Consider the following 115,343-nt stretch of genomic DNA (forward strand, 5'->3'; position numbering starts at 1 on the left):
CCCACCCCAGCCGCTTCCATCCGCTCCCGCCGCCTCACAACCATCCACACCGTCCAGGCAAAAGGCCCCATAAACAGCCAAAACGGAATCCACGAAGCCGCCGAACTCAAATTCAAAAGAAGCTGAAACACCGCCGTTCTTCCATAGCCCGTCTGCGGAAACATCCATCGCATCAGCCCATACTGAATCCCCACCACCATCAGCAGCGAAACCACGCTCGTGCTCGCTTGCACCCCCCGCGGCAGCGCAAATTCCCGCCCCAAAGGCGTCAGACAAACCAGCAGAATCCCCGCATGCAGCGCAAACGCGACATCGGCGCGCACAAATCCCTGCGCCACAGCCAACAGCAAGAACCCAACCATCGCAGTGCCGACACGCAAAGGCACAGCCAGCAGCAGCACCGCCAGCGCCAAAATCGCCGCCGTAGGCAACGTCTCAGGCCGTTGATACCAAAGCAGCCACGCCAGGTAGAACTGCACCAGAACCACAAACCCCGCCGCCCCAAACCACTGTCCCGTCCGCCCGGCCTCGCGATACACAGCCGAACGCCGCAGCACCAGAAACAGCGCAAACAAAGCGATAAAACCCGCGATCACATCCAGAACCGTCAGCATGTACCGAAGCGACAGATGTGTATGTTCAGCCAGAAAGTACGCCGTATCGATCACCCCAACTCGATACTGGTTGGGCGCATCTGCGGTCCCCCCCACCACGTCCATCCAGATCCCCGGCTCCGTATGGAACGCCTGACTGTAGCTCCAGTAATCCAGAAAGCCCGCCGACAGAACGATAAGACTCAGCAAAACGCTGACGACCTTCTTTGGGCCCTCCATCATCCGTTCTCTTCTCGCTTCCCCACTGCGTTTGAGTGGAAGAATAGCACTCCGTCACAGTCCTCAACCCCCACACGGGCCCAGCCGTTACCCCAGATATCAACCCTTGCGCAACTCTTTGCATCCCTCCGTACTAATTCTGTAATACCCTGAACTCTTACATCAGACTTGCGTTTAACCTCCTGTACACAATGAAGCGGCCAGGCTCCATCCCGTTCCCCATTCTTCGCGTCCTTGAGGCGGCCCTCCTCCTCGTCTCGGCCATCTTTCTCATCCTGCACGCCTTCCACCTCAGCGCCGACTTTCCCAACCACTCCCCCTGGATGGACTGGGCCAAGTACACCGACGAGGGCTGGTACGGCGACGCAGCCATCCGCCACTTCCTGCGCGGCCACTGGTACGTCCCCGGCGACTTCAACCCCGCCGCCGCCCTCCCCATCTGGCCCCTCCTCGAAGCCGCCCTCTTCCGCTTCACCGGCGTCAGCCTCACCGCCGCCCGCGGCCTCACCGTCGCCATCTTCGGCCTCATTCTTGCCGCCTCTTATCTTCTGCTCCGCCGCTGGCAAAATCTCACAGCCCCTGCCGGTCACAAACCCACCACCACCCTCGCTCCTGCCATCGCCGTCCTCCTCCTCGCGGTCAGTCCCTTCTGCTATGTCTTCACCCGCATGGCGATCCTCGAGCCCCTGCTCATCCTCCTCACACTCCTCGCCCTCCTCGCCGCCTCCTACGCCGGCCTGCAGCCAGAGAGCCTCCCCACCAATCTCCGCACCCGCCTCCATCAAGCTATCCCTATCGTCTCTCTCGGCTTACTTCTCCCGCTCATGGTCCTCACCAAGACCACCGCCATCTTCCTCCTCCCCTCCGTCGCCTGGATCTTATGGGCCCGTGCCGGGTACCGCATTCGCCCCTTCCTCCGCCTGATACTCCCCGCCGCAGCCCTGGCCGCCATCACCTGGATCGCCTACTACGCCTTCATCGTCCGCCCCCACTTCCTCGACGACTATCACTATCTCTTCAGCGCCAACGCCTACACCGGCATCACCCCCGCCACCGCCCTCTCCGTCCTCGGCGACACCATCACCGACGGCCTCTGGATCGGCAACATTCTCTACCCCCTGGCCCTCCTCGCCATCTTTTCAGCCTTCCTCCTCCGTCCTCGCCTCCTCCGCAACCCACTCATTCCAGCCCTTCTGCTCTGGGCAGCGGGCTACGCAGCCTTCCTCGCTTATCACAACAACCTCCAGCCCCGTTACTACCTCGTCCTCGCAATCCCCCTCACCCTGTTGATTCCCGTCGTCTTCTCCACCCTCTGGACCCTCCCGCAACCCAACTCCGAACCCCTCTCTGCCCTTCGCCGCCTAGGCACCGTCAGCATCGTAGCCGTTCTGGCCGTCCTTACCGTCACCGACGCCCGCCAGACCCTCCACTACGTCCGCACCCCCGACTACACCTTTACCTCCGCCGCCGCCCAGATCCGCAAAATCGTCTCTGCCGACCACACCCACAACCCGCTCATCCTCTCCATCAGCGGTTCCAATCTCTCCCTCATGACCGGCCTGCCCTCCATCTGCGACGACTTCGGCACCATGGACCTCGCCGTCCGCGTCAAGGCCTACCACCCCGGCTGGTACGTCGCCTGGAACCAGGTTGACGACGACAAGATGGACGCCCTCACCCCCACCTATCACCTGCAACGCGTCGCCGCCTTCCCCGCCATGGACGATCCAGAGCGCAACCTCCTCATTCTCTACCGCCTCGACCCCGCCACCCCCGGCACGCCCCCGCGCCGCCATCGCAAACCCGTCATCCCGCGACTCCTTCAGACCAGCTTCGGCCAGCAGCCCAGCTCCCTCCAGCTCGAACACTAAGGCCCCGCGCCATTGCTCATCAGTCCCCAAGCTATACTTGGCGTGACCATGCCAGACGAGACAAATCAGCGCCCGGAGCGCGAATCCAGGCGCTTCTACGAGCTTGATTCTCTCCGTGGCGTGGCCGCTCTCACCGTCGTTCTCCACCACTTTTCGCGCATCTGTCCAGACAACGTCACCCACCTCCTCATCCGGACTCCCCTCAGAATCCTCATCGCCGGACATCAGGCCGTCATCCTCTTCTTCTTCCTCAGCGGCTTCGTCCTCACTCTCCCCTATCAAAAAAAGAACCGCCTCAACTACGGCCCGTTCCTTCTAAAAAGGATCTGTCGCATCTACCTCCCTTATCTGGGAGCATTGGCCCTCGCCGTTGTGTTTGACCGTTATCTCCCGGCTAAGCCTTCCGACAACTACTGGATCAACTCCACCTGGTCCGAGCCTGTAACTTCACATCTCGTGATGCAGCACGTTCTCTTTCTCGGCAACTACAACTGGTCTCAGTTCAACACCGCCTTCTGGTCGCTTGTCTACGAGATGCGGATCTCTCTCATCTTCCCCCTGATTGCAGTCGCTGTCCTTCGCCTTCGCTCTATCTGGCTGATCCTCACTGCCGCCGCGCTCTCGGCCGCCTGTTTCCCCCTCGCCAACCTGTCTTCCAACATAGTGCACCTCTGCACTCACGAGACAGCCATCAACACGATGCTTACCCTCCACTACGCGGCCTTCTTCATCATCGGGTCGCTGTTGGCAAAGCATCTTCCTGCAGTCAACCGCTGGTACGCCCGGCTCACACTCAGTCAGGTCACGATCGCTGCCCTCGTCTCTTTGAGCCTCTACTGCTTCGGCAACGCCAGCAGCCTGGTCCAACGCTTTCCCACCATTCCTCAGGACATGTTCGACTGGCTGGTCGCCGTCGGAGCCGTCATGCTCATCGTCTTCGCAATCAACAACCGTCTCTTCCATCGCTTTCTCACCAGCCGCTCCGTCCACTACCTTGGAGAGCGTTCGTACAGCCTCTATCTCATCCACGGAACCATCCTCTTCGCCCTCATCCACACCCTCATGGGACGAGTTCGCCTCGACCTCCTCTTGCTCCTCTATCTCGCGATGACCCTGATGGTCACGGAGATCTTCTACCGCCTGATCGAACGGCCCACCATGCAGCTCGGTCGCCGCCTCACAGCTCCCGCAAGGCCCCAGATATCGACGACGCTTCTGCCCGTCGCGTCCGATTCTCATAAGTAAACTGGAGAACGTTTCATGACCCCAGCTTCGCTTCTGCACTTCCTTGAGGCCCTCGTCTGGTGCGCTCTCCTCTTCCTCTCCATCGTGGGCTACGGGGCCCTTTTCCTTCGCCTCTTCGCTATCCGCAGACCCTCCGTCACCCTCGCAGCCACCAGCGGATTCGGCGTCGTTATCTTCCTAGGCGGCTGCCTCAATCTCCTCCATGCCATCACAGCCCCCGTCCTGATCTCCTTCACGATCCTCGGCCTTCTAGCTGCCATTCTCCTGCGCATCACCATCAACGAAACCGACACGTCCAGCCCAGCCCCGTTACTCCAGAAGCCCTCAGCGGCATCAAAAGCCGTCCCCATCCTCCTGCTGGTTACAGCCCTGGTCTTCATCGTCCGCATCGCCGCGACCGTGCATACGCAGTCCTACCAGGCCTCCGACGACTACAACTTCTACCTCGCCGCACCGGCAAAGATGCTCCGGCTCCACCACTACGCCGCCGATCCCTTCAGCGAACGCCGCATCATGTCCAGCATCGGCGGCAACGACTTCCTCCAGACCCTCGTCCTCGCCGTCCTCCCCCTCGCCGACGTCCAGATGGCCGACCGCGCCCTCGGCCTCCTCCTGCTCGCCCTCCTGTCCTTCTCTCTCGCCGCCGAGTTCCGACTCACCCCGCCCCAGCGAGCCGTATTCGCGCTCCTGGTCTTCACGACACCCCAACTCACCTTCAATCTCACCTTCGTCCTTCTACCTAGCGCCTTCTTCTTCGCTCTCGTCTACCTCGCGGCCCATCGCAAACTCCTCGCCGCAAACCCAACCCTCCAAGCCCTTCTCCTGGGCGCAATCACCGGTGTCCTGGCCACCACCAAATCCACTTATCTCCCTCACGGAGTCATCTTCGTCGGCTGCTTCGCTCTCTTCCAAACGCGTCGCCGCGGCCTCTCCTCAGGCATCAAGACGCTCCTACTCGCCGCCCTCTCCTGCCTCATCGTCATGGCTCCATGGATGATCGCCAGTCACGCCACCTCCGGCACCTTGTTCTATCCCTCCCTCGGCAAGGGCTACCAGTACAGCGCCTACGGACTCTATCCCGCACCCTCAGGAGCGGGCCTCTCCATCCTCCTGCACAAGGTCGTCCCCTTCTGCGCCCCCCTCCTCTTTCTCTTAGGACTCGAGTGGTATCTAGGCGACCGCGACGAGCAAGGCGAAGCCATCCTCGCGCTCTCCGCTGCCGCCCTCTGCGCCACCCTGCTCGTCGGCATCGGCACTGGCGGAGACTCCGTTCGCCGCTACAACTACCCCTGCATCATCCCCGCGATGCTCCTCCTCTACATCGTCTTCAGCCGCCGCCGCAACACCTTCCCCGGCTCCCGCCGCTGGCCAATCCTGCAAACCGTCAGCATCCTCTTCATCGCCTACACCGCCATCACCACCTGGCGCAACAAGTTCACCAACGAGTACGACCAGATCCCCCTCGGCCTCAAAGCCGCACTGCAAGACACCCCCATAGTCCCCCCCAGCGTTACAGCCGAGTACGCCGCCGTCCAGCGAGCCATCCCCACCGACGCCGGCGTCCTCGCCACCGTCACCAACAGCTTCCTCTTCGACTACCGCGCCAACGCCATCAGCATCGCCGACTACCCCGGAGCCGCCAGCCTCCCCTCCGGCTGGCCCTCCCGTGGCGACGGCAACGCCCTCGCCAGCTACCTCCTTGCCCACAACCTCCGCTACCTCGTCTGCTCCTACGCCGACTTCGTCCCCCTCGACCACGAAGCCGTCAAAGTCCTGCACGACCCCAGCCGCACCCAGTGGATCCACAGCGAGCAGGCCATCATTCTCCGCTCCCACCAGCAATACGACGAGCTCGCCCGCACCCGCCGTCACCTCTACGACGATGGCCAGATCTACGTCCTCGATCTCGCTGAACCCGGACGTGATGAGCCACACTAGACGCCCTGCGCGGGCGTACCGGCTCTGCCCGGGTCGCGACCAACGGAAGCGCCACCCGAAGGGGTATACCCGTCACGAAGTGACCGCACCGCGCGCAGCGGGCCCGGCCGGCAGGCCACTTCTCACAAACCCCGGAAAACACGCCAAACAATCCTTGACGCAATCCCCGAACCGCCAGTAAGATTAAATCTCGCGCAGTCTCGCGTCTGTACGTCTGTGTCAGTACCACTCTCAGGCGGGTCAGGTCACCGAGACATCCGTGGTGGATCCACTGGGGAGCAGCCTTCAACATAGCCGCCCCTGAAGCACCCATCCCATAGGTTTGTGCGTAGTCCAGGTAAAGCGGTTTGTTCCGCGCGTCTTGGGGAGAAATCTCTCCTGTCCGCACATCGCCTTGCTCTGGAACAAACGTTCTTTCGGGCTCTTTCATTTTTTCTTTTAGCGAACCATCAACCTCGCACCACCTTCTTCATGCACCACGCCGAACACTGAAGACGGCAGAAACAAGGAGTAACCCAAACGATGTCCACCACGATTCCAAGTGGCAAAGATATTAAGCGCAAGTGGTACGTGCTTGATGCCAGCGGCAAGACCCTCGGACGCCTCGCCACACAGGCCGCCTCCGTCCTCGCCGGCAAGACCAGCCCCCTCTACACCCCTTACATCGATATGGGCGATCACGTCGTTATCATCAACGCCGAAAAGATCGTGCTGACCGGCCTCAAGTCTGACCAGAAGCTCTATCGCCGCTACACCGGATTCCCCGGTGGTCTCCGCGAAGAGTCCTTCATCAAGCTGCTCGCCCGTCGCCCCGAAGCCATCGTCGAACAGGCCGTCAAGGGCATGCTTCCCAAGTCCAAGCTCGGCCGCCAGATGGCCACCAAGCTCAAGGTCTACAAGGGAGCTCAGCACCCCCACCTCGCACAGCAGCCCGTTGCCATGGACTTCCATGCCAGCAACGCGCCCAAGGTTCTCACCTCCAAGGTCATGGTGCCGGCGCATCCTGCCCACTCGCTCGAAGGCTAAGCATCCCCTCCCGTTCTAAGGGAGCAAACGAAGTTTGGGGCATCAGCCCCGGGTTTTCAAAAGTTCAAGGAGCACCATGGCAGATCTGATTCAGTACTACGGAACCGGCCGTCGCAAGTCCTCGATCGCACGCGTCTTCCTGCGTCCAGGCAGCGGCAAATTCACCGTCAACAAAAAAGAGTGTGACGTCTACTTCGTCACCGCTCAACAGCGCGCAGCCGCCAAGCGGTCGCTCGGCATCGCTGACATCGGCGAGACCTTCGACGTCATCACCACCGTAAAGGGTGGCGGCGTCATGGGCCAGGCCGACGCCGTCAAACTCGGCATCGCACGCGCCCTCATGGTATTCAACCCCGAGCTCCGCAAGGCGCTCAAGGCAGAAGGCCTCGTTACCCGCGACTCGCGTGGTAAAGAGCGCAAGAAGTACGGTCAGAAGGGCGCTCGCGCTCGCTTCCAGTTCTCCAAACGGTAATTGGAATGCAGCCTTTAGCTGTTGGCTCTTAGCTTTTCGCTAAGAGCCAACAGCTAATAGCTAAAAGCTGGCTTTCGCATCACCCGCAGGCTTCAACCCTTGCGGCAAGGAGTCAAATCTCCCTTACGAGGGATCAATCCAGGCACCGGCACCACGGTACCGGCTGTCTTAACCAAGGAGCTACATTGGCAAACATCACTATGAAAGAACTGCTCGAAGCTGGCGTTCACTTCGGGCATCAGACCAAGCGCTGGAACCCCAAGATGAAGGAGTACATCTTCGGCGAGCGCAACGGCATTTACATCATCGACCTTCAAAAGACCCTCAAGATGTTCAAAGAGGCCTCGAAGTTCGTCACCGATCTCACCTCCACCGGCAAGCTCATCCTCTTCGTCGGTACCAAGCGCCAGGCACAGGATGCCATCGCCGAAGAAGCCACCCGCGCCGGAATGCCCTACATCAACAGCCGCTGGCTCGGTGGTCTACTCACCAACTGGGTCACCGTGCAGAAGTCGGTAAAGCGCCTCACCGAACTCGACGACATGTCGACCGACGGCCGCTACGAGCTCCTCACCAAGAAGGAAGTCATCAAGCTCGAGCGCGAGCGCAAGCACCTCACCACCAACCTCGCCGGTATCAAGACCATGAAGCGCCTTCCTGACGCCATCTTCGTCGTTGACTCCAACAACGAAGCCATCGCCGTCGCCGAAGCCCGAAAGCTTGGCATCCCGGTCGTCGCCGTCGTCGACACCAACTGCGACCCCACCGTCGTCGACTACGTCATCCCCGGCAACGACGACGCCCTCCGCGCCATCCGCCTCTTCACCACGAAGATCGCCGATTCCGCCTACGAAGGCGTCCAAATGGTCTCCGAGAAGGCGTTCGCCACTGAGTCCGCTGACGTTCAGCCCCTCGCAGTCTCCCCCGAGTACGTCGGTGAAGATGGCGAGATCGAAGGCGTAGAAGTCCACGCCGCTGCCGAGCCCACCGAAGCTGCTCCCGAAGAAGACGAGACCGTCGACCTCGCTGCAGTCCTCGGCGGAAACATCCGCAAGGCTCCTTCGGCCGCCTCCGAGCCCGAAGCCGAGTCCGAGCCCATCTCAGCCCAGGCCGCCGTCTAGCACCATCTATCGTGCCGAAAGGCCGTCGCAAGGGAAGGGCAGGGCATTAGCCGTGCCGTAACCGTCTCTTGTTATTTTGGTGGGGCGCGGGCATCCAGCCCGCGCCCCTTTCGCAGAAACCGCAACTCAAGGAAACTCACAATGACTGAAACCGCCGTAAAGATCGACGCAAAACTCGTCAAAGAACTCCGTGAAAAGTCCGGCGCCCCTATGGGCGACTGCCTCAAGGCCCTGCAAGAAGCCAAAGGTGAGATGGAAGCCGCCTTCGTCGTCCTCCGCAAGCGCGGCATGGCCTCGGCCGCCAAGAAAGCGACCCGCACCACCAACGAAGGCGCAGTCGGAACCTACATCCACGCCGGCGGCAAGATCGGTGTTCTCCTCGAACTCAACTGCGAGTCCGACTTCGTAGCCCGCACCGAAGACTTCCAGGAGCTTCTCCGCGACGTCGCCATGCACATCGCCGCCGTCGACCCGCGCTTCGTCAGCCGCGAAGACGTCACCGAAGCCGACCTCGAGCGCGAGAAGGACGTCTACCGCGCCCAGGCCGCAGCCTCCGGCAAGCCCGCCGAGATCATCGAGAAGATGCTCACCGGCAAGCTCGCCAAGTTCTACGAAGAGTTCTGCCTCCTCGACCAGCCCTTCATCAAGGAAGCCTCGCAGACCATCGGCCAGCTCATCGCCAGCAAAGTCGCCAAGCTCGGCGAGAACATCAGCGTCCGCCGCTTCGCCCGCTTCAAGGTAGGCGCCACCGACTGGACCGTAGCCCAGGCCAAGGCAGCCGTCACCGAAGAAGCCGCCTCCTAATCTGTAACCATCATCGATACAAAAAGCCCGGGCCACCAGCCCGGGCTTTATGTTTTTAGCCTGTCATCAAGTTTTAACTGCGAGAATCGTCATCTCGACCGAAGTCGCGCAGTCTTATCGCGCGACGTAGTGGACAGACCCCTGCATTTTGCCTGAGCCGGCGCCTCTTCCTTGAACAGGTCTCGCTTGACTCGCTACCTCACCTCCACTAATCTCCAACCATGCACTTCGCCTCTGCAGCCCGGTATTGTTGTCCGCCCAGCCTCTAGGCTGACGACACCTCAGGGCACCGCAGACCCCTCCAGATCAATCGTCAGTCGAACATCCAAGCGCTCTTTTCCCGCTTTGACCTCCGGTCAGGCATCCCTTCCCGCGCCGACATCTCAGCCAACGACGATCAATCACGGAGACTACACCGATGCGCAGACTCATAAGCCTTCCTCTCGCTGTCCTCACTCTCATCGCACCCATCACGATTAAGGCTCAAGCCACAGCACCCACTCCTGCAAAGCCCTATCTCGTCGAGTGGGTCTACCGAGTCCAATACGGCCACCAGGATGAGTGGTGGTCTCTCTTCCGCAAGTATCAAATCGCCGCCCTCGACCGTGAGCAGCAGCTCGGTTACATAACCAGCTACACCGTCTATGGCCCCGGTCTGCACACCTCGGAGGACAGCCGCTGGGACTACCGCATCGTCATCACCTACAAGGACCAACCCTCCTCCACTCACGAAGGCGAAGTCCTCCACCAACTCTTCTCCGACCAGAGCACCCTCCACAAAGAAGAGAACCGCCGATGGGAACTTACCTCGAACCACTACGATCTCCCTATCCAGATCGTCGATCCCCACGCAGAATAATCCGCACCATCATCCCACCATAAATTCGCCACAACCCACGATCGAACCACCACACTCAGGAGACACCACCATGAGTAAGATCCTTACCGAAGTCCTCTCCGCCAACGAATCCTATGCCAGCAACTTCGGCGAAAAATCCAAACTAGCCCTCCCACCAGCCCGCGGCTTTGCCATCCTTACCTGTATGGACGCCCGCCTCGACCCCGCCAAATACGCAGGCCTCGCCGAAGGAGACGCCCACGTTATCCGCAACGCCGGCGGCCGCGCCTCAGACGACGCCATCCGCTCCCTCGTCATCAGCTACAAGCTTCTCGGCACCAAAGAGTTCTTCGTCATCCACCACACCGACTGCGGCATGCAGTTCTTCACCAACGATGTCATCCGCGGCCTCCTCGCCAACAGTCTCGAAACCGCAGCCCTCACCCCCGAAGGCTTCAAAGATGTGGGCAAAGGCCCAGGCTCCACAGCAGCCGAGTTCGTCGAGTTCCTCACCATCAAAGACCAGGCCCAGTCCGTCCTCGCCGACGTAACTCGCATCCGCACCAGCCCGCTCGTGCCGAAGTCCATCCCCATCTACGGCTACATCTACGACGTAAAATCCGGCAAACTCATAGAGGTCTCCGCCGCGACTGCAGCCGGCCAAGCCCTTCTATAAAACTGGCGAAGAAGGTCGTCATCCTGACCCTGAGCGTCGAAACCCAGAAGCAAACCACTTACCCTGAGCGCTCACCATGCAGGAAAGCCCGGATACTGTCCGGGATTCCGCTCAATCCGTACTAGTTAAGCAGGCTGACGACCTTCTACTGCCAATGCCCAGCCTTCTCAGCGTTATCCACAATCGTATGAGCGTAGTCGATTTCAGCGATTGCATGGTTTCGAAGCTGTTTCGCCTGCGGCAGCTCCTCCGCGTTCTCCAGATCCTTGTGCGCGCTCAGAAGCAGCTCGTTGGCCTTGTGGAAACGGTCCCGCGGACTCAGGCCCGGATCGACTTTATAGGAATCATGCAGGCTCTTATCCTCATCGATCGACGCCTGCTTGATCTCGCTCACCGCCGCATCAATGTGTTTTGTCGCCGCATCGGCGTCGCGCTTCACCGGCTCTGGCGCCGACATTCCTTCATTCAGATACCGCCGCGCTGCACGCAGGTCGCTGAGCGCATGCTGATAAGCCGGGTGAGCACCAGGTGCCCCTTGTGCCTGAACCACCGGGACCGCTGTCACCATCAGAGTAGCGGCTAAGATTGCAAACCGCATATTCAATGCCATATTTATCTCCTTCTTATGCCTTTGGAGTGTTGCGTAAAATCTCAAACCATCTTGGAGGACGTGGTCTTCGCCCAAACTCGCAACTGCCCGTCCGCACAGCACGAGCGAAGACCCAGACAATACTCCAGTGATAGATGCAAGTGTTGGCCCTTGGGAAGTACGACCCGTAAGTCACAGCAACGGAACGTGTCATCGTCGCGAAAACCAGTGAGCGAAATAATCCCGCAGCCGTCTAACCACGATCAAGGAGTGTCACGCCATGAGCAAGATCCTCCCGAAGTCCGCGCCTCAACGCGAAGACACGGAGTACTGCACCAGCACCCCATTCACAAAATCCGCCTGAACCCTCTCATCCTTGCTCTTATACGTGCATGAGGTGATCCCCATCCCATTCTCTGTTCGGTCATGCGCCTCCACCGCCGGGCCATACAGAGCCTCCACCTGATCTCTGCTCATCCCTTTCTTCAAACTCTGCGCCGGATCAGCACCATTGTCCGAGGGATGCACCGCCAGTCCCGTACCTTCGCCCGGAGCCCCTCCAGCGGGATGCGCCCCGTCAGCCCCCGTCGCGTCTCCCGAAAACGAGACATACTGCGCCAGCGCACTCTCAATCACCTGCGGCGTCAATAAATCCCCCATCGCTCGTGCGTTCAATTTGATATTGAATCGCGACCCACCCTGTTGCCGCTTCATCGCCACCTGCCCCGTCCTTCTTTCAGCATCATCCTGGGCTCGCGCGCTATCGATCCGATTACGCCTCTCGCGCTCAGACCTCACATAATCAAGTTCACGCTGCAACGAGCGCCGCTTATCCGGATCGTTTTCGTTGCTGATCTGGTTCTCCAGATCCTTCTCCCGGTCGCTCTTCTCCGCTGGCGTGAAGTGGACCGCAGTATCCGTGTTATCCCCCGCTGTCCCATATCCCCCACCGCCAAGCTGAAACTCGACGTTATCCTTGTTCACCTTTACCTTCGTGACCATCACCGTATCGCCCCGCTGCAGCGACACCCCGAACTGCTTCAACCGGTCTCCATAGCTCTTCGCGTCCAGCGGCTGAGGCCGGTTCGGATAGATGTCCACACCCTTCTGCGTCCCCGGCATATCCATCTTCACAACCACCTGCTTGCCTTCAAAGAAAGAGGAAAGAGCCTCCGGGTTCTGCGCCGCCACGCGAGACGCACCCACCAAAACAAGTACAACCCAAGCCAGCGAACAGAAACCCACCGACAACCAGCGGCATCGACGCATCGCACCTCCTCCACTATCTACCCGCGAATAGAAAAAAAGGCCCTGGGATTATGCAGTTCAGAACGAAATTATCACAGCCTCTTCTCCATCTTTCAATTCTCTCTTCCGCTGAATCACCCGAATGAAAAAAGAGCTCCAAGCGTGCTCAGACTAAAGCACAAATACGAGAGGGGAGCGCACTAACGCTCCCCTCTCGTATTTCAAGCGACAGCGCCTACTCCCAGTGAGCCGTGCGCTCCGCATTGTCCACAATCGTATGCGCGTAATCGATCTCCGCGATCGCATGGTTCCGAAGTTGACGCGCCTGCGGTCCGTCTTCGGCGCGCTCCAGATCCCTGTGCGCCGCAAGCAGAAGCTCATTAGCTTTGCGGAACCGGTCATGCGCGCTCAGACCAGTATCGATGTGGAACGGATCGTTCAAGCCTTTACCATCATCGATCGAAGCCTGCTTGATCATGTTGATCGCCGCATCGATGTGGTGAATCGCCTCATTATCCTCTCGCTTTACCGGCGCCCATGCCCATCCATCATTCAGATAATGCCGTGCCGCGCGAAGATCGCTAAGCGCATGCAGATAGGCAGGGTGGGGTCCCGGAACCTCTTGCGCCTGCACCGTCATCGGCGCCGCTGCTGCAACAATACCGGCTGTCAAAACCATCAAACGTACTTTGCTGAACATTTACTTTCTCCTTGGGCTGCGTCGTATCGTGCCCGCACCCAGCAATACCCACCTTAACCCGCAAAGATGTGCACAACCTTTACAAGCTCCACCAAAGTTGTAAACAAAATCTGGTGTCGAGCCGTCTATAGGCTCGAATTTAACCACCCAATAATCTTCCCCTCCACCATGCGATACTTAGTTCTGACATGTACAAAAGAGTCCTCCTCAAGATCTCAGGCGAAGCCCTGGCTGCAGGCAAAGGTTTTGGCATTGACGCCGTTTTCATTCACAAAATAGCCGCTGAGATCGCCGCCGTCCACGCCCTCGGCTGCGAGATCGCCATCGTAGTCGGTGGTGGGAACTTCTTTCGCGGCGTCGCCCAGCAGGCAATCGACATGGACCGCGTCGCCGCCGATCACATGGGCATGCTCTCCACTGTTATCAACGCCATCGCCCTTCAAGACGCCATCGAGAAGCTGGGCCTCTTCTGCCGTGTCATGTCCGCCATCGAGATGCACGAGGTCGCCGAGCCCTACATCCGCCGCCGCGCCATGCGCCACCTCGAAAAGAACCGCATCGTCATCTTCGCCGCCGGAACCGGCAACCCCTTCTTCTCCACCGACACCGCCGCCAGCCTCCGCGCCATGGAGATCAAGGCCGACATCCTCCTCAAGGCCACCTCCGTCGACGGCATCTACACTGCCGACCCCAAGGTCGATGACAAAGCCACAAAATTCGAACAGATCACCTACAGCGAGATGCTCCGCCTCAACCTCCGCGTCATGGACACTACCGCCGTCTCCCTCTGTCGCGACAACAACATGCCCATGATGGTCTTCAGCATGCGCGAGCCCGGCAACATCGTTCGCGTCGTCAGCGGCGAAAAAATCGGCTCCCTCGTCACAGCCTGATCGGCTGAGATCGGTCGTTCTTGCCGTTGCCGTCCTTTTGTTGTCATCCCCGCTAGGGATCTGCGTTTGTTCTTGCCCTTACGTATCCTTTCGCAGCGAAGCGGAGAAACCTGCCGTCGTCCCATGCCCTCCGGCTCGAAATCACGGAAGTTGATGCGAATTATGTCGTCTTCCGTGTACCCTCGCGCGTCCAATCCTAAGAAACCGCGTTAGACAGAGTTGAACGGTACTATCCCATTCAAGCAGGACGTATAGTGAATCCCAGCCTTCTGGAACCAGAGATCGAGCAGCCGCAGACCCCTGTTCAACCACCCGTGGCCATCACTACCCGCAAGCCGCCCCTGCCGGCTCTCACCGGTATCCGCACTCTGCTCGCCATCTTCATCATTCTCTTTCACTTCACGCCGCCACACCTCGGCCTCCTCTATCCCATCATCGACAACGGCTACGTCTTCGTCGGTGTCTTCTTTCTCATCTCCGGCTACGTCCTCACCTACAACTACGCCGACCGCGCAAACACCCTGGTCAAACGCGAGTTCTGGCTCGCCCGCTTCTCCCGGCTCTACCCCATCTACCTGCTCGTCCTCCTCATCTCCTTCCGCATGGTGCAGGACGAGTGGCACGCCCGCTCCCGCTTCGAGTTCTGGCAGGGAATCATCCTCACCCCCCTCGTCCTCCAGGGTTGGAGTCCCTCCGTCGCCACCTTCTGGAACACCGTCGCCTGGACTCTCTCGAGCGAAGTCGTCCTCTATGCCGCCTTCCCCTGGCTCATTCGCCTTCCGTGGCCCAAAAAGCCGATCCAGCTCGTCTTTCTTCTCGCAGCTCTCTGGATCATCGGCCTGTTCCCCCACTCCCTCTATCTCTGGCTCAACCCCGACCACATCGTCGGTCCGGTCGACCGCTACAGCTCCACCCAACTCATTCGATTCCTCAAGTACACCCCACTCCCGTACGTCTGCACCTTCCTCATTGGCGTCACCCTGGGCAAACTCCAACACGCCCTCACCATCACCTCACGTCAGCGACTCCTTCTCTCTTTTGCCAGCCTGGCCCTTGTGGGAGTCTTCTTCTACACCCTGGTTCTCCGCACACCCTATCTCCTCATGCACGGCGGCCTGATGACCCCCGTCTTCGCCGCCCTGGTCCTCGGCCTCAGTGGGCCACACGCAATCTCGGCCATCTTCTCCTGGCGTCCTCTCCTACTGATCGGTGAAAGCAGCTACTGCCTCTACCTGCTCCATTTCAATGTCTTCCAACTCCTCCACATCTACCGTGTGCCGGAGCGACTGCACCTATCAGCCCTCGAGCCTTGGCTCTCCTACGTAATCCTTATCTTGCTGGCTTTGGCCGCCTTCCACTTCGTAGAAACCCCTGCCCGTAAAGCCATCCTCACCCGCTTCTCCCGCAAACCCCGCATGCTGTCACCCGTCTCAAACTAGCGACCTCCGCAGCCGCAACGCTCCCGATGCACCGTCGCGCCCCAGTTTCAAGTCATTATTCGTTCCACGATTGTTTCCTGGCGCCGTTCGTTCTTTTCGTTCGTTCTTTTGCTGTGTTCTGTTTGCTTGTCCTTTTGGCTTGTCCTTTTTGGTTTGTTCTTTTGGTTGTCATCCCGTAGGGATCTGCTGTTGCTGTTCTTCCTTTCTCCACCGGATTCCCCTGCCACCGCCTGGTCTCGCTGGCCGTACCTGAGTCGTGCCTGCCATTCCGAGCGAAGAAAACCTCGCATTTCGCCCTCTTTTCTGCACGCCGACGCGTTTTGAAAGGCAGTGAAAGTCTGATTCATCGCAAGCCGCCGCGCGCCAGTTCAAAGCCAGTCGCCCAAGAATCCTGTCAAGCCCCAAAGTCGCCAATCACCGCGCCAGACAAGGAGAAACGCGTGGCGTATTAGTTTCGGTCGATCCGCTATACTTAATTCAGAGCTCAAAAGAGATGCCCTCGGACAAATCCGAGGGCTTTATGTTTAAGGGGGATTAACCTAACTCGTTTGCTTGGACGAATTTAGCCGTAACCCGTTTCGAATGAAGATTTTGCGCGAAGCCATATTTTATAAGTCATTGAAAATAAATGAGTTACATCGTAATACCAGGGGGGGGGGGGTACCTCACAGAAAGGTATAAGGGAAAGCAGTGTAGGTACTGACCAACGGCCTCAGTCAGTCGAAAGAACGCAGTCGCACCCGAGTCACGGGAATTTCAGGAAACAGAAGGAAGCCAATAGCCAGGAGCGCAAAAAAGCCCCGCAATAGCGGGGCTCTCTGCACAACCGGGAACGCCGTTACTCGACTATGATCTGCGTCGGATGCGAACCATTCGCCACTGCCACTGCACAGGTCGGCAGTGCGCCCGAGGGGAACGGCGTATTCTGCACCTGCTTCAGCGTGCCGTTTTGAGGGGCCAGTTGAAACGCCGAGACATCGCCTTCGAGGTTGTTCGACGTATAGAGGTAAACGCCGAGTGCCGGTTCGATCGCAACGCAGGTTGGACCCGTGCCCGTGGCCGTCGAAGCAGAACCGACGGACCCCGTCGGATTCCCCGAGTTTTGATCGATCGTATAAGCGCCAACCGTTCCGGAGGAGAAGTTCGCAACATACAGGAACTTGCCACGCGGATCGACCGTCACACCCACCGGGAAGAGACCCGTTGGGAACTGGTTATTGACCATCGGGGTCAGCGACCCATCTGCATTGGCTGTTTTGCCGTAGAGCACATTGGCCGCCTGGTCCGTGACATACACGAACCGGGAGGAAGGATCTTCCGCGATCGCGCTCGGTGTGATCCCCACGCCATAACCGGTTGCCACCGTCTTGCCCGTAGCATCGGTCGTGATCGTGGTCCCGGGAGTAGGAGTCAATAACCCCGTCGACATGTTCTGTGAGAAGCCAAGCAACGCAGCCTTAGGCGTCGTCGGTGTCTCCTGATCGATGATGTAAACAAACGAGGTCTGAAGTCCAGATCCCGTGCCGTCGGTCAAAGTGCAGGTCGGATTTCCGGCATTGTAGGCGGCCGACGGTTCGCAGCGCGGACGGCTGACCACAACCCCGACTGGGGTGTTGCCGACGTTGACGGTCTTAGGAGTTCCCAGCGAGCCGTCCTTGGAACTGATTGGAAAGATCGTGATACCGCCAGGCCCAGGCGAAGCGGTCGAGTACAGCTGCTGTCCAGTTGGACCCAGCTGATATTGGAAGGTGACATAAAGAAAAGCACCTGCCGCATCCATCGCAACCGCGGTAGCATTGCTTCCCGTTATGTTGTACGTGTTCTGCAGGTAGATCTTCCCGTCGGTTCCGATTGAGTACTCACCGATGGTTGAATCGTCGTGATTGACGACATACAGATTTAGCCCATTCGGCGAGGCAACCAGGGTCACCGGATTTCTGCCTGCCGGTATCGGTGAATCTGCCAGCGGCGTCAGTGATCCGATCTGGAAGTCCACCGCGTAGGCATTGATCCCACCGTTAGGAGAGGTGCTCGTCAACGGTTTTGCAGTCGTCACGTATACATACGCCAGCGTGTAGTCGCGGCTGCACGCCGTTACGCTCACCAACGCAAAAGACAATATCGAGGCCACTGTTCCGCGACCCATCTTATTCCACTTCATGCTTGCCTAACTCCGGGGCAAATCGTTTCCGCCCGTTCCTGCTGTCCCGATACTCAGAATTCCTACCGACATTCTGTCCTGGTTCTCCAGCTGCCGCTCTGCCAGCTAGTTTACGTTTCCGCTTACTGCGAGGCACGTCGTCTGTCCGGTCGCCGTGAACTTCGACCCTCTGCGCAGATCCGACAGGGTGCCTGTTGTCGAGATCTGCTTCCCGGTCACCGTCCCATCTCCATTTGACGTGTAGATGTATTGATTCGACGGGTCCTCGACCATACAAACCGGCCCTGCGCCGACCGGGTACGGGTTGTTCCCCGGATCGTTCAGCAACTGCAGTGCTCCGTTGGACAGGATATTGAACGCCGAAATCGAGCTGTTCGCATTCGTGGTATCGGTAGTCGACTGGTTCGCGACATAGACAAAGTTCTTCGCAGAGCCTGTCCCGCCGACCAAGGAATAGACCGGATTTGCCGCCGGTGAGGGATTGGTACCCACTCCGTTGTTGATCGTGTTCAACGAGCACGAAGTGGCCCCAACGGTAAACGGAAGAAGCTGCCCCGGACTGTTCGTATTGGGAGCACCTGCATCGGTAATGTAAATATTGCCTCCACCTGCAATAATCGACGTAGGCCGTAGAGCATTCGTACTGTACTTTTGCGTAGTCGTAAGCGTCAGCTGTCCGGCGGTTCCAGCCGCGTAGGGAGAGACGGTCTGGTCAGCTGTATTGAGCGTTAACACGCATCCGCCCAAGACCGCCAACATTGTCGGCGTTTGCCCAACAGGGAAGTACGTCAGCTGCAAGCCCGTCGCGGGATCCTTGATCTGCTGGTTCAATACCAGTGTCAATCGGCCGGTGTTCGGGTCGATCGAGAACACCGTGATGTCCCCGTTCGGAGGTAGTGGAGCCCCATCGAGCGAGGGTGCCTGCTGGTCCAGAACATACAGGAAGTTACCCGTAGTATCGACCGCTGCCCAGACAGGTGTAGTCCCCTGGCTTGTGAAGCACTGCTGGAAGGTCAACACACCCTGTCCGCCAACGCTGAACTCGCTGATGCTGCCCGCGGTTCCGCAAGGCAGGTTGGTTGTTGTTCCATTCCCGCCCCCCTTATTGACCACAAAGACGAAGCGGCCACCCGGCTTCACCACGATCGACACAGGGTTCGCTCCGCCAGAGGTGAACGGCGAATGAGGAATCGTTGTCAGATTTCCCGTAAAGTCATCGATCTTGAAGCCGGCGATCTGGTTGTATTGCGTTCCAAGAACCCACATGAATCCGATCGTGCCGCCACCGCACGCCGTCATGCCCAGACCCATCGCTACGGACACTACCAAGGCCATTGAAACCCGGCCAATCCTGCTCAACTTCATGCGCTTCCTTAATCCTCGCCAGTGAACGTCTTCCGTCCACCTTTTGCCGCGAGCAACTCTGTAGGGTACGATTCCTTCGCTTATTGTAGAAGCTGTCGCGACTTTGTGCCACTTATGCCGCTCATTCTGGTTGGTCTATCCTTCGCGCGCAAGGTCACCACGCCATGGTTACTCCAGCTCCCCCGATCTTAAAGCGAACACGAAAAGCCCAGGCCCGCAGCCCGGGCCTCTGCCTCACTTCTATCCTCTACCAGACGCGACAGGAGTTCACCGGCATCATTGGTTGTCCTGCTTTACAGCCAAAGGCCTTGCCGAACTCATCGAAGTTTTGCACCGTGCCCTTCGCCCGCCACTCGCCTGTGCTGTGCGGATCGGTCTTGGCCAGCACACGCGCGTTCTGTTCCGTCTGATTCTGGCACCACAGCTGTCCGAAGGTGATAAAGAAGCGCTGCTGCGCGGTATAACCATCACGCTTCCCATCGACATACCCCGGCTCAGCAGCGGCTCCCTGTTGCGTTAGAGCTGCTTCGAGCGCCTGGAATGCAATGCGAATCCCGCCATTGTCTGCCGTATTTTCGCCAAGCGTTAGCTTTCCGTTGAGGTTTTGTCCCTCGGCAACCTTGAACCCGTCATACTCTTTCGCTTCGCAATCGGTACGCTCGGTAAACTTCGCGCGGTCCTCCGCTGTGAACCACGGCCGCACATTTCCTTTCGGATCGTACTTCGATCCCTGGTCATCGAAACCATGCGTCATCTCATGCCCGATCACAGTACCGATGCCGCCAAAGTTTACCGCTGGATCTTTGCTGTTGTCGAAGAAGGGAGGCTGCAGAATCCCGGCAGGGAAGTTGATATCATTATTCGGAGGGCTGTAGTACGCATTGACCGTAGGCGGCGTCATACCCCACTCCTTCTCGTCGACCGGCTTGCCTAGCTTGGCATAGTTGCGGGCCCGCTCAAAGTTCTGACCCCGCTGCACGTTTCCAAGGTAGTCGTCGCGCTTAACAGTCAATGTGCTGTAGTCGCGCCAGCTTTCCGGATAACCGATCTTGTTCCGAATCGCATCGAGCTTTGCCTTCGCTTCTACCTTCGTCGCGTCGCTCATCCATGGCAGCTGTTGTATGTCCTGTCCCAGCGCCTGTTCAAGCGCCACCACCAGTTTGTCCATGTTGGCCTTCGCATCGGGAGGAAAGTATTGTTTCACCCAATCCTGGCCCACGGCTTCACCCAGCGCCGCATCCGTTGCGCGTGTACAACGTTTCCAACGTGGCGTCTGTTCCTTCTGGCCTTGCAGCGTCGCTGAAAAAAAGTTGAAGTTTTCATCCACAAATGGCTTCGACAAAGCAGGCGCAGCGGTTCTCAACGCCTGCCAGCGCAGATAGCTCTTGATCGAATCCAAACTCGCCGTATCGATCGCTACATTCATCGCCTTGAAGTAGTCCGGCGTCGCGACATTCAGCGTACTGAACTCTCCGATCTTGACTTCTTGCAAATAGGTCTGCCAATCATAATCGGGAGACAGCACCTCGAGGTCCTGCCTGGACATAATGTGGTACCGCTTCGCCGGATCTCGCAGCTCGACGCGATCGATTGAGCCCTTGGCGAGCGCCGTCTCGATGGTCATTACACTTTTAGCCTCGTCCGCAGCTCTCTCAGGAGCATCGCCTAATAGCACGAACATCTTCGCGACGTGCTCGACATACTGATCCCGTAGCTTTTGGCTCCTCTCATCCTCAGTCAGATAGTACGACCGGTCCGGCAGCGAAAGGCCCCCCTGGATCGCGCTCGCAATCTGCTGGCTCGAGTCTTTCTGATCCTGCTGCACATTCAACCCATAAAACACGCCCACAGAATAGGTTCTCTGTAACTCTGCGACAGTCGTCGCCAGTTGCTTTTTGTCCTTCAACGATTCAATCGCCGCCAATACTGGCTTCAACGGCTTCACCCCCAGTTGGTCCGCCAGATCCACGTTCATGCACGCAGCGAAGTAGTCCCCGTACTTCCGCTGCAGGGGAGTCTTCGGAGCGTCGGCGGCAGCCCTCAACTCGGTATACAACAAATAATTATTTCGCTCCGCCAACTCGTTAAACCTTCCCCACCGTACCTGATCTGCAGGTATAGGATTTTTCTTCAGCCAATTGCCGCAAGCATATTGGTAAAAATCGGTACAAGGGTCCGCGGTCTTATCAATTGCGGAAAGGTCGAAGATGATTGGCTGCTTCGGCTCCGAACTTGGCCCACCGGCTGCATCTGCCCTAGTAAACGCTTGCCCAAGACAAACTCCCGTAGACAGTATCAGCACACTTGCAAAAGACTTAGAAATCATCTCTCTCCTCACAACAACTCTCCATAAAGAGCAACTATTCAAAGAGCGAGACGATTCTTCGTCTACTCAAAAACGCAACTCTCAGCGGTTCTACAAAGACGAGACACTGTATCGCAAAGTTTCGGGGTCCGTAAAACGCAGAAAAAAACGGGCTCAGGCCAGAGCCCAAACCCGTCATCTTTGTTGCTGCACCTTCTCTAAAAGATCTTCAGATGGATCGTCAGGTATTTCTTCGGATCGCTTCGAATCGTCTTCACCAGATCCGTGCTGGCCTCCAGCAGTTTGTTCAGGTTGGTGTAGGCGGCATCGTCGGTCACTAGTTTGCCCAGCGTACCTCGACCATCGTTCACTCCAGTCACCAGCGTGTTTACCTGCGTCAGCGTATTGCTCAGATCCTGGCGAAACTTGGGATCTTTCAGCATGAGCCCAATCCCACCTTTGCCAGCGTCGGCATCGGCCAGCAGCGAATTCGCATGCGCAAGCGTCGAGTTCAGGTTTTTATAAAGGGTATCGTCCTTTATCAGTTTGCCCGCCGTGCCCTTGCCGCTGTCGATCCCTTCAGCAATACTCTGTAACTTCGCCACTGTGCCGTTTAGCCGGTTGTACAACGTGTCGTCGGTCATCAGTTTGCCGATCGACCCGCGACCCGCATTGATATTCTTCTCCAGCTTCAAAAGCTCATCGACGGTATTGTTCGCCTTGTTGTACAAATCAGGATTATTGATCAGCTGCCCGACCGAGCCCTTCCCCGACTGAATGTTGTCAACGATGATGTTCATCTTCGCCAGAATCACATTCAGGCTCTCGATCGTTCCCTGGCTCGCCTTCACGACATCGGTCAAACTAGGCGTCTCCAGAGTCTTCAGTACATCACCGTCCTGCAGTGGCGGCCCCACGGCAAACTGGCTATTGATATCCACCACCGTATCGCCCAGCACTCCCACCGTCGACAGCGAAGCCTTCGAATCTTTCTTCAGATTGGTGGCGAACTTTTCGTTCATCTTCATCACCACCTTCACCGGAGTCAGCTTGTGCTCTGGTGAGTTGTCGATCGTCACAGACTTCACCGTCCCGATCGTCACGCCTTCCAGGTTCACCGCCGCACCTGTCTTCAGGCCAGCCGAGTTCTCGAAGAACGTCACCACCGTCAGCTTATGCGAAAAAATTCCCAGACCCGACGAACTCGTCATCAGGAACAGCAGGGTCACCAGCACCACTGTCGAAATCAGTACAATCACGCCCACCTTCAACTGCGACCACCGGACCTCCTGCTGGCTGGGCATAGCTCTCCTTTAAGACCTTTTTGCAAAACTTCACTGCCACGGCGTCGCACCGCCGCCTCCCACCTGTAGTGCAATCAGGGTGTCAGTAACTAGGAGAATACATTACCCTCCCAACCAATCACCTCAGGAAAAGCACAGGGAATCACGTCGCGCTAAAGTGCTTGATCTCTTATGGATGCCCAAACCACTCTAATGGTTTCAACTTCCGCTACCCGCAGCGGTTTAGTCTTCAACGACCACCACCGCCATCGCTAGCTCCCTGCTATGGGTCAAGCTCAACTGTACCCTGTGCACGCCCATAGCCCCAGCCAACTCTGCCGCCCTCCCACTCAGGTGTAGCGTGGGTCTGCCACTAGCCTCGCGCCGCACTTCAAGCTCTTTCCACGTAATGCCTCGACTAATTCCGGTCCCGAGAGCCTTCGCACCGGCCTCCTTCGCAGCAAACCGGGCCGCAAAGCTCTCTGCGGCATTCTTTTTCTTACGCATGCAGTAGGCGATCTCTCCCGCAGTAAAAACCCTCTCCAGAAATCGCTCGCCGTAACGGTCGATACTCTCCTCGATCCGTTTCGTCTCTATCAAATCCGTTCCTACTCCCAGCACCATAAAGAACCTCGCTCCCGCTATCTACTACATCCATGAAACTAAAAGCAGACAAACCGCCGTCGGAGAGCAAAGTTTTCGAAGTGATATCGCAAGTCATCTCTTTTCAACATTATCAAACCGCAAGCGCCACATGACCACAGTACCCCACTAGAGACTCACGCTCCCACCCTCCCCTTCCGATGAACACCCTATCGGCAAGCACACCTTCGATCGGCAGAGGCTCAACATTCCCATGCAATCGCTTGATATTCAGGGCTTCAGCTACGAAGAGCGCCAAGGCCTCCTGCCCTCGCTCACCTCAGCCTTCGCAGACTGCGGAGGCTGGATCCTCAACCGCAGAACCCTCTCGCCCACCACCGTGGAGTTCCGCGTCGAGATCCAGCTTCGCGCCGTCATCGACCTTTACGCCTCCATCATCTCCTCGGGCCTCGAGCTCACCCGCGCCGGCCACCTCGGCTTTACCCACCTCTGCACGTGTCGCAAAAACCTCACCACTCCGGCCGACCTCGGTCAGATCATCACCATCCGTCTGGAGATAAGCTTTCTCGAAGACGCCACTCTCCAGTCGCTCTTTCTCTCCGCTGGCGAGTGCGCCTGATCATCCTTCACGGTCCTAGTGCACGTCCAGCTTCTTTGGTTTCGCCCCCCACAGCCCGAACCGAAACGGCACACCCACGGAGAACTGCAGATTCGGCGTATCCGGCGTCAGCCCCACGCCGAAGCTCAGGTCGATCGTTTTCCCCGGCGCGTACACGTACGTTGTTCCCAACCGCAACGCTCCTTCTACTAGATACGACGCCGGAATATCCACCCCGTTTAACGTGGTGCTACGCGTGAACCGCTGATCCCAGCCCAGCGTCATCGATACCTCTGGATTGAGTGCCAAGATCGATCCAAGCTGGAATCCCACCGCATCACCCGGCTTGAAGTGTCCCACCATCGTTGCCGAAGGGTTGGTTGGATCGTTCGCCGAAACGGTATGATTCCCCGGCAGATTAGCCGTATACGAAAGATTTCCAAAGAACACTACCGGGTCGCTCGACTTCGACAGCGTCAGATTTCCTTGAAGCGCATTGAACCCGGTCCCGAGCGCCGTCAAGCTGCTCTGCAGATTGAAGGCATCTTTCCCGGTCGTCGATTTGAAGCGCACACTCGCAAGTATGTCGGGAACCTTTCCATGTTCGACCGTGAACTGCCGGGAGACACCCGCAGAGATATCGCCCAACCCAAAGCTGCTCGAAGAGGTTTGAACATTGTTCGCATCCACCGTCCTGATCAGTTCATATCCATAGGGAATCGTGAAATCCCCTTGGAACTTATGCGGAAGCCCCAGTCTGGCCGTAAAGTTTGGCAATAGGTAATCCTCCCGAATACGCTCAGAAGCGATATCGCCCACGACTAACACTGGCAGCAGCGCGAACCCATTCACCGTCACATGGTCAGACGAGGCGCTGAAATAAGAAGTCGTATGGTCGACCTCAAGAGTTCCCGAAGGTAATAGCAATCCACCGCGCAAGATAAGCGCCTGGTCGAGAGCCTCCGTTGCCTGCCGCTCCGTGCTGTCGTAGGTCGACGTCGACACGACCGAGTTAATCACGCGACTGGTCGAGCTGGCCGGCAGAGTAGGACGCTCCTCAACCTTGGCCGGAGTGGTAAATCCTCCGTTGACCCGCCACTCCAGCTCATTTACTCGTTCCAGCAGGTTGCGGATGATGGCATCGCGCTCTCGCAGTGCGTCCTGCAGCTTCAAATCCACCGGGTCTTTCGTCAGAGCCGCTGCTTTGGCGACTTCTTGTGTCTGAGGGGCAACTTTAGCTGGTGTCGTCTGTGCCGGGAGCGATCCCGCAGCCGCCAGCAACACCACAAGGCCTGGTAGAACTCTTCGCCGCAACATCGAGCCGCCTTTCCCCTCAGTACAAATAGTTGCTCGGAGCCGTAACTCCGATCTTGCGCGAGATCAGCGACTCATCCGGTACCAACCGCGCTGCCACAGGAAGACGTTTTTGCCCGATCATCCGGTCGTCTGGTGGATGGACCACGAAGACGATTCCGTCCTTCCACAAAGTCTGAAACCGGTCGACTCGCATCGTCACATTACCGAAGCCCGGATCGCCCAGAATCACGTGCCCTGCAACAAAACCTTTCACCACCACAAAGTGATCGAAGCCCTTCTCTCGTATCGGTACGATCACCGAAGTCTTCTCCAGCGCCAGATCCTCAATCGACATGCCGCTGAAGGCCTCCGCATGATATCCCCGCGCCTCGGAAAAGTGCTTCAGGTCCAGCAGCGAAAATCCGCCACGCGAACGCACGCGCTTTGCGTCCACACGATGAAGAAGCCAAACCACGATCGAAGTCTCTGGCGTATCGTCCTTGAAGTCGTAAGTAAGGAGCGTGCTCAACGCCGCGGCGCCGCAACTCACGTCCCAACGCTGCTTCACCACGCCCTCATCGCGAATCTCTTTCATGCTTCGAATGTTCTTGCTTCCCTGCACCCCGGGTGCTTCTCCCGTCTTCTGGGCGCGCATGGGGGCAGGGAAGAGAACAAGACTGGCCAATCCAGCAGCAAGTATCGATCGCAAACAGTTCATCAGTGTTTTCCAGTCAGGTTGGACTGCACAATGGTCCCTACCGTCGAATTCAGATTGACGTTCAGGTTCAGCAGCACATTGATGTTGGAGTTCACCGCGTTGATGTTGACCAGCGAACTCAGATTCTGCTGCGCGCTGCCATTCAACGTGAGAGTGCCCATGTTGGTGGTTGAGGTCAGCGGACCGGTCAGCACCTGCAACGTGCCAGCACCTGTCACCAGACCGTTGGCAGTTGACGCCGATCCTTGGAACTGCACGACTCCATTCGACAAGCTTGCGGAAACACCCGCTGCCGTCACCCGATCCATAGCGGCATCGTTCAACGGTTGGGGAATATGCCGTGCTGTGCTCTGGGCCAGTCCTGCTTGGGTCAGCAACGCAAGACTCGCAACTACGAAAAGACGACGCATAAATCCTCCTTGATGCCACAGAGAAGCGTAGGGAGGGGCTCCCTGGTTGGAGAGCCCCTCCCTGCGGCCGTCTTTAGCGAGACTGCGAAATGCTGTTGACCTGGCTGAGAGTCGGCATAGTAGTGAGGTTTGTCGTGTGGGCAATGTTCAGTCCATTGGCAACCATACCGCCGGCCGCGTTTACGATGTTCAGTGCCTTCGCGTTCTGCTCTGCCGAACCGGCAAGTATCACGCTGTAGCTATTGGTGTCGTCGATCGTCGATCCATCGACGGCGATGTTCTTCGCGGCGGCGTAATCGAAGCTGACTGCGCCCTCTACATCCTTACTTACAGACTTGCTCTTCACTGCGGTGTAGGACTTCATGTCTGAAGCACTCGCCGCAAGTGTCGTCGCAAGACTGCTCGAATAGTCGTTCGACACACTTACATTGTGAGTCTTAGTCGAGGTTGCCGAAACAGTGTTGCTCTTGCTCGACGCCAGGTTCGCGGTGGCCGCCAACGACGCGGCGCTGTTCGAGGCGCTTGTATCTGTGTTCGCCGTGTTGGTGGTGCCGTTGGTCGCTGACCCATTGTTAGCTGATTTTGTGCTGTTCATCGCAGAGCCTCCGGTTGAGGAGGTGCTTCCGCCACTCGAAGCGCTGTTGGTGGAGGTGGAGCTGCCTGTTGTTGCGGCACTCCCTCCCGTACCTGACGTTGCGGTGTTAGCGGTAGTACCGGTAGCCGCTGTATCGTTGGCGCTGTTTGCACTGTTTTCAGAAGCATTCAACGTCAGAGCTGCAGACTTCGTTTTGGTATACGTGTCAGAGAAGCTCTTGCTCTTTGTCAGATCGTTCGCATAAGCAAAGCTATCGGTCTTGCTGGCGGTCAGCGAAGCGTTAAGGCTCGACGTAGAGCTCTTCGTATCGCTCACATTCGAGCTCTTGCTAACTTTCAACTGGCTGTTCTCTCCCCGCTTGTAGCCATAGAGAACGGCTGTCGATGAGCTATCCTGCGAGATACTGTTGGCCTGCGTCACGTCGGTTGGTTTGGTCGAAGCATTGGTCAAAGCGCTGCTGTCGTATACGTTCACGCCATTGGCAACAAGCGCGTCAGACGAGCTCACGATGTTGATGCCGCTTGCACCCATCAGTGCGGTTCCAGCGAGATTCACCGTGCCTGAGTTGTTTTCAGTCACGGTCGAGTTATTAGCCGCGATCGCAGAGTTCTCTTCGCCGGCGGCGGTAACTTTGTCCATCTGGTTGTCAAGCAGCGCCTGCTTTGCCTGTTTATGGTTCGTTGGTTTGGTCTTGTTCTGGCCGTAAGCGGAGCCGCCGACAAGAACCGATGCGGTAACGAGAGTGCAAATGAGTTTATTCACTTCTGCCTCCTGGGCATTGTTGACGAGCACGACCGTCTACGCAGCAAGGCCGGCTGCATAGGGGACAAGATTGACGCACCACAGTGCGGGCGCACGCAAGCGAGCGGGCGCAGTGGGGACATCGCGTAAATGTTCGGATTAAGGCTTCAACTCAGGCTGAATGAAACCAGCGTAAAACGTAAAAAGCGTAGCGATACATGCGATGAGACTGTCGTTCAAGCCGATCGCGTTCGTAATGTAGTTCGTGCATGAAGCCTGTCACTACTAATGAATGTCATCTCTGTCTTGCAATAGATAGTGCGCGACAGATGGAGCCCGTTTCAGAAGTATCTTTCAGACTTCCGACGACAGCGGTATATGCAATTCAAGTGCCAATTTCTGCCCCCGCATTCCACAGGGGATCTTGCGTATCTCATTTGACACCATGCAGCAACTTGCAAATTTCGAGAAAACAATTCTCTCGACACGTGTGCCACGGTGGTAACCCTCTCGTCCGCTCCTACCGTAACTTACTCAGTCTTATTCTCTTGCAACGTCTTAGTCTCGGAGCGCCGGAGCCCTCAATCAGCGCCCAAGTTCGACAACCGTCTTGCGGTGCAGCATGCTATCCGAGTCACCAATAACCAACGCGCCCGGCTGCTTCCACCCATGCGTCAAAACCAGCCTTAAGCCCGTTGCATCTCCGGCTACCTTGAACACCGGCTCGCTCATTACCGAGTCTCCTCCAGCCACCCTCGTACTCAACCCCACCCCATTGACTCCAGCCGACTCCTCCCACAGCCGCCCCTGCGCATCCGTCAAGTAAACCCGGATCAAACCATCGCTCCGGGCCGACCGTCCCCGATTTGTAACCCGAACAGTCACTCGCACCAGGCGCCGCCCATCACGAACCAGAAATCCTCTTACCTCGTCCACTCGGACAACTGTAAAACACATCTCATCAAAACACTGCGGCTCCCCTACCGCGACCACTCTCTGCTTTTGTCCCAGCGAAACTCCAATCAACACCGTCAGATACACCACCCAAACCCCAGCCAGCCACGCTATCCCACGACGCACTCGCAGCCGTTCACCTCGCAGCCACGACACCCCCACGCCCACCAAGCCCAACGCCGTCCATCCCCCCACTCCAACAAGCAAAAGCTCCGTCAGCCTCACTCCCCACCCCATTCGCGATAGACTTCCTATACGTACATGTCTCCTCATTCTTCCACGTTGTCCCCCCAGCCCGACTCCTCTTCCACAACGCCTCTTCTCTCGACGCCCGATGGCAGCGTCGCAACGCCCGTCATCCTCGCCCGCGATCTCGGCAAGACCTATCGCTCCGGCAAGCTCGAGGTACCCGCTCTTCGCAAGGTCAACTTTGCCATCACACCCGGCGAGTTCGTCGCCATCGTTGGCCCATCCGGCTCCGGAAAATCCACGCTCTTCTATATCCTCGGCGGACTCACCGGAGCCACAACCGGCTCCGTCCTCATCGACGGCATCGACTTCGCCACCCTCTCCGACGCGGAACGCACGCGCACCCGCCGGGCAAAGATTGGCTTCATCTTCCAGCGTTTCAATCTCTTGCCCACCCTCTCGGCCATGGGCAACATCGAGATCGCCCACGACATCGCCAATCTCGGCGCCTCGACCAAGCGAGAGCTCGACCGGCCTCTCCTCACCCACCTCACCGAGATGCTCGGCATCCAAGGCCGTCTCGACCACCGCCCCAACGAGCTATCCGGCGGCGAGCAGCAGCGAGTAGCCATCGCCCGCGCCCTCATTAACCGCCCAGCCATCGTCCTCGCCGACGAACCCACGGGCAACCTCGATACCAGGAACTCCGATGCTGTCCTCAAGATGCTCCGTCAATCCAGCCGCGAGCTCAACCAGACCGTCCTCATGATCACCCACAACCCAGAGGCGGCTCAGATCGCCGATCGCATCCTCCACATGCGCGATGGCGAAATTACTCATATTGAGACCGTTACCCGCTAGTATCCCTCCTAACCAGCGCCTGAATTTGCGAAGTAACTGCTTGCTGGCTCACTAGTTATAAGTAGTAACTAGATGTTTGGTTACTTACGCTAAAACCCCTGACAGTACTGCACAAATCGCGCAGATAATCACTTTAAAATTGAAGTGGATACTGCTCCCCTGTACCATTCGCTTGTCGAAACTAGATTTTGATTGCAGTGATTTGCCGGGGGTTTATCGTGACTTACACATACTTCCAACCAGAAAAAGAATTCTCTGATTGCTTCAGGCGAAAGCCCTTTCTCTTCTCCCATAACCTGGACTCCAACGATCTCTTTTCGACCCAATCGGTGGAGAAGCTCGCCGAAATCTGGAGCCGCGACAACACCAAATCCGGCTTCTTCTATCTTGATAGAAAATTCAGAGAGTGGGGCAGCGAGGACCACAAGGCCAGCCTGGTCGAAGCCTTCCGGCACTCCGACCTCAGCCGGATGAGGATGAAGCTCAGCTTCATTCACACCCAGCCAAAGTACGATAAAGTCCTCGAAACCATGACGCAGGAGCTATCCGAGCTCACCCATGTCGATCTCGCCAAAGAGTATCGCGCGCCCATGGAGACACTCTTCCTCACCTCTCCAAACGAGTTCACCCCGTATCACATCGACAGCGAAGACAGCTTCCTCCTTCAGATTCAGGGCACAAAGACTATCTACATCTTCGATGGAAGCGACAAAGAAATTCTCAAAGACCTCGATATAGAAAAGTATTGGGCGCAGAACGAGATCGCATTCCGCGAAGAGATCAGGTCGCGCGGCCAACGCTTCGATATGGAGCCCGGAACCGGCGTCCACATCCCCATGCACTTCCCCCACATGGTCGAAAGCGGTCCCACATCTTCGATGTCGCTGAGCATCGGCTACGAGTCAATTGCCTTTGACAGGGATCTATTCCGCGTCAATCATCAGCTGCGCAAACTCGGCCTCAACCCTACGCCCCCAGGCAAGAGCAAGGTCATCGACAACACCAAGATGGCCGTCTTTGCCGGAGCCAAAACAATCACCAAGACACTCAAGGGACTGCAACACAAGTAGGTCCCAAGTCATTTGATACGTCAGGAATCCCTGTCACCGCAGGGATTCTTCTTGCCGAGGCAGCAAACCAAAGCTACTCCGTCTTTTTCACATGATTGCTGCGATCATCATCCGGCAACACATGGTCCGGATCGACCACGACCTCAGCAATCGGCGCTTTATTCTCAAGCGTCCACGTGTACCTCCCTTTTGCATCCATGTCTCCAAGGGCAACGTCACGCGTAACTTTTCGCTCGAGCGGTGTCCATTCACCGGATCCGGCAATATGAGCGGCCAAACGTCAGTCGCGGATCATACCCAGACGTCGCGCTGGCAGCGGTTCTGCGCTGGAACGAACTCCGCGCTCAAGCCAAGCCAAAAGCCATCAACAGCAACACGGATAAACGAACATTGCACCGGATCTGCATCAGAGGTGGGTCTCGCTTTCCAGAATCTGGGGGTGTTTTCTAGATCATAGATGCAAGCCGCAGTACGATGGACTCGAGTAACCGGTCCCTGGAGTCGAATTGCAAACAAGGAAATCCCATGCCCTGGTATCAACTCGACGACGCAAACGATCCGAAGCTGGACGCGCTCGCCAAGCAGTACGACCTCCACCCTCTCCACCTCGAAGACGCCCGCAACCCAGACGAGGGCGTCAAGGTTGACTCCGGTTCCAACTACACCTTCGCCGTATTTAAACCCGTCCGACTCATCCCCGACCCCGACAACCCCGGCGAAGAGATGCCTTCCTTCTCCCCCGTCGATATCTTCGCCGGCAAAGATTTTCTCGTCACGATCTCCGATCCCACCTGTCCCACCACCGAGCAGGCCCTAACCCGTGCGCGTCGCGACGGAGACGACGAGCACCCCGGAAAACTCGTCTCCCTCATCCTCGACACCATCGTCGACCTCTATTTCCCCGCCATCGATCACTTCGACGACCGCATCGACCAGCTTGAGGACAAAGTCTTCGACGATCCCTCACCCGAGATCCTCCAGGCCGTCTTCGCCATCAAGCGAGAGCTCATCGACCTTCGCCGCGTCCTCGTCAATACACGCGATGCCGCGCTCCACCTCCAGCGCGATCCCAACACCATCATCGATGCTGACTATCAACCCTATGTACGCGACACCTACGATCACATCGCTCGGCTGCTCGACTCGGTTGAAACCCAGCGCGACCTCCTCAACAACACTCTCGACATCTACCTCTCCTCTGTCTCGAACCGCACGAACGAAGTGATGAAGGTACTCACCGTACTCGGTACCATCGCCCTGCCCGCGCTCGCCATCTCGGGTATCTACGGTATGAATCTCAAAGGTCTGCCCTTCGAAGACTCTCCTCACGGAGCCGAGTGGGTTGCCGGTATAACCGTTTTAGCTACGGCGATCCTCCTCTTCGTCCTCCGCAAGCTGGACTGGCTTTAGCTCGCGACTCCAGCTCATCAAAGCAATTCAAACGCCTGTTGACCCAGCAAAACTAGTCTGAAAGAGATCCCCGCAGCCAACCATAATCCTGCATCTTCTGAGATACGACGGCAAAGCCGCCAAGGAGATTCGTTCATGACCGACTATCGTGTAAGCCAAGGGGATGTTCAGGAAGATCAGATAACCGCAGCCATCGAAAAGGTAACTTCGCAAGTGCCCTCCAGCGTCTATCTGGCCTTGGCACTTGGTTCAATGGCCGTTTCTGTCGGCTTCCAGGCCGCAAAGAAACACCACGACGCTTTGTTCGTCGGCCAATGGGCTGCGCCTTTTCTGATCCTTGGCATCTACAACAAACTTGTGAAACTTCATGGCTCCGATGGCGCTTCTCACGCCTGACATTCCACAAAAAAGAGCCCCGGCGCTGGACCGGGGCTCTTTCCTTAGCATTGACGCTTACCAAAGTACGCCGTCAATAGGTGTCGTCGCCGCCGGCAGCGTGGTTTCGCCCAGCAACTGACGAAGATTTATCTCGATCGCCGTCGAAATCGAAGTCATCGGCACATCGAAGATAGTGTTCTCAAAAGGATCCTCAAGATCCTGACCAATCTTGTCCAGTGCCAGAAAGATAAAACCAACCAGCGTCGATCCGAGCGGCGTGAACCATCCCATGCTCGTCACCAGCGCCAACGGCAGCAACACACAGTAGATCTGTACAAAGAGCTGCGGGAAGTAGTCGTACTGCTTCGGCATCGGTGTGTTTTTAATCCGCTCCGCGCCGCCTTGTGCATCTGCCAGATCGTTCAAACTCTCGTCCATGGCGCGCCACTGCAACGCATCCACCCACTCCCGCGTCTGGCACTCCAGCAGCAACTTCCCCATCAGCTGCTGTATAGCAAGCGGCACATTCTTCTCCACCCGCAGAGCCTCCAGTTCGTGCTCGTCAAGCAGCGGTGCCAACTCAGCCCACGGTTCCAACTTTCGCAAATGTTGCCGCAGAGCATGCACAAACGCAATCTGCAGATACACCATCCGCCGCTGTGTCTCCTTGAGTTCAGCAGCATCGCCACTCTTCAGCGACAACATACTCGTAGTCACCTGACGCGCCCAACTCCTCGAGTTGTTTACAATCGCCCCCCACAGAATCCGCCCCTCCCACCATCGCGCATAGGCAGACTGGTTCCGGAACGCAACAATAATTCCGATCGAAGATCCGAACAACGCCAACGGAATATGTGGCAGAGCGATCCAATTCCAGTGCATCAACTTGTATGCCGCCACCACCGCCAGGTCGTACAGAACCAGCAGCAGTAGCGGCAGGCCAACGTACTTCAGCATCGCCGCCAGCTGTCGTCCGCGCGGAACGATCATTTGCCCTTGCTCTCAATCGTCACCGGCACAAACGCCCGGCCTCCGTCCTCCGAGATCCTCACCTCGCCCTTGCCAATGTCGTACACCCAACCCGAGATCGTGAGCTCCTCCCGCGCCATCGCACCGGCTACCGAAGGATGCGTCCGCAGATGTTGCAACTGGAGCAGCACATTCTCCTCAGTCAACTGCCGCAGTAAATCACTCTGCCGGTCGTCTTTGCTGGCCAATGAGTTTGCCACGCTCAACGCCGCCTGCGCGTTCGTCAACCAACTTTTCACGGTTGGTAACTTCTCCAGCCCTTCAGGGTGCAACAAACCCTTCATCGCCCCGCAGTCAGAGTGTCCGCAGATCACCACATGTTGCACCTTCAGCGCCGAAACGGCGTACTCGATCACCGCACTCACGCCGCCCAGCATCTCGCCATAGGCCGGCACCAGGTTGCCGACGTTTCGCGTCACAAAGATATCCCCTGGCTGGGACTGCGTAATCAATTCGGGATCGATCCGCGAGTCCGCGCAGGTCACAATCAAAGCATGCGGCTTCTGCGGCTCGCTCGCAGCCTTCACGTAGGTATCCTTATTCTCCGGATAAACGTCCGTCCGAAACTTTCGAATCCCCGCCTTCAACTCTTCCAATACGGCATCCATAGTTCCCCCTTTTTCAACATCAGCAAATCGGTATCCCAAACGGTTACAAAAGCGCCGATCTATTCCTTCCACTTAATATTGCATCCAATCGAGAACCGTTGATTCGTATCCGGCCGCTTCCCCGCAATCACCGCATCCATCGCAGCTCGCAGGTCGTTTCCCGTCACGGGCAGGTCATTCCCCGAGTCCCCACGACGAGGTCGGCTATCATCCAGCTGCCCGCGATAGACCAGCGTCATTCCCGCATCGAACAAAAAGAAGTCCGGCGTGCAGGCTGCGTCATACGCCCGCGCCACCTCCTGCGTCTCGTCATACAGGTAAGGAAAGCGGAACCCAAGCCGCTCCGCCTGCTTCTTCATCTCCGCCGGCGCATCCTGCGGATAGGCCTCCACATCATTCGACGAGATCGCCGCAATCGCAATCCTGCGCTCGTAATCCCGCCCAATCCGCGCCAACTCCTCCTCCACGTGTTTCACAAACGGGCAGTGCACACAAAGAAACATTACCAGCAGCCCGTGGCATCCGGTGGTCGAGCAGTTTGCCGCGTCCGCCCGCGCATCCTCTGAAGCCGTCGCGAACACATCATCCCGACCCACAGCCTTCCCGCTCACTACATCCAACAACTCGAACGCCGGAGCCGTACTCCCCAGCGAGACCATCGTCGACTGTGTTCTGGACATCACGCCCTCCACTACCTCAACGATCATAGCCAACTCTCGTTACATCCCGAACCGCGAGGCCAAATTACCTGAAGCCGAACCCGACTTGACGGTCCATCTCAGCTTTCCGTACGGCTTCTCCCACTGGTCGGCCCTCGAGATCGATCACGGCCTAACCGGCATTCCATCGTGCCTTAGAGCATCCCGACCACCGAGAACCTGTCTCAGCAATTCCGCCCTTCGTTCCGTGGCCCTATCCTGAAAGCATCGTGATCATCCCACGCACCCTCCCCGGCGGCCGCACCACACGCCATGCTCTCCCAGTCGGCCCCAACAACCTGCCCCTCTGTCGCTGGTGCGAACTTGAAATCATCTCCAGACGCCGCCGTACCTTCTGCAGCGACTACTGTGTCCACCAGTGGCGTCTCCGCACCGACCCCGGCTACCTCCGCGACCAGGTCTTCGCCCGAGACCGTGGCATCTGCCACGTATGCGCCATCGACACCATTGCCGCCTATAACGCCCTGAAGCGATCCCGAGGCCCCGCCCGCGCTGCCGGACTACGACTCTACGGCATGAAGTCCATCACCGCCCGCCGCAGCCTCTGGGACGCCGACCACATTCGTCCCGTAGCCGAAGGCGGCGGCCAATGCGACCTCGACAACCTCCGTACCCTCTGCCTCCTCTGCCATCGCGAAGCCACGGCGCAGCTTCGTCAGCGCCTCCGCCTCATCCGAGCCTCTTAGCTCTTCTCACCCATAATTCTGATACTCCTTCCAGAACTCCGGCCACGGCAGCCGGGGCGAGCCGCACAAGAAAATATCCGGATGCGACTGGCTCTCTTCGTTCTTCACGCCCTCCGAGTTCCCGTTATGTCCCGCCAGCCTGCACGACGTAAACGCCCTGTCCGCAGCGTCGCGCGAAAACCCAACCACGATCAGCGTTGAAGGGGGCACCGGAGGATATCCCCGCAGCCACGCCGAGTTCGTCATACTGATCGGCATCGGCAGATGGTATGCTGGACCAAGAATCTCCACTGCGCCCTGTTCTCCATAGTTGCCTGTCAACACGCCAACAATACTTCGCTGCTCGGCTGGCAGAGAGTCGCGAATCCCCGCGACCGTCCGCACCAACTCGTCCCACCCAAACTCCTCCCGCATGTCACCGTTGATCTTCAGCGCAAACTGCCTGAGCGGGCCGTCCGATGCCAGCGGCACAAGAATGGCGTAGGCCAGCACCCCCCATGCCACCACCCCGGTAAAGAACAATCCTTCCACCGCGAGCCTCCGCGGCCTCTTCATCGACGCTACCCACCGCTCACCCACCACCGCGCCCATCGCCAAAAGCATCGGATACGCTGCCGCCAGGTAATACCCGCGTCCCTTGCCAAACGCAAACAGGGCCAGCGGAACCACATACATCCATCCCAGCATCCGGTAACGTCTGTCTCGGAAAAAGCAGATCACTCCCGCTATCCACAGCGGCGCAGCAACCAGATTGGCGCAGATTTTGAACTGATCCAGCACAAACCCGTTAGCTCGACCCTGCCTTACATCCCGCACATGGATATGCTGCAAAAAATGCACCGAGATGAACCCGTGCTTTACCTGCCACAAAAAATTAGGCGCAAAGATCACTAGCGCCACTGCGACCCCACCCCAGAACCACCCACTCACAAAGTAACGCCGGGCCGAACTCAGCATCATTCCGCCCACGATCCCAGCAATAAAAAACACAATCGTGTACTTGGTCATCAAACCAAGGCCGACAAACACTCCGATAGCCAGCCACCATCGCGGGTTCTCCGTCTTCAACAACCGAATGACGAAGTAAGCGATCAGAACCCACCACAGATAGTCGAAAGAGGAGTACTGAAACTCCGTGCCCTCGAATACCGGCAGTCCCGAGGTCGCCACCGTCAGCGCGGCCGTTACCTGCGCCAGCCGTCCACCGCCCAACTCGCGAGCCATCAGCCCCGTCATCACAATCGCCAGGGCCTGCGCAATCACGGAAAACAACCGCAGCCCTATAAGCGATACCCCAAACAGCTGCAACCCCACCCGCTCCACAAACGGCGTAAACGGAGGATACGCAACGAACCCCCAGTCCAGGTGCCGCGCATCACTCAGGAACTGAAATTCGTCCCGGTGAAACCCATACCGCCCGTTCGTCATCAGATGGACGAACGCCACCGCCAGCGCGATTCCAACCAACGCCAAATTATTTGCTCGTGTCACCAACTCCGAGCCGCTCCTCGTCCGAACCAAGAGTCCCTCCGCCCTACATCGTTGTGTCCCGACAAGCTACGCAACACATTACATGGGAGTTCACATCCGTTCCGTCTTTTCAAGCCGACGACACCCAAACCTCTGCCGATGAGCCGTCCACTTTTCCTACATTTCCACGCCCATCCACACCCGCATCCCTTGCTCTTACGCCCATTCGCGCCTACCCTCAAACCTGTCCCATTACAGAACGGTAAAAGCTGCCATCCACGCGCACATTATGCAAAATCCACAGCAAAAATCCCGGTTTTCACCGTTTTGACACATTAACCCTGCGTAAATAGGGGTATTCGCACAGCCAACACAACATGTTGTGCTTTATACTTGACACACCCCATAAGGGGCGTTACTTTCACGACTGCAGCCAAGCAAAACACGGCCAAGTTCCTTACATTTCACGACCCAGAACGCCGCCGGCTTATTCAGTCGGATACATATCCAGCGCTCTCGTCGTTAGTTTTACCCCCGTGACGTACGTCTTCGGAGGGCATCGATATCCCAGATTTTTCATCAAATTAGAAGGAGTACTCCCCATGGCCACCATCCCCAATCAGACCCAAACACAGAGCGCCGCCCAGACCGCATCCGGAGCAGCCAGCTTCAAGAATCAGCGCACGCCTGGTCTGACGTTTGATCGCCACTTCACCAAGCCGGGCGTCTCCCCCTACGATGAGATCGTCTGGGAGCTCCGTGACGCCATCATCCAGGACTTCAAGGGCAAGACCATCTTCGAGCAGAAGAACGTCGAAGTTCCCGCCGACTGGTCCATGACCGCGACCAACATCGTCGCCAGCAAATACCTTCACGGCCTCAACGGCACCGACGAACGCGAATCCGGCGTCCGCGCCCTCATCACCCGCGTCGCCGAGTCCATCCGCGACTGGGGCATCGCAGGCGGCTACTTCGCATCCCAGGCTGACGCCGACACCTTCTACGCCGAGCTCGCCCACCTTCTCCTCAACCAGAAGGTTGCCTTCAACTCGCCCGTCTGGTTCAACGTCGGCTGCGACCGCCTCGAGCCCAACTCCGACGCCCAGAACTGGCATTGGAACGCCACCACCGGCAAGGTCGAGTTCTCCGTCACCGGCTACACCAAACCCCAGTGCTCCGCCTGCTTCATCAACTCCGTGCAGGACTCGCTCGACTCCATCCTCACTCTCGCCAAGACCGAGGGCATGCTCTTCAAGTGGGGTTCAGGCGCAGGCTCAAACCTCTCAGGCATCCGTGGCTCCATGGAAACCCTTTCAGGCGGCGGCACCGCCTCCGGCCCACTTAGCTTCATGCGCGGCTTCGACGCTTTCGCTGGCGTCATCAAGTCCGGCGGCAAGACCCGTCGCGCTGCCAAGATGGTCATCCTCAACGTCGACCATCCAGATATCGATGACTTCATCCAGTGCAAGGTGAAGGAAGAGCAGAAGGCCTGGCACCTCATGCAGGCGGGCTACGACGGCAGCGGTCCAGACTCCGAGGCTTACAGCTCCATCTTCTTCCAGAACGCCAACAACTCCGTCCGCGTTACCGACGAGTTCATGCGCGCGGTCGAGACCGACGGCACCTTCACTACCCGCACCGTTAAAGACCGAAAGCCGGTGAAGGAATACCGCGCCCGCGACCTCATGCACCAGATCGCCGAAGCCACCTGGCAGTGCGGCGACCCCGGCATGCAGTACGACACCACCATCAACCGCTGGCACACCAGCAAAAATACGGCACGCATCAACGCCTCCAATCCCTGCTCGGAGTACATGTTCCTCGATGACTCCGCCTGCAACCTTGCATCCTTCAATCTCCTGAAGTTCCTCACCCCCGGCGGCCAGTTCGACATCCCCAGCTGCCGTCACGCCATCGAGATCGTCACCACCGCCATGGAGATCATCGTCGACTCCGCAGGCTACCCCACCGAGATGATCTCGAAGAACTCGCACGACTACCGCCCCCTCGGCCTCGGTTACGCGAACCTCGGTGCGCTCCTCATGGCCTTCGGTCTCCCCTACGACTCCGACGCCGGCCGCGACTTCGCCGCCACCCTCACCTCCATCCTCTGCGGCGACGCCTACTGGCAGTCCTCCCGCATCGCCGAAACCTGCCCACCCCTCGGCGCAGCCACCCCGCTCACCCAGCAGGCCCACGGAGATGACCAGCCCGCCGGCGGAGCCTGCCCCGGCTTCTACGTCAACCGCGAGCCCTTCCTCGACGTCGTCCGCATGCACCGTGCCGAAGTCAACAACATCGGCAAGTCCAAGCAGAGCGCCGAGCCCTTCTTCGTCCCCCAGCTTGACCAGCTCATCGAAGCCTCCCGCCACGCCTGGGACGGCGCACTCGCCCACGGCGAAAAGCACGGCTACCGCAACTCCCAGGTCACCGTCCTCGCCCCCACCGGCACCATCGGCTTCATGATGGACTGCGACACCACCGGCATCGAGCCTGACCTCGCCCTCGTGAAATACAAAAAGCTCGTCGGCGGCGGCATGATCAAGATTGTCAACAACACCGTCCCCTCGGCCCTCATCAAGCTCGGCTACTCCGAGTCCGAGGTCAACGCCATCGTCAGCTACATCGACGCCACCGGCACCATCGAAGGCGCGCCCGCCATCAAGCCCGAGCACCTCGCCGTCTTCGACTGCTCCTTCAAGCCCTCCAAGGGAACCCGCAGCATCTCCTACATGGGCCACATCAAGATGATGGGCGCCACCCAGCCCTTCCTCTCCGGAGCCATCTCCAAGACCGTCAACCTCCCCCAGGACTGCTCCGTCGACGACATCGCCGAAGCCTACATGGAGAGCTGGCGCCAGGGCCTCAAGGCCGTAGCCATCTACCGCGACAACTCCAAGGGAACCCAGCCCCTCAACGTCACCGCGCAGACCGACGCCGACAAGAAGGGAACCCGCAGCACCAACGCCGTAGCAGCGGTAGCGCCCGCAGCAGGGGTACTCACCGCAGTAGCGGCTCAAGCCGAAATCGACGAAGCCGTCGAAGCCGCCCGCGCCGCCTCCCGCCAGCAGCTCGTCGAAGCGATGGAGACCGCCACCGCCGCCCACGCCCGCATCCACAACCTCGAAACCCAGCTCAAGCAGATCGCCGAAGCCGCTCTCCAGAACTCCGACGCTGCCGACTCGCAGGCCCCGCCTCGCGCCGTCCGCCACCGTCTCCCTGCCGAGCGCGCCTCGGTCACCCACAAATTCGGCCTCGCCGGACACGAGGGCTACATCACCGTCGGCCTCTACCCCAACGGCCAGCCCGGCGAAATCTTCATCCGCATGGCCAAGGAAGGCTCCACCGTCTCCGGACTCATGGACTCCTTCGCCACCGCCGTCTCCCTCGCCCTCCAGCACGGCGTCCCCTTGCGCGTCCTCTGCGAGAAGTTCGCCCACACCCGCTTTGAGCCCTCCGGCTGGACCGGCAACGAGCAGATCGGCTACGCCAAGTCGATCATGGACTACATCTTCCGCTGGATACAGATCCGCTTCCTCTCCGGGCACCAGTTCGACCTCTTCGCCGGCCTAAGCCCCCAAAATCAAGGCCAGTCCAGCATCCCCACCAGCATCCCCGTGGAAGGCACCGTCAACGCCCCCAACAACCGCATCGAGTCGTCGCTCCTCCCCAACCTCACCGCCTCATCTCCGGTCGCTGAGCCATCGTCACAGTCTTCTTTGTTGTCATCCCGCAGCGAAGCGGAGGGATCTGCTGTTGCTTTTAGCACCTACGACAGCCACGAGCACACCCACGCCACCACCCCACCCCAGCAGGGAATCGCCCCCGACCTCACCGCCCGCAGCGGACTCGAATCCTCCAACCCCATGTCCCTCGAAGACCGCGGCATCTACCACGCCTCCGACGCCATGAAGTCCATGTACGAGATGGGCGACTCACCCTCCTGCGCCACCTGCGGAGCCATCATGACCCGCAGCGGATCCTGCTACCGCTGCATGTCCTGCGGCAGCACCTCAGGCTGCAGCTAGGATGTTTGAAGGTAAAAACACGAAAAGTGTGTGGGTTTACGCATAAGGTTGAAGTTGTACCCCATAAGGTTGAAGTCGACACCCCATAAGGCTGAAGTTTCCCTCCTCCTCCTCAAGACCGGGTCTCAGACCCGGTCTTTTATTTTCTGTGAGTTATCTGTGTGGGGAGTAAAAATTTGGATGTTACGCTGGAACGGATCATCAGACGCAAATCACTTGCTGAGTAGAAAGGTAGGAGCTTTGCTGGTGGTCGGTAGTGCGCCTAGTATGTCAGGAACTATTTTTCGTTTGTACCGAATCAATTTCATCGCATTTGGCGAGCGGGCGCCTCCTGAACTGCCCTCTCGCAGACCGCTAGCCGATAAGCGCTCCGCCGCTGCCGCCTGTGCTGCCTGCGGTCGCGCGGCGCGGGGCGTCGCTTCGGGGGGCTAGATTCATACTGATAGCGATTGCAACGGATATGTAATAATTTGGCGAAATGGAACTCGAAGAGTATGCCAAAGATCAACTTTCATACACGTACGGCCGCATTGCCGGGGACCAGGGTATTCGTTCGGCGATAAAGAGCTGGTGCGTGACACTATGGGTAGGATCGCTCGTTGCAGGAAAGTTTAGTGGGTTGTTTCAAACAACGGGCAAAAACATTGTTATTCCATTTTTGCCAATCCTATTTTTCTGGTTGCTTGACGGCATTTACCAATTCTTCATATCGGCTCGGTGTTTGCATGCGCAACGCTTGAGCAGATGCTCTTGGGACTTTCTGAGATGACTCCTGAGTCCTTGAAGCTTATATCATTGGAATCTAGCGGAGGGCAGTAGAGCCGTCATACCTCAAATCATGAAGGCTCTCCTGATGATTCCCACTGTTGTTTGCTTCTATGTGCTCCTCATTATCGTCACGGCTGTGTTGTATTTGGCTAAAGCGTAGGTGGTCTGCCCGATCTTTTGTACCAGTTCGGTTGTTAGTGTAGCGCAGCTATCTTTATCGATAGATAGTCGCAGTCGGGGTTGTGGAGAAGTGGGAAGCGCGGAGCGGTTTCCACTTCTCCACACCCCAAGCTCTTTGCCACCCATGCCTCTGGCGCTGGTGGTCTATAACCCAGCGAGGAGTGTGGCCGGACGGTGTTGTAGTGAACTCGCCACCGTTCCGCCAGCACCCTGATTTCCTTCATCGAGTAGAAGAGTTCGCCGTTCAGGAACTCGTCCCGCAGCTTTGAGTTGAAGCTCTCGCAGTAGCCGTTCTCCCATGGGCTTCCTGGTTCGATATAAGCCGTCTTCGCTCCTGCACCGGCGAGCCATTTCCGCAGACCCTTGGCGACGAACTCAGGGCCGTTGTCGGAGCGAAGATGTTCGGGCACACCCTTCATCACCATCACGTCGGCCAGCGCCTCGATGACCTTCGCCGAACTCCACCTTCGTTCCGACCGGATCATCAGGCACTCTCGGCTGTGCTCATCGATAAGATTCAACATCCGCACCGTCCTTCCGTCGTGCGTCCTCGTGCTCACGAAGTCGTAAGACCATACGGTTGACGTGCTCCGGCCGCAGCCGTACACACGATCCGTCGTTGAACCACAGCCGCCTGCGCGGCTTCTGTTTCTGTGGAACTTTCAGCCCTTCGCGACGCCAGATGCGCTCCACCCGATCCTTGCCAACTTGCCAGCCGTCCCGCTTCAGCAGCGCCGTTACGCGGCGGTAGCCGTAGCGTCCATACTGGCTGGCCAGCTCCACGATGGCCTCGGTGAGTGCATCTTCGTCTTCGCGCCGTGTCAGCTGATCGTGTCAGCTGATAGCGTTGCGTGCCACGTGGCTGGTTCACCAACCGGCACGCCCGCCGTTCACTCATGCCTTGTTCCTGAGCATGATCTACCGCACAACGCCGTCGTTCAGGGCTTAGAAGTTTCCCGAGGCGATGTCCTTCAACACCAATTTCTCTAGGCTCAACTCCGACACCAAACGCTTCAGCTTCGCGTTCTCCTGCTCCAGTTCCTTCAGCCGCCGCGCCTGGTCCACCTGCAAGCCACCGTACTCTTTCCGCCATCGATAGTACGTCTGCTCAGTGATCCCGTTTTCCCGGCACGCTACCGGAGTCGTCTTGCCGTTCGCTACCGCAACTTCGATTTGCCGCAGCAAACTCACGATCTGCTCAGGCGTATGCTTCTTTCCCTTCGCCATGTTCCGCTCCTTTTTGTACAGTCTCTCTCATGAGAACTGGTACAAAAAAGGCCGGGCACTCTAGGAGCACCATTGATTTTGCTCGACGAAATCGATGATGTAAAACTATTTTGTTTTGAGGTCGAGCGAACCAGGGGGTAGTGGGCTAGAACGGGTTCGCTCAAGACCCGAAAAGCTATGTTCACAGATCATCATCGTAGGACATTGTGAACGCGGCTCGATGCCTCACTATCCCCGCTATCTCAGTAATAAATCAAATTTTAGTGGGTGATCTTCTTGAGACACACATTTCGACCTGCCTTGCATTGAGGTAGCAGGTCGAAGGGAGCAGCGTAGGCGGAACCGATGAGGTATCCGCCATGAAATCTTCACTGCTGTCATCTTTCTCTGGGTGTCCGCACTCAATGCGCAAAGGACCTCCATTAGAATTCTGCCGATAGAACTCGCAAACCGTCCTGCCTCTCTCTCGCACGCTATCTCTTTCTCCTGCACAACTGACTACGACCCATCACAATGTCTTACGAGCGCCGCGTTGCTGGCAAAGGTTCTCGAAAGATATCCAACTGAAAGAATGGGCCAGTGGACATTCGTGCTCGCAGGTTCAGCACGCTGGAGGCAGACGATAAAGGAATTGGGCGGGGACCCTGAATCGCCCGCGTTCAGCGAACTCAGCGCTCGCGTCACCGTGTTGGAAGAGGAACTCTTTGAAACCGTGGATTCTCGACAGGAAATGTTGGCTCGCAGATTTGGACTGCCACCGGGAAGTATCCTCGATTATGCGGTCACCCATGAGATGGGCCACGCAATATGCGGTGAACGCCAGGAGCACCTCGCAGATAAGTATGGATTGGATCTGAGACGAGGGATTACTCTGATGTGTGCAACTGATCGAAAGCGGTCTAATACTCCGTAGAACGATTAGCCGTGCGTCCGAGCATGGGATTGACAAATCGTCAACTCGCTCACCGAACAGTCCGGACACAAGACTTTCTGGGTTCTGGGCGGATTACTGGCAACCCGCACCTTACCCGTCGTTGGCCGTTCGGGCGCGTAAAGGAAGGGTTGCCGACCAACCGCCCGGAACTCAGTGTAAAGGAATGACAGAACTTCTCACTAAGTGCACTCGCCGTGTTGTCGCCAATTGACACACATTTCCGGCTCAAGCACCGAACCTGGCAAGAGTTGGGATGCTGCAATCTGCTGAAAATAGGCGATCGAAAGTAGCGCACTGAGATATCTCATAAGGTGTGGGTTGAGCAATACGAATCATCCGGCAAGTGCCGTCGGGGGCGGCATGTCGCGTCGCGTTGAATCACTGTCAAACTGACATCGTCGCAAAGCGGACTACCGTTCGCGAAGTCTTGTAAGGTGGCAAGGAGCATCATGAGCGTGGCTTGAGCGAACGGCGATTTGGCGCCTCGTAATGCCGCTACGATCCGATCCAGTCCGAATTCTTCGTCTGCAGTGTTACGGCATTCAAGTACACCATCGGAGTATGCGACAAGCGTGTCTCCGGGTTCGAGAATCAGTTTGCCCAACTCGAACTTCGCACCGTCGATAGCACCTAACAGCGGACCACCTCTCTCGAGCAGCTCAGTCCGTCCATCCGCGCGAAGCAATATCGGCGGAAAATGGCCGGCATTGCAGTAGGTCAGTTCTCCAAGATTGCAGTCAACCCGCGCGAGAAATGCCGTGGCGAACGGTGCAACCGGCCGCAGATAGCAGAGGTGGCGATTTATCTCCGAGGCGATCTTTGCGGGGTCAGAATGTGGACGGTCGTAACTTTGCAAAAGCCCCGCCAGATTGGTGAACCACATTCCAGCCGCAACGCCTTTACCGGCGATGTCTCCGTGCGCTACAAGAACCTTGGACCCGCTTTGCAAGAACGACGTGAAATCCCCGGCGAGAAAGCGCGCCGCGAAGACCTCGCTTGCGAACTGTAAACAGCTGTGGCGCAACTCGCGCGGGCCGCTTAGTTTGCGTTGGATCTGTGCGGCCTCGAACAGTTGTAAATGGAGATCAAGTTTCTCTCGCAGAAGCGAGTCCCTCTCGTCCGCTAGTGGCACACTCGATAGTAGTGGCGGCATCGACGCCACCATCGAGGATTGGGGCATGCTGTAACTTTGGTGCCCGCCGTTAGTCCGGAACTTGCCTTCACTTTTAGGTAGTACTCTACCGTCGTTCATAATCCATGCCTCTTAGGTTCTGATCGTTGCTTTAGCCGACGAACCGGTACCCTGTTCCATGCACCGTGAGAAAGTACTGTGGTTGTTCGGGATCGGGTTCAAGTTTTTGGCGCAGACGTACCAGGTGCGTATCCACCGTCCGGGTAGTTGGGAAATTCTCGTACCCCCAAACCTCTTCCAGAAGACGATCGCGACTGAGCGTTTCGCCCGAATGACAGATGAAGTACTTCAACAGCTCGAACTCTTTGGAGGAAACCTCGAGAGCCTTGCCTGACCTGAGCACTCGTTGACGCCGCAGATCGACTTCCACGTTACCGAACGAGTGTTGATCCTGATGTTTGGGAACCACAGCCGTGCGTCGCAGCACGGCCTTCACTCGCGCCAACAACTCGCGGATTGAGAACGGCTTGGTCACATAGTCGTCCGCGCCAAGTTCAAGGCCCACCACTTTGTCTAATTCCTGGCCGCGGGCAGTCAGCATGATGATCGGGATCGAACCACGTTGAGCGCGTAGCTGTTTGCATACTTCCAGTCCGCTCATGCGGGGCATCATGACATCCAGGACCACAAGGTCGGGAGACTCTTCTAGCGCTCTCCGAAGGCCTTCGATCCCATCGCCCGCTGTAATTACTTCATACCCTTCAAACTCGAAGTTGTCTCGAAGTCCAGCCACCATATTGGGCTCGTCCTCCACGACAAGAATTCTCGCTGGCTTCGGTGCTTCTGTTACTTTCGTTTTCTCTTTCTGTCTCATGCCGGCATCCCTTTCGCCTGCTGGACCTCTGAAGTCTGCACTGGCAGAGTAATAGTGAACTTGCTGCCTCGACCGGGTTCGCTCTCAACTGCAACTTCACCGCCATGTGCCTGCACGATATGGCGTACCAGAGACAGCCCCAGTCCGCTTCCCTTGGTGTTGTGCATCATTGGATCGCCCACTCGATAGAACTTCTCAAAGATTTTGGGCTGCTCCTTCGCGGGAATGCCGATTCCATGGTCGACAACCTCAAGGTTGACGTCGCCATTGTGCCGGTAGAGGTTTACCCCAAGGTATTTCTCCGTCGCCGAGTACTTCACGGCATTGTTCACCAGATTCAGCAGCGAACGCGCAATCGCCTCGCGATCCACACTCACTTGCGGTAGATCGTTATCGATCTTCTGTTCGAACTGGAAACCGTTTTGTTCGATTTCAAAACGATATGACTCCAGCGTGCCCCTTACCAGATCAGCCACATCCGTTTCGCGGAAGTCGTACTCTTTCTTGCCAGACTCGATACGCGAGAAGTCCAGAATATTGTTGATCAGCGAAGTTAACCGCTCACTTTCTTTGCGAATGATCTCGTAATATTCCTGACGCTTTTCGGGGTTGGAGATGCGGCCCAGTTCGAGCGTCTCTGCGTAAAGGCGGATGAGCGCCAGAGGAGTTCGCAGCTCGTGCGAGACGTTCGAGACAAAATCAGACTTCAACTTCGCAAGTGCAAGTTCGCGCGAGACATTTCGATAGGCGAGCAGCATTCCTCCGCCCATCAGCAGGGAAAGCGCTCCGAGAATAAGAAAGGCCGTCCGAATAAAGTGGCTGCTGATGTTAGCAATCGTGGTCCCGCGCAGCTTAATTCCCAAAATCAGTCCGGGGAACACACCGTCAAAACCGCGCTCCACTTCAGGCGAACCTCCATCCCAACAGAGCGACGAAGCCATCGGCTCGCGGTCCTTCGCGGTCCGCACCATCATCACAGGTTGATGGGATGTATCGTTTTCGTTTTGATTTGGCAGCACTTCGTTGAGAGCTTGCGGAAAAAACTTGTTACTTAGATAGTCGGTATCGTAGACAAACCCTGCCAGAGCTGGATGCTCCGTAGTCGAACCGCGAGGCATGAATACCACCAGAGACTGATACTGCATCTTGTCGCCCCTGGCTAACCAATTGCTGGTGAGATAGACGTGTCGTCCTTCTGTCGCCTCGATCTTCTTTAGCTTGCCGATCCAGTCGTTGGACTCCATATCAAACCAATGCCCAACCATGGATGAGAGCTTCTTGCCGTCTTCAACAAACTCAGGATCACTCATTCGATCGGGCTGAGATCGAATCTCAAGGTGGCCTTTCCCGGACCACAGAAATGCATGCGCAATGTCTCTGTGTGACACCAGGAAAGCCTCGAGTTCGTCGTCATGGTTCGCAGCGGGAAATTTTGCTCTTGCTTCTTCCGTGATCTCGTAAGCGCGCGCGTCAATCCGCTTTTCAGCGATAGCTAAGACCTGTTGATACTCCCGTTGAAAGACAGCCTCGATCGATTTTTCACGCTGGATGGTCCTCAGGTGCCACACACCGACCGCGATGAGCGCGGCCGCGGGCAACATAACTCCCAGCATGAACACCAACATGCGGGGGCGATCGGACCATCGGCGAACTTGGAACTTCACCATATCTACTCTTTCGGAGAGGCGCCCGTGCGCTCTGAGAAACGCCCCATCTCCATCGGATTGAAGAATAAGCAAGAAAACTCGGCGATATGTCACAAGGGCGCAACAAATTGCAAAAAGTTGTGAACTCACATGACCATCAAAAAAAGAGCCCAAGAGCAAGATGTTCTAAACCTAAGCCCTTGATTAGACGCTGCTCGTAGTCGTCATGGTTCCTGGAGCGAGTCGCCAACCGGAAGTGCCGGCTCCAGTTCCTGCTGGGACATGTCTCGGTTCAGACAACTGACCGATACCTCAGCTGCAAGCAGCGGATTCGATCGGCGGTCAGTGATCGGATCGGGATCGAACCAAATCCCGACCAATCGAGAGCTTCGATCGTGAACTGATTTGCCGTCCTGACTTCATGAGAAGAACGATCAAGGTGGCGGCGGTCGCCAAATGAAGCAGGATATGCGCAGTGTTTGGGACCAGTCCATTGCGCGCGGCAAGAAGAAATGCGTTTTGCCGAACATGATTTGATAGCGAGCAGCTCGCTCCGGCTCCGGTCGGAAAAGATAAGGTACCCGAGTCGCCGCCCCGTGGGCACATCAATATTGGGATGGCAATGATTTGCTGGGTCAACAGTACAAGCAAGTATTGGGATGGAATGATGATGCCTGGGATGTCTACTTTTTATATGGCGCCTAAGGCGCAGTGGAAAGGAAACTTGCCGCCCGCGCCCGACTTTTTCATGCACCAGACGGAGGAAAATGGCCCTCGGTTAGACGCATACGCATTTGGTTCGAAAATGAAAGTGGCTCTGGATCGTTTAAGTAGCTAATAATCAGATGTTTACTGAGTATGTCCAGGATGACATGAGTCTTTTTTGGGGTTCGCAGGCCATAAAAGCGACTCGTTCCTCTAATTGAGCTCTTTTCATTGGCTGCACTTGGAGACAGTGTCAGTCACCAAGCTGCAGAACCTCTCCGCTTTGCTCGCTGGAGCGGTAGAGCGCTTCCACCAGCGCCATGGTTTGAAAGGCGTCTTCGTAGTGGGTTGGGAGGCTGGATGTTGAGCCTTCGACGAAGGCCTGAAGGGCACCCATCGTCCCGATAAAGCCGTCGGGAATGTTAGCTCCGGCAACTGGAAGTGCCTGCCAGCAGTCCTCAGTGCATCCCCGCTCGGCAAACTCGGCTGTGTCGGGAACCCCCATTGGGTAGTCCAGATTCAAGCCCATGCTGATGCGAGCCGCACCACGAGTACCTTCCCACTGGACGAAGCTGTGCTGATGCTTCTGGCCAAAGTTGTGGTGATGATTACTTGCAACGAAAACCCGCATGTTGCCGCCGTAGTCCAGGATTGCGATGGTCTTGGTTGCGGCCAAGTTAGCCGTGTGAGGGTCGTTTACGGTTTTAGCGTAGACGCTATTTGGGTTTCCGAGCCAGGAACGAATCAGGTCGAAGTAGTGGATGCTGTGATACATAATCTCAACTCTTGGGGCGGTGGCGAGGAAGGTCCAGAGATCCCAGGGGGTATAGGTAGTGGTTTGAACCTGAAGATCATGGAGATCTCCCAGCAAACCTGCCCTTGCCAGGGCTGAGATAGCCAGATTGTTAGGGGAATAACGCAGGGAGAAGTTGACTGAGGCCGTGAGTCCCTTGGTCCGGCAAAGATCGCGAATGATGCGTGCTTCTTCGAGTGTCTCTCCCATAGGCTTCTGCATCAGGACAGCGGACCCATCAGGAATGTGAGGAAGGATATGCGATAGTTGCGAAGCAGGTACGGCGATGTCGTAGACGACATCATCGGGCGCGAACTGCACGACACTGTCGATATTGTCAAAGGTGCGAGCGATGGCGTGACTCTTAGCCAGTAACTCTGCTCGTTCAAGACTCTGATCCATCAAACCTATGACCGAGAACTTGCCTTTTTGGTACGCAGGCAGATGTGCGGACCGAACGATGCCTCCCGCCCCGATGATAACGATAGGGCGGCTGTGTTTGGGCATTGGCGGCGAAGCGTGCGCCTTAATCGCGGAAAGGACTGAGTCCTGGATCATGCTGTAGTCTCCACGGCGGGGGTCTGTGATGAGAACGCCGCAACTACGAGGTAGCAGACGGCGGGGACGAGATATGCAGCAGCCATGCTGCGGGAATATTCGGAGATGAGTCCCATAACGGGGGTCAAGATAGCGCCACCGAGGATGGCCATGACGATCAGTGATCCGGCGAGATTTGTCTCTTCTCCCATACCGCGAATGCCAATGGCAAAGATGGTGGGATACATGATCGACATAAAGAAGCTGGTCATAAGAATCGCGAACAGGCCATACCAGCCGGAGGCCAAGATCCCAATAGCCAATAGCAAAACGTTCAGGATGGCATAGGCCGTCATAAGCTTTGCGGGAGCTAGCCATTGCATGATATACGCCGAGCCGAACCTGCCGATGCCGAAGGCTACAAGGGTTCCAGTCAACAGAAGTCCGGCGGTGCGCTCTGAGACGTGGGTGTACTCCTGGGCGTATGGGATGAAGTAGCTCCATGTACCAACTTGCGCGCCCACGTAGAAAAACTGCGCGACGATGGCGTACATCAGCAGACGATGACGAAACAGTCGTTTCCACGAACCGGATGACGGAGCGGCGGCTTCAATTACTCGTGGGATGCGCGGAAAATGGGTGACAGCAATCAGAGTTGCCCAGGCCAGAGCGATGACACCAAGCACTAAGTATGGAGTGACGACTCGCTGGGTTTCGTGATGGAGATAGGCAACGTATGTGCCGCTGCTGAGCATGGATGCTTTTTGCGCTGGTGTCAACTCGATCCCGGAAAAGATGAAACGTGTCCCGATAAGGACGCCGCTGATTGCACCAATAGGATTGAAAGCCTGTGAAAAATTCAGTCGGCGCTCTGCGCTGGTGGCTGGACCTAGCTGCGCGATGAAGGGATTGGCTGCAGTCTCCAGAAAGGCGAGGCCACTTGCCACGATGAAGAGTGCGCTGAGAAAGAAGGCATAGCTGCTGGTCATGGCCGCAGGCCAGAAGAGCATACAACCCAGACCGAAACATAGGAGGCCAGTGATAAAACCCGATTTGTAACCGTATCGTTTGATGAGCAATCCAGCAGGCAGGGCAAGAAGAAAGTAGCCAAGATAGAAAGCGGATTGCACCAACCCAGCTTGGAATCGGCTTATGGCGAACGACTTCATAAACTGGCGAATCAGAACGTCATTCAGATTGTTGGGGACACCCCAGAGAAAGAACAGGCCGGTAGCCAAAACAAAGGGGCGCATGAGGCCTTTTGGAAGAAAGGACGAGATCTCGCTGGTCTCTGCGGTCCGTAAAGGGAGAGAAGGATGCATCAGGCGCTTGCTCCGGAAAGTCGATAGACACGGGTTGCTGTTTCACCGAGAATGGAGGCCTGCTCGGAAGGGGAGAGCGATGCTGTCCACCCTTCGACAATATGCCACCATTCCGAGTAGCTGCTACCGACGGTGCAGACAGGCCAATCTGTTCCAATCATCAGACGCTCTGGGCCAAAGCTCTCAAGCACCACATCGAAATAAGGCCGTAGCAACTCCGGGGTCCACGTCGCTGGGTTCGCCTCTGTGACGAGTCCAGATACCTTGCAGGTGACGTTTGGTCGTTGGGCCAGTTCGCGGACATTGCGACTCCAGAGATCTATTTCATGCCGCGCAATGGCAGGTTTGCCCATGTGGTCGAGAACGAAGCTATGAGCAGGAAACTGATCGACGAACGCAATGCCCTCGGGAAGCTGATGAGCATAAACCAGAAGATCGTAGACAAGGTCGGTCCCTGCGAGCTGATGAATTCCTCTCTGGAAGTCAACGCTTGTTAGAAACTGAGAAGGTTCGGCCTGAACGACGTGGCGCAAGCCCTTCAGTAGAGGATTCTGCCTCAGATCGTCAAGAATCGAAGGGAAGTCTTTTGCCGCGATCGGCGCCCATCCGATAACACCGAGGATAGGGGCCTCCTGCGCCATTTCGAGGAGCCATTGCGTCTCTTCGAGGCTTTGGCGTGCCTGGACCGCGACGCTTCCATCCACTTTTGCCTCGATAAGCTGCGAGCGAAGCTCCGAATTCAGAAAGTCGCGGCGGAGGTCTGACATCTCATCCGAGATCCAGTCGTACTCAGCCGGGTCGTATCTCCAGAGATGGTGATGACTATCGATACGCAAAGTGATGACTCCGTTAAGGTGCCAAGTTTCAGCGCCTCGATCTCTGGACGAACTCAGGCGCAGGCCAGAATATCATTTACTAGTAAAAACAATTTTCCGCATATAATATTGCGTATTCTGGTCTCTGCTGTATATAACGAGAACGCTGTAGTTTGAAAAGCCCTTATCCTGCGAACAGTAATGATGATCTGACGTCAGGAGTCGAATTGAATCAGAGGAGCTCATGAAAGTAGTAACGTTTGCGCAAGGAAACAGTATGCCTCGGCCCGGCGTGCTTGAGTCAAAAAAGGTGTACGACATCACAGAATATGGCTTTCGCAGCACGCTGGAGTTGATTGAGGGCGATGCAGATGCACTCAAGGCTATCCGCGGCGCCACGAGTAGCAACGCGTCATATGCACTTGAAGAGATCCATCTGTTAGCTCCTATCCAACGGCCGCCGCGCATCTTTGCTGTTGGTCTAAACTATCAGGAGCACGCCGCTGAATCGAAGATGACGGTACAGGTGGTCCCGACGGTCTTTATGAAGCTCTCGTCATCGGTGACAGGACCGGATACCGAGGTGATCCTGCCGAAGAACTCTGCGCAGCCTGATTATGAAGCAGAGCTTGCTGTAGTAATCGGCAAGCCCGGATATCGCATTGCTGCGCGTGACTGGGAAAAACATGTCTTCGGCTACACGATTGTGAATGATGTCAGCGCGCGCGACGTGCAGCTTGCGACCTCGCAGTGGACGCTGGGGAAAAGCTTTCCTACCTTCACTCCGTTAGGACCTGCAGTGATTACACGCGATGAGATTGCCGATCCTCATGCGCTCGATATACAGCTTGCGATTGACGGGGAGGTGCTACAGAACTCCAATACGAAGAACCTGATCTTCCGTATTCCTCAGCTCATTGAACACATCTCTTCGCTCACTCCACTCGAAGCTGGCGACATTATCAGCACAGGAACTCCGCAGGGAGTGGGTCTCGGACGCACTCCGCAGCGCTGGCTGCGCGATAACGAAGAGATCGTAATTACGATTGCAGGGCTGGGCGAGCTTCGTAACAGGACGCGAGCCGAGGCTTAATCCATCACCACACGTGGAGGAGACAACGTGGCAGACGCATTTGGGCTGAATAAAAAATCAGCGTTGGTGACTGGCGGAGCAAGCGGCATTGGAGCCGCGACCTGCCGCGAACTGGACCGTGCAGGCGCAGAAGTGGTGGTTGCAGATCTCAACTTCGAGGCGGCTAAGTCGCTTGCTGACCAGCTGAAGCAGGGAACAGCACTGCACATCGATGTCACCGATGAGGCCAGCGTGAAAGCCGCTGCTGCTAGTTTGCCGAGGCTCGACATTCTGGTGAACAACGCAGGCATCGGGAATGTAGGAACTGTCGCAGAGGTGAGCTACGAGGATTTTGACCGATTGATGAAGGTAAATGTCTACTCCATTTTTCTGGTGACGCAGGCGATGTTGCCTCTAATTCTGCAAGCTCATGGAAGCATTGTGAATATCGGTTCGGTCGCTGGAATGGTTGGGGTAAAGCAGCGTTTTGCGTACTGCGCGAGCAAGGGAGCGGTGCTGGCAATGACGCGACAGCTTGCAGTGGATTACCCGAAGGAGTTGCGGGTGAATGCTGTTGCTCCGGGAACTGTGCAAACACCATTCGTCGAAGGCTATCTGGAGAAGTATCACGCACACGAAAAAGAGAAGGTTCGTGAGCAACTCGTGTCTCGTCAACCGATCGGCCGCCTAGGCACTCCTGAGGATGTGGCGTCCCTTGTGCGCTATCTCTGTTCGGAAGAAGCCGGGTTTATCAACGGTGCCGTCGTTGCAATCGATGGAGGGTGGACAGCAGCATGAACGTCAGCGATCCTCGTTTTACTCAGGTCCACACAATTGATCTTCGCTTTCCTACTTCGAAGTACAGCATCGGCTCTGACGCGGTCAATAAAGATCCAGACTACTCCGCTGCTTATTGCATTCTGGAGACGGACAGCGGTCTTTGTGGACATGGTCTCACGTTCACGCTTGGCCGAGGAACGGAACTGTGCGTTACAGCGATCGAATATCTTTCGCGCTTTGTCGTTGGACGTCGTTTGAGCGAGATTACGGAGAACTTCGCGGCGTTTTCCCGTCAACTGCTCGAAGATAGCCAGTTCCGTTGGCTTGGACCAGAGAAGGGTGTTATTCATCTGGCTGCTGCTGCCGTGATCAATGCGGTGTGGGATCTTTACGCCAAGGTGGAAGAGAAACCGCTTTGGTTATTGCTCGCAGATATGACGCCAGAGCAGATCGTATCTGCCATTGACTTCCGTTATATCGATGATGCTCTTTCGCCAGATGAGGCACTCGAGATTCTTCGCGCGGCGAAGCAGACGATGCCTGATCGTTTGAAGCTGCTCCGCACGCAAGGCTATCAGGCCTATACGACCTCTGTGGGCTGGTTCGGGTTTAGTGATGAGAGGATTTGTCGACTTGCGCAAGAAGCACTGGCTGACGGATGGACCTACTTCAAACTGAAAGTCGGAGGAGATCCTGAAGACGATCTTCGCCGTGGCCGCATAGTACGAGAGGCGATCGGTTGGCAAAACCGCTTGATGCTCGATGCCAATCAGAAGTGGGGAGTAGAAGAGTCCATCACACGCATTCGCGCTTTGCAGGAGCTCCAACCGTGGTGGATGGAGGAACCAACTAGCCCTGACGACATTCTTGGGCACGCACGGATTCGCCGCGAGACAAAGCCCACACGCATTGCGACTGGCGAGCATTGCCACAACAAGGTGATGTTCAAACAGTTGATGCAGGCAGAAGCGATTGACGTATGTCAGATCGACAGCTGTCGCGTGGCGGGCGTGAATGAGAACCTGGCAATCATTCTGATGGCCAAGAAGTTCGGCGTTCCGGTCTGTCCACATGCCGGAGGCGTTGGGCTTTGCGAGTATGTGCAGCATCTCTCGGCGTTTGATTTTCTGTACGTTTCAGAAACGATGGAGGACCGGGTCATTGAGTTTGTCGACCATCTGCACGAACACTTCGTGACCCCGGTCGATGTAAGGAGTGGACGATATTATTTGCCGGAGGTGCCAGGCTACAGCATTGAGATCAAGCCGGAGTCGCTCCAGACGTATGCGTTTCCTCATGGAATCTATTGGTCATCGGAGGAGGCTGGCCACTCGGCAAAGTGATGGCGGCACGTCAGGCTGTTCGGCGGTAGGCTGCAAAGGCATCTGCTATTCTGAGTTCGCCTCTCGACCCTTCAATATGGCATCCAGAAAAACCGTGAAGACCGCTTCTAAACCGGCCAAGAATACTTATGCTACGCCAGCTCTGGAAAAGGGGCTGGATGTCATTGAACTGCTCGCTCACCATCCGGGTGCCCTGAGCAAAAGCGACATCTCACGCCATCTTAATCGCACAGTGTCTGAGATATTCCGCATGCTGGTGTGTCTGGAAAAGCGAGGATACATTGCACAGACCGACGGCGATCGCTACGCGCTGACGTTGAAGCTTTTCTCGCTGGTACAGGAGCATCCGCCGACGGAGAGGCTAATCACCGAAGCTCTGCCAGTGATCCATCGTGTCACGCAACAAATGGATCAATCGTGCCACATAGGCATCATTGAAGGTGCTCAGGTTACGATTCTTGCGCAGGTGAATGCGCCGACGCCGGTGGGGTTTTACGTCAAACTCGGCTCGACGGTGGACCTGATGGAAGCAGCGTCTGGTTACGTAATTCTTGCCCACCTTGGAGACGAAGAGCTTGAGCGCACTCTGACCGAATGGAAGAGCACCACGGGTAAAAAGGTTCCCGAAGATCTAAAGAAACACCTGTCCCGCATTCGGCGGCAGGGGCATGAGACACAACCGAGCTATTTGGTCCGTGGTGTTGTCAACATCAGCTGTCCAATCTTTGATGAGCGTGCCTCGGCCATCGGAGCTCTGACGGTTCCTTACATTCAATACAACGAGTCCAAGATAGGTCTTGCCGAAGGAAGTAAGATCCTGAAGCAGGCCTGCCTGGAGATTACTCATGCTATCGGCGGGAGACTGCCCGTGAATTGAAACTCCGAAGAGACGACGAAGGTCATCGCTTGAACAAGTCCAAAACCAACCCGCACCGCTCTTTAAATCCCACATTGCATGCTCAACGTCTTTATCGGAGCAGCCAGTTAAGGCTAAGCAAGAGAGCAATGAGTATCATCGCGAGTACCCACGTCGACCTATACACCCGGTGAGTTGATTTCAACTGTGACCACCGCGTTGGCCCTGTTCCGGATTCGTAATCTGACCGCCCGAAGATGCTGACGCCCACGGCCACAAGGCAGGTTACAAAGAAGGCGTATATGGTTGAATGAAAGCTGGCGCTCATCATCGATCCATAGCGCAGATAGCCTGAGATAGAGAGTGTCAGGTGCAAGATCGAGGCGCACATTCCAGCAAGGAAGCCAGCAAAAGCGCCCCGCGTTGTGATGCGCGGAGAGAGTATCCCGACCAGAAAGATCGCCCAGAACGGTGTGCCGAAGATAGTAAAGATCAGCTGCACATGCTCCATCATGTTGCTGAAGTAGAACGTGATGGAGGAATCGAGAACTGCGAGAGTGGCGGCAAAAACAACCGCACAACGGCCAACGATCAGGTAGTGCTCTTCGCGACGGCCGGGACATAGCTGCGTACGATAGATGTCCTCTGTCCATACTGAAGCGAATGCCGCGACGTTGGCAGCGACCCCTGACAGAAGGCTGGCGGCGAGTGCGGTATATCCGACGCTCAGCATGACTGGGCCGTATGCCCTTTGCATTAGCAACGGGATAGCCTGCTCGTATCGTGCGGTGGTGCCCAATTGAGTGAAGAGGCGTGCTGCGACCAATCCCGGGCAAACGATGAGCAGGGCAAAGAAGAGCTTCGCCAATCCGCTCCACAGAGGCACCTGTTGCGCTGCTAACTCCGTGCGGGCAGTGAAGGCGCGTTGCATCAGCACGAAATCGGTACACCAGTATCCGAACCCGAGTACGAATCCTAAGCCCACGGTTAGCCCAAGAACATCAAATGGACTGGACACAGACGCGGTCGGCATACCCACCCACAGGTGGCCCAGCGAGACTTGGTCCGTTCTGGTTGTAACCAGCAGGTACCGAATACTTAGAAAGCCGATAGGCAGGAGTCCGAGAAGCACGACGGTGAGCTGTAGCATTTCGTTGTAGATAGTCGCGCGGAGTCCGCCTAAAAGGATATAAACCAGCACGACAATCGCAGTGGCGACGCCTCCAGTGATGAAGCTCCATCCGACTGCCACCTCGAGAAACTGGGCTACAGCGAAAAGCGACACCCCGCCCAGCAGCAGGAGGGAACAGGCGACCACGCAAGCATTCAGGAGACGCATTTGGGGTCCGTAGCGAATTTCCAGGAACTGCGGCACGCTCCGGATCGAAAGGGTACGGTAGAGTGGCAGAAATCGAAGTGCCGAAAACAGGAGTGCAGGGATAGCACCAATCAGATAGAAGTGAAACGCCACTACCCCATACTGGGCTGCTACCGCGCTTAGCGCTATAACCTCGAATGCTCCACAGTTAGCGGCGACATAAGAGAGCACGACAACACCCGAAGGCAGGGATCGGGTCGCGTTGAGGTATGAGTTTGCTCCCCGAAATCTGCGCCTCGCTGCCCATCCGATCAGGAGCGAGGCTGCGAGATATCCGGGCAATAGAAGTTCGAGGATGGTTCTAGCTTTTCGTATATTGGCCGCACCTATAAACTGAAGTATTGACGCGGCCCATGATCCATGGGCCGCACGCTGATCTCAGCATTGCTTCCAACCTCAAGCGTCAATCCTGCTTCCGGCGAAGGATAGCAGAAGCCTGTAGAGGCGGGGTTGAGCATGTGTGCAGCGAGGAGCTAGTCATTTTTCACCTGTGCTTTTAATTTTTCATTGACAAACGAGATACGGCTTCTGTACTTTTCTCATCGAAATGTAACCGGATTCATTTTTGTATGCGAAACATCAACTCGGGACCACTCAGGCAATTCGAACCACTCGAGATTTATTCAACGCCTCAGTGGCAGAGGTCTCAGGAATTGCGGAAGTCAGAAGCAAAGCGCCGAGGTAGCAAATCTACGGCGCAGGTTGGAGGCAAATATACATGCGAGGCGAAAACGTGGCTCTAAGATTTGAAAAACGTCTTCTGGTGATAGGGAAGTCGTGGCCGATGTTCTGGCTGCTCCTTCTTCTATCCCTATGCGGTTCAGCACATGCCCAGGTGGATCAGGGAGCTATCACAGGTGTCGTGCAGGACTCTTCGGGTGCGGCGATCCCAAATGCGAAAGTTACGCTTACGAGCCCGGAAACAGGATTAGTGCTGCAACGCCAGGCCAATGAGAGCGGTGTCTACGTCTTTTCTCCAATCAAGATCGGCGACTACACACTGAGTGCCTCCGCACCCGGGTTTTCGACCACGAAGCAGCAGAACCTGCACGTCGATATTCAGCAGCGCCTTAACATCGACCTGAAGCTACAGCCGGGCGCTACAAGCGAGACGGTCACGGTGACCACTGGTGCCCCTCTGCTGGAGACTCAGGAAGCTGCGGTAGGACAGGTCATCAGCACAGAGACGATCAACAACACGCCGCTGAACGGTCGCAACTGGGTCTACATCGCGCAGTTGACGGCTGGCGTCGCACCTCCGTTCGGAGGCACCCGCGGCAGCGGTACGGGCGACTTCGTTGCGAATGGTCAGCGCGCCGAGCAAAACAACTTTGTCCTGGATGGTGTCGACAATAACACCAATCTGATCGACTTCCTCAACGGTTCGAGCTTCGTAATGCGTCCGCCCCCGGATGCGCTCGCCGAGTTCAGCATCCAGACAAGCAACTTCAGCGCCGAGTTTGGTCACTCCGCCGGCGCGGTGATGAACGCCAGCATAAAGTCTGGAACGAATGCCATTCACGGCGATCTCTGGGAGTATCTCCGCAATACCAACCTTGATTCGAAGGACTGGGACGCAAGCACCATTTCGCCTTATCACCAGAACCAATTCGGCGGTACGATCGGCCTGCCCTTCTGGAAAAACCACCTGTTCTACTTCGGCGACGTCGAGGCCAACCGAATCTCGGTAGCCTTACCCACCACGACCACGGTTCCGACAGCGCTGATGCGCACCGGCAACTTCTCTGAACTGCTGAACACCAATCTCAACAACCAGGGTGTGCCGGTTCAGCTCTATGCGCCGAACTCGGGCGGCGCGACCACGCTTTCCTGTAACGGTGTTAACAATGTGATTTGCCAGAACCAGATCGATCCCGTTGCGCAGAAAATCATCAACATGTACCCACAGCCGAACCTCGGCGTATCGGGACTGACTTACAACAACTACCGCGTGAACCTCGCTCGGACGGATAACACGGTACAGTGGGATCAGCGACTGGACTGGAATATAAGCGCGAAGGACCAGGCCTACGTGCGTTTCAGCTACGCGCACGAGATCAAGACGAACGGCCTGCCGCTTGGTCCGGTGCTGGATGGCGGCGGCTTTGGCGGTGCGAACGATACGAATCTGGCTGAGAACTTCATGCTCAGCGAATCGCATGCCTTCACCTCGAACCTCGTCAATGAGTTCCGCTTTGGCTACAACTGGATCGTCTCGCAATATCACCAACCCAACGCCAATGACTACTCCCTGGCGGCATCGCTTGGACTGGGTGGCATTCCCAACAACGGTCCCGGACTGGGTGGCATTCCACTGGGCTACTTCGGATATGGTCCGATCCAGATCAACCAGTGGGGTTCGGTTGGCACACAGGACGAGGCCCAGAACGTCTATCAAATCCTGGACAACGTCACGCGCACGATTGGCAACCATTCCCTCAAGGCGGGCGTATCATTTCAATCGATTCGCGTCTTCGATCGCTACGCCCCGAACCCGATTGGCCAGTACTATTTCAACGGCCAGTACACGGGTAAGGTGGGAAGTTCCATCACAACAGGCGCAGGTCCGGCGGACTTTCTGCTTGGGCAAATGAACTCCGCCGCCATTGCGAACAGCCCGCCGATTAATGATTCGCAGTGGTACAACGCAGCTTATTTGCAGGATGACTGGAAGGTCACGCCACGGCTGACGCTCAATATTGGCGTCCGTTATGACCACTATGAGCCATATAAGGAGAACGCCGGCAATCAGGCGAACTTCATCTCGACAGGCAATCTGGGCATCGGTACTGGAACGGGCATCTATGAGCTTCCCAGCCGGTCACGCAATCAGGATCTCGGCGCGCCGTTCCTCGCCGTGCTGGCCAAGGACCACGTCTCACTGCAGTACAACGACAATGATCGGCTGGCGACGGGGCAGAGCTTTAACTTCGCGCCGCGCCTGGGTGCTTCGTTCCGAACTGATGAGAAGACCGTCGTCCGCGCCGGCTTCGGACTCTTCTACGGTGGCCTGCAGAGCCAGGGCAACACCAATCTGGGAACGAACTTCCCCTGGGCAAACGGAGCCAATCTCCCAACGCCGGACTGCGCTTCAGGGAGCTGTCCATCGCTGTTGTCGCAGGGCATCTCGCTGGAGAATGGTCTGGTTGCAGCCACCGGGGTTGGACTGCAGAACTTCGTATCCTTTCCCGGCTTGCACGGCATTGATCCGAACATCAAGACACCCTACACCATCAACTACAGCCTCACGGTGGAGCGGTCCATCACCCCGAACCTGGCCGCGACCGTCAGTTACGTCGCCAACTCATCCAGACACCTCTCGACCTACTACGATCCCAACACAATACGCGGTCTTTTTGCTCCCGGCGTATCGACGCAGCAGTACCAACCATTTCCCGACCTCAGTGGCATTGGAACAATCCACTTCGGCGGCGATAGCAACTACAACTCACTCCAAGCCAAGCTGGAAAAGCGTACGTCGCACGGCTTGACCTTCCTTGCGACGTACACCTATGCGCACGCGCTCGATGACACAAGCGACGCGGGCGGACTTTCGACAGCAGTCGGTGACCGCAACATGGCGCTGATTCCGTATGGCCAGGAATGGACGAACTCGCCTTACGACATTCGTCACCGCTTCACGCTGAACGGAAATTATCTACTGCCGTTCGGGAAGGGCCGCGCGTTCCTGAACAACTCCCGTCTCGCGGAATATACCGTTGGCGGCTGGTCCACAAGCGTGGTCTTTGCGGTGCAAACTGGCACTCCTTTCACAGTGTCGCCGAGCATCTCTACTGCGAATGGTGGAACCGCGCGTGCCCTCCTCGTTGGTGATCCGTTCAAGTCGGGCGGGACTCCAGACACGGCTAATAATCCCAGCTTGACTTCTTGTCCTACAAAGGTAAAGACACGGACGAACTGGTATAACCCCTGTGCCTTCATAAATCCTTTGCCGGGAAACCTTATTACGGGTTCAACTGTCGTCACGGATTACGCGTCCGCTGTCGCGTTTCTTGGCGGTCGCTCAAACCAGATTTACGGCCCCGGCTATTCGCGCGTGGACATGTCATTGTTCAAGACTTTCCCCACTTTCCGCGAACAATCGCTGCAATTCCGCGCCGACGCCTTCAATCTGCTCAACCACCCAACGAATGGAAATCCTGCGAATACCGGTATCGGACCGCAAGCTGGCCAGATCACGGGAACGAAGTTTTTCCAGAACAACACACCTGATGCTCGGTTCCTTCAGCTCTCGCTGAAGTACGCGTTCTAGCTCGCTTGGAGGGCGGTACTCTTTACGGCCCTCCAAGTCCCTATGTTCTTACGGAGTCGAGTGTTTTCTGACCGGGGAGGGGGCCCTCGGACGGTCGGAGGCATCGTCCTCTTTGGGATGGAGTAGAGTCGAACAGATGAGGAGAGGCGGTTGAGTATCGACAGACGCAGCTTCATGCAAGGTAGTCTGGCGCTGGTTGCCCTGCAGCACGCGTCCGCCGGTCTTTCGGAGAAGGGCTCGACGGCAATCGCCGAAGAACTCTGGTACAAACAGCCGGCAAAGCGCTGGCTCGAGGCGCTGCCTGTTGGCAACGGCCGCCTCGGGGGTATGGTCTTCGGCGGCATCCAGAACGAGAGGATCGCGTTGTCGGATTCGACAGCGTGGTCCGGCGCCCCCGCAAAAGGTGAGGTCAACCCGGAAGCGCTCCCACACCTGCGCGAGATACGTGAGCTCTTCTTTGCAGGCAAGTACGACGAAGCGCAAACGCTATGCAGCAAGTACCTTCCCGGCCGCATGAAGAACTTCGGTACCAACCTGCCGCTGCCGGATCTACAACTTGCATTCGAGCACGTTGACCAGCCGGTGGAGTACAGACGATCCCTCAGCCTGGACGACGCTATCGCTGCGGTTCGGTTCCAATGCGGCGGCGTTCAATTCGTGCGCGAAATCTTCGCAACGCATGCTGACGGTGTAATCGCGGTACAGCTGACCGCTAACCAGCGAAGTGCGATCTCCTTTCGCATGACCTTCAGTAAGGACGAGATCCCAAATACGACAAGCACAGAGGGGCAGGACACATTAGTACTCAACGGAAGCTGCTTCGAACATAAGCACAGCAGCGGTCATGACGGGGTGGCAATCCAGATTCGAGCGCAGGTGATTGCCCGGGGAGGTGCGACGTCCGCGACGGCTCAGGGCATCACTGTCTCCAGCGCGGATGCTGTAACGATTCTGCTGGCCACCGGCACGAGCTTTCGCGGAGACAACCGAGAGAAGACATCGCGAGAGGCTTTGCGAAGAGCCTCAGGCAAGTCGTTCGCAAAACTTCGCCAGGCGCACCTCGAGGACTATCAGCCCCTGTATCGCCGCACGTCGCTGGACCTTGGCTCCAGCTCCGAGAGCACGCGGCTTCAGCCAACAGACGCACGCCGCAGGGCTCTTGAGGACGGTGGCGACGATCCCGAGCTTGTTACTCTCTTCTTTCAGTACGGCCGCTATCTCACGATTGCGGGTTCCCGCGCGGACTCTGTTCTTCCACTTGCATTGCAGGGGATCTGGAACGATGGGCTAGCCAGCAGCATGGGGTGGACCGACGATTTCCATCTGGACATCAACACCCAACAGAACTACTGGCCGACAGAGGTCTGCAATCTTTCGGAGTGTCATGCTCCGCTATTCGGGCTCATTGAAGGTCTTGCCTCCGCAGGTAAGGCGACTGCAAGGGAGATGTACGGCTCACCCGGCTGGGTCGCGCATACGGTCACCAACCCGTGGGGCTACACCGCACCGGGCGGCATAGGGTGGGGCATCGTCGTGACAGCCGGCCTTTGGATTGCCACGCAGATGTGGCAGCACTATGAGTTCACGCGCGACACAGAATTTCTTCGAGACCGGGCGTATCCGGTACTCCGTGAAGCCGCCGAGTTCTTCCTTGCGTACATGGTGGAGGAGCCGAAACATGGCTGGCTTGTGACTGGACCGTCCGACTCACCGGAAAACTGGTACATCACTCCGCCCGGGCAACACGCCTCGGAGTCGATGGGTAATACAATCGACCGCGTATTCGTTCACGCCTTATTCAGCATGGTCGTGGAGGCCTGCGCTACGTTATCGACCGACGCCGACCTGCGCTCGCGGGTGGAGGCAGCCCGTGCGAAGCTGCCCCCGCTACAGATCGGCCGGCACGGACAGTTGCAGGAGTGGATGGAAGATTTCGAGGACGCCGAACCGAACCATCGTCACACCTCGCATCTCACGTCGCTTTATCCCTTGCATCAGATCTCGCCGCGCACCACTCCTGCACTGGCCAGTGCATCCGAAGTCACGATCCAGCGTCGCATGAGCGCGCCGCACTGGGAACAGAGTGAGTGGGGCCGAGCGAACCTGGTGGTCTACTACGCACGATTGCTAAAGGGCGAAGAGGCTCACCGGCATCTCGTAAGTCTCATCGCGAAAGCAGCGGACGACAACTTAATGACATACTCCAGCGCGGGTGTGGCCGGAGCTGATTCGAATATCTTCGCTATCGACGGTAACACTGCTGGAAGCGCCGGGATTGCCGAGATGCTGCTACAGTCTCAAGATGGCGAGATCGAGTTACTACCTGCGCTGCCAACACCGTGGAGAAATGGAGCCTTTCGTGGTCTCTGCGCACGAGGTGGTTATGTGGTTGCTGTGAAATGGCGCGACGGCAAACTTAGCTCAGCTACGATCGGCGCGAGACGAAGCGGGTCAGTCCCCGTCCGCTATCGCGACCGAATCACTCAAATTCATTTGCAAGCCGGTCAACAGGTCCGATTGCGGCCGGAGAACTTCCTCGATAAAGCGGCCGCCATCTCCGACTCTGCCACCCAAACGTAGGAGCTTGTATTCATGAATTGTTGCACTGCCATTTCGGTTCTCCGGGTACGTATCGCCGCTCTGGCACTGGCCCTATCTCCTTGCGTCAACGTGAGCGCCCAAACCACGCCGGCTACCATCCAATTCGATTCCACCTCTGGTGTGTTTCGCATCGATGCCGCTGACAGCACCTATGTGTTCGGTATTAACGAAGTAAAGGGGCTCCAGAACCTGTATTGGGGCAAGCATCTCACTGCAAGCGATCACTTTGCTGCTGCACACAGTACGCCTGCGGCTTCATCCTTCGACCTTCCCGTGACGGTCACTCCACAGGAGTATGTGGGCTGGGGAGGTGGGCTCTATGTCGACCCGGACCTGAAGGTCACCTTTCCGGACGGCAACCGGGACCTTGCATTAAAGTATGTCTCGCATCGCATCGACGGAGATAGCCTCTCCATCATGATGAAGGACGTCTCACGCGATGTATACGTCATGCTTACCTACCAGGCGGATGGCGAGACAGGAATCCTTCGCCGCTCCGCAACGGTAGAGAATCGCACCGACGCTCCGTTCACGGTGGAGCAAATTGCAGCAGGCACATGGAGTCTTCCGCGTGGCACAGACTATCGGCTTCGCTATCTCACCGGCCGCTGGGCGGGCGAATGGAACGTGCAGGAGCGACACATCGAACCGGGTAAAACCGTGCTGGAGAGCCGCCGTGGCACGACCGGCGCACAAAACAACCCGTGGTTCGCTATCGACCGTGAGAGCGAAGGCACCGGCGGTCAAGATCAAGGTGAGGTATGGTTCGGGGCGCTCGGTTGGAGTGGGTCGTGGCAGATATCTGTGGAGCAGGATCAACTCCAACAAGTGCGTGTTACCGGCGGCCCAAATGCCTTCGACTTCAGCTATCTGTTGAAGCCTCACGAAAAGCTCACCACGCCGGACTTCTACGGAGGCTACACCAACGATGGCATCGGTGGTGCGTCGCGGCTGCTGCATCGGTATGAAATCGACTCAATCTTGCCTCATCATCCCAAGCCAAAACTGCGGCCGGTTCTCTACAACTCGTGGGAGGCAACCGGCTTTGACGTAAACGAGGCTGACCAGATGGCGCTCGCCGAAAAAGCGGCAAGCATCGGTGTCGAACGCTTTGTGATGGATGACGGATGGTTCGGTGAGCGCAAGGATGACCATGCGGGCCTTGGCGACTGGTATGTGAACCCGCAAAAGTTCCCTCACGGTCTCAAGCCGCTCATCGATAAGATGCACTCGCTAGGCATGGACTTCGGTCTGTGGGTTGAGCCTGAAATGGTGAACCCAAACAGCGATCTTTACCGCAATCATCCTGACTGGGTATTGAACTTCCCAGATCGTCCGCGGACCGAGGGACGCAACCAGCTGGTGTTGAATCTGGCCAGTCCCGATGTGCGGGCGTATATCTACAGTTTTCTCGACAAGTTGCTCACACAGAACGACATTGCCTTTCTCAAGTGGGACTACAACCGTAACTGGTCCGAACCCGGCTGGCCGGCGGTTGCGCCCGACACAGAGAAGAACGTCTACGTCGACTTCACCAATAACTTCTACACCATCCTCGCCGAGCTGCGGCAGAAGCATCCGAATGTGGAGATCGAGTCCTGCTCCGGTGGTGGTAGCCGTGTTGATCTAGGTGTCATGCGCTACACCGATGAAGTCTGGCCTTCTGACAACACCGATGCTTTCGACCGGCTGCTCATCCAGAACGGCTTCACCTATGCGTACTCGCCCGGAGTCATGATGGCGTGGGTGACGGACTCACCCACCTGGGTGAACAGTCGGTCACTCTCACTCGAGTATCGCTTCCTGTCGTCCATGCAGGGGTCGCTCGGCATCGGAGCCAACCTGAACAAATGGACGCGCGAAGACCTGGACGAGGCCCGGAAGATGGTCGCTGCATACAAGTCCATTCGTGAAACGGTTCAACGCGGTTCTCTCTACCGGCTGATTACTCCGGAGAACAACAGCGAGCAGTCCGTCACGGAGACTGTTGCACGTGATGGCAAACAAGCTGTCACGTTTGCCTTCCTTCATTCCAGCCGCGAGCTTTATCCATTTCCGCTCCTTCAGCTCCGCGGACTCGAAGAGAACGCAACCTACACCCTATCCATGATCGCCGGAGACGTTGGCGACGGAACGCCCACCGCCGCTTCCGGCTCGTACTGGATGAATCATGGGCTTGATCTCAAACTCCGCGGCGATTTTCAGGCGCTGGCATTCACCTTGACCCGCACGAAGTAATCATGAGCGCTCGTGCGCTAAGTTAAGAGCAGTCATCATCAGGAGGATGATTTGCACGTATCCACGCGTCTGCGCAACCTGACTCATAATGGCAACCGCAAAGCTATTTACTGGTCCATTGCGATAGCAGCGTTGCTCGCCGGAGCGACGCTGCTTGCCCAGGGTCAGAGACAGACTTCCATTCCGGAAGAGATTGAGTGGACGTGGGAGGTGCGGCCACTGCGCGCAGATCCGGCTCTTCCAAACGTGCTGCTGCTCGGAGATTCCATCACGCGTAACTACTTTCCTGAAGTTACGAAGGACTTGAAAGGGGCCGCGAATGTCTATCTCATGGCCGTCTCCACCTCAGTGGGGGATCCGCGACTTCCGCGACAAATTGAGGAGTTCGCAGCCATGGAGCATGTCGTTTTCCAAGTGGTTCATTTCAACAACGGTATGCATGGATGGGACTACACAGAGGCGCAGTACAAGGCTGCGTTGCCTGATCTGCTGCACAGCGTTGAGCAGATCGCTTCGAATCATCATGCAATGATCTGGGCGACGATCACGCCCGTGCAGATCCAAGCTTTCAATGGCGCCACGAATGAGCGAATCAACGAGCGGAACCGGATTGCCCTCGCGTTGTTCTCTTCGGCTGGGATCACGATTGATGACCAGCACGCGCTCATGATGAGGCATCTGGACACCTACGAGGACACAGTACATTTTGGACCCGCAGGCGCGGTCTTCATGGGTGATCAGGCCGCCGAAACGATTCGCGCGGCCCTGCGGAAGTGAGGCGGCTTTCGGAAAAGATCGTTCGGTGGTTTATCCCAACGACCAACGAAGAAGTTGCTCGACATCGCAGGACTGTGTCGAAACCGTCCCTTTCGCAAGAGTAGGAGATACCACGATTGCCGTTGTACCTGACTCGTGCCACGCAATGAACCGGCAGTTTTCCTCACCCTGCAGCCGGTTCAGGTTGATCCAGGTGTAGTAGGCGCCCATCTCAGCGTCAACCAGCGATCCGCGCGGGTCCAGCTCCTGTTCGCCATCTTCGACCGAAATCAACTCATTCATCGGCCGTTCTGCCTGCCGCGGGGCATATCGCAGAACCAGCGTGTCCGGACGTGCACGTCGCAGCAACTCGCGGGCCGTCCACTGGACGAACGTCGTGCTGAAGATCTGTGTGCCGGCCCCTTCCGTCAAGATACTTAGTTCGAAGTGACGAAGGACTTCGTCTGAACCCCCCGGCGAATTGCCGAGTTGTGTCGGCACCATCTGCATCATCCTGCTGCGCAGCTCTTCCGGACCAACCGAGCCTAACGAGCGTGCAGTAACCATATATTGAAGCAAGTTGCGCCGCGTTGGCGCGAGGCTTCCGTAAGAGATGGAGATAACACCCGTTAGAGCGCGCATATCTTCCGTCTCTCCACCGTCCACGTACCAGTGGGCATAAGGAACAGGGTCAGCCTGTGCACGCTTCTCCAGAAGCGACATGACTGCCTTCAGGCCGCCCGTAGCACGGACATTTTCGAAGCAGGTTCCATGCGGACGCAGATGACGAAACAAATCTTGTTCGACGGGAGCATCCCGGCCGACAATAACGATAGAAAGTCGATCCCGGACCTTCCCCTGCTGCATACGGATCTGCGCGAGTTGATCGCCGTAAGCTGCTCCGGCTACATGAAAGGCATCCATGGCCTCCGCGCTCCATAGAAATGCTGTCATCTCTTCCACCGCGCGCGAAGGCTGCGCGGCCCATCCAATGCGGTGAAAACATGGGGCGATCGGAAGAGCTTCGAAACGAGCCAAAGTCTGCTGAAGGTCGGGACGCTCGCTCCTCTTTCGTAACGTATGCAGCTGCGCCTCTGACTCAGCGCGCTCGACTGGGAACTGCCAGTCATAGCCCATCAGCTCTCGAAGAAACACGGCGAGGAAGGCAACCGGCAAGCTAGTCAACGTGGGCAGATATCGTTGAGCAAGATCACGCGCCTGTGGCGGGTATTGCGCGAAGTCGGACGATTGGAGCGAAGCTGACGAGGAGATCATAAAACCTCTGTCAGCAGGTTCCCGCGGCTGAATCGCGCGTTGCAGCCAAGCAGATGTGCGAGCGTAGGCACCAGGTCCACGGACTGTACGGGCCGGTCGACTGTGACGTTCTGACGAATGTTCGGGCCCATTGCCATAAGCCAGGTGGTACGAGAGAGTGCGTCGCCTGTACGGTGGTGCTGGAACCCATTGCCACCGGGGCTCATGTCCGAGTCACGACCGAAGTCCGGCAGTATGAACAGATTCGTTTTGCGCGCGTACTCGGGGCTGCACTGAACAGTCTTCCACAGGTCCGCGCAGATGCGATCGGTGCGGGTGATCGCTTCGGTGTAAAGCGAGAAGGCCCCGGAATGGGCAATGTCTATGTCATGCAGGGTGATCCAAAGCAGGCTAGGCGCTACCGTTTGCATCACGTGCTGCGCGATATACAGCGACAACTCATCCGGGCTTTGCGATTTGCGCGCATGTGCCAGGAAATCATCCATCGAAAGCTTCATCAACTCCGCCATTCCATGCAGCGAATCCTGGCGTTTCGCTGTAAGTGGTGAAGCGATAGGCGACTCGTAGTTGTCCCGAAGGAGCTGGTCATAGTCGGTGACGGCGTGGTGGTTGGCGAGGGTGAGCAGTTGCTTGGGCAGCACAACCGTTGCACCGAGCCCGCGGCCATAAAGCCTGTGATTGCTCTCGCCAATGTGGTCAAAGCCGTTGCTGGGAGCAATCACCCAAACGTCCGATGCTGGTCGTTGCCGATCCTGTCTGTAGTATTCAAAGATCGTCGGGTTGCTCGGTGCGATCGGCATGAAGTTGTCGAAGGTTTCGTAACAACCGGTTGCAAGGCCCGCGTTGGCGACATAATGGCCTAGGATCCCACGATTGACCACCTGTGTGTAGAACGTCGCCTGCGGTGCAAGTTCTTCCAGCAAACGGGGAATGTAACGTTGACCTTCTGGAGCGAACGTCTCTTCATCTCGGGCTCCGCCACCAAAGGTCACAACGATTGTCTTCGGTGCAGGAGGAAGGGCTGCCGCTCGCAATGGCGATGCAAAGAAGATCGCTGCAGCAGTGCCCGTGCCCGCGGCTGAGCGCAAGAACTCGCGACGGCTGATCGCTCGCTCACACGACATACGGAACATCTCTCTACTCCACTCGCGTTCCATGCTCATCTCACCTTGTTCTTCGCGCCTCTGCTCTCACCTCGTATCCTCTCGCTCGGGCCGGATACCTCAATCAGGCGCGACTCGGAGGGTGTCAGAACGACTGGAATGTCGCTTCCTGACACCGGAGCGGAGGCGCCGGAGGCGACATCGCGTGCAACAGAGCCCTTGAATTCGGGATCGATGCGATTGAGATTCACTTGGATGGTGTGCGTCTCCTTGTCGTCGTAATTGAACACGGCAATGTAATAACCGTGTGCGGATGATCGCGCGAAGACTCCTGCGGCAGCATCCCCTGTGTCGCCTTCGACGGGGCGAAAGACCTTCCCTTCATCGCCTACCTTCATGAGAGCGCGATTGTTATATACCTGCAACGCCATTGCTTGCCCCTCAGGATCGTCCGCCAGCCGCGTGCTATCCAAAATCATGCCTCCGCTGACGATCGTCGATAGAAGGCGGCTTCGAGCTTCCACGAGATTGCGTGCGCCCTCATCGGCCTTGGTCCCTAATGGGATGTGGTCGGGATCGATAATGTACAGACTTTCGTCCGTCCACCAGGCATACGTCAACGCATTCAACATATATTCTGTGGATTGATCTTTGCCGCTGATGTGACCTTTGGTATCGCATGAGAGTCGCCTTGCGTGGCCATAGCCGGAAGGGAACAGCGGGGCGATGGAAAGGCTCAAGAACATGCGCCCGGCGTTCGCCTTCAAAACGTCCTGCATGCCCAGGTTATAGGCCTCGGTTCCGGTCTGAATCGCGGGATCAGCGTGTTTGCCTTCCAGTGCGCCGTGGCTGAGAAAGTCTAGCTTGAGATACTTGAAGCCCATCTTCGCGAGCGTGTCGATATAGAACTGCGTCCGCAGACGTGTGCCCGGCGCGGTCGGATCAATAGGTTTGCCACCGTCAACGGTCGGCAAAAATGCGCCGTCAGGCCCTTTAAGCAGAATGTCGCGATACCGGTACTTTCCATTCGTGCCCTCTACGAATGCGTCGAGATCGCCGCCCCAGGCAGCGAATGGAGTCCAATAGATGCCTGGTTCGAAGACGGTGCCGTCGTTCGATCTCATCGATTTCACAGTGGCCATCGCGTCTTCGAGAGCAACCCCGTCGAGACTAGACCAAAAAGCATCGAAGTTGATGTAGACCACCTTCCGCGAAAATCCTTCAGGGCTTAGCTTGTCGCGTACGAACTGTGCGGAAGCGATGTAGCGTTGGCGATTGATCTTGTCGGCGTATGCGGCCCAACTATTCCAGCCCAATGGGCGCGGACCGGCCCAGGCGAGCGGCGGATGCAGTTCGGCGTTCCGTTTGCCGTAAGCTTCCATGCCACTGCGCCAGTCACTGAACTCTCCCACCATCACGCGGGGAGACAGCACCTTATTGCCGCTCACGACGCCATGAGCGACAAAGTCATGCGTATCGCTCCGTTCGCCGAGCTGCCCCTGCAAACCGCCGAAGACCTCGATGTCTTTCAGCGACCCGCTCTGTGCGTGCATAGTCAACGAGGTCTTCCAGACATCGTGCGTCAACGATCCGAAAACAAAGCCGCGACGGCTTGTGTTGTCGTAGATCGTCGTTACCTCGTTGCTTGTGATAATTTGATCGGGTTGCTGTAGAGCTGCAGCGTTGAAGCGAAACCACATATCATTGTCATACGGTACGTGGAGTACACGCAGTACGTCCTGGTGCACCATCTGAAATGCTCCTTCTCCCTGTACTCGCACGGCGACGAAGCGATTAGTCGCAACAGGGGTGGTCGAGGCATCGAGTTCAGCTTGGATCTCTACCCACGGCCTTCCGGCTGAGATATAAACACGCTGAATCAGGGTGGGCAGCCCGAGCTTAGTATGTTCGATCGTGATCTCATGAGCGCCGTTAATGACTTTGTGCCTTGTGTACGCGTCAGTGGTAAGCAGACGTCCATCAGTCAGAGTTACATTTGACGTGAGCCCATCTAACTCGCTTCCATCCCTCCATCGCAGAGTGATCTCGCCCGTTTTAGAATCGACGTTCACCGCTACAGTCTTCGCGTAGGACATGTTTGAGCTCTCCGCGCGAATGCAATTGCCTACCGCGCACGCGAGAACAAGAGAGAAGACAAATGATGCCGCGGAAATTCGATTCAGCTTCAGAATCATGGAGGCTCTCAAAGAGGTCTGCGACCCCCCCAGGTGCAGTCAAAGCATTTAGGTCAGTCACCTTGACGACTGTTTTACACTTCAAAATGTATCCGGTTACAAGCAAACTCACAATATAGCGGCGCTTTGAAGTGTGTCAACCTCGCAAACCGTTCCTGACAGATGTTTCCGTCGGGTGCTCTCGACAATCGCGTAGACTGAGCGGGAGATTGATCGTGGCGAATTTGAAGTTTCAGGACAGATTTCGCAGTCGCGGAGACGGAATCCATGCGCCAGAAGGCCGAGAAATCAGGTCCTAAAAAGCCTGCGACAATGCGTGATGTGGCAAGCCACGCAGGAGTATCAGTAGCCACGGTCTCGCGCGCCTTGGACGGCTCTTCGCTGGTGACAGAGGAGACCGCGCTCGTGGTGCGACGCGCCGTAGCGAAACTTAATTTTGTCCCAAACATCTCGGCGCGCACATTAAAGTATGGGCAGAGTCATGCTATCGGTGTCATCGTTCCGGACCTGACCAATCCATTCTTTTCAGAATTTCTTCGGGAATTTGAGGCGCTAGCCTCAGCCAACGGGCAGGTTGTTCTGCTGGCGAACGCAGAGGCCAGTGTTGGTGGGGCTCTTACGTCGGTCCGTCAATTGCTAATGAGACTTGTCGACGGCGTTGTGGTTCTACCATCGCTCGACGAACTGGAGCCCTATCAATTGCTGACGCTTCGCAAGGTTCCTACGGTGGCCATTGATAGCCGTCGAACCGGCCCAAGCTTCAGTGACGTGAGTTTGATGCATGAGGAGGGAATGAGGCAAGCGGTCGGTTATTTGAAAGACCTTGGACACCAAAAGATCGCTTTCATCGGCGGTTCGCCGGGGCTCATGATCTCGAAGTTGAGATTGGATGCCTTTCAAGCCTCGCTAAAGATGCACGGAATTACAGTCCGCCATGAGTATGTCCGCCATGGAAACTATCGTGCTGACGGAGGAGATCGTGAGTTGCGCAACCTTATGCTCCTGGCCGACAGGCCAACTGCAGTCATTGGAGTCAATGATTTGACTGCGCTGGGAGCTCTTCGGGCGGCACGTACACTGAACATCTCTGTCCCAGGTGAGGTCTCGGTAGTCGGGTTCGATGGCATCGAACTGGATGACCTGGTATCGCCGAGTCTGACAACCATGAGCGTTTCTCGCAAGCTCATCGCCCAAAGCTGTCACGGAGCTTTAGAGGAGATGCGCCTCGGGCGAGGCGGTTCCGGCAGACAGCTCTACATTCCTGTTGAACTTATCGTTCGTCAATCGACAGGCCGTCCACTTCGTAAAACGACGAAGCATTAAGCGAAAAAAAGGCCTCTTCTATTTACGAAGAGGCCCGAAACGTTTTATACCAACTAGAAGGTTAGCGGCGAAATGGTGATTGAGTCCAAATCGGGTGCGTAGTTCGACGGGTTATCGAACACGATCTGATTCTTGCCAGCCGTAAGCTGTACCTGGATAACAGTGCTCGTCGGCGTGCCAAAGCTGTATCCATTGAGGTCGAGCTCTTTGGCTGGCTGATCGTTTATGGTGACGAAGAACGATCGTGGCCCTTGCGTGAAATAGTCGATTTCAAGATTGTAGGTGCCAGCGGATTGCACCTCGACATCAGAGAAGGTCACACTGTTTCCGACCCCTCCGCCGATGTTTCCGGCCTTGGCCAGCCCGGAGGCATTGCCGTTGAACCCTGCGCTTGCAGAGCCACCGAGCGTTGCCAGTTCCGCTTCGTAGGTCTGCGTCTCAGGATACGACGCGGTTCCGTTTCCACTGATCACGATACGGTCGAGATCGGGAGGATAACTGATCGGGTTGCCGAACTCGATGCTGTTGTCGCCTTTTTTCAACTTCACGGGAATGGTCAGCTTGGAAGGAATGTTGCCGCTTCCACCGCTGGAGTTGAGCGTGATTGCGGGGCCTCCGTTGACGTTGATGATGTAAGAGCGGGTGCCCAGCGTAGCCGAATCGACTTCCATGTTGTAGACGCCGTCGCGATCGACCTTTACGTCGTCGAAGAAAACGTTGTTGTTCGGGCCGAGACCGATGTAACCAACCTTCTTGCCCTCCGAGCACAAGGGACAATCGGCGACCTGGGCCGAACCGGTGAGCGTGGCCAGATAAGCCTCATAGCTGGTGGACTTAGATGGAGGGACGTTGAATACACTACGTACCTTTAGCAGGCGAACGCCATGGCCCGGGAGAATGGCCGAGTATTCAAGCAGCGAGGATCCGAGTTCTGTGTGGCTCCACAGGTCTCGCGTGGTAAGCGTGGCGGCGAAGCCAAGATTGCTCCAGGGCAGGGTCACGCGAGTAGGTGCGGCGTTCAGGTTGAAGAGAGCGACGTAATATTCGCCATTGCCCAGATTCGAAGCCCAGATTGGCGTGAAGCCTGCGCGGATCTGTTGCGCGGGATGGCCCGACTGGTCGACAGCTATCACCTCGTCGTTGCCCAGAATCTTCTTACCTGTCGCTGACATCTTCGTCAGGTCGCCCCCGATGTAGAGCGGTGCGTTGGCCATAGCCCAGAAGCTCATCGACGTCTGCTGCTCCTGGGGAGTGATGCCATCGGTCGCGTCGTTACCGATCTCAAGGGAGTCAAGATCGTTCCATCCCAGGGTCGGTCCCGCGGCCGATTCCCAACTGGGAAGATCGAGAAAGCGGACTTGGATGCGATTCCACTCTGTCAGAAACGGGCAATCTCCCTCGCACTCCACGTCGCCTTCGATGCGCCGGGAGTTACTGGTCGCCTGCCAGTCTGCGATGTAATCCTGATCGAGCGCCCAGGATATTGTCAGCCAGATTGGCCGTCTGTTCTGCGCAATTGCCTTTGAAAATGCAGCTACGTCGGGGCGATTGTCAATGTTGGTGTTGTCGTTATAGGAGCCTGGCGTAACAGCGTCGAGTTTTATGAAGTCCGCACCCCACGAGGCATAGAGGTCGACGATGGAGTTGATGTACTCCTGCGCTCCGGGCTTGGTGTAGTCGATCTTGTCGCCTCCGCCGAATGCGTTGGCGATGGTCGCCGGCTTCACGATGATGTCCTGGAGGTGGTAAGGGGTACCTAGGATTGGCTTATTTGCTGCTACCTGATCGGTGCCGACGCCAGGGTTCAGGTACATGCCGAACTTCTGCCCGTTGGCATGAATATGCTGGATCATCGCGACGACGTCGGGGAAGCGTGTCGTGTCGAACAGCGTACGGCCATAGGCGTCTGAAGCACCGGTCCAGCCGGCATCGACGTTGATATAAATGTATCCGTGCGGCTGGAGGCCGGACTGCCGCAGAGCGTCGGACTGCGCGATGATGCTGTCCTGGGTGAGGAAGGTCTGGGTGGGAGTGATTGTCTGTTGGCTATAGGTGCTCCAGCCGAGATACGGTCGTTGGCCCACTCCATTCACCTGCGCGTGAGTTCCGGTTACGCAGGCTATGAGCGCTGTGGCAAGTAAGAGGCGAGATTTCACGATAGTTTGCATCCAGAAAAGCGGTTTTCTCAGCATTCGGATCTCCCATTGCGAATAGTTGCGCGTGTCAGTCCTCACTTTTAGATTTTCAATAGTGAAGATTAACTTGCGCCAATGAAAAATACTCCTATCCCGAAAGATTTGGCAAGTGACTTTTCAATAAAGATGAATTGTTGACGATTAGCCGACGAATGAGATGGTCCGCCGCTTTCATCCTCTGTTGGGCAGAGGATAGGAGTAGCAGTTCGCTTTCATTCAATCTGGATATTTACAATCATCGAAGGCAGACGCTCGCATCGCATCGCAAGTTGTTGAATCCAACGAAGCAAAACGTTCACTTTAAACATCACCCCCACAGACGCGTTAGGGATACTGATTGCGACAGTATCCCTAACGGTTACACGAGCCAGATATCCGGTAGGAGATGATCACTTGAAACTCACGAAGGTCCTCTTCTGCGCAGTCGCGATCTTTGCGTTGGGTGTGCTTCCCTTGTCAGGTCAAATGTCAGGCAACGGTCAAACCCACACCAAGCCGACCGAGAGCGAGCGCAACGAGTTGCTCACTGTTCGCCTGCTCGTGTGGAACAGCTACTTCGACAACGATCAAAAGCAATTGAAGAAGCTGATCGGGGAAGACTTCCTGACGATCAATCCTGGAGAGGAACACTGGCAGGACAAAGCAGAGTTCCTGGCCGGAGCTCAGCACTTCGCGGAACATCACGGCAAACTCGTCTCCTTGGACTTCCCGAAGACCGAGATCCAGGAGTTCGGAGACGTCGCCGTCCTCTACTCCCTCGTACGCATCACGATGGAGAGCGACGGCAAGCGCGAATCTCTCAACTGCCGCTCGACCGAGGTCTTTCACAAGCGAGAGGGCCAGTGGGTGAACACGGGCGCACACGTCGACTCGGGACGATAAGCAAGTTAGAGGGCTAACATTCGATCACATCATGCACCAACGCGGCATCTGCTTGAACGCTTCACCTTCAAGGACAAGAGTTCAAGGGTGGGCCGTGCGCTCTGGGTGTACGAGAAGGGGCGTGCCGCAAGAACGTCTAAGAATTTGGACGGCGAATGTGTCGAGCGTGGTTATTTCGCTGGGGCAAGTAACGGCGAGAGCGAACAGGAAGTTGATGAAAGATTCAATAGTGAATATGAAGCGCCCTTCAACAGAATTTTGCCTTCAATAGATGCTAATCTTCACATTTTCGACAGCAGAGAGATCCGAGAGATAACCGCTCGTTATGTATCTCACATTTTTCATCGAACTCTTGCTCTACGTAGCGGCAACGAGTCTCTGATGAGCGGAATGCTTTCTGAATATAGTTCGATTGCAGCAGATCCAACACGGCTTCGTGGGTATACCGCGAAAATTAGCGTTGTTGCCCGTAAACCGGTCGCGATGGCCGAGGTCAAAGCTGCGCTCTTGCGTAGTACTGAAGAAATGTTGACCGAAACCGCCGTCCAATCGCGATACGTGAACGACATCGACAGGGCAACAGGGGCCCTCGCTTCAAAATTAGTCGATCTTAGGTGGTCCGCCATTCGTTGTAAGGCTGATGAAAGCTTTGTTATCTCGGATACCCCGATTGTCTCAATCACCAAAGATCGCTTCGGAAAAGTAAGCTACGGAGAAGGCATCAGTAAGCCGATGGCCGAATGGTTTCTGCCAATTTCTCATCATCGCGTCATTAGAATCTCCCACAATGCAGCAATTACGGAATTCGCCGATGAAAAGATAGTTCGAGAACTTAACGCTGCGCAGATTCTAACGATGTCAAGACGCGTTATGGTCGGCACCACTCTCCATGGGTTGACGAGACGGTCCAGACCTACGGTGGAATCTACAAATTTCATCGAGATGTTTTCAAGGGCACACCTGCTGATGCCAACGAAAGTTTCTTCGACCTTTAGGCGGGTGCCCATTCATGCAGTTTCATCGCATGAGTGGCCTTCGAGCGAAGCTCGAACCGCATTCATGGCCCCCAACTCATCCCCGTGCTAGTCTTTCCAGCACCGAGGTGTCACGATGTCCTTAGCCGCCAACAAGGCCCTTGCACAACGCTGGTTCGAAGAAGTCTGGAACCAGGGCAAAGAATCCACCATCGACGAACTCTTTCACCCACAAGGCAAAGGCTACGGCTTTCCCCAGCCCCACTCCGTTCTCATCGGCCCGGAAGCCTTCAAGACCATCCACCGCCAGTTCCATAGCGCCTTCGGAGACATTCACATCACCATCGACGACCTCGTCGCCGAAGGAGATCTCGTCGCCATACGCTGGACCGCCACCATGAAGCACACCGGCGACGGCCTCGGCTTTCCCGCCACTGGCAAAACCGCAACCCTGCCCGGCGCCTCTTTCATCACCTGCCGCGACGGCATCATGACAGAAGGCTGGAACTCCATGGACATGACCAAACTAACCCTCCAGCTTCAGGAGCGAGACGCTCAGATCTAAAAAATAGCGTCCCATCTTCGCCAGCCGGGTGCTGGGCTCTTGCGATGAGTGGGTTCCACTCTGCCGAAGGCTGGAGTGAAGCCGAAGGCGCAACGACGGAATCGCCTTCTTTCGTGCCGGCTATCCCACACACCAAAGCCCACACATTCGCGGAGTTCATTCCTATAGCCTCACCACAGGAATGTGAAATTCGAGCGAAGCCCGAACCCTCCTGCGCAACCCGCTTCCTACGCCCTCCCGAACGCATCTAAATCAAGCAGGAGGGTCCATCCGTGCGCCACGCATTCCCCACTCTATTCATCGCGCTCCTCACCCTGGCCTTCGTCACCCACACCCAGAGCGCCTCTGCCCAAAACACCCAAACCACGCCCACCCAGACTCAAACTCAGCCCCAACCCCGCAGCCCCGGCGGTGACGTAGGCAGCGGAGCCGGCGACATCGGCAAGGGCACCGCTAAGGGAACCGGAGCCGCAGCCGAAGGTGTCGGCAAAGGCGCCGGCGACCTCGTCACCCTTCACCCCGTCGACGCCGCAGGCAACGTCGGCAAGGGTGCAGGCGTCGCCGGAAAGGACGTCGGCGTCGGCGCAGCCAAAGGCACCGGCAAAGTTGCCAAGGGCACAGGCCGCGGCATCGGCAAGATCTTCCACCATGGCCATCACGACGAGGACGCCACCCCGTCCCCATCCAGCCCACAAAACTAAACCCGGCTCAGAGAGTACTCCCGAAGCCCGGTGCCCCATCCTTCGCGACTCTGCGAAGGGTGGGATGCAGAAAGCTCGAACCGCCTCACCTCAGCGAATCGGAAAAACCATCAAGCCGGGTGCCCCATATCTCGATTCTGAGATGTGGGCATTCGAGCGAAGCTCGAACCTTCGCAGCATCCTCAAACAGGACCGTCCGATCAGGCTCCTTCAGCAATCCGGAAGTCTCTCTTCACGCCCGGCCCAAGCACAGCCAGAGCCTTCTTATAATCCGCGGTCTCATACGCCGCCAATGCATCCGCGTAGCTGTCAAACTCCACCACCACCGTCATCTGCTTCAACCCGGCCTCCAAAGCCGTGACCTCACTCTTCGGCGACACCAGGACACGCGCCCCAAACGGAGCCAGCGCCGCTCCAGCCAACTCCACATAGCTCTTCATCATCGCCTCGTCACCAACCGTATGGTACGAGACCACCCAATAACCCTTCTTCATGTCGTCCTCTCTCGAATCCATTCGCAACTTGGATGCGACCGGCCAGCAAACGACTCATCCTCTCCGGCAGCCGGGTGCCCCATTCCTGCAGTCTCATCGCATGAGTGGGCCTTAGCAAAGCTCGAACCGAACCCGCCAGCGTCCACCATCAAAAACGAATCTAGTCATACTCAACCAGCAGCGTCATCACTCCTCGCCCCGGGCAGCCGCTTGATCAGGAAGTCAATCTGGCCGGAGTGGTGCGAGATATGCTCGCACACGTGAAACCACAGGCAATAGTTGTTCACCGGGCCGCCGCCCCAACCAGGCTCCTTCAGAGCCGTGGTGAGCCACGCATCATCATGCTTGGCAAACTCAACTAAAGTCTTCTCGCGAGCCTCACGAAGCGCGTCCTGATAGTAGGCGACGTCATGGCCCTTGATCGTCGCCCGCCCAGCTGCACCAAGATTCATCGCCGGACCCCACTTCGCCTCATAGTCCGCCGGAAGCTTGTCGAAGTTTTCGTTCCCGAACGTAATCCTCTGGTACAGAACCTCAGTCGCCGCCAGGTGAAGCATCAGCGCACCAATCGTATTCGCATTCTTGTCGAACAGGTAGTCGAGCTGCTCCTGCGTGAGGTCGCGAGTCGGCCCCAGCACAGCGCCCTCCATCCAGGTCAGCATCGAAACCATCGTGCCGATCTGCGGGGTATACCCGGGCCTCGGCCCGATCATGTTGATCGTCGCCTTGTCATACGGCGGCGCAGTGCGAGGCATCGGCGTGCGCTTGGCCGGCGGCGGAGCTGGCGCAGGCGACTGCCCCGAGCTAGTAGGCTGGGCCGTTTGAGCACCCTGTCCAAACAACGGCACACCAGCCGCAAGAACACCTAAAGCCGAGTGAGCAAGAAACGTCCGGCGCGTAGAAGCGTAGTGCATCTGAACCTCCTGTTTTTACGAGACACCAAGCTTACACCCGACCTCGATTCCGCACACCCAACCGGCCCTCGTTCCCAAAACGGGAAACCCAAAAAATAAACTCAGAATCCGTGTCACATCCCCATCACCACAAACGATGACTGCTTAATCACCACATTCACCACACAAAACACCACAACTTCACCATCAAAACACCACATCTTGGCTGCCGTTTTTCTCAAAAACACCAACAAAAACCACAAAACCACGCACAAAAAAAATGTTGTAAGCCCAACACGAACCACCACTTTTTGTGAAGATGGAAATTCTCCGATCCATCACTAGCATTTCTGCTAATTGTTCTCGCACGCGCTACAACTGCACAATACCAACTACATGATCGATCTGAGCCGGGTCGAAAATCGAGTCTGAACACGAGCAACAGAAGGAGCGGACTATGAAAAGAAGCGCGCAGACCTTGATTTTAGCGGGTCCCCTGGTCTCTCTTCTCTTATCTTGCGGTACCGCGTTGGCTCAATCCACCAAGGTCAGTGGATTGATAACCGGGCGAAATGGGGCCTGCATGACGCTGCAGACTTCAGATGAGCCGAAGCTGGTGGTCTTGCTGACAGACACGACACAGGTGGCCCAAATCCAGGGAGTGTTCAAAGCACGCCGCAAGCAGATGTCGATGACCGCGCTGATACCGGGTCTCCAGGTTCAAGTAGAGGGGACATACGATTCCAAAAACGAACTTGTAGCAAGCTCGGTCAAGTTCAAGGGCAATGATCTGGAAGATGCGCAAACTATACAGGCTGGCTTGCAACCGGCGAAGGAGCAGATCCAACAGAGTCAAAAGGAACTAGACGAGCAGAAAGCAGCGCTTGAGCGGCAGCAACAAGCCATGCAGCAACAGCAGCAACTATTGTCCCAGGCGCAAGCGAAAATCGACAGCAACAAGGCGGCTATCGAGGCTGCCAACAAACGCTTTGGGCAGTTGGATGACTACAACATCATGGACGAACTGACGGTCTACTTCGGGAATGGCAAGGTAACCGTCGATCCAAAGTACAAGCCACAGTTACTGCAATTAGCTGAGAAGGCTAAGTCTATTACCGCGTACACGATCCAGGTAAAAGGTTACGCCTCATCATCTGGCAGCGCTTCGCTCAACCAGAAACTAAGCGAAGACCGAGCCAACAAGGTCACACAATTTCTTCAACAGCAGGGACACGTTCCTCTGACCAATATGTTAGCGCCCGGGGCTATGGGCGAAAGCAGGCAGATCGGCAATGACAAGACGGCCGAAGGCGAGACTCAAAACAGACGAGTCGTCGTCAGAGTACTGCAGAACAAGGGAATCGCCGGCACATAAGTAACAGGAACTAACTAGATCCCGGTAAACCTGACGTACCTGTCGCTATTGAAAACCCGATAGACAGCTCGATCGCGTCAAGTCTCTTTTTTCCGATTGTTCGCTTGTGGATTGATATCGGAATCTCTGTATTTTCTTTTGCTCTGCGCCCTGCTTGCGCAGAAATACACGACCATACTTGTCATGAAGATAGCTCGAATCGACGCCATTCGGCGATGGGCACCTGCCGTCGATAATTTGCGGTATTTTGCGACTGGAGTTCTCAAAAGGTGTCTTCATTGAGAGGGCGGCCTTGTAGGACATCTACCCGAACGAAGAAGGTGTGGAGCTCGTGATAACGCTTTTGTTAGCAGACGATAACCCTCGTATGTTGGCTGCACTCGTTCAGTTACTGCAACGAGAGTTTGTGATTGTAGATGCGTTGGCAAGTGGGGAAGAAGTTCTTGCTAAATCAGACACTGTGTGTCCTGACATTATTCTGCTTGATATCTCACTTGGAGATCTAACAGCGTTTCAAGTGTCGGACCAGTTGAGGCGGAGAGGATGTCCTTCCAGGATCGTTTTCTTGTCGGTTCACGAGAATCCTGAGTTTGTCCGTGCCGCTATAGAAATAGGCGCTTTCGGTTATGTTTTCAAGTCTCAGATAAGCCGTGACCTGGTGAACGCGCTTCATGCAGTCGCTGAAGGGAATCAATTCTTTTCTAATTCGGAAACGTGATTGCTAAAGCCCGCTTTTGAGCCCCTCTTCTCAATTGCGATAGACACCGAGGAAGTACGGAGCCAGAATTTTAGTATGACTAGAACGGAGTCGGGTGTAGAGGGGCGAATTGGTCGCGGTTAGAACTTGCTGTTTTTAGGCGCAAGAAAGCTGATGCTGCATGGCGTACTTGAGCAACTCCGCATTGGTCTTGACTCCAAGTGTCTCCATCATCCGATACTTTTGGAACGCGACCGTTCCCGGTTTAATCTTTAAGATGGTTGCTACTTCCTTCATCGACATGCCTTCCGCCAGTAACTGCAGCACTTCAGTTTGCCGGCCAGTGATTTTTCTGCGGTGAGGTTCTTCTTGAGAGAGTAGGCAACTGACAGTGTCACGCGCTATCAATGGCGACAAATACGATTCGCCATGTATGACCTTGTTGACGGCTACGATCAATTCTTGAGCTGCGGACTGTTTCAGAACATAGCCGGAGGCTCCGCGGCGGAAGGCCTCAGCCGCCATTTCGGCTGTCAGTGTCATGGTCAGGAAAATTAGTTTTACAAGAGGCATCTTGCGTTTGATTTGCTCGCCAGCGTCAAGGCCATTGAGACCCGGCATGGCAATATCGAGAATCACGACATCCGGCTTCAACGTGAAGGCAGCCTGCAGCAAGGACCGGCCGTCGGTAAAGATGCCGATGATCTGATACCGAGGCTCAAGAATCGATTTGCACGCTTCTGCGAGAAGCTTGTGGTCGTCTGCTATTAAGAGACGTGCGTTAGGTCTATGCTCCATGTCTAACACTCCCTATCCAGAAGATCGAGGATATCTACGGGGCCCTTGGCGTGACAGACTAACACGATTCCCAAGCTCTTGACTCATCGGGGATAGCGAATAATTTGCTGCAAAAGTTAAATACGATAGGAAATGTAGTTGCTGTGTCAGCGACTAGTTTGATGTTGCCTGTGAGGTACATTCGCCTCGACCCGAGTTCCTGTTCCCGGTGTCGAAGTAATGGTGAGTTCACCCCGAATCAAGAATATTCTTTCATGCATGCTGGTTAGTCCCAGCCCTCGCGTCCCAGCAGCTTTTTTCGCGACAAAGCCGATACCGTCGTCAGATACGTTGAGATAGACGGAGTCAGGAGCCCCGCGTATCTCTACTGCTACCTTTTTTGCTTGACTATGTTTTGCGACGTTATGCAGCGCCTCTTGTACGACACGGAAGAGACCAAGCGAAACGTCAGCATCTAGCTTGTCCGGAAGGTCGGAGCACACACAGTCGACCCGAATGTTGTAACGCTCGGTAAATTCTCGGCACAAACCCTTTATGGCCACGACGAGACCAAGCAACTCGAGCTCTGAAGAGTGGAGTTGATGCGAAAGGGTACCCACCGCGTGACCAAGATTTTTTATCTTCACGCAGAAGTGTTTCATTTTCTCGTCCCCATCGGGTGTAAGCTTCAAAGTCAGTCGGGCCGCCTCGAGTTCCATGCCGAATAGTGCCAGTGACTGGCCGATACTGTCGTGCAGTTCTCTGGCAACGCGGGTGCGTTCTACTTCTTGAGTGTTAACAAGACGCTGAATGAGTGCCATCCTGGCTTCTTCTGCCTGCCGGTGCTTGGTAATGTCTTCTGCAACTACCAATGCGCAGAGCTCATTGTCAAACTCTATGATTTGAGCGGACAGAAGTGTTATGAAGGGTTCTCCGGCCTTGGTCCGAAAGTTACCTTGATGGCCATGGAGGCTGCCCTCTAGCATGAGCTTTTCGAATACCTGGTCGCGATCATCTAGATCGCTCCACAAGCCGACGCCGATACATGGTTTACCGAGGACCTCACTGCGGCTATACCCAGTGCGTCGCTCGTATGAGTCATTAATTTCACGATAGACGAGACTGCTAAGTTGAATAATGCAAAGAACAGAAGGATTCGCACTAAACACTGCCGCAAAGTTGTCTTGGGCCTGATGAAGAGCACTCGCCTCATCCATTGCTTCCGCTGGATCTCTGCTGGGAGTAAAGGCGATTCGATCTGCTGCGCCGGTGATATGAATTCGATAAGGCGCAGTTCCCCCTCGGTGCGATAGAGTGCTGTTGATCCGATTCATCGTCGGAGATGTGGAGCACTCCTCATCCAAGGCATTGGGATCTCCAATCATATCGATGGACAGGCGGGGCCCGAGCTTTGACGCACATTCAGGAACATCGTTCGAGACTTGTAAGTCGCAACGCATGAACCCTGCCTTTCATTTCCGACTCAGGAGCAGTTACCCTTAAGACGAAGGACGTATGGTCGTACGTGCTGGTCACTCTTGTATGCCAAGTCAAGGTTCTTTTTGTGCCAAGAAGTCAGGAAGTTTAAAAAAATGCTGGGGCGAAGCGAGATTTTAGCCTGTAAGACACGGAAGCCGGAGAGAAGAACTCGCTCAGTGCTGGACAAGAGCCGCTTGCAAAACCATTCGCCTCTTGGCGGAGGCCGTTGGCTCGGGGTAATGTTCAGTCGGTCTGCAATTAGTCGTACAATCTAAACTTTTGAGCAGACCACGACCTGGTGCTGATCCCTATTGTCCTCCCAAAAACAACAAGTGCGAAGTTAAAATTGTACCCTTCGCAATATTATCTTTGAAGCACTTAACTAACCTTAACCAAACCTCCCTGTCCCAACCCCCTCCAGGCAAGCAGCTTATCGATGGTTTGCGTTTCCAAGGCGTAGCGCAGCAAGGGATTGACTGCGCAGCCTTTGTTCGCCCCGCCAGCCTGCTCCGAATGGAAGAAGCCTACACGAGCCACAAGAGTTCTAGGTATGTGAAGGCCTTATGGTTTATGAGGCAAGCTGTCGCGCGCGCGAAAGTTGACTCCGATTGCGGCTTATCGAAAATGAGTTATTGAATCTACTAGCAGTGAACCTGGAATCTGCTGATCCTTTTGAGCAAGATCGCAATAGATCTCCTGCGGATTGGATAGCTGAAGCGCTACCCTTCAAGTATTGAATTTACCGGCCACCAGGGATCTGCATCAGCGGCTCATTTTGCTTCACAATAAAGTTCTAATTGGATCTGCCTTCGTAACCATCACAGGCCCTGGTAAACGAAATAACCGTGTGAAACTTATTCAGGGCGACGTTGCAAGCTTTCATTGAACGCAAACGGCCATTACCGAGACGGACTACTGAAGGCCCGAGGAAATTGACCTCTCGCCGAGCATGCCGTGTGACGTTGCCGGAAGACGTGCGTCCAAGGTTAGACGCCTAATGTCCAGATGTCACCAATTGTCGGATGTGGGGCGCCAGGTCTTATCTGGATTGTAGAACTCCATGCTCTTGACGATGTTGAGGGAGTCGCTTCCCAAGTCCTTCTGATAGACAACTCCGTCGTAATCAACCATGAAGGTCTTCACGCCCGTGACGCGATATTCAGCAGGTACGGCTACGAGGACTAATCCGCCGATCATCGTCCCCCGGATCATGTAGTCGAGCTTTCCTAAGGGCGCATCAGGACCTTGCCCCTTCAATATTTTGAAATAGTAGCCGTGGAACGGCTTGTGTTTGTCCTCGTAGCCTTCATCAAGGGCCTTCGCTACAGCCTCGCCGATCGGGCCTCCCAACTGCCATCCGGATTTTGCCAGGCGAGCCCATCCTGTTTCCCCGGCGTGCTGATAATTCGCTGTGCATATTCATTCACGCCGGAGTCGTCGTGGATCTCCTCCGCGTAGTCCTTCTGTGCTTCCACGTAGCCTCGACAGATAGTAATGGCGTCCAGTTCGTTAGTCCCGATGCGGCGGAGCAGAATCTCCTTGAGGCCCGTCCTAATATCGAAATACCATTTCGCCTCTTTTCTGACGATCGGGATTGGGAGTGGCCACTCTTCGTCGGCGACGGAAAGAACGGCGCGATTCGGGTTCTTTGGATCTACGACTACCTCAGTCTTTTCGCGAGCTTCCACGGCAAAGGAGGCAGCAGAGTTTTTGTCTCGAACGCATCCGCCGACGAAACGATATCCTTACCATCCGATCCGAACATCCCCATAAGAGCGGGCACGTCGTAGTTCGCAGCCGCCTGGATGAGAGCGTCGGCAGCCTGTTTCGGCGTGGCAAATGACGTTTGCGCAAGTTGCGCTACCCTCGCTGCGGGTTGGTTAAGTTCCGAGGTTGCATGGGCGAAGGCCGTCAGAAGGCACGACAGGGCAGCCACGTGGGCGGCCGCAAGGAATCTCGATTTGAAGTTAGGTTTATGTGATCGCATGTAGTTTTCCTGGTCAAGATTCGTCTACCTCTGCCGCCCTCCACCCCTTGAACCGCCGCCTCCACCACCCCCTCGGGTACCTATGCTGGCTGATCCCCGTGAACTGCTGGCGCGCGCTGGCTCCGCTATAAGCGCCGGAACCGCTGCCGAAACCTCCGCCTCCGCGTGACCCACCGCCGCTGGGAACGCTTCGGTTACCGATACGATCTGCGCCGCCGCTGCCACGATTCATCGCGCTGGGCTGTTGCCGACTAGATCCGCCGCGATCCATCGTGCTCGGCCGTTGCCGGTTGGCGCTGGAGCGATCCATCGTGCCTGCCTGTTGTCGGCCACCGAACTGCCCCTGGTTCTGACTTGCGTTCGCCTGCCGGCTGGCCATCGAATCGCCCCGGGCAGTGCCGCCATATTGGGTTGCGGTTGCCCTGTTTGAGTAAGGAGCGCCGCCGCGGTGTTGAGGATTGTGCTGCCAATTGTTGCCTCGCCGGCGGGTAGCTGTGACGGACGGTTGACGTTTGTCCTATAGGAGTTGTTTACGAACGTATTGTGATGGTTGATGGTGACGTTACTGGTGTGGCCCCATCCACAGTGGTATCCCCAGCCTCCACCCCAGGCAGCCCCAATGGCCATTCCAACACCAAACGCGCAGCGAGAACCTGGGCCAGCAGCGGGTCAGGATAAGTGCGATGGGAGCCACCAGAGAGTCCAATTGGTCATTCGGAATCTTCGCCGCAGCTTGCTCCGGCGGCGAATCTTGCTGGGGCGACGATTGAGCGTATGTCGCCAAATCGCCAGGCAACAAAAGCAGCACGCAAAGAACCGCGATTACGCCGCGGATGCCCCCAAAGGATGGACTTTCTCGAAGCACTCTCACTTTTATGATCTGGCAGCCTTTCTCGTAAGCATTCTCGGAGACCGTGCCCTCGGTCGTTACAATTCGATCGATCGCCAATCCATCACATCGCAAAAGAGCTGCTAAGGCTCCTCAACGGCAGCGCTGATTAACTCTAAGTTGTAACCGCCAATGAAACACTCAACTACGGAAGATTAGCTCCGTTCGACATCGATCTCTTGTTGCTTCACTCTATCCAGATCGAAAAAAATGGCTATTGCCAAAAATACTAGTGCGATAAGTCCAAGCCGTGGGCTCTCAGATCTATCGCTAGCGGTACTGCCGTATTCGCGCGCACAGATCGGGCCTCCGAACAGGCGGAGGTGAGATACCAGGTATGGAATAACGTTACGGCTGCCAGCCTCCGCCTAGCGCCTGGTACAACTGGACGTAGTTTTGCATCTCGGCATTCCAGGCCTGCGCCAACGCCAGCTCCGAAGTGAAATATTGCTGTTGGGTAACGAGCACTTCAAGGAAGCTCGTAACTCCACCCGAAAAACGGACGTTCGCAAGGCGGGCAGTTTCCTCGTACGTGTTCGTCTGCTCCTCGAGTTTCATCCGAAAGAGTCGAGCCTGGTTATAACCGACCAGGCTGTTGGCTACGTCGCCAAATGCATTCAGAACTGTCTGCTTGTAGATCAACTCTGTCTCGGTACGCTGTGCCCATGCGAGATTGTAGGCACTCGTGATCGCACCACCGGCATACAGGGGCTGCAGCACCTCTCCACCCAGCGACCAGACGGTCGCCGGCCCCTGGAGGAAGCTGGTTAAAGCAGTACTTTGCGCCCCGAACTGGCCCGTCAAAGAGATCTGTGGGAAGAAGGCCGCCTTGGCCACTCCCACGTTGGCATTCGCCGCAACCAATGCTTCTTCGCTCTGCCGCACATCGGGGCGTCGCTCGAGCAGGGCCGAAGGAAGTCCGGTGGGCACAGTAGCCAGATGCGGTTGATCGACCAGGTTGAGGCCGCGGGAGATCGGTCCCGGGTTGCGTCCCAGCAAAATACTGATCTGGTTTTCAGATTGCGCGATGGATTGTTGGCTGCTGATCACCTGAGCTTGAGATTGCTGCAATAGCAGGTTGGCTTGGTACACATCTGTAATCGCGCTGTCGCCACCCTGATACTTGATGGTGTTAAGCCGCAAGATGTCATTGTCGGCTGCGACGTTCTTCTGCGCATAATCCAGCTGATCGTCGAACTGTCGCAACTGGAAATAGGCGACCGCCACGTCGGAGATCAGAGTTGTTTGAACCACGTACCGGGCATAGGTGGTCGCGAGCAACTGCGCACGTGCGGCCTCGGTGGCACGACGGTACTTTCCCCAGAAGTCCACAATGTAATTCAGTTGAATACTAAGCGAATCCAGAGTCGGTCCGTTCGGAATAATCGCATTACGCTGATAGTTGACACCGCCTGAGCCCGAGACGTTGGGCAACTGGTTAGCACGAGTTATCCCTACCACTGCCTGGGCCTGCAGGATGCGGGAGGCGGCGATCTGCATGTCGTAATTATTGGCCAAAGCCTCCTTAATAAGTGCTCTCAACGCCTCGTCCTGAAAGACCGTCTCCCACTGCATCTCGGCAAATGGCTGTGTTCCCGTTGGATTGGACAGGTCCGGCGCAACCCCGCGATACTGATCCGGTGTAACCACCACCGGGCGCTTGTAGTTCGGTCCAACTTTGCAGCCGGCCATCAGTGGCACCAACATAATCGCGGCGAATGGTCTTATGCCGATCATTGTGGAGTGCCTTTCGAAATAGGTTCGTGAATCGCTTCCGGCTCCTTCTTTTTGCCGAAGCGATTGCCGAAACGCTCGACGACATCGAAGGAAACAGGAATAAAGAAGACTGCAAGCAGCGAAGCCGCCAGCATGCCGCCAATCACTACCGTTCCCAACACCTGCCTGGAGATTGCACCCGCACCTGAAGCCGTCCATAGGGGAACGCAGCCAAGGATGAAGGCAAACGCGGTCATCAGGATTGGTCGCAGCCTTAGCTTCGCGCCAGAGAGCGCCGCATCGATCAAGGACTTGCCGCCCTCGTACTCAGCCTTTGCAAACTCAACGATGAGGATGGCGTTCTTGGCCGACAGCCCGATCAGCATAACTAGGCCAATCTGCGCATAAACGTTATTGTCGAGCCGTCGCAGATAAAGCGCAGCGAACGCTCCAAAGACAGCGATTGGAACGCCCAACAGAACACTGAGTGGCAGCGTCCAGCTCTCATACTGCGCGGCCATGATCAGAAACACGATAAAGAAGGACAGCCCGAAGACGACGGCCGGACTGACTCCTTGAGCCGCCTTCACCTCCTGATAAGACATGCCCAGATAGTCGAAGCCCATCTGGCTTGGCATCGTCTTTTTGAAGACATCTTCCAACGCCGCAATTGCCTGGGACGAACTGTAGCCAGGGGCGGCCGAACCGTTGATCTGGACACATTGGAATTGGTTGTACTTCATGATGAATTCGGGTCCGCTGCGTGGTACGTTTCCCGTCAGCGTACTCAGAGGCACCATCTCTCCGCTGCCGTTGGTCACATAAAATTTGCCCAGGTTGTCTGCTGAGGTTCGATAATTACCCTCCGCTTGGATATAGACCTGCCATTGGCGACCAAAACGGTTGAAATAGTTCACGAGGGATCCGCCCATAAACGTCTGCAGTGTCTGGTATACATTTGCCAGGTTTACTTGTTGAGTAAGCACCTTTTCCTGGTCCACAGTAATTCCCACCTGCGGCACTCCAAATAGTGCCGTGGTCATCACACCAGCCAACTCCGGGCGTTTGCGGGCCTCCGCCATGAACACTTCGGCGTTCTTCGCGAGGAACTCAATCGGACTGCCGGAGCGGTCTTCCAGAACAAAGGTGAATCCACCCGATGTTCCGACGCCAGGAATTGCCGGAGGCGGGAAGGCAAAAGCTATCCCCGAAGTAACTCTGGACAGCGCGCCCATCAGGTGCCGCTTGATTCCGAGGTAGCTTTCCTCAGGAGTCTTACGCTCTTCCCAATTTTTGAACGAGACGAAGAAGAAGGAACTGTAAGTGGTATTGACGCCACTCAACATGCTGTAGCCAATCACCGAGCTGACGTTCTCAACACCCGGGGTATCTAACATGATCTTCTCAACCACCTTCGACGCCTCTGAAGTACGGTCTAGGGACGCCGCGTTCGGCAGTTGAAGTCCGCCATACATATAGCCCTGATCTTCATCCGGAAGAAAGCCTCCCGGTGTCTTATGCCCAAAGTAGCCCGCTCCGACTACAAAGACCAGCAAGAGTAGAAATGCGAAACCCGCCTTGTGGATAAGGTGTTTGCAAGTATTGACATATCCATCTGTGACTCTGCCAAAGACGCGATTGAATCCGCGAAAGAACGCCCCCAGCGGGCCGCGAGACTCTTTCCTTGGCCGCAACAACATTGCCGATAGGGCGGGGCTAAGCGTTAGCGCATTGAAAGCCGAGAAGGCGACCGACACCGCGATCGTGACGGCGAACTGCTGATAAAGCCGACCTGTAATACCAGGAATGAATGCGGTCGGCACAAACACTGCAGCCAGAATCAGCGCAATCGCTACCACCGGGCCGCCGACTTCTTCCATCGCCTTGATCGTCGCGTCATGTGGCGTCATGCCGTGTTCGATGTGGTGCTCAACCGCCTCGACGACGACGATAGCGTCATCGACCACCAGCCCAATTGCGAGCACTAAACCAAACAGCGAAAGCGTATTGATCGAAAAACCCAGCAACGGAAAGATCATGAAGGTACCGACCAGCGAAACCGGAACCGCCAGCAGCGGGATAAGCGTGGCCCTCCACCCCTGTAGAAAAATGTAGACCACAAGGATGACCAGCCCTAATGCTTCCAGCAGAGTATGCTCGATCTCCTTGATCCCGGCAGTCACTGCGAGCGTCGTGTCGAGCGCAACAATATAGTCGAGGTCTTCGGGAAAGCGGGTCTTCGACTCCAGCATCAACGCACGAACTCCGGCGGCAGTCGCGACCGCGTTTGCGCCGGGGGCTTGGTAGACCGCCACCAGCGCTGCGGGCTTGCCGTTTAGACGGCCAATCATGTTGTAGTTCTGCGCTCCCAACTCCACGCGTGCAACGTCCTTCAAGCGCAAAATGCCTTCGCCGGCCCTTGCCCGAACGATGATCTCGCCAAAATCCTCCGCAGAAGGAAGGCGACCGGGAGCGCGCACCGTATACGTGAACTGCTGACCCGGCGGAGCGGGATTGCCGCCGATCTGCCCCGCAGGATTCACATTGTTCTGGGCCTGGATCGCGCTGATGATCTCCGGAACGGTGATCTTGAGGTTCGCCAGTTTGTCCGGATTGACCCAGCACCTCATTGCATACTGGCCAGCGCCGAAGACAGATACCGAAGCGACTCCAGGCACCCGCGTCAGCGCGTCGTTCAAATTGATCGTGGCATAGTTCGCCAGAAAGATGTTGTCATAGCTGCCCTTCGGGGAGCTGAGGTCGATCAGCATCAACGGTGCCGCTGTGGACTTCTGCACCGTTATGCCCTGGTTCAGCACTGCGCTCGGCAGCTGTGAGTTGGCCTGCGAGGCACGCATCTGGGTCAGAATTTGGTCAGTGCTCGCCTCCGTGTCTATGCCGAAGTCCACCGTCAGCGTCATCTGCCCATTGCTGGCGTTCAGCGAGTACATGTAGTTCATCTTGTCGACGCCCGACATCTGCTGCTCAATCGGGGTCGCTACGGATTGCGCGACTGTCTGGGCGTCGGCACCAGTGAAGTTGCCTATGACCTGGATCTGCGGGTCCGCAATATTGGGAAACTGGGAAGTTGGAAGTCCCAACATCGAAACAATGCCGGCGATGACCATCAAGATCGAAATCACAATCGCGACGATCGGTCGATTAATAAAAAATTTGGACATGGTCAGTTGCCCTCAGCCTCGGACGCAACGACGTATGGCTTGGGGGTGACCGGCGTACCTTGGCGGACCTTCATGAAGCCCTGGACAATAATCTTCTCTCCAGGCTTCAGCCCCTCTGTCACGATCCAATTCGGTCCGACTCGTTCTCCGACCTTGACCGGACGAAACATGGCTTTGTTCTCCGGGCTGACGACAACAACCTGATACATCGACTGGACTTCAATGACCGCCGCCTGTGGGACCAGCAGGGCATGCTCGTTTGTTCCGGTTTCAATACGAACGTTGCCAAAACCGCCCGGGCGCAGGATGCCGTCCTTGTTGGGAAACTCTGCTGCAATCTGGATCGTGCCGGTCTGCGATGCGATCTCCCGATTGACCAGAACGATCTTGCCCTTTGCCGGAAAAGTGGTCCCGTTCGTCTGTATGAACTCGATCGGAATAGGTTTTCCTTGTGCTCTGCCCCCTCGGACCAAATGCGCGATCGCCTGTGCTCTGCCAAGATAGTCGCTTTCGCTGATATTGAAGTATGCACGGATCGGATTCACCTGGGAGACAGTCGTCATCTTGGTTGCAGTGCCCACCAGGTCGCCAACGTTCGAATTCGAGACGCCGGCCAGGCCATCGATGGGAGATACGACCTTGGTCCAGGACAGATTCAACTCAGACTGGACCATGCTTGCCTTCGCCGCATTGACCTGCGCCGTCGTCGCCGCCAGGTTAGATATGTCAGTGTCCAGTTGCTTTTGCGGAATAGCATGCTGTTCAGCGAGTGGGCGGTCCCGCGTGACGTTGTTTTCCGCTTCGGTTTGCTGCGCAACTGCGACCGCTACCTGCGCCTTCGCCTGGTCGAGACTGGCGACAAACGGGCGGGGATCGATCTCATAAAGTAGTTGCCCTTTGTGGACGAAAAAACCCTCCTGATAGTCACGCTTCAGCAGATATCCCTGCACTTTGGGAGTAATATCCGCATTGACCTGGCCGTTCAGCTGAGCCACCCATTCCTCATAGATAGGAACATCCCGTTCCACCACGTCACTGACTTCGACCTCGGGGGGCTTCGGCGGCGGCCCGGCTTCCTTCTTCTCCTCACAACCGCCGCCGGCCATCAGTAGGCACATACCCACAACAATCGAGACGATATCGAAGCCGCGGCTCCGCCTACCTGGCCAAAAGAACATCTCAAGCTTGCCTGTGTGTAAGGGAAAGCTCCGAACCATAGGTCGCGCTCCCATCGTTTTCTCCTCGCCGGACTTGCCCGAGCTATCACCGATATAGTGTTGCCCGCTTTATATCTCATCTCAATCAACGGCACGACTAGCAGTATTGCTAGGCCCGAATCCACATTTCTTCGTTGAATGAGATCTGAAGAATGAAAACGGTCTGAAATCCTCAGGAGCAAATGGCCGAGCAGAGGAAATATGAGAGAGGTATCATTGCCGGTCGCGACAAGTTAGTGGCGGATAGCACTGAGACAGGCGACCGGCATGAGAACACAGCTAATGCGCCAACCGCCAGGCCCATCGTCGGCAAACACTGGCGCCTTCGGGCGCCTGGCTTCCGCCGATCTCGTTGCTGCCCTTTAGAGCTTCTTGCGAAAGCGATTGCCCTGTAGTCGCAGTGTGCAGGAGTGACCGCTGTTTGAACAACCCTTTGCAATAAGCAAGGATGGTGGACGATGCAAATCGGCTATGATCGCAAATCTAACACTCCGAACTCGGAGCAGGTTTTATCGGCTACGGGACACACTGCGCCGTTAGGCGCCACGGTGGTGCAGGGTGGAGTCAACTTCAGCCTGTACTCCCGTAGATCGACACAAGTAGATCTACTGCTTTTCGACAGCGAGGATGGGCCGCCTTCCCGAATCCTCTGTCTCGATCCGTTGGCCAACCGCACATACCACTACTGGCACGTATTCGTACCTGGATTGCGGCCGGGACAACTGTATGGATATCGTGTTTATGGGCCCTTCGACCCATCGCAAGGACCGCGTTTCGACCCGTCCAAAGTGCTCTTAGATCCATATGGGCGCGAAGTAGTCGTTCCCGTCGGTTACAGCCGCGAGTCCGCCCACGATGGAGGCGACAATGCCGCAACCTCGATGAAAAGCGTAGTCGTAGGCGGTTACGTCTACGACTGGGAAGGCGACCGGCCATTGCACCGGCTGTCCTCACAAACAGTGATTTACGAAATGCATGTGGGTGGGTTTACCCGCCACCAGAACTCCGGCTTACCGGCTAACACCCGTGGCACGTTTGCAGGCCTCATCGAAAAAATACCCTATCTCCGAGACCTGGGGGTCACGGCAGTCGAACTGCTCCCGATCTTTCAGTTCGATGCACAAGACTGCCCGCCAGGCCATGTGAATTATTGGGGATATCAACCGGTGTCTTTTTTTGCGCCACATCGCGCGTACAGTTCACGACAGGAGCGTCTCGGCCCAGTGGATGAATTCCGGGACATGGTCAAGGCACTCCATCGTTCCGGGATCGAAGTAATTCTCGATGTCGTGTACAACCACACCGCGGAGGGTGACGAGAGTGGACCGACTCTGAGCTTTCGTGGGTTGGATAACAACGCCTACTACATCCTGGAAGGCGGCTCTCGCTATGCGAATTACACAGGAACTGGCAACACGTTGAATGGGAATCACCCAATTGTGCGGCGCATGATCGTTGATAGCCTGCGCTACTGGGTCGAAGAGATGCACGTCGATGGCTTTCGTTTCGACTTGGCCTCCATCCTTACTCGCGACTCGTCCGGCCAACCCATGGCGAATCCCCCTGTGTTGTGGGATATAGAAACAGATCCTGCGCTGGCAGGAACCAAATTTATAGCCGAAGCGTGGGACGCGGCTGGGCTATATCAGGTCGGCAGTTTTATCGGAGACAGTTGGAAGGAATGGAATGGAAGGTTTAGAGATGACATTCGGAGCTTCTTCCGATCTGAGGACGGCACAGTTACTCGCCTGGCGGATCGCTTTCTTGGCAGTCCGGACGTCTATGGTCATAAGAAGCGTGAGGCAGAGCAGAGCGTGAACTTTGTCACCTGCCACGATGGATTCACTCTGAACGACTTAGTCTCGTATGAACGCAAATACAACGAGGCGAACGGCGAAGCTAACCGTGACGGAGGCGACGACAATCGAAGCTGGAATTGCGGTGTCGAGGGCCCGTCGGCCGATCCGGCTATCGAAAAGCTGCGCAATAAACAGGTGAAGAACTTTTTGACGGTGACCCTGCTTGCGCTGGGTGTACCCATGGTTCTAATGGGAGATGAAGTGCGACGCACCCAGAGAGGCAATAACAACGCCTACAGCCAGGACAATGAAATCAGCTGGTTTGACTGGGGATTAGTCGACAAACATGCGGAGGTCCATCGCTTTCTGAAACTGCTCATAGCTCGACGGCTTCTGAGGGATGTCGAGCCGGAGGCCGATCGCAAAAGCCTGGAACGATTTTTGTTTGATGCTAATAAGACCTGGCACGGAGTTAAGGTTGGACAACCTGACTGGAGTCCGTCCTCGCACAGCCTGGCATTCAGCGCGGAGATTCCCAAAGAAAAATTGATGTTCTATATCGCTTTCAACAGCTACTGGGAGGCTCTGGAGTTTGAGCTGCCGTTTATGAATCTATGGACCGAAAATCCTTGGAGGCGATGGATCGATACGAGTCTCGATTCACCGGCGGACATCGTTGACTGGAATGCGGCTGAACCTGTACCGAGTCTCGAGTATTCCGTTGCACCCCATTCCGTCGTCGTCCTTTTTACGAGACTGCCCAACTAAGAATCTCGCTCGCATGGCATGGAGGTCTTTGAGAGATATTGAACTTCTCTGCGCGCCCCAAAAGCTTAGTTGCCTCAATAAAAGGAAATGCCATCATCGCTCGTCTGAGTCACTCTCCTCCTGGCCCATTAGGATGGCAAGGCGCTCGATACCCTTCTCGCCGAGCATGTCTGCCGTGAAGCGGCCGTTTGACTGGATAATCCTTGCAATGCAGCCCGTCCACCCGGTTTGATGACTCGCGCCGATACCAGCGCCGCTATCGCCGTGGAAGTACTCGTAGAAAAGGATGTTGTCTCGCCAGAGCGGGTCGGTCTGGAACTTCTCCGTCCCGCCAAACACCGGCCGGCGCCCAGACTCGCCGCGAACAAAGGTTCCGATGAGCCGCTCTGCCAGCTCGTGCGCGACCTCAAACAAGGTCATGAGTTTACCGGAGCCAGTCGGGCACTCCACCTTGAAGGTATCGCCGTAATAAGCACCCAGCCGGAGCAATGAGAGGTAGAGCAGGAAGTTAACCGGCATCCAGACCGGTCCCCTCCAGTTGGAGTTCCCACCGAACATGCCGCTGTCAGAGTCGCCCGGTAGATAGGACACGCGATACTCCTGACCGCTGAGCCCGAAAACGAAGGGATGCTCAAGATGACAGCGCGAGAGCGCGCGGATGCCATGCGGTCCGAAGAATTCATTCTCGTCGAGCATTCTCGCCAGGATACGGCGCAACTTCTCCTCGTTCACGGTGGCGAGCATGCGTCTGCCCGCCAAACCTGGCGTGGCCGGCATGTGAAGGTTTGCCGCAAGCTCGGGATGGCGTTGCATAAACTCCCTAATCCGTTTCCGGGACGCCGGCAATTTTTCAAGTACGTCTTCCTCAAAGATCACGACCGCCGCCAGAGGCAAAAGGCCGACCATGGATCGCACCTTCAAACGGAAAGCCTGCCCATCCGGCAAACGGAGCACGTCATAGAAGAATCCATCCTCTTCGTCCCACATCTTGTCAAGATGCTCGCCCATCCGGTCCATCGCCCCGGAGATCCACATGGTGTGCTCGAAGAACTTGATGACAAATTCCTCATAAAGCGGGTTAAACAGCGCGAGTTCCACGGCAATGCGCAGCATCTGCTGGCTGAAGAACACCATCCATGCGGTCCCGTCAGCCTGTTCCAGATACCCTCCCGTAGGGAGCGGCGAGCTGCGATCGAACACACCTATGTTGTCCAGCCCCAGGAAGCCGCCTTCAAACACATTGTTTCCTGTCCTGTCCTTGCGGTTGAGCCACCAGGTGAAGTTGATCAGGAGTTTGGAGAATGCATAAATAAGAAACTCGTGATCTCCCTTACCGTCGTTTCGCTCCTTGTCCGTCAGGTAAATCTGCATGGTGGCGTACGCATGCACCGGAGGATTCACGTCGCCGAAGTTCCACTCATAGGCCGGTAATTGCCCGTTGGGGTGAAGATAGTCATTGCGCAGCATCAGATCCAGTTGCGACTTCGAAAAATCCGAGTCCACTGACTGGAACGCCAGCATGTGAAATGCAAGGTCCCACGCTGCGTACCACGGGTACTCCCACTTATCAGGCATCGAAATGATGTCATCATTTTCCATGTGGAACCACTCGCTGTTGCGCACCTTCTTGCGCGCCTCGGGCGGTGACCATGGTCCGACATGATGTTCCTTTAGCCACTTGTTGAGATCGTAGTAAAAATATTGCTTGCTCCAGAGCATGCCGGCCAGCGCCTGTCGCATCACAAGGGCGCGATCAGGATCTGCTTTCACTGAGGGCGGGATGATGGAGTCGTAGAATTCATCCGCCTCTTGCCTGCGTTCGGTGAAGACCTCGTCGAAGGCCTTGAAGGGACTTTCGGCCTTGTCCGGAAGGGACCGCGACAAACGCAGGCGCACAATCTGGGTTTTGCCGGAACCGATATTGAGGATGTAATGTGGAGAAGCTTTGGTCCCTTGCTTTGCCGGGTTTACTGCCTGAGTATCGCCGCTTACGACGAAATCGTTGATGCCGTCCTTGACATAAGGAGAAGCATTTTTACCACCGAAGAGTCTTGCATTGTTGGTCTCGTTCTCGGTGAACAACAGTGGTGGCGCTCCCTCGCAATAGAGGTTGTAATCGGCCAACGACTCCTGGAAGAGCGGGTCGGTGTGGCGGGCCAAAATCACACTCGCACCCTTCATTTGCCCCGCTGCCAGTATCGGTTTGGCAGCGCCTTCTGCCCACGACCACGTATTGCGAAACCAAAGCGTCGGTAACAGGTGCAGCGTGGCCTCTTCAGGTCCGCGATTCGCGATGCTGATCCGTATGCCCAGATCGTCCGGTCCGGCCTTGGCGTATTCAACAAATACATCGAAGTATCGGTCTTCGTTGAAAATGCCTGTGTCCAGCAACTCGTACTCCAGCGCATGGCGGCCCCGCTGACGGTTTGTCTCGATGAGGTCCCAGTACGGATACGCCGCCTGCGGATACTTGTAGAGGTACTTCATATACGAGTGCGTAGGCGTGCTGTCCAGGTAAAAGTAGTATTCCTTCACGTCCTCGCCGTGATTGCCTTGACTGTTCGTCAACCCGAAGAGCCGTTCCTTAAGGATCGGATCCTTGCCGTTCCAGAGAGCCAACGCGAAACAGAGAACCTGGTGATCGTCGGAGATGCCTGCCAGACCGTCTTCACCCCACCGGTATGCCCGCGATCGCGCCTGATCGTGCGTGAAGTAATCCCAGGCGTTTCCGTCCTCGCTGTAATCTTCACGAACCGTCCCCCACTGCCGTTCACTCAAATAGGGGCCCCACTTCTTCCAGGCGTGTTCCTTCGTGCGAGCTTCATTCAGTCTGCGCTGTTCCTTTGTCATCGACCCTCCTCCGGCGTTGCCGAAACAAGATGATCCTCTAGGTTCTAGTTTGTCCGTAATCTTCTGTTAACGATTTCTGCCCGCGAACGAACTGCCGGTCTTCGTCCCAAACGGCGCGTTTGTAATCCGTACCTGTTCCTGTTCATGGCCTACCCTCTTCTTTGCGTTCGTTTGGAAGCTGGAGAGATGCACTTCGACGAAGCTATCGTTTGCCCGGGAGAAACTATCTGCACTGAGGTGACCTTGGTTTCCGGGAACGAACAACCCCACAGACTCCCTAGGCGGCCGAACCCGTTCGGCTGCTTGTCCTTACTAGGTGGGTACGCTGAAATAGCTGTCCAGTGTGCCGGCCTAGATAAACTTCAGCTTGCCCGGTCTTCGATCGAAAATCCATGGATTCGACTAGTCGCAGACAATTGCCTCGAATTGTACATCGTGAGTCGCTGGAATGCGTTCGCCTGAGGCGTCTGTCCCTTCTCGAAGTGCATAGATACTTGTTCGCTCCTTTCAGTCGCCGGCAATCCGCGTTTACGCACGTCAGTGGATTAGACAGCATCGTTCATCCAGTTCCCGCTCGCGCGCACCTGCGCAGTTCCAGCCCGTTTGTCTAAGTCCGTGCCATGCCCAGCTTCGACAGCTACAATTGGCATCTCCCGGAGCAGGTGAAAATTATGGGTCTCCTATCGAATTTCAAAATCCGGACCAAGATATTCGTAGCCCTGCTCCCGCTGGCGCTCATGGTAATTTTGGCAGCGTTGTACGCGTCGATCGAGATGAAGACAATCGACACGCGCTATAGCGATCTGATCAGCTCTGATTTCAAGACACTCCACAACCTGACAGTCGCACGGGGGCTAAGCAACCGATTCGCCCAGCTAATCTATCAAGAGATTGCCGAACCTGACGTCGACAGAAAGCGGGCGGTCGACGCAGATCTTGAGAGGACAGCTGTCGAATTTCATTCATTTGTCGCATTAGCCGTTGCAGAAGACCCCAACGTAGCGCAGAAGATCAATGCCGCCACCACTCTCTTCGACCAGGGCGTGTCGGACTCTGGTCCCATTCGAGCTGCAGCCCTGAACAGCGACAATGACAAAGCGATCAAGCTGGCACGAGAGGTCTTCGATCCGGACTTCCGCAAGGGCCGACAAGCGTTAACCGACTTGGCCGATGAAGTTCACGCGACGGTTGACCAACGGTCGGATGAACTCACCGATAAAACTCACCTCACAATTCTGATTACGTGGATCGTTATCATTCTCGGTCTAGCTGCATCTTTCACGATCGCCCTCTCCATCGTGCAGGTTGAAGTTGTAAAAGTCGTGTTGTCGTTCCGGACCCGAATCCTGGACGTAGCAGAAGGACGACTGGACCTGCCCGTGGCGAATCTCGATCGGCCCAATGAAATTGGAGAGATGAGCCGTGCGCTAAACACCTTGCAGATCGCTGCCCGTGAGCAGGAAATCCTGGGTTGGATAAAAGCGGAGGTGGCGACTACGACGGAGCAACTTCAGTCGACAGAGGATTTCGCAGCATTCGCCACTATCCTGCTGTCGCGAATCTCAGTGACGCTGAATCTCCTGTACGGTGCGTTCTACTTGGCCAACGAAGACCACACGCTCTTCTCTCGTGTCGGAGCCTTCGCGACGGACGTCTCCACAGAACCGCGAGAATTTGTTCTCGGCGAAGCCCTCGTGGGACAGGCGGCAGCCGAGAGGCGCAGTCTTCGGATCGTCTCTGGGGCTGACAAACTTCTCCAAGTCAACACGGGTGCTGGCGCTGTAACGCCCGCGTGCGTTCTTTTTATCCCCGTTATGAATCAAGGTGACGTGCTGGCGGTCATCGAGCTGGCGCCTTCAGCCCCTGTATCGGAGAATCAGCAGGCGCTTCTGGACGCGCTCTTGCCAACGGTTGCACTCAATACAAAGATCCTGGCCAGCAAGCTCGTTACTATAAAACTGCTCGAGCAAACCCAGATACAGGCTGCTGACCTTGCGGTCGCCAAGGAAGCAGCCGAAGCCGCCACCACAGCCAAATCTGCTTTCCTGGCCAACATGAGCCACGAGATTCGTACACCAATGAATGCCATCATTGGGATGACGCACCTCGCTTTGAAGACCGATCTCTCCCCGAAACAGACAGACTACCTGACCAAGGTGAAGTTCGCCGCGCACTCGTTGCTTGGGATCATTAATGACATCCTGGACTTCTCCAAGATCGAAGCGGGCAAGCTCGATATTGAGAAAATAAACTTCCGGCTTGAAGACGTTCTCGACAATCTATCGACAATCGTAAGTCAAAAAGCACAAGACAAGAACCTTGAATTCCTGATCGCTTCGCAGCATGACATTCCGCATAACTTGATGGGCGACCCACTGCGCCTCGGACAAATCCTGATCAACTTGGTGAATAACGCGGTCAAATTTACCGAGCGTGGCGAGGTGCTGGTGACAGTTACGCTCGAAGAACAGCTGGCAGAGCGGGTTAAGGTGAGGTTCTCAGTCCGCGACAGCGGTATCGGGATGACACCCGAGCAGAGTTCCAGGCTGTTTCAGGCATTCGCGCAGGCCGACACTTCGACGACGAGAAAGTACGGTGGCACCGGCCTCGGCCTTTCCATCTCCAAGCGACTGGTTGAAATGATGGATGGGTCTATCTGGGCCGAGAGTGAACCGGGCGTAGGCAGCACCTTCCATTTCACAATCTGGTTTGGAATTGGATCGGAAGACAAACGCAAACGCTTGATCGCTGATCTGGCGGGCATCCGAGCGTTAGTGGTGGACGATAATGCGCAGGCACGTGAGATCCTCACGGAGGCACTCCGTGTATTCGCACTTCGCGCAGACTCCGTCTCGTCAGGTGAAGATGCCGTGCGCGAAATAGCCGCAGCTGACTCGGCGGATCCTTATCGTTTAGTTCTGATGGATTGGCACATGCCGGGACTGGACGGCCTTCAGGCGAGCCGCATCATCAAACGTAACGACCGCCTGCAAAATATTCCGAAAATCGTGATGGTCACTGCCTTCGGACGAGATGAAATCAGAACTCAGGCAGAGGAGATTGGTATCGAAAGTTACTTGTTGAAGCCGATCAATCAGTCATTGCTCTATGACACTCTGATAGAACTATTCGGCATTGCTGGAGTAGATGAGCCCCGTTCCCGTGACAGGGGGGATAAGGCCACCGTGCACGATGCCACGGGAATCCGTGTGTTGCTGGTCGAAGACAACGAGATGAACCAGCAGGTTGCGACTGAACTTCTTGAAAGCGCCGGAGCAATCGTGACCGTGGCTAACCACGGTGGGGAAGCCGTGAAGATCCTGACCGCTGGAGACCAGGCTCCAGAGTTCGATGTCGTCTTCATGGACCTCCAGATGCCCGAGATGGATGGGTTCACCGCAACCAGACTACTAAGAAGCGACCCGCGTTTGCGGAAGTTCCCAATCATCGCGATGACGGCTCACGCCCTGGTCGAAGAGCGTCAACGTTGTCTCGACGCAGGCATGAATGACCACGTGTCGAAACCGATTGATCCCGATAACTTGTTTGCGACTTTGCTCCGATGGGCTAAGCCCAGGCCCAAACAGAGCCTCGATTTTCAAACGCCGGCTGTCATTTCAAAACCGTCCAACGAAGTAGTGTTGCCGGAAATCCCAGGGGTTAAAGTCGCGGATGGCCTCAACCGCGTCGCCGGGAACAGACGGCTATATCGCGACCTGCTCGGGCAGTTCGCCGCTAAACAAGCCGACGCAGCCGCCCAAGTCTCAATCGCGCTCGAAAGCGACGATCGTAACCTGGCTGAACGCATTGCCCATACCGTGAAGGGCGTCGCCGGCAACCTCGGAATCTCCGAGGTGCAGACCGTGGCTCAGAAACTGGAGAGGGCGCTTCATGGCGATGAGGAAACTGTCCCTGCATTGCTCCTCGAGTTTGCGAGAGTGATGGGCACTCAAGTTCAAGCTATTGAGAAGGCTCTACGCGATTCAACAACCGCTCGGCAGGAGACGGTGCAAATCTCGCCCTTTTCTGAAGAAACGGCTGCAACAGCGATTGCCCAGCTCCGGAGATTGCTCGAAGCAAGTGACGGCGACGCCGAAGCGTCGTTTCTCAGTTTGCAGCACGCAGTTGCAGGGGTTGTCGAGGAGCCCTATCTGAACGCTCTGAGCGAATCAATCAACGACTTCGATTTTGCTTCAGCACTAGTGAAGCTGGATGAGATTGCCCAACGTTGCACACGAAATGGGGACAAGAAATGAATCAGATCGATCAGAAGAAGACAGTGCTGTTGGTGGACGACGCTCCGGCCAATATTCAAATCGTGAATGCAATCCTGAAAGACATCTACAAAATTCGCGTTGCAACCAGCGGCGCAAAAGCCCTGGAACTCGCAAAAGCTACGCCTCCCCCGGACCTGATTCTGCTGGACGTCATGATGCCAGAGATGGATGGGTACGAAGTATGCAGACGTCTGAAACTGGCTCCGGAAACGTGTGACATCCCCGTCATATTTCTTACCGGACAGACAGAAGTTGAGGAGGAGACCAAGGGCTTTGATGTCGGCGCAGTTGACTACATCCATAAACCGTTTTCGCCTGCGGTTGTAAAGGCGCGTGTTCAAACTCACCTCGTGCTTCGTGGAATTCGTGAACAGCTCAGCCTGCAGTTGCTCACGATTCAAAAAGAGTTGGATACAGCGCGGAAGATTCAATTATCGATTCTCCCAGCCACGATCCCGAAGATCGAAGGTCTCGATATAGCTGCGCGCTACATCCCCATGACCTCCGTTGCTGGCGACTTTTACGACTTCATCGTGGTAGATGAGAAACGCATCGGCATTCTTGTAGCCGATGTATCGGGACATGGAATGCCTGCCGCGCTTATCGCCTCGATGTTGAAGATCGCGCTGTCATCCGAGGTCAGCCACGCTTCCGATCCGGCGCGGGTACTATTGGGTCTGAATCAGGCGCTATGCGGAAAGTTCGAACACCATTTCGTCACGGCGGCGTACCTGTTTATCGATATGCAGAACCGAACGCTGACCTACTCCGGTGCCGGTCACCCGCCTCTACTTTTGTGGGGTGGACCCGAGGGCTTGCGCAGTATTGAAGAAAATGGGTTGTTTCTCGGAAAATTCTCCTTCGCGACTTACTCTTCGAGAGAACTACCTCTCAAGGCCGGCGATCGAATTTTGCTCTACACCGACGGAATTCCGGAAACGGCGAACCCTGCGGGAGTCGAGTTTGGCACTGAACGCTTCAAGCAGTTTCTGGAGACCGAGGACAGCACTTCCGCAGATTACTTCGCCGATCACCTTCTCGAGGAACTGTCACGCTGGTCCGCTCGAGGGTCGCCCGAAGACTTGGATGACGATATGACGATCGTTGCCATCCAGGTGAGAATCGATTGAAGCTACGCCCCCGCATCTAGGTCCTCTTGCTAATTCTGGTAGGTCCAGTCAAGGATGTTCGCGTTCATGGTTGAACCACCAGTACCCCCGGTAAAGCCTACATAGGCGGTCGGGCCACCAACTACGCTGCTCAGGTCTACGTTATACGTGGTGGTAAAGCTGGCCGACGTGCTCTGGTCAGTAAGCAGCAGTGTAAGTGTTGTTCCGTCGTAAGTAACGTGGGCATGGAGAGTATGTCCGCTCTTCAAGACAATCGAAGGAGCAAGATTGATAGCCGGTATCGTTGGCGATGTCCCATTTGTGTAGAATCCGGTGGAATCGGTGCCTTCGCCATTGTTGCTATAAATGTCAAACTTGATGGCGAGACTCTTGCCGATTCCAACAGGTCCGCCTGGCTTGGCAGCACCGTAGCCGAGTCCGCTACCTGACGGCCCCATAGCGGAAAGTCCCTGGTTCTGGATGGCAAAAGTCATACCATCGGCAACGCCGTTTAGGATCTGGAAATCAAAGTCAGTCGTAAATGTCGCGACGCTGACAGGTGTCGCAAACCATATCGCACTTTGCGAATAGGTCACGCCTGCCTTCGTGATCTGTAACATCGAGCCATTGAGGGCTCCCACTCCATTCAGGGCGAAACTACTTCCTGCCCCAGCGAAACCACTCGGAAAATTGATCGCTAGAGGGGTTGCCTGGATCGTATATCCGCCAACAGAAACGGCACTCGCTGACAGGCCCGGCGCGATTGCCATCGCATGGATGACCTCTGTCGACGTAACCTGGATGGACGAGTTGTAGACCGAAGAACTCGTCGTCGGTGAGGATCCATCCGTCGTGTAGTAGATAGTACTGCCCGAGGCGGAGTCAGAAAGTGTAACGCTCTGCGCTGTCGAATAACTACCCGGCGCAGGAGAGAATACGGGCGGCGTCGTAGCAGGTGCTGAGACCGAATAGGTAGCTGAACTGACCGCACTCTGCGACGCACCTGAAGCGACCGCCAAAGCCTTGACTGTAGTGGTGCCTGTGCCCACTACGATCGGGCTGCTGTACACCGTGGAAGATGTAGTTGGAGTGGTGCCATCCGTCGTGTAATAAATGACAGCTCCGCTCGTGGTGTCACTCATACTCACGTTGGTTGCAGAAGCATAAGTACCAGCGGTAGGGCTAAAGACAGGTGCCGCCGTGACAGAACTTATTACATAGGTGGCTTGACCTACTGCACTCTGCGGAGTGCTGGGAGCTACAGCGATTGCCTTGACGGTTGTTGTCCCGTTGCTTACTGGGATCGCTCCGTTGTATACGGCAGAAGAAGTCGTCGGTGAAGATCCGTCGGTCGTGTAGTAAATCACGGCGCCCGTCGAAGCGTCGCTGAGCACAACGCTCTGCGCCGTTGTATAGTTGCCGCCTGCGGGATTGAAAGTTGGGGTCGCGGTCGGAGACGTCCCCGGCTGAGAAGCGTAGGTCCAGCTCAATATCTTCTGGATTGAGGTCGACCCGCCCGTGCCGCCCGTGAACCCTACATACGCGGTATTCCCTCCAACAATCTGGGGGATATTGATCGCCTGGCTGTAGGTAAATGTCTTGCCTACCAGCTGGTCCGTCAAAGTCATAGTGAGAGTAGTGCCGTCGTAAGTCAGGTGCGCATGCATCGTGTCACCGCTTCTTAAAATGACGCCACTCGATGTCATATCCGCCGCAGGCATCTCAGGAAGCGCCCCATCCGTATAGAAGCCGGTGGAGTCATTGCCTTCCCCCTGATTGCTGTAGATATCAAACTTGACAGCGACGCTCGTCGGGATGCCTGTACCCTTAGGATTGCCATAGCCTAACGCTCCCGCGTTACTCCCGAGCGCAGTTGCGCCGGCGTTCTGGATCGTGAAAGTAAAGCCGTCTGCAATAGCATTGAGCAACTGGAATGCGAAATCCGTGGTGAAGGCTTGAACGTTGATGGGTTGGCTGAATGCACTTCCAGCCTGGTAAGTACCTCCATTGGTGAGTTCCAGGCTACCGTCGCTCCCTGCGACCGCAGTGCCGTTGAACGTGAGCTCGCTGGCACTGGCAAAGCCACTGCCAAAGTTTATGCTCGAACTGCCGGCTTGTATGACATAGGCCGCCGTGGACAGGTCATTGTTCTTCCGCGTCGAATCGAAAGCGATAGCATTTATCGTCGTATTCGTTGCGACCGTGATAGGAGCCGTGTAGACGGTGGAGGAAGTCGTCGGCGTAGAACCGTCTAGCGTGTAGTAAATGGTGGCCGACTCATCTGCATCTGATAACACCACCGTCTGCGATGAGGTATAGGTTCCGCCAGCGGGTGTGAAGTTCGGCGCCGGAGTTTGCGTCGGAAGTGTGAAAGTCGCAGACGATATCGGACTCTGAAGATAGTTGGTTGCGCTCGCGATGGCCTTGATAGTTGTCGCCGCTGTCAGAGTTATCGGCGAAGTATAGATGTTGGAGGCAGTCGTAGGAACAGTTTGGTCCAGGGTGTAGTAGATATTCGCGGGAAGTGTTGTCGTGTTGAGAGAGACGGGCAGGGGAAGTTCGAAGGCGCCAGCCTTCGGCGAGAAGGTCGGCGTCGCGGCAACAGACTCCCCATTCAGTAATCCAAAGACATCTACTTGGTGTGCGGCACCCACGTAAACATGTCCATTCGTGATAACCGGTACTACAAATTTGTTAGTGGGCCCCGCGTTGTCGCGCGCCTGCTTATCGCTCTCATAGAAGATCGTCGCCAGGTTGGTTGCATCGAAGGCATACAGTATCTCGGAAGCACCACCTGTCTTTACAGCCCAGGCTATCCCGTTCGCCGTGCCATTGGAAGATACTACAAAGCTTGCTCCTGGATAACCTGTCGAGACGGTACTCTTGCTGGTGTAGGCAGGTGTAAGTACTCCATTATTGAGACTGAATGCTTTGGCGGAGTCACCGCTCCCCCAAATATAGACATTTCCATTCCAATAGGCAGGTGTGCTCCACAAGCCATTAATCTCCCCGGTAATGTCCTGCAAAGCGTTTGTGTTCGAAGTGCCCCCGGGAAGATAGCCGCCAAGATTGTCTCGGTTCAGGACCAGAATGCGTCCCTCTTTTCCTGCCTGGATCAGGATGTGCGGATTCGCCCCCGTCTGATCCGGCAGCATGAGGATCCCGCCCGAGCCCTGGTCGTGATCTAAACTCGACAAGCTGGCCTGATTGAAAGAGGTGAACGCATCAGTAACAGCTAGACCTCCGTTCGCGAGGCTCAGCGCCACGATACTATCGCCGAGATTCACCCCGGGATTGAACGGTGGGTAGGCGGAATTCGTGCCATTCCCCGTAACCAAAAACATTCGTCCGGCTGTGCCTCCATTGTCGATTGGTAGTCCTGCACCCGAGCCCCAGACGCCGGCGTCGGATCCATTGGGGCTCATACAGATCACCGCGGTCTGCGCCAGGGTTGTGCCATCGAATGCGAATAGCCACCCATGAAAGGACCCGATGTCGCCGTGAGATCCGAACGCGGCATAGACGATCCCGTTGTAATAGGTCAGCGCCGGCCGGTTCAGTTGCCGCAACGGATTGAACGCAAGTTGTCCCCCTGAGCTGCCGCTCCCTGTGCCAGGCACCGTTGCTTGAATAACCGTGGGACTGTTTGGCTGCTCTGCTCCGGTCAGAATGTTGATGGCATGCAGCCGCTGGACATACGCGCCGCTCTCCTTCGTCTTCGCAACGACATACATCGTATTGCTTGCGAGGTTGATCGCCGGAGTGCTGGTGATGCCTATCTCCGGAGCAATATTGGTCGAACCGACATCCGCGCTTGGAACCGTAGTTGCACCTGATGCAGCACCATAAGTCGGGCTGAGCAGACTAATCTGCCACAAGGGCTGCGCGTTTGCGCCAGCGTTGGAGTCGGCATCGAAGGCGTAAACGGAATCATGCTCTGTCGCAACGAACAGAACGTTGTGCACCAGCCCATCGCTCATCGTCAGACCGCTGATGTACAGGGGCTGTGCATAGACGTACCCATCGACCGACCTTGAAAAAAGTAGACCAAATGAGGAGCTGTTTACGTTAGCCGGTGTAAGGAGTGTTTCTTGCGTGTTTGCTCCCGTGTGGGTAATGTCGTATCGCCAGGTGGGCACATTCACCGGAGTCGCACTTTGGCCAAACGCTAATTCAGTCACCGCCGCGAGCATGAAGAGCAGAAGTAAAGCTCTTAGAAAGCAGCTAGTAGCCTTATTCAAATAACCCGAAACGTAACTCGAGACGACAGGGTGCAGGATATTTATTCGCAGACAGGGAAATAGAACCATGGACTCACCTCTAGCGTTGTTGAATTGTTGGTTCGCTGAGGAGGAAAGAAATGCGTACACCTTCCAACGGGCTTCAACGAGACGATCAAAGGAAACAGAACTACCCAGATCTTTTTGAAGCCCCGGGCAGAGAAAAAATCATTACGTCAGTGATTCGCGTGCGTCGACTTATTGTGCGTCTCGGAAGCAAAATATAACTGATTTCAACGCGTTACCCAGGCACAAAGAAGTAATCGTACTTAGTTACTGCTGGGACTAAGTTAGATCGGACGTTTTCTCTAGCGTATTGAGTAGTCAATAACTTCGGCCAAGCAGCCGGTTTTGAAATAGCGCAACACTCAGGGGAAACTACTTCGTGTTTCAGTGCTATCAACGCGAATGTGCGTCCCGGGCACGAAAGCGCAACCTGGAGGTCAACGACAATCATTTCGAACATGGTGAAAGACCTGGCCGGCAAACGGTAGGTGTCGTAGTCGTGGCCTTCAACTACAAGCCACGCGACGATAAGGCTGAAATGGTCAAAATTCGCAGAGAAGATTCGCGATGACATGCAGGCCGAGACGCCAAATGCCGCCGTTCCGTTCGGAACCGCCGCATCAGAGGAGATGCCATCTTGTGGCTGAACTAAAGGATAAGTTCATCTTTTGGGTACATCGAATATCAGCTTATGAGTAATGTGAGCTGATAAGTCCTTGAATGCGATCCAGGGGAGAAATCACTTATAGTGTTCCGCACAGCCTATTGCTATCCGAGAGAAAAATGCCGGGCGCTAAGGTACGCCCGGCATAAGTTTCAGAAATAAAGACGCCGCTACCGTTTGAAGTAGTCGGCAAAAGCCTTCCCGTTGGGAACTCCCACACCTGTTACGTCATCCCAACCAACCGCTGTTTTAAGACCGCTATCCGTGCCGAAGGTCAAAATCAGGGCGGTATCTTGTAGCAACGGGTAGTCCCACAGGACACTCTCGAAGCTCGTCGAGCCTTCGAGCGGAGAGGCCAATGCTACAGCCGAATAGCTTTTCTTCCCCGCTGAATCCACAACTTCTCCCGTCACATTGGTCTTCGAGCTGTAAGGGACGATGTCCGTGATCGTTGATGCAGGCAATGAGTACAAATAAGGCGCGGCCTGCCCAAGCGGCACCCCAGCTTCCTGGTTGGCAATGGCCCATAGCGCGGAGAACATCGGGCAGGCAAGACTTGTGCCGCCATAGACCGCGTATTGCAACTCAGGAAGCACGCCTGGTTCAGAGATCGCAATGTATGCGCCCGTGAATGGATCGGCCAGCCACGAAATATCTGGAAGATGACGTCCACCACCCTTTAGCTGACTCTGATAAGAAGGCTTTGCGAAGACTGCGCTGACGCCCCCTCCCGAACCAAAGTTGAAGAAGCCACCCCCAGTCGGCGGATCTTCGACAAATCCCTCCTCCGCGACCAGATTTTCATTGGTTCCCCAACCAGACTGCCAGGCGATGGTGTTATTCGATTTCAGCGCCAGACTGATACCGCCTATCCCGGTCGCGTACGGAGAATCTGCAGGGGCGCTCACGGACGCCGGATTAAATTGCGGAAAATCGAAGGTGAAATCGCCGCTGTCTCCAGTGGAGAAGTTTGCAGAGATTCCCAGCACGGCTGCGGTTTCGGCGATCAGATCTTCGGTGACCAGAACGCTAGTCGGGGTATAGAGCTCTTCACTTCCATAGCTGCCCGAGATGACATTGCCCAGTTGATAGTTGACTGCATAGAAGAACCCTTGGTCTACATCCTGAAAAGTGGCGCTCGGCGGGACCACCAAATCAATCGCAGCTCCAGGTGCAATGGCGTGAGCCCATTCCACGTCAATGTTGATCTCCGGATCCGGTGCCTCGCAATAAGAAGGAGTGGGAGTGTAGATGATCTTGAAGTTGCTCGACGTCAGCTTCGGCAGGCCGAATTGCGCCGAGAAAGCATTCGCGTCGCTGGTAATGGTCGGCGATCCGCACCAGTCGATAATGACGATGGTTTGCCCGCTCCCATCGAAGTGCTCGGCATACAGTGCGTTGAGGTTGTACGCGGCTCGGATGTTCTCAGGCGTGTAACCACACCCAGCCGAGCTGGTCGTATAACCATTGCCAGTGTAGGTGGCGATTGGAAGGCCGCCGCTCGTACTGAACGTCTGAGTGGTCTTGCCGGGAAAGCAATCCGAGTTGAAGGGTAACGACGTGCCCACGGCCGAGGTTGCTAACGCCGCCGAGGAAGATTCGACACCCGGAGGCGTCGTAGGTGGCTTACGGCTCGTAGTTTTAGTCACCACAGGATGGCTGTATTCCATGGTGTCCAGGCCGGCAACCGAGCCTACCAGTGCGGCTGCCTCTCCCGTGATGTAGGGATCTTTTGAATTGCCACGCACTGTCTTGCCATCGACTTCATAGTTGTTGAGCGACACATGGAACGCACTTTTCACCGCGCCCACGGTGCCTCGTGCCCGGACAAAGAAGTTATCCGGACCCACCTTCACGACCGTCAGCTTATTCGACGTGAAGAAATTCACGACAGTCTTGGCTTCCTCTGCGGTCGGCGCATACTTCGAAGTGAACTCAGCCTTGCTAATCCAATGGCGGTAGTTGGGAGACCCGGGATCATAAAGATCCTTCGCCAGCGCGTCTAAATCGGCCTTGTTGTGGGGATTGAGCCAGATGCTGACTTCAATCACCGTGGAAGGGTCGACGGCTCCCAGATTTTTGGCCGATGTCGTGAACCTGGGTGTGTTGTTCGTGATGGTGGATCCGCTAACTTCAGAAGAAGCTCCGAAGAGCGGAACGGCGGCTAGGATCCCAACTCCGAGTAATGTGCCTAAAAATAGCTTTGCGTGAGCCATCGGTGTCACCTCTCAGGTCGTTCGAGTTACCTCAGGAGCGTAAAATAGTAACTAAGTAGTGTCTACAGCTATTTTTGTATTTACGTAAACTATTTTTCGATGTACAGAATCTGCGCCTTCGTATAGCTCTCGACCCTACCTCCTGGCAGCCCGCGCCTGAATCGGCGATCCCTGGTTGGGCCATTCACGAGACGCCGCGGATATCTTTCAGGTGACCTCCGAACCGGATGTTTGAGCTTCGGTCGCGGTCACCGTATCTTCCCTCATTTTTGTCTTCGCCCACTTCGCTCATGGCATCTTGTGGCCAGAGCTTCCGGTGTACTTTCTCGTGAGCCTTGATGCCTGAGACCCGGTTTCGCGCAGCAGACGAATCTCCCCCTCACTCCCGCCATCAGCGATACACTGAAAGCTGCATCTGTGGAGAAGAGTCTTGCCCGAAACCATCACAACCGAAGCCACCACCCCCGACGTCGCCCAGCAGGAGCAGGCCGAAACTCCGCTTGAGTCCCTTGCCTCCATCTGCACCGTCCTCGCCATCGGTCTCTTCGTGATGACCTTCATCTTCCAGAACTTCGAGATCCCCTCCGCCTCCATGGTGCAGACCCTGCTCATCGGCGACCACGTCCTGGTAGACCGCATCTCCCTCGCCCCGCCCGCCAAATGGGCCCCCTTCACCTTCTATCGCGACGTCCGCCGCGGCGACATCATCGTCTTCTTCAAACCCGGCGAGCCCGACCTCTTTCTCGTCAAGCGCACCATCGGCATCCCCGGCGACCGCATCCACCTCCGCAACGGCATCGTCTACCTCAACGGTGTCGCGCAAAACGAGCCCTACGCCGGAATGCCCGCCACCGACGACAACCCCCAGCACGCCTTCGATCCCTACCGCGACGACTTTCCCGCCGTCCCGCCCGACAACTACGGCAACGTCACCGCCAGCTGGGCCTATGAGCTACCCAGCCACATTCAGGACGGCGACCTCATCGTTCCCCCCGGCAAGGTCTTCGCCATGGGCGACAACCGCACCGAAAGCCTCGACGGCCGTTACTGGGGCTTTGTCCCGCGCGAAAACATCGTAGGCCGCCCCCTCTTCGTCTACTGGTCCTTCCAGACCCCCGCCGACCAGATCAACAAGCAGAGCATCGGTGAGCGCCTCGGCTTCATGGGTCACATCATCCTCCACATCTTCGACGAAACACGCTGGAAGCGCACGCTTCATCTCATCAAATAAGAGGTCATTCCGGCGCGGCCTAACCCACCGTGCCGGACTATCGTTCATGCAGGAAACCGACCCCACTTACGCGCCCTCCCTCGACCATAGCGAACACGCGGAATCGGACACCGCTCCGTCCCTCAGCACGCACACGCTGCGCCGCCTCCTCTACCTGGCCTTCGTAATTCTTGCCGTGATGCTGCTCATCCTGCTCCCTCCCTACATCAGCGTTAACCGCTATCAGCGCCGCATCGCCACCAGCATTAGCGACAGCCTAGGTCGCCCCGTCCACCTGGACAGAGTCTCCCTCAACCTCCTCCCCCTTCCCGGCTTCACGCTCGAAAACTTCGTCGTCGACGAAGACCCAGCCTTCGGCTCCGAGCCCGTCATCCGTGCCAACTCCGTCCGCGCCACCCTTCGCCTTAGCTCCCTCTGGAGCCGCCGCGTCGAGTTCTCCACCATCAGCTTCACCGAACCCAGCGTCAACCTCGTCCACACCGCGGCAGGGAAGTGGAACCTCGAGAGCATCCTCCTCCACGCCGCCCACATTTCCGCCGCTCCCACCGCGCAGAGAAAGGCCGGTCCCGCCCCGCGCTTCCCCTACATCGAAGCCACTGGGGCGCGTCTCAACCTCAAACTCGACCGCGAAAAGTCTCCCATCTCCCTCACCGAAGCTGACTTCGCCCTCTGGCTCCCCGACCCGCAGCAATGGCATCTTCGCCTCTCCGCTCGTCCGGCCCGCACCGACACCGACGTATCCGACACCGGCACGCTCGAACTCGAAGGCACTCTCGGCCGAGCCGCTTCGCTCGATCAGGTCCCCATCAGCCTGCGCGGCGAGTGGCGCAACGCGCCGCTCGGCGGAGCCAGCCGCCTCCTCCTTGGCCGCGACGCCGGCATCCGCGGCGAAATGCTTCTTACCGCCAACGCCCAGGGCACCGTCAGCAACAGCAACGTACAAGCCCGCCTCCGCCTCACCGACACCCGCCGCGCAGACTTCGTGCCCGCTCAGCCTATGGACATCGATCTCCAATGCCTCGGCTCTGCCACCGCCGACTTCCACTCCTTCCAGGATCTTCGCTGCAGCTGGCCGCCAGCCGGCTCCTCCGATGCGCCCATCGTCGCTCTCACCGGCACCCTCCCCGACCTCCGCAACCCGAAGTCCGCAGACCTGCAGATCGGAACCCCTGGCCTCCCCGCCGCAACGCTCCTCGAGTGGCTTCGGGTAGCCAGCGCCCGCGTCCCCGCCGACATCTCTGCCGCCGGCGCTCTCACCGGCAATCTCTCCTATGCTCCCGCCTCCCCCGGCACACTGCCCTGGCGCGGAGAGTTGCTTCTGAGCAACGCCAGCCTCATCAATCCCCATGCCGGCCCCACCTCTCTGGTTTCCGGCGATGTCGCTCTCCGCTCCACCACGGCGCCCGCCCCAAAAACTCCACAAACCAAACATCGCAAACCCGCCCCTCCCACAGCCGATGGCTTTCAGCTGGAGCCTGTCTCTCTCGCTCTCGGCGGCAAAGATCCCGCAACCCTCGAAGGCCACCTCGACGCCGCAGGCTGCACCTTTCACCTCACCGGCATGGCCTCTACAGCACGCTTAATAGCCCTCGCAACCGCGCTCCCCCAGTTAGGCGATGGCCTCGCCGAAGTCCTGCCCACCAACCGGGCGACCGGCCCCTACCGCATCGACCTGACCGCCACCCGCCCCTGGGGCCAACCCCAAACCTGGACCGACACCTCACCCCGCCCTCCAGTTCCCCGACCACATCGCTAGCTTTTCCCTTTGTACCGCACTTGCTCTTACGTCTCACCCTCCACAATAGATAACGTCATTCTGAGCGAAGTTGCTCACGCTTTTGTGAGCAACGCAGTCGAAGAATTCCTGTATTCGCCTTTGCTTTTGCCGTTGCCTGTCCTTTTGTTGTCATCCCGTAGGGATCTGCTTTTGCCTTTGCTTTTTGTCGTCGCCTGCCCGCCGAAAAATCTGTCAAGCCTCCAAAACCCCTAACCCAAGCCCACACAACAAGATAGACTTGGCGTATCAGTTACCAGCCATCAGCTATACTGGAAGCAGCAAAGAAAAAACCCCGTCCAGCAGCCGGGGTTTTTGCATTTAATCCATAAACCCTTTGGTGAGACGTATTTAGCTGTAACCCTTTTCATATGAAGAATTTGCAAAAATCATAAAACGTCAATCTCATGAAAATAAATAACTTACGCGAAAATACCCCCCAGGGGGTACCCTCCCGGGAAAGGAGAACTCAGTGCGCCACAATCTGCTTGGTGTGAATCGAAACCGTTACCTCCGGCACGCTGCCGTCGTTGACGATCACCTCATCCGGCGTACCCTCGAACACGACCCGTACCGAAGCGCTCGACCGTCCCGCGATACGCAGCCTCTGTGTCGAAGTCAACGCCCCCGATCGCACCGTCACCGGCACCTCAGCCGCCGCATCCCCGTCGTTCGTCACGTCCACCGACACCAGGAACCCCTTGCCCTTGTCCCCAATCTTGTCCAGCGCACGAGGCGTCACGTTGGCGATGCTAAGGTCCGGCAGGCCGCGATCCCGATACACCCAATCATCAAAAAACCAGGCCAGATCCCGCTTGGCGCTTCGTTCCAAAACCCGCTGAAACTCCTTCGGGTCGCTGTCCATCTTGTCGGTCCGGTAGGTCTGCAGCGCCCGCTTCAACGCATCATCGCCCACCACCGACCGCAGCATCCAAAGCACCGCCGCAGCTTTCGTCCGGTAGTAGACCTCATCACTCGCAAGGATCAGGCTCTGCCCGGCATCGGAGGCGGAGGAGCCGGCCGACAAACTGGACGACGTTCCGGTAGACG

Annotated in this window: 81 protein-coding genes and 2 pseudogenes (2 of these 83 cut by a window edge); 38 read left to right on the forward strand and 45 right to left on the reverse strand. The window is 56.4% G+C overall.

The window, feature by feature from the left end; all coding sequences use genetic code 11:
- Window positions 1-836 carry the 5' portion of a hypothetical protein gene (locus tag HDF12_RS04910; RefSeq protein WP_179581483.1) on the reverse strand. It extends 169 nt beyond the left edge of the window, so 836 of the gene's 1,005 nt are visible here — the first part of the coding sequence; the start codon lies at window positions 834-836; its stop codon lies off the left edge, out of view.
- Window positions 837-1,024: 188 nt separating this feature from the next.
- On the opposite strand from HDF12_RS04910, the gene HDF12_RS04915 reads away from it, so the two are divergent.
- The 9 genes from HDF12_RS04915 (at window position 1,025) to HDF12_RS04955 (ending at window position 10,824) form a co-directional block, all read left to right on the forward strand.
- Window positions 1,025-2,704: a hypothetical protein gene (locus HDF12_RS04915; RefSeq protein ID WP_179581484.1), complete on the forward strand. Its 1,680-nt coding sequence runs from the start codon at window positions 1,025-1,027 to the stop codon at window positions 2,702-2,704.
- 48 nt (window positions 2,705-2,752) lie between these two features.
- Entirely contained in the window at window positions 2,753-3,949 is a 1,197-nt protein-coding gene (locus tag HDF12_RS04920) for an acyltransferase family protein (protein ID WP_179581485.1), read from the forward strand.
- 15 nt (window positions 3,950-3,964) lie between these two features.
- Window positions 3,965-5,887, forward strand: coding sequence for a hypothetical protein (locus tag HDF12_RS04925; RefSeq protein WP_179581486.1), 1,923 nt, complete (start codon window positions 3,965-3,967; stop codon window positions 5,885-5,887).
- A gap of 522 nt (window positions 5,888-6,409) precedes the next feature.
- Window positions 6,410-6,913 (forward strand): 50S ribosomal protein L13, encoded by a 504-nt coding sequence (gene rplM / locus HDF12_RS04930; protein WP_179581487.1) that lies wholly within the window; start codon window positions 6,410-6,412, stop codon window positions 6,911-6,913.
- Between the two features lie 76 nt (window positions 6,914-6,989).
- A complete protein-coding gene (gene rpsI / locus HDF12_RS04935; protein ID WP_020712730.1) occupies window positions 6,990-7,385 on the forward strand; it encodes a 30S ribosomal protein S9 in 396 nt (131 codons plus the stop codon).
- A gap of 185 nt (window positions 7,386-7,570) precedes the next feature.
- On the forward strand, window positions 7,571-8,506 hold the full coding sequence (rpsB, locus tag HDF12_RS04940) for a 30S ribosomal protein S2 (protein ID WP_179581488.1): 936 nt from the start codon (window positions 7,571-7,573) through the stop codon (window positions 8,504-8,506).
- Window positions 8,507-8,647: 141 nt separating this feature from the next.
- The gene (locus tag HDF12_RS04945) at window positions 8,648-9,310 is read left to right on the forward strand and encodes a translation elongation factor Ts (RefSeq protein WP_179581489.1); all 663 of its coding nucleotides are present in this window, start codon (window positions 8,648-8,650) and stop codon (window positions 9,308-9,310) included.
- A 418-nt stretch (window positions 9,311-9,728) separates the two neighbouring features.
- A complete protein-coding gene (locus tag HDF12_RS04950; RefSeq protein ID WP_179581490.1) occupies window positions 9,729-10,169 on the forward strand; it encodes a hypothetical protein in 441 nt (146 codons plus the stop codon).
- Window positions 10,170-10,239: 70 nt separating this feature from the next.
- Window positions 10,240-10,824: a beta-class carbonic anhydrase gene (locus tag HDF12_RS04955; protein ID WP_179581491.1), complete on the forward strand. Its 585-nt coding sequence runs from the start codon at window positions 10,240-10,242 to the stop codon at window positions 10,822-10,824.
- 145 nt (window positions 10,825-10,969) lie between these two features.
- Here the strand turns inward: HDF12_RS04955 and HDF12_RS04960 are convergent, their stop codons facing one another.
- The 3 genes from HDF12_RS04960 to HDF12_RS04970 form a co-directional block, all read right to left on the reverse strand.
- Window positions 10,970-11,434 carry a hypothetical protein gene (locus HDF12_RS04960; protein ID WP_179581492.1) on the reverse strand — a complete coding sequence of 155 codons (465 nt, stop codon included), beginning with the start codon at window positions 11,432-11,434 and terminating at the stop codon, window positions 10,970-10,972.
- Window positions 11,435-11,722: 288 nt separating this feature from the next.
- Complete coding sequence (locus tag HDF12_RS04965) at window positions 11,723-12,682, reverse strand: hypothetical protein (protein WP_179581493.1); 960 nt, start codon at window positions 12,680-12,682, stop codon at window positions 11,723-11,725.
- A 214-nt stretch (window positions 12,683-12,896) separates the two neighbouring features.
- Window positions 12,897-13,361, reverse strand: coding sequence for a hypothetical protein (locus HDF12_RS04970; RefSeq protein WP_179581494.1), 465 nt, complete (start codon window positions 13,359-13,361; stop codon window positions 12,897-12,899).
- Window positions 13,362-13,549: 188 nt separating this feature from the next.
- On the opposite strand from HDF12_RS04970, the gene pyrH reads away from it, so the two are divergent.
- A complete protein-coding gene (gene pyrH / locus HDF12_RS04975; protein WP_179581495.1) occupies window positions 13,550-14,254 on the forward strand; it encodes a UMP kinase in 705 nt (234 codons plus the stop codon).
- Window positions 14,255-14,508: 254 nt separating this feature from the next.
- Window positions 14,509-15,693 carry an acyltransferase family protein gene (locus HDF12_RS04980; protein WP_179581496.1) on the forward strand — a complete coding sequence of 395 codons (1,185 nt, stop codon included), beginning with the start codon at window positions 14,509-14,511 and terminating at the stop codon, window positions 15,691-15,693.
- Between the two features lie 838 nt (window positions 15,694-16,531).
- On the opposite strand, the gene HDF12_RS04985 is transcribed toward HDF12_RS04980, so the two are convergent.
- The 5 genes from HDF12_RS04985 to acpS all read right to left on the reverse strand — a co-directional run bounded on the left by HDF12_RS04985 (window position 16,532) and on the right by acpS (window position 23,431).
- Window positions 16,532-17,854 (reverse strand): lactonase family protein, encoded by a 1,323-nt coding sequence (locus HDF12_RS04985; RefSeq protein WP_179581497.1) that lies wholly within the window; start codon window positions 17,852-17,854, stop codon window positions 16,532-16,534.
- 105 nt (window positions 17,855-17,959) lie between these two features.
- Complete coding sequence (locus HDF12_RS04990; RefSeq protein ID WP_179581498.1) at window positions 17,960-19,189, reverse strand: beta-propeller fold lactonase family protein; 1,230 nt, start codon at window positions 19,187-19,189, stop codon at window positions 17,960-17,962.
- A 277-nt stretch (window positions 19,190-19,466) separates the two neighbouring features.
- Entirely contained in the window at window positions 19,467-21,545 is a 2,079-nt protein-coding gene (locus HDF12_RS04995) for a M13 family metallopeptidase (protein ID WP_179581499.1), read from the reverse strand.
- A 197-nt stretch (window positions 21,546-21,742) separates the two neighbouring features.
- Window positions 21,743-22,828, reverse strand: coding sequence for an MlaD family protein (locus HDF12_RS05000; protein WP_179581500.1), 1,086 nt, complete (start codon window positions 22,826-22,828; stop codon window positions 21,743-21,745).
- A 222-nt stretch (window positions 22,829-23,050) separates the two neighbouring features.
- Complete coding sequence (acpS, locus tag HDF12_RS05005) at window positions 23,051-23,431, reverse strand: holo-ACP synthase (RefSeq protein WP_179581501.1); 381 nt, start codon at window positions 23,429-23,431, stop codon at window positions 23,051-23,053.
- Window positions 23,432-23,663: 232 nt separating this feature from the next.
- Between acpS and HDF12_RS05010 the strand changes: the two genes are divergently transcribed.
- Window positions 23,664-24,029, forward strand: coding sequence for a hypothetical protein (locus HDF12_RS05010; protein ID WP_179581502.1), 366 nt, complete (start codon window positions 23,664-23,666; stop codon window positions 24,027-24,029).
- Window positions 24,030-24,044: 15 nt separating this feature from the next.
- Here the strand turns inward: HDF12_RS05010 and HDF12_RS05015 are convergent, their stop codons facing one another.
- The 5 genes from HDF12_RS05015 to HDF12_RS05035 form a co-directional block, all read right to left on the reverse strand.
- Window positions 24,045-25,325 (reverse strand): transporter, encoded by a 1,281-nt coding sequence (locus HDF12_RS05015; RefSeq protein ID WP_179581503.1) that lies wholly within the window; start codon window positions 25,323-25,325, stop codon window positions 24,045-24,047.
- 16 nt (window positions 25,326-25,341) lie between these two features.
- A complete protein-coding gene (locus HDF12_RS05020; protein ID WP_179581504.1) occupies window positions 25,342-26,022 on the reverse strand; it encodes a C39 family peptidase in 681 nt (226 codons plus the stop codon).
- The gene (locus HDF12_RS05025; RefSeq protein WP_179581505.1) at window positions 26,022-26,432 is read right to left on the reverse strand and encodes a hypothetical protein; all 411 of its coding nucleotides are present in this window, start codon (window positions 26,430-26,432) and stop codon (window positions 26,022-26,024) included. The genes HDF12_RS05020 and HDF12_RS05025 overlap by 1 nt, the downstream gene beginning before the upstream one ends.
- A gap of 73 nt (window positions 26,433-26,505) precedes the next feature.
- On the reverse strand, window positions 26,506-27,789 hold the full coding sequence (locus tag HDF12_RS05030) for a hypothetical protein (RefSeq protein WP_179581506.1): 1,284 nt from the start codon (window positions 27,787-27,789) through the stop codon (window positions 26,506-26,508).
- Between the two features lie 564 nt (window positions 27,790-28,353).
- Window positions 28,354-28,959 carry a hypothetical protein gene (locus tag HDF12_RS05035; RefSeq protein WP_179581507.1) on the reverse strand — a complete coding sequence of 202 codons (606 nt, stop codon included), beginning with the start codon at window positions 28,957-28,959 and terminating at the stop codon, window positions 28,354-28,356.
- Between the two features lie 24 nt (window positions 28,960-28,983).
- Here HDF12_RS05035 and HDF12_RS05040 point away from each other — a divergent pair, with 24 nt between their 5' ends.
- On the forward strand, window positions 28,984-29,772 hold the full coding sequence (locus tag HDF12_RS05040) for an ABC transporter ATP-binding protein (protein WP_257025350.1): 789 nt from the start codon (window positions 28,984-28,986) through the stop codon (window positions 29,770-29,772).
- A gap of 218 nt (window positions 29,773-29,990) precedes the next feature.
- On the forward strand, window positions 29,991-30,842 hold the full coding sequence (locus HDF12_RS22785) for a JmjC domain-containing protein (protein ID WP_179581508.1): 852 nt from the start codon (window positions 29,991-29,993) through the stop codon (window positions 30,840-30,842).
- Between the two features lie 73 nt (window positions 30,843-30,915).
- Here the strand turns inward: HDF12_RS22785 and HDF12_RS22185 are convergent, their stop codons facing one another.
- Entirely contained in the window at window positions 30,916-31,041 is a 126-nt protein-coding gene (locus HDF12_RS22185; RefSeq protein ID WP_257025352.1) for a hypothetical protein, read from the reverse strand.
- A gap of 326 nt (window positions 31,042-31,367) precedes the next feature.
- On the opposite strand from HDF12_RS22185, the gene HDF12_RS05050 reads away from it, so the two are divergent.
- Both HDF12_RS05050 and HDF12_RS05055 read left to right on the forward strand, forming a co-directional pair.
- Window positions 31,368-32,252: a magnesium transporter CorA family protein gene (locus HDF12_RS05050; protein ID WP_179581509.1), complete on the forward strand. Its 885-nt coding sequence runs from the start codon at window positions 31,368-31,370 to the stop codon at window positions 32,250-32,252.
- Between the two features lie 135 nt (window positions 32,253-32,387).
- A complete protein-coding gene (locus tag HDF12_RS05055; RefSeq protein WP_179581510.1) occupies window positions 32,388-32,648 on the forward strand; it encodes a hypothetical protein in 261 nt (86 codons plus the stop codon).
- A gap of 57 nt (window positions 32,649-32,705) precedes the next feature.
- Here the strand turns inward: HDF12_RS05055 and HDF12_RS05060 are convergent, their stop codons facing one another.
- Genes HDF12_RS05060 through HDF12_RS05070 form a run of 3 tightly spaced genes read right to left on the reverse strand, consistent with a single transcriptional unit; the run spans window position 32,706 to window position 34,974 of the window.
- Window positions 32,706-33,620 carry a bestrophin family protein gene (locus tag HDF12_RS05060; protein WP_179581511.1) on the reverse strand — a complete coding sequence of 305 codons (915 nt, stop codon included), beginning with the start codon at window positions 33,618-33,620 and terminating at the stop codon, window positions 32,706-32,708.
- Window positions 33,617-34,267 carry a carbonic anhydrase gene (locus HDF12_RS05065; RefSeq protein WP_179581512.1) on the reverse strand — a complete coding sequence of 217 codons (651 nt, stop codon included), beginning with the start codon at window positions 34,265-34,267 and terminating at the stop codon, window positions 33,617-33,619. Before HDF12_RS05065 ends, HDF12_RS05060 begins: the two co-directional genes overlap by 4 nt.
- 59 nt (window positions 34,268-34,326) lie before the next feature.
- Window positions 34,327-34,974: a thioredoxin family protein gene (locus HDF12_RS05070; RefSeq protein ID WP_246373608.1), complete on the reverse strand. Its 648-nt coding sequence runs from the start codon at window positions 34,972-34,974 to the stop codon at window positions 34,327-34,329.
- A 221-nt stretch (window positions 34,975-35,195) separates the two neighbouring features.
- On the opposite strand from HDF12_RS05070, the gene HDF12_RS22790 reads away from it, so the two are divergent.
- On the forward strand, window positions 35,196-35,672 hold the full coding sequence (locus tag HDF12_RS22790; RefSeq protein WP_179581514.1) for an HNH endonuclease: 477 nt from the start codon (window positions 35,196-35,198) through the stop codon (window positions 35,670-35,672).
- 6 nt (window positions 35,673-35,678) lie between these two features.
- On the opposite strand, the gene HDF12_RS05080 is transcribed toward HDF12_RS22790, so the two are convergent.
- Window positions 35,679-37,163, reverse strand: a complete 1,485-nt coding sequence (locus HDF12_RS05080) for a glycosyltransferase family 39 protein (protein ID WP_373563907.1) — start codon at window positions 37,161-37,163, stop codon at window positions 35,679-35,681.
- A 581-nt stretch (window positions 37,164-37,744) separates the two neighbouring features.
- Between HDF12_RS05080 and HDF12_RS05085 the strand changes: the two genes are divergently transcribed.
- The gene (locus tag HDF12_RS05085; RefSeq protein WP_179581516.1) at window positions 37,745-41,170 is read left to right on the forward strand and encodes a vitamin B12-dependent ribonucleotide reductase; all 3,426 of its coding nucleotides are present in this window, start codon (window positions 37,745-37,747) and stop codon (window positions 41,168-41,170) included.
- 962 nt (window positions 41,171-42,132) lie between these two features.
- Here the strand turns inward: HDF12_RS05085 and HDF12_RS05090 are convergent.
- From HDF12_RS05090 to HDF12_RS05120, 7 genes and pseudogenes are all read right to left on the reverse strand, one after another.
- Window positions 42,133-43,345, reverse strand: a pseudogene (locus HDF12_RS05090) (IS3 family transposase).
- 1,238 nt (window positions 43,346-44,583) lie between these two features.
- Window positions 44,584-45,531: a PP2C family protein-serine/threonine phosphatase gene (locus HDF12_RS05095; protein WP_257025354.1), complete on the reverse strand. Its 948-nt coding sequence runs from the start codon at window positions 45,529-45,531 to the stop codon at window positions 44,584-44,586.
- Between the two features lie 31 nt (window positions 45,532-45,562).
- The gene (locus HDF12_RS05100) at window positions 45,563-46,285 is read right to left on the reverse strand and encodes a response regulator transcription factor (protein ID WP_179581517.1); all 723 of its coding nucleotides are present in this window, start codon (window positions 46,283-46,285) and stop codon (window positions 45,563-45,565) included.
- Window positions 46,282-47,952, reverse strand: a complete 1,671-nt coding sequence (locus HDF12_RS05105; protein ID WP_257025355.1) for a sensor histidine kinase — start codon at window positions 47,950-47,952, stop codon at window positions 46,282-46,284. Before HDF12_RS05105 ends, HDF12_RS05100 begins: the two co-directional genes overlap by 4 nt.
- Before the next feature lie 937 nt (window positions 47,953-48,889).
- Window positions 48,890-49,987 carry a Gfo/Idh/MocA family protein gene (locus HDF12_RS05110; protein ID WP_179581518.1) on the reverse strand — a complete coding sequence of 366 codons (1,098 nt, stop codon included), beginning with the start codon at window positions 49,985-49,987 and terminating at the stop codon, window positions 48,890-48,892.
- Window positions 49,984-51,219, reverse strand: a complete 1,236-nt coding sequence (gene fucP / locus HDF12_RS05115) for an L-fucose:H+ symporter permease (protein WP_179583362.1) — start codon at window positions 51,217-51,219, stop codon at window positions 49,984-49,986. The genes HDF12_RS05110 and fucP overlap by 4 nt, the downstream gene beginning before the upstream one ends.
- A gap of 68 nt (window positions 51,220-51,287) precedes the next feature.
- Window positions 51,288-52,124, reverse strand: coding sequence for an amidohydrolase family protein (locus tag HDF12_RS05120; protein ID WP_179581519.1), 837 nt, complete (start codon window positions 52,122-52,124; stop codon window positions 51,288-51,290).
- A 223-nt stretch (window positions 52,125-52,347) separates the two neighbouring features.
- Between HDF12_RS05120 and HDF12_RS05125 the strand changes: the two genes are divergently transcribed.
- The 4 genes from HDF12_RS05125 (at window position 52,348) to HDF12_RS05140 (ending at window position 56,175) form a co-directional block, all read left to right on the forward strand.
- Window positions 52,348-53,196 carry a fumarylacetoacetate hydrolase family protein gene (locus HDF12_RS05125; RefSeq protein WP_179581520.1) on the forward strand — a complete coding sequence of 283 codons (849 nt, stop codon included), beginning with the start codon at window positions 52,348-52,350 and terminating at the stop codon, window positions 53,194-53,196.
- 27 nt (window positions 53,197-53,223) lie between these two features.
- Window positions 53,224-53,973: an SDR family NAD(P)-dependent oxidoreductase gene (locus tag HDF12_RS05130; protein ID WP_179581521.1), complete on the forward strand. Its 750-nt coding sequence runs from the start codon at window positions 53,224-53,226 to the stop codon at window positions 53,971-53,973.
- Window positions 53,970-55,298 (forward strand): enolase C-terminal domain-like protein, encoded by a 1,329-nt coding sequence (locus tag HDF12_RS05135; RefSeq protein ID WP_179581522.1) that lies wholly within the window; start codon window positions 53,970-53,972, stop codon window positions 55,296-55,298. The genes HDF12_RS05130 and HDF12_RS05135 overlap by 4 nt, the downstream gene beginning before the upstream one ends.
- A 76-nt stretch (window positions 55,299-55,374) precedes the next feature.
- Window positions 55,375-56,175, forward strand: a complete 801-nt coding sequence (locus tag HDF12_RS05140; RefSeq protein ID WP_179581523.1) for an IclR family transcriptional regulator — start codon at window positions 55,375-55,377, stop codon at window positions 56,173-56,175.
- A 91-nt stretch (window positions 56,176-56,266) separates the two neighbouring features.
- On the opposite strand, the gene HDF12_RS05145 is transcribed toward HDF12_RS05140, so the two are convergent.
- Window positions 56,267-57,814: a sodium:solute symporter family transporter gene (locus tag HDF12_RS05145; RefSeq protein ID WP_179581524.1), complete on the reverse strand. Its 1,548-nt coding sequence runs from the start codon at window positions 57,812-57,814 to the stop codon at window positions 56,267-56,269.
- 451 nt (window positions 57,815-58,265) lie between these two features.
- On the opposite strand from HDF12_RS05145, the gene HDF12_RS05150 reads away from it, so the two are divergent.
- The 4 genes from HDF12_RS05150 to HDF12_RS05165 all read left to right on the forward strand — a co-directional run bounded on the left by HDF12_RS05150 (window position 58,266) and on the right by HDF12_RS05165 (window position 67,421).
- Window positions 58,266-61,805, forward strand: coding sequence for a TonB-dependent receptor (locus tag HDF12_RS05150; protein ID WP_373563844.1), 3,540 nt, complete (start codon window positions 58,266-58,268; stop codon window positions 61,803-61,805).
- A 150-nt stretch (window positions 61,806-61,955) separates the two neighbouring features.
- Window positions 61,956-64,385 (forward strand): glycoside hydrolase family 95 protein, encoded by a 2,430-nt coding sequence (locus tag HDF12_RS05155; RefSeq protein ID WP_257025356.1) that lies wholly within the window; start codon window positions 61,956-61,958, stop codon window positions 64,383-64,385.
- Window positions 64,386-64,397: 12 nt separating this feature from the next.
- Window positions 64,398-66,644: an alpha-galactosidase gene (locus tag HDF12_RS05160; protein WP_179581525.1), complete on the forward strand. Its 2,247-nt coding sequence runs from the start codon at window positions 64,398-64,400 to the stop codon at window positions 66,642-66,644.
- Window positions 66,645-66,695: 51 nt separating this feature from the next.
- Window positions 66,696-67,421: an SGNH/GDSL hydrolase family protein gene (locus tag HDF12_RS05165; protein ID WP_179581526.1), complete on the forward strand. Its 726-nt coding sequence runs from the start codon at window positions 66,696-66,698 to the stop codon at window positions 67,419-67,421.
- A 30-nt stretch (window positions 67,422-67,451) separates the two neighbouring features.
- Here the strand turns inward: HDF12_RS05165 and HDF12_RS05170 are convergent, their stop codons facing one another.
- From HDF12_RS05170 to HDF12_RS05180, 3 genes are read right to left on the reverse strand one after another with little or no spacing between them, the layout of a single operon-like run.
- The gene (locus tag HDF12_RS05170) at window positions 67,452-68,675 is read right to left on the reverse strand and encodes a hypothetical protein (protein WP_179581527.1); all 1,224 of its coding nucleotides are present in this window, start codon (window positions 68,673-68,675) and stop codon (window positions 67,452-67,454) included.
- Window positions 68,672-69,838 carry an alkaline phosphatase family protein gene (locus HDF12_RS05175; protein ID WP_218892301.1) on the reverse strand — a complete coding sequence of 389 codons (1,167 nt, stop codon included), beginning with the start codon at window positions 69,836-69,838 and terminating at the stop codon, window positions 68,672-68,674. Before HDF12_RS05175 ends, HDF12_RS05170 begins: the two co-directional genes overlap by 4 nt.
- Window positions 69,835-71,874: an alpha-galactosidase gene (locus tag HDF12_RS05180; protein WP_179581528.1), complete on the reverse strand. Its 2,040-nt coding sequence runs from the start codon at window positions 71,872-71,874 to the stop codon at window positions 69,835-69,837. The genes HDF12_RS05175 and HDF12_RS05180 overlap by 4 nt, the downstream gene beginning before the upstream one ends.
- Window positions 71,875-72,240: 366 nt before the next feature.
- On the opposite strand from HDF12_RS05180, the gene HDF12_RS05185 reads away from it, so the two are divergent.
- Entirely contained in the window at window positions 72,241-73,296 is a 1,056-nt protein-coding gene (locus tag HDF12_RS05185; protein ID WP_179581529.1) for a LacI family DNA-binding transcriptional regulator, read from the forward strand.
- Between the two features lie 53 nt (window positions 73,297-73,349).
- On the opposite strand, the gene HDF12_RS05190 is transcribed toward HDF12_RS05185, so the two are convergent.
- Window positions 73,350-75,488: an alpha-galactosidase D gene (locus HDF12_RS05190; protein ID WP_257025357.1), complete on the reverse strand. Its 2,139-nt coding sequence runs from the start codon at window positions 75,486-75,488 to the stop codon at window positions 73,350-73,352.
- 396 nt (window positions 75,489-75,884) lie between these two features.
- On the opposite strand from HDF12_RS05190, the gene HDF12_RS05195 reads away from it, so the two are divergent.
- The 4 genes from HDF12_RS05195 (at window position 75,885) to HDF12_RS05210 (ending at window position 78,613) form a co-directional block, all read left to right on the forward strand.
- Window positions 75,885-76,373: a nuclear transport factor 2 family protein gene (locus HDF12_RS05195; protein ID WP_179581530.1), complete on the forward strand. Its 489-nt coding sequence runs from the start codon at window positions 75,885-75,887 to the stop codon at window positions 76,371-76,373.
- 18 nt (window positions 76,374-76,391) lie between these two features.
- Window positions 76,392-77,459: a DUF4238 domain-containing protein gene (locus HDF12_RS05200; protein WP_179583371.1), complete on the forward strand. Its 1,068-nt coding sequence runs from the start codon at window positions 76,392-76,394 to the stop codon at window positions 77,457-77,459.
- Between the two features lie 24 nt (window positions 77,460-77,483).
- Window positions 77,484-77,912, forward strand: coding sequence for an ester cyclase (locus tag HDF12_RS05205; RefSeq protein ID WP_179581531.1), 429 nt, complete (start codon window positions 77,484-77,486; stop codon window positions 77,910-77,912).
- Window positions 77,913-78,184: 272 nt separating this feature from the next.
- A complete protein-coding gene (locus HDF12_RS05210; protein WP_179581532.1) occupies window positions 78,185-78,613 on the forward strand; it encodes a hypothetical protein in 429 nt (142 codons plus the stop codon).
- 200 nt (window positions 78,614-78,813) lie between these two features.
- On the opposite strand, the gene HDF12_RS05215 is transcribed toward HDF12_RS05210, so the two are convergent.
- The 3 genes from HDF12_RS05215 to HDF12_RS21960 form a co-directional block, all read right to left on the reverse strand.
- Window positions 78,814-79,107: a DUF1330 domain-containing protein gene (locus HDF12_RS05215; protein WP_179581533.1), complete on the reverse strand. Its 294-nt coding sequence runs from the start codon at window positions 79,105-79,107 to the stop codon at window positions 78,814-78,816.
- A 170-nt stretch (window positions 79,108-79,277) separates the two neighbouring features.
- Window positions 79,278-80,021 carry a DinB family protein gene (locus HDF12_RS05220; protein WP_257025358.1) on the reverse strand — a complete coding sequence of 248 codons (744 nt, stop codon included), beginning with the start codon at window positions 80,019-80,021 and terminating at the stop codon, window positions 79,278-79,280.
- Window positions 80,022-80,207: 186 nt separating this feature from the next.
- Complete coding sequence (locus tag HDF12_RS21960) at window positions 80,208-80,369, reverse strand: hypothetical protein (RefSeq protein WP_218892302.1); 162 nt, start codon at window positions 80,367-80,369, stop codon at window positions 80,208-80,210.
- Between the two features lie 88 nt (window positions 80,370-80,457).
- On the opposite strand from HDF12_RS21960, the gene HDF12_RS05225 reads away from it, so the two are divergent.
- The gene (locus HDF12_RS05225; protein ID WP_179581534.1) at window positions 80,458-81,375 is read left to right on the forward strand and encodes an OmpA family protein; all 918 of its coding nucleotides are present in this window, start codon (window positions 80,458-80,460) and stop codon (window positions 81,373-81,375) included.
- A 331-nt stretch (window positions 81,376-81,706) separates the two neighbouring features.
- Window positions 81,707-82,093, forward strand: a complete 387-nt coding sequence (locus tag HDF12_RS05230) for a response regulator (protein WP_353073909.1) — start codon at window positions 81,707-81,709, stop codon at window positions 82,091-82,093.
- A 135-nt stretch (window positions 82,094-82,228) separates the two neighbouring features.
- Here the strand turns inward: HDF12_RS05230 and HDF12_RS05235 are convergent, their stop codons facing one another.
- The 7 genes and pseudogenes from HDF12_RS05235 to HDF12_RS05265 form a co-directional block, all read right to left on the reverse strand.
- Entirely contained in the window at window positions 82,229-82,870 is a 642-nt protein-coding gene (locus HDF12_RS05235) for a response regulator (protein ID WP_179581536.1), read from the reverse strand.
- 146 nt (window positions 82,871-83,016) lie between these two features.
- Entirely contained in the window at window positions 83,017-84,309 is a 1,293-nt protein-coding gene (locus tag HDF12_RS05240) for a PAS domain-containing sensor histidine kinase (RefSeq protein ID WP_179581537.1), read from the reverse strand.
- Between the two features lie 1,027 nt (window positions 84,310-85,336).
- A pseudogene (locus tag HDF12_RS22795) lies at window positions 85,337-86,315 on the reverse strand (DUF2950 domain-containing protein).
- Between the two features lie 228 nt (window positions 86,316-86,543).
- On the reverse strand, window positions 86,544-86,942 hold the full coding sequence (locus HDF12_RS22210) for a hypothetical protein (protein WP_257025361.1): 399 nt from the start codon (window positions 86,940-86,942) through the stop codon (window positions 86,544-86,546).
- A gap of 610 nt (window positions 86,943-87,552) precedes the next feature.
- Entirely contained in the window at window positions 87,553-88,941 is a 1,389-nt protein-coding gene (locus tag HDF12_RS05255) for an efflux transporter outer membrane subunit (protein WP_179581538.1), read from the reverse strand.
- Window positions 88,938-92,102, reverse strand: a complete 3,165-nt coding sequence (locus HDF12_RS05260) for an efflux RND transporter permease subunit (protein WP_179581539.1) — start codon at window positions 92,100-92,102, stop codon at window positions 88,938-88,940. The genes HDF12_RS05255 and HDF12_RS05260 overlap by 4 nt, the downstream gene beginning before the upstream one ends.
- 2 nt (window positions 92,103-92,104) lie before the next feature.
- On the reverse strand, window positions 92,105-93,208 hold the full coding sequence (locus HDF12_RS05265) for an efflux RND transporter periplasmic adaptor subunit (RefSeq protein ID WP_257025362.1): 1,104 nt from the start codon (window positions 93,206-93,208) through the stop codon (window positions 92,105-92,107).
- A 569-nt stretch (window positions 93,209-93,777) separates the two neighbouring features.
- Here HDF12_RS05265 and glgX point away from each other — a divergent pair.
- On the forward strand, window positions 93,778-95,886 hold the full coding sequence (glgX, locus tag HDF12_RS05270; RefSeq protein ID WP_179581541.1) for a glycogen debranching protein GlgX: 2,109 nt from the start codon (window positions 93,778-93,780) through the stop codon (window positions 95,884-95,886).
- A 93-nt stretch (window positions 95,887-95,979) separates the two neighbouring features.
- Here glgX and HDF12_RS05275 read toward each other — a convergent pair whose 3' ends face one another.
- Window positions 95,980-98,736, reverse strand: coding sequence for an MGH1-like glycoside hydrolase domain-containing protein (locus HDF12_RS05275; protein ID WP_179581542.1), 2,757 nt, complete (start codon window positions 98,734-98,736; stop codon window positions 95,980-95,982).
- A gap of 620 nt (window positions 98,737-99,356) precedes the next feature.
- Between HDF12_RS05275 and HDF12_RS05280 the strand changes: the two genes are divergently transcribed.
- Complete coding sequence (locus tag HDF12_RS05280) at window positions 99,357-102,992, forward strand: response regulator (RefSeq protein WP_257025363.1); 3,636 nt, start codon at window positions 99,357-99,359, stop codon at window positions 102,990-102,992.
- Window positions 102,989-104,143, forward strand: a complete 1,155-nt coding sequence (locus HDF12_RS05285; protein WP_179581543.1) for a PP2C family protein-serine/threonine phosphatase — start codon at window positions 102,989-102,991, stop codon at window positions 104,141-104,143. The genes HDF12_RS05280 and HDF12_RS05285 overlap by 4 nt, the downstream gene beginning before the upstream one ends.
- Before the next feature lie 29 nt (window positions 104,144-104,172).
- Here HDF12_RS05285 and HDF12_RS05290 read toward each other — a convergent pair whose 3' ends face one another.
- Together HDF12_RS05290 and HDF12_RS05295 are read right to left on the reverse strand one after the other, a co-directional pair.
- A complete protein-coding gene (locus HDF12_RS05290; protein WP_179581544.1) occupies window positions 104,173-108,432 on the reverse strand; it encodes a chitobiase/beta-hexosaminidase C-terminal domain-containing protein in 4,260 nt (1,419 codons plus the stop codon).
- Between the two features lie 810 nt (window positions 108,433-109,242).
- The gene (locus HDF12_RS05295; RefSeq protein ID WP_179581545.1) at window positions 109,243-111,288 is read right to left on the reverse strand and encodes a S53 family peptidase; all 2,046 of its coding nucleotides are present in this window, start codon (window positions 111,286-111,288) and stop codon (window positions 109,243-109,245) included.
- A 430-nt stretch (window positions 111,289-111,718) separates the two neighbouring features.
- Here HDF12_RS05295 and lepB point away from each other — a divergent pair, with 430 nt between their 5' ends.
- The gene (gene lepB, locus HDF12_RS05300; protein ID WP_179581546.1) at window positions 111,719-112,519 is read left to right on the forward strand and encodes a signal peptidase I; all 801 of its coding nucleotides are present in this window, start codon (window positions 111,719-111,721) and stop codon (window positions 112,517-112,519) included.
- 46 nt (window positions 112,520-112,565) lie between these two features.
- Window positions 112,566-114,275 carry an AsmA family protein gene (locus HDF12_RS05305; protein ID WP_179581547.1) on the forward strand — a complete coding sequence of 570 codons (1,710 nt, stop codon included), beginning with the start codon at window positions 112,566-112,568 and terminating at the stop codon, window positions 114,273-114,275.
- Between the two features lie 487 nt (window positions 114,276-114,762).
- On the opposite strand, the gene HDF12_RS05310 is transcribed toward HDF12_RS05305, so the two are convergent.
- Window positions 114,763-115,343, reverse strand: the 3' portion of a protein-coding gene (locus HDF12_RS05310; RefSeq protein WP_179581548.1) for a M1 family aminopeptidase. 1,366 nt of this gene lie beyond the right edge of the window; only the last 581 of its 1,947 coding nucleotides appear in the window; the start codon falls outside the window, past its right edge; the stop codon is at window positions 114,763-114,765.

Source organism: Tunturiibacter gelidiferens (genome assembly GCF_013410115.1).
Classification (GTDB): domain Bacteria; phylum Acidobacteriota; class Terriglobia; order Terriglobales; family Acidobacteriaceae; genus Edaphobacter; species Edaphobacter gelidiferens.

Coding starts and splice junctions, on each gene's coding strand:
- HDF12_RS04915 (WP_179581484.1), top strand. CDS start 1,025: ATGAAGCGGCCAGGCTCCATCCCGTTCCCCATTCTTCGCGTCCTTGAG.
- HDF12_RS04920 (WP_179581485.1), top strand. CDS start 2,753: ATGCCAGACGAGACAAATCAGCGCCCGGAGCGCGAATCCAGGCGCTTC.
- HDF12_RS04925 (WP_179581486.1), top strand. CDS start 3,965: ATGACCCCAGCTTCGCTTCTGCACTTCCTTGAGGCCCTCGTCTGGTGC.
- rplM (WP_179581487.1), top strand. CDS start 6,410: ATGTCCACCACGATTCCAAGTGGCAAAGATATTAAGCGCAAGTGGTAC.
- rpsI (WP_020712730.1), top strand. CDS start 6,990: ATGGCAGATCTGATTCAGTACTACGGAACCGGCCGTCGCAAGTCCTCG.
- HDF12_RS04945 (WP_179581489.1), top strand. CDS start 8,648: ATGACTGAAACCGCCGTAAAGATCGACGCAAAACTCGTCAAAGAACTC.
- HDF12_RS04950 (WP_179581490.1), top strand. CDS start 9,729: ATGCGCAGACTCATAAGCCTTCCTCTCGCTGTCCTCACTCTCATCGCA.
- HDF12_RS04955 (WP_179581491.1), top strand. CDS start 10,240: ATGAGTAAGATCCTTACCGAAGTCCTCTCCGCCAACGAATCCTATGCC.
- HDF12_RS04960 (WP_179581492.1), bottom strand. CDS start 11,434: ATGGCATTGAATATGCGGTTTGCAATCTTAGCCGCTACTCTGATGGTG.
- HDF12_RS04965 (WP_179581493.1), bottom strand. CDS start 12,682: ATGCGTCGATGCCGCTGGTTGTCGGTGGGTTTCTGTTCGCTGGCTTGG.
- HDF12_RS04970 (WP_179581494.1), bottom strand. CDS start 13,361: ATGTTCAGCAAAGTACGTTTGATGGTTTTGACAGCCGGTATTGTTGCA.
- pyrH (WP_179581495.1), top strand. CDS start 13,550: ATGTACAAAAGAGTCCTCCTCAAGATCTCAGGCGAAGCCCTGGCTGCA.
- HDF12_RS04985 (WP_179581497.1), bottom strand. CDS start 17,854: ATGAAGTGGAATAAGATGGGTCGCGGAACAGTGGCCTCGATATTGTCT.
- HDF12_RS04990 (WP_179581498.1), bottom strand. CDS start 19,189: ATGGCCTTGGTAGTGTCCGTAGCGATGGGTCTGGGCATGACGGCGTGC.
- HDF12_RS04995 (WP_179581499.1), bottom strand. CDS start 21,545: ATGATTTCTAAGTCTTTTGCAAGTGTGCTGATACTGTCTACGGGAGTT.
- HDF12_RS05000 (WP_179581500.1), bottom strand. CDS start 22,828: ATGCCCAGCCAGCAGGAGGTCCGGTGGTCGCAGTTGAAGGTGGGCGTG.
- acpS (WP_179581501.1), bottom strand. CDS start 23,431: ATGGTGCTGGGAGTAGGAACGGATTTGATAGAGACGAAACGGATCGAG.
- HDF12_RS05010 (WP_179581502.1), top strand. CDS start 23,664: ATGCAATCGCTTGATATTCAGGGCTTCAGCTACGAAGAGCGCCAAGGC.
- HDF12_RS05015 (WP_179581503.1), bottom strand. CDS start 25,325: ATGTTGCGGCGAAGAGTTCTACCAGGCCTTGTGGTGTTGCTGGCGGCT.
- HDF12_RS05020 (WP_179581504.1), bottom strand. CDS start 26,022: ATGAACTGTTTGCGATCGATACTTGCTGCTGGATTGGCCAGTCTTGTT.
- HDF12_RS05025 (WP_179581505.1), bottom strand. CDS start 26,432: ATGCGTCGTCTTTTCGTAGTTGCGAGTCTTGCGTTGCTGACCCAAGCA.
- HDF12_RS05035 (WP_179581507.1), bottom strand. CDS start 28,959: ATGGGGTGGGGAGTGAGGCTGACGGAGCTTTTGCTTGTTGGAGTGGGG.
- HDF12_RS05040 (WP_257025350.1), top strand. CDS start 28,984: ATGTCTCCTCATTCTTCCACGTTGTCCCCCCAGCCCGACTCCTCTTCC.
- HDF12_RS22185 (WP_257025352.1), bottom strand. CDS start 31,041: ATGGATGCAAAAGGGAGGTACACGTGGACGCTTGAGAATAAAGCGCCG.
- HDF12_RS05050 (WP_179581509.1), top strand. CDS start 31,368: ATGCCCTGGTATCAACTCGACGACGCAAACGATCCGAAGCTGGACGCG.
- HDF12_RS05055 (WP_179581510.1), top strand. CDS start 32,388: ATGACCGACTATCGTGTAAGCCAAGGGGATGTTCAGGAAGATCAGATA.
- HDF12_RS05060 (WP_179581511.1), bottom strand. CDS start 33,620: ATGATCGTTCCGCGCGGACGACAGCTGGCGGCGATGCTGAAGTACGTT.
- HDF12_RS05065 (WP_179581512.1), bottom strand. CDS start 34,267: ATGGATGCCGTATTGGAAGAGTTGAAGGCGGGGATTCGAAAGTTTCGG.
- HDF12_RS05070 (WP_246373608.1), bottom strand. CDS start 34,974: ATGATCGTTGAGGTAGTGGAGGGCGTGATGTCCAGAACACAGTCGACG.
- HDF12_RS05085 (WP_179581516.1), top strand. CDS start 37,745: ATGGCCACCATCCCCAATCAGACCCAAACACAGAGCGCCGCCCAGACC.
- HDF12_RS05095 (WP_257025354.1), bottom strand. CDS start 45,531: ATGAACGACGGTAGAGTACTACCTAAAAGTGAAGGCAAGTTCCGGACT.
- HDF12_RS05100 (WP_179581517.1), bottom strand. CDS start 46,285: ATGAGACAGAAAGAGAAAACGAAAGTAACAGAAGCACCGAAGCCAGCG.
- HDF12_RS05105 (WP_257025355.1), bottom strand. CDS start 47,952: ATGGTGAAGTTCCAAGTTCGCCGATGGTCCGATCGCCCCCGCATGTTG.
- HDF12_RS05110 (WP_179581518.1), bottom strand. CDS start 49,987: ATGATCCAGGACTCAGTCCTTTCCGCGATTAAGGCGCACGCTTCGCCG.
- fucP (WP_179583362.1), bottom strand. CDS start 51,219: ATGCGCCCCTTTGTTTTGGCTACCGGCCTGTTCTTTCTCTGGGGTGTC.
- HDF12_RS05125 (WP_179581520.1), top strand. CDS start 52,348: ATGAAAGTAGTAACGTTTGCGCAAGGAAACAGTATGCCTCGGCCCGGC.
- HDF12_RS05135 (WP_179581522.1), top strand. CDS start 53,970: ATGAACGTCAGCGATCCTCGTTTTACTCAGGTCCACACAATTGATCTT.
- HDF12_RS05140 (WP_179581523.1), top strand. CDS start 55,375: ATGGCATCCAGAAAAACCGTGAAGACCGCTTCTAAACCGGCCAAGAAT.
- HDF12_RS05160 (WP_179581525.1), top strand. CDS start 64,398: ATGAATTGTTGCACTGCCATTTCGGTTCTCCGGGTACGTATCGCCGCT.
- HDF12_RS05170 (WP_179581527.1), bottom strand. CDS start 68,675: ATGATCTCCTCGTCAGCTTCGCTCCAATCGTCCGACTTCGCGCAATAC.
- HDF12_RS05175 (WP_218892301.1), bottom strand. CDS start 69,838: ATGAGCATGGAACGCGAGTGGAGTAGAGAGATGTTCCGTATGTCGTGT.
- HDF12_RS05180 (WP_179581528.1), bottom strand. CDS start 71,874: ATGTCCTACGCGAAGACTGTAGCGGTGAACGTCGATTCTAAAACGGGC.
- HDF12_RS05185 (WP_179581529.1), top strand. CDS start 72,241: ATGCGCCAGAAGGCCGAGAAATCAGGTCCTAAAAAGCCTGCGACAATG.
- HDF12_RS05190 (WP_257025357.1), bottom strand. CDS start 75,488: ATGCTGAGAAAACCGCTTTTCTGGATGCAAACTATCGTGAAATCTCGC.
- HDF12_RS05205 (WP_179581531.1), top strand. CDS start 77,484: ATGTCCTTAGCCGCCAACAAGGCCCTTGCACAACGCTGGTTCGAAGAA.
- HDF12_RS05215 (WP_179581533.1), bottom strand. CDS start 79,107: ATGAAGAAGGGTTATTGGGTGGTCTCGTACCATACGGTTGGTGACGAG.
- HDF12_RS05220 (WP_257025358.1), bottom strand. CDS start 80,021: ATGCACTACGCTTCTACGCGCCGGACGTTTCTTGCTCACTCGGCTTTA.
- HDF12_RS05225 (WP_179581534.1), top strand. CDS start 80,458: ATGAAAAGAAGCGCGCAGACCTTGATTTTAGCGGGTCCCCTGGTCTCT.
- HDF12_RS05235 (WP_179581536.1), bottom strand. CDS start 82,870: ATGGAGCATAGACCTAACGCACGTCTCTTAATAGCAGACGACCACAAG.
- HDF12_RS05240 (WP_179581537.1), bottom strand. CDS start 84,309: ATGCGTTGCGACTTACAAGTCTCGAACGATGTTCCTGAATGTGCGTCA.
- HDF12_RS22210 (WP_257025361.1), bottom strand. CDS start 86,942: ATGGCCATTGGGGCTGCCTGGGGTGGAGGCTGGGGATACCACTGTGGA.
- HDF12_RS05255 (WP_179581538.1), bottom strand. CDS start 88,941: ATGATCGGCATAAGACCATTCGCCGCGATTATGTTGGTGCCACTGATG.
- HDF12_RS05260 (WP_179581539.1), bottom strand. CDS start 92,102: ATGTCCAAATTTTTTATTAATCGACCGATCGTCGCGATTGTGATTTCG.
- HDF12_RS05265 (WP_257025362.1), bottom strand. CDS start 93,208: ATGGCCGGCGGCGGTTGTGAGGAGAAGAAGGAAGCCGGGCCGCCGCCG.
- glgX (WP_179581541.1), top strand. CDS start 93,778: ATGCAAATCGGCTATGATCGCAAATCTAACACTCCGAACTCGGAGCAG.
- HDF12_RS05275 (WP_179581542.1), bottom strand. CDS start 98,736: ATGACAAAGGAACAGCGCAGACTGAATGAAGCTCGCACGAAGGAACAC.
- HDF12_RS05280 (WP_257025363.1), top strand. CDS start 99,357: ATGCCCAGCTTCGACAGCTACAATTGGCATCTCCCGGAGCAGGTGAAA.
- HDF12_RS05285 (WP_179581543.1), top strand. CDS start 102,989: ATGAATCAGATCGATCAGAAGAAGACAGTGCTGTTGGTGGACGACGCT.
- HDF12_RS05290 (WP_179581544.1), bottom strand. CDS start 108,432: ATGGTTCTATTTCCCTGTCTGCGAATAAATATCCTGCACCCTGTCGTC.
- HDF12_RS05295 (WP_179581545.1), bottom strand. CDS start 111,288: ATGGCTCACGCAAAGCTATTTTTAGGCACATTACTCGGAGTTGGGATC.
- HDF12_RS05305 (WP_179581547.1), top strand. CDS start 112,566: ATGCAGGAAACCGACCCCACTTACGCGCCCTCCCTCGACCATAGCGAA.